At 26.5% G+C, this 115,343-nt stretch carries 123 protein-coding genes and 1 other annotated feature; of the genes, 15 read left to right on the forward strand and 108 right to left on the reverse strand.

Going from position 1 to position 115,343, the window contains the following annotated elements:
- Positions 1 to 201: 201 nt before the first annotated feature.
- From D3Z33_RS08325 to D3Z33_RS08340, 4 genes are all read right to left on the reverse strand, one after another.
- On the reverse strand, positions 202 to 636 hold the full coding sequence (locus tag D3Z33_RS08325; RefSeq protein WP_160197311.1) for a hypothetical protein: 435 nt from the start codon (positions 634 to 636) through the stop codon (positions 202 to 204).
- 149 nt (positions 637 to 785) lie between these two features.
- The gene (locus D3Z33_RS08330; protein WP_160197312.1) at positions 786 to 1,127 is read right to left on the reverse strand and encodes a hypothetical protein; all 342 of its coding nucleotides are present in this window, start codon (positions 1,125 to 1,127) and stop codon (positions 786 to 788) included.
- Between the two features lie 280 nt (positions 1,128 to 1,407).
- Complete coding sequence (locus D3Z33_RS08335) at positions 1,408 to 2,907, reverse strand: hypothetical protein (protein ID WP_160197313.1); 1,500 nt, start codon at positions 2,905 to 2,907, stop codon at positions 1,408 to 1,410.
- A 102-nt stretch (positions 2,908 to 3,009) separates the two neighbouring features.
- On the reverse strand, positions 3,010 to 4,668 hold the full coding sequence (locus D3Z33_RS08340) for a hypothetical protein (protein WP_160197314.1): 1,659 nt from the start codon (positions 4,666 to 4,668) through the stop codon (positions 3,010 to 3,012).
- A gap of 473 nt (positions 4,669 to 5,141) precedes the next feature.
- On the opposite strand from D3Z33_RS08340, the gene D3Z33_RS08345 reads away from it, so the two are divergent.
- From D3Z33_RS08345 to D3Z33_RS08360, 4 genes are all read left to right on the forward strand, one after another.
- Positions 5,142 to 5,351 (forward strand): hypothetical protein, encoded by a 210-nt coding sequence (locus D3Z33_RS08345; protein ID WP_160197315.1) that lies wholly within the window; start codon positions 5,142 to 5,144, stop codon positions 5,349 to 5,351.
- Between the two features lie 17 nt (positions 5,352 to 5,368).
- A complete protein-coding gene (locus D3Z33_RS08350) occupies positions 5,369 to 6,538 on the forward strand; it encodes a phosphoribosyltransferase (RefSeq protein ID WP_160197316.1) in 1,170 nt (389 codons plus the stop codon).
- Between the two features lie 50 nt (positions 6,539 to 6,588).
- The gene (gene dprA, locus D3Z33_RS08355; RefSeq protein ID WP_160197317.1) at positions 6,589 to 7,743 is read left to right on the forward strand and encodes a DNA-processing protein DprA; all 1,155 of its coding nucleotides are present in this window, start codon (positions 6,589 to 6,591) and stop codon (positions 7,741 to 7,743) included.
- A gap of 68 nt (positions 7,744 to 7,811) precedes the next feature.
- On the forward strand, positions 7,812 to 9,494 hold the full coding sequence (locus D3Z33_RS08360) for a recombinase family protein (protein WP_160197318.1): 1,683 nt from the start codon (positions 7,812 to 7,814) through the stop codon (positions 9,492 to 9,494).
- On the opposite strand, the gene D3Z33_RS08365 is transcribed toward D3Z33_RS08360, so the two are convergent.
- A complete protein-coding gene (locus D3Z33_RS08365) occupies positions 9,406 to 10,515 on the reverse strand; it encodes a YifB family Mg chelatase-like AAA ATPase (RefSeq protein ID WP_160197319.1) in 1,110 nt (369 codons plus the stop codon). The two genes, D3Z33_RS08360 and D3Z33_RS08365, sit on opposite strands and share 89 nt — an antisense overlap.
- 128 nt (positions 10,516 to 10,643) lie before the next feature.
- Positions 10,644 to 11,567: a dihydrofolate reductase family protein gene (locus D3Z33_RS08370; RefSeq protein WP_160197320.1), complete on the reverse strand. Its 924-nt coding sequence runs from the start codon at positions 11,565 to 11,567 to the stop codon at positions 10,644 to 10,646.
- A gap of 167 nt (positions 11,568 to 11,734) precedes the next feature.
- Between D3Z33_RS08370 and D3Z33_RS08375 the strand changes: the two genes are divergently transcribed.
- A complete protein-coding gene (locus D3Z33_RS08375) occupies positions 11,735 to 12,160 on the forward strand; it encodes a putative ABC transporter permease (protein ID WP_160197321.1) in 426 nt (141 codons plus the stop codon).
- Between the two features lie 15 nt (positions 12,161 to 12,175).
- Here the strand turns inward: D3Z33_RS08375 and D3Z33_RS08380 are convergent, their stop codons facing one another.
- Genes D3Z33_RS08380 through rplS form a run of 6 tightly spaced genes read right to left on the reverse strand, consistent with a single transcriptional unit; the run spans position 12,176 to position 16,072 of the window.
- On the reverse strand, positions 12,176 to 12,532 hold the full coding sequence (locus tag D3Z33_RS08380; protein ID WP_160197322.1) for a YraN family protein: 357 nt from the start codon (positions 12,530 to 12,532) through the stop codon (positions 12,176 to 12,178).
- The gene (locus D3Z33_RS08385; RefSeq protein WP_160197323.1) at positions 12,519 to 12,797 is read right to left on the reverse strand and encodes an EscU/YscU/HrcU family type III secretion system export apparatus switch protein; all 279 of its coding nucleotides are present in this window, start codon (positions 12,795 to 12,797) and stop codon (positions 12,519 to 12,521) included. The genes D3Z33_RS08380 and D3Z33_RS08385 overlap by 14 nt, the downstream gene beginning before the upstream one ends.
- Positions 12,798 to 12,800: 3 nt before the next feature.
- Positions 12,801 to 14,186 (reverse strand): hypothetical protein, encoded by a 1,386-nt coding sequence (locus D3Z33_RS08390; RefSeq protein WP_160197324.1) that lies wholly within the window; start codon positions 14,184 to 14,186, stop codon positions 12,801 to 12,803.
- Between the two features lie 10 nt (positions 14,187 to 14,196).
- Positions 14,197 to 14,802 carry a ribonuclease HII gene (locus D3Z33_RS08395; RefSeq protein ID WP_160197325.1) on the reverse strand — a complete coding sequence of 202 codons (606 nt, stop codon included), beginning with the start codon at positions 14,800 to 14,802 and terminating at the stop codon, positions 14,197 to 14,199.
- A 16-nt stretch (positions 14,803 to 14,818) separates the two neighbouring features.
- Positions 14,819 to 15,664, reverse strand: coding sequence for a ribosome biogenesis GTPase YlqF (ylqF, locus tag D3Z33_RS08400; protein ID WP_160197326.1), 846 nt, complete (start codon positions 15,662 to 15,664; stop codon positions 14,819 to 14,821).
- Positions 15,665 to 15,724: 60 nt separating this feature from the next.
- Positions 15,725 to 16,072 (reverse strand): 50S ribosomal protein L19, encoded by a 348-nt coding sequence (rplS, locus tag D3Z33_RS08405; RefSeq protein ID WP_130806929.1) that lies wholly within the window; start codon positions 16,070 to 16,072, stop codon positions 15,725 to 15,727.
- Between the two features lie 197 nt (positions 16,073 to 16,269).
- Between rplS and dpsA the strand changes: the two genes are divergently transcribed.
- A complete protein-coding gene (gene dpsA / locus D3Z33_RS08410; RefSeq protein ID WP_160197327.1) occupies positions 16,270 to 17,142 on the forward strand; it encodes a dipicolinate synthase subunit DpsA in 873 nt (290 codons plus the stop codon).
- The gene (locus tag D3Z33_RS08415) at positions 17,143 to 17,721 is read left to right on the forward strand and encodes a dipicolinate synthase subunit B (protein ID WP_160197328.1); all 579 of its coding nucleotides are present in this window, start codon (positions 17,143 to 17,145) and stop codon (positions 17,719 to 17,721) included. It begins immediately after the preceding gene.
- Between the two features lie 36 nt (positions 17,722 to 17,757).
- Here D3Z33_RS08415 and D3Z33_RS08420 read toward each other — a convergent pair whose 3' ends face one another.
- Entirely contained in the window at positions 17,758 to 18,753 is a 996-nt protein-coding gene (locus D3Z33_RS08420) for an aspartate kinase (RefSeq protein ID WP_160197329.1), read from the reverse strand.
- Positions 18,754 to 18,763: 10 nt separating this feature from the next.
- On the reverse strand, positions 18,764 to 19,777 hold the full coding sequence (locus D3Z33_RS08425; protein WP_160197330.1) for an aspartate-semialdehyde dehydrogenase: 1,014 nt from the start codon (positions 19,775 to 19,777) through the stop codon (positions 18,764 to 18,766).
- Positions 19,778 to 19,941: 164 nt separating this feature from the next.
- Here D3Z33_RS08425 and dapA point away from each other — a divergent pair, with 164 nt between their 5' ends.
- On the forward strand, positions 19,942 to 20,814 hold the full coding sequence (dapA, locus tag D3Z33_RS08430) for a 4-hydroxy-tetrahydrodipicolinate synthase (RefSeq protein ID WP_160197331.1): 873 nt from the start codon (positions 19,942 to 19,944) through the stop codon (positions 20,812 to 20,814).
- A 33-nt stretch (positions 20,815 to 20,847) separates the two neighbouring features.
- On the opposite strand, the gene trmD is transcribed toward dapA, so the two are convergent.
- The 21 genes from trmD to D3Z33_RS08535 all read right to left on the reverse strand — a co-directional run bounded on the left by trmD (position 20,848) and on the right by D3Z33_RS08535 (position 39,983).
- On the reverse strand, positions 20,848 to 21,564 hold the full coding sequence (gene trmD / locus D3Z33_RS08435) for a tRNA (guanosine(37)-N1)-methyltransferase TrmD (protein WP_160197332.1): 717 nt from the start codon (positions 21,562 to 21,564) through the stop codon (positions 20,848 to 20,850).
- Positions 21,561 to 22,058: a ribosome maturation factor RimM gene (rimM, locus tag D3Z33_RS08440; protein WP_160197333.1), complete on the reverse strand. Its 498-nt coding sequence runs from the start codon at positions 22,056 to 22,058 to the stop codon at positions 21,561 to 21,563. Before rimM ends, trmD begins: the two co-directional genes overlap by 4 nt.
- Before the next feature lie 66 nt (positions 22,059 to 22,124).
- Positions 22,125 to 22,352 (reverse strand): KH domain-containing protein, encoded by a 228-nt coding sequence (locus tag D3Z33_RS08445; protein ID WP_130806911.1) that lies wholly within the window; start codon positions 22,350 to 22,352, stop codon positions 22,125 to 22,127.
- A 21-nt stretch (positions 22,353 to 22,373) separates the two neighbouring features.
- Complete coding sequence (gene rpsP / locus D3Z33_RS08450) at positions 22,374 to 22,643, reverse strand: 30S ribosomal protein S16 (RefSeq protein ID WP_130806909.1); 270 nt, start codon at positions 22,641 to 22,643, stop codon at positions 22,374 to 22,376.
- A gap of 33 nt (positions 22,644 to 22,676) precedes the next feature.
- Positions 22,677 to 24,020, reverse strand: a complete 1,344-nt coding sequence (gene ffh / locus D3Z33_RS08455) for a signal recognition particle protein (RefSeq protein ID WP_160197334.1) — start codon at positions 24,018 to 24,020, stop codon at positions 22,677 to 22,679.
- Positions 24,020 to 24,394 (reverse strand): YlxM family DNA-binding protein, encoded by a 375-nt coding sequence (gene ylxM / locus D3Z33_RS08460; protein WP_160197335.1) that lies wholly within the window; start codon positions 24,392 to 24,394, stop codon positions 24,020 to 24,022. Before ylxM ends, ffh begins: the two co-directional genes overlap by 1 nt.
- A gap of 95 nt (positions 24,395 to 24,489) precedes the next feature.
- Positions 24,490 to 25,485 carry a signal recognition particle-docking protein FtsY gene (ftsY, locus tag D3Z33_RS08465; protein ID WP_160197336.1) on the reverse strand — a complete coding sequence of 332 codons (996 nt, stop codon included), beginning with the start codon at positions 25,483 to 25,485 and terminating at the stop codon, positions 24,490 to 24,492.
- 13 nt (positions 25,486 to 25,498) lie between these two features.
- Entirely contained in the window at positions 25,499 to 29,083 is a 3,585-nt protein-coding gene (gene smc / locus D3Z33_RS08470) for a chromosome segregation protein SMC (protein WP_160197337.1), read from the reverse strand.
- 13 nt (positions 29,084 to 29,096) lie between these two features.
- Positions 29,097 to 30,170: an elongator complex protein 3 gene (locus D3Z33_RS08475; protein ID WP_160197338.1), complete on the reverse strand. Its 1,074-nt coding sequence runs from the start codon at positions 30,168 to 30,170 to the stop codon at positions 29,097 to 29,099.
- Positions 30,167 to 30,883: a ribonuclease III gene (gene rnc, locus D3Z33_RS08480; protein ID WP_160197339.1), complete on the reverse strand. Its 717-nt coding sequence runs from the start codon at positions 30,881 to 30,883 to the stop codon at positions 30,167 to 30,169. The genes D3Z33_RS08475 and rnc overlap by 4 nt, the downstream gene beginning before the upstream one ends.
- Before the next feature lie 129 nt (positions 30,884 to 31,012).
- Positions 31,013 to 32,254 carry a beta-ketoacyl-ACP synthase II gene (fabF, locus tag D3Z33_RS08485; protein WP_160197340.1) on the reverse strand — a complete coding sequence of 414 codons (1,242 nt, stop codon included), beginning with the start codon at positions 32,252 to 32,254 and terminating at the stop codon, positions 31,013 to 31,015.
- Positions 32,255 to 32,314: 60 nt separating this feature from the next.
- Positions 32,315 to 32,542, reverse strand: a complete 228-nt coding sequence (acpP, locus tag D3Z33_RS08490; protein WP_130806893.1) for an acyl carrier protein — start codon at positions 32,540 to 32,542, stop codon at positions 32,315 to 32,317.
- 19 nt (positions 32,543 to 32,561) lie between these two features.
- Positions 32,562 to 33,305: a 3-oxoacyl-[acyl-carrier-protein] reductase gene (gene fabG, locus D3Z33_RS08495; RefSeq protein WP_160197341.1), complete on the reverse strand. Its 744-nt coding sequence runs from the start codon at positions 33,303 to 33,305 to the stop codon at positions 32,562 to 32,564.
- Positions 33,306 to 33,324: 19 nt separating this feature from the next.
- Positions 33,325 to 34,251 carry an ACP S-malonyltransferase gene (gene fabD / locus D3Z33_RS08500; protein WP_160197342.1) on the reverse strand — a complete coding sequence of 309 codons (927 nt, stop codon included), beginning with the start codon at positions 34,249 to 34,251 and terminating at the stop codon, positions 33,325 to 33,327.
- A 16-nt stretch (positions 34,252 to 34,267) separates the two neighbouring features.
- Positions 34,268 to 35,206, reverse strand: coding sequence for an enoyl-[acyl-carrier-protein] reductase FabK (gene fabK, locus D3Z33_RS08505; protein ID WP_160197343.1), 939 nt, complete (start codon positions 35,204 to 35,206; stop codon positions 34,268 to 34,270).
- Positions 35,207 to 35,222: 16 nt separating this feature from the next.
- The gene (locus D3Z33_RS08510) at positions 35,223 to 36,218 is read right to left on the reverse strand and encodes a beta-ketoacyl-ACP synthase III (RefSeq protein WP_160197344.1); all 996 of its coding nucleotides are present in this window, start codon (positions 36,216 to 36,218) and stop codon (positions 35,223 to 35,225) included.
- A gap of 1 nt (position 36,219) precedes the next feature.
- The gene (gene plsX / locus D3Z33_RS08515; RefSeq protein ID WP_160197345.1) at positions 36,220 to 37,215 is read right to left on the reverse strand and encodes a phosphate acyltransferase PlsX; all 996 of its coding nucleotides are present in this window, start codon (positions 37,213 to 37,215) and stop codon (positions 36,220 to 36,222) included.
- A gap of 10 nt (positions 37,216 to 37,225) precedes the next feature.
- On the reverse strand, positions 37,226 to 37,783 hold the full coding sequence (gene fapR, locus D3Z33_RS08520; RefSeq protein WP_130806881.1) for a transcription factor FapR: 558 nt from the start codon (positions 37,781 to 37,783) through the stop codon (positions 37,226 to 37,228).
- Between the two features lie 225 nt (positions 37,784 to 38,008).
- Positions 38,009 to 38,188, reverse strand: coding sequence for a 50S ribosomal protein L32 (rpmF, locus tag D3Z33_RS08525; protein WP_130806878.1), 180 nt, complete (start codon positions 38,186 to 38,188; stop codon positions 38,009 to 38,011).
- A 13-nt stretch (positions 38,189 to 38,201) separates the two neighbouring features.
- Positions 38,202 to 38,708 carry a YceD family protein gene (locus D3Z33_RS08530; RefSeq protein WP_160197346.1) on the reverse strand — a complete coding sequence of 169 codons (507 nt, stop codon included), beginning with the start codon at positions 38,706 to 38,708 and terminating at the stop codon, positions 38,202 to 38,204.
- 84 nt (positions 38,709 to 38,792) lie between these two features.
- Positions 38,793 to 39,983, reverse strand: coding sequence for an acetate/propionate family kinase (locus D3Z33_RS08535; RefSeq protein WP_160197347.1), 1,191 nt, complete (start codon positions 39,981 to 39,983; stop codon positions 38,793 to 38,795).
- A 201-nt stretch (positions 39,984 to 40,184) separates the two neighbouring features.
- Here D3Z33_RS08535 and D3Z33_RS08540 point away from each other — a divergent pair, with 201 nt between their 5' ends.
- Together D3Z33_RS08540 and ylbJ are read left to right on the forward strand one after the other, a co-directional pair.
- Entirely contained in the window at positions 40,185 to 41,408 is a 1,224-nt protein-coding gene (locus D3Z33_RS08540; RefSeq protein WP_160197348.1) for a nucleotidyltransferase, read from the forward strand.
- Between the two features lie 50 nt (positions 41,409 to 41,458).
- The gene (gene ylbJ / locus D3Z33_RS08545) at positions 41,459 to 42,727 is read left to right on the forward strand and encodes a sporulation integral membrane protein YlbJ (RefSeq protein ID WP_160197349.1); all 1,269 of its coding nucleotides are present in this window, start codon (positions 41,459 to 41,461) and stop codon (positions 42,725 to 42,727) included.
- A 4-nt stretch (positions 42,728 to 42,731) separates the two neighbouring features.
- On the opposite strand, the gene D3Z33_RS08550 is transcribed toward ylbJ, so the two are convergent.
- From D3Z33_RS08550 to D3Z33_RS08575, 6 genes are all read right to left on the reverse strand, one after another.
- Positions 42,732 to 43,175: an ATP synthase F0 subunit B gene (locus tag D3Z33_RS08550; RefSeq protein ID WP_160197350.1), complete on the reverse strand. Its 444-nt coding sequence runs from the start codon at positions 43,173 to 43,175 to the stop codon at positions 42,732 to 42,734.
- Positions 43,175 to 43,657, reverse strand: coding sequence for a pantetheine-phosphate adenylyltransferase (gene coaD, locus D3Z33_RS08555; protein ID WP_160197351.1), 483 nt, complete (start codon positions 43,655 to 43,657; stop codon positions 43,175 to 43,177). The genes D3Z33_RS08550 and coaD overlap by 1 nt, the downstream gene beginning before the upstream one ends.
- A 2-nt stretch (positions 43,658 to 43,659) precedes the next feature.
- Positions 43,660 to 44,211, reverse strand: a complete 552-nt coding sequence (rsmD, locus tag D3Z33_RS08560; RefSeq protein ID WP_160197352.1) for a 16S rRNA (guanine(966)-N(2))-methyltransferase RsmD — start codon at positions 44,209 to 44,211, stop codon at positions 43,660 to 43,662.
- Between the two features lie 241 nt (positions 44,212 to 44,452).
- Complete coding sequence (gene recG / locus D3Z33_RS08565) at positions 44,453 to 46,513, reverse strand: ATP-dependent DNA helicase RecG (RefSeq protein ID WP_160197353.1); 2,061 nt, start codon at positions 46,511 to 46,513, stop codon at positions 44,453 to 44,455.
- 94 nt (positions 46,514 to 46,607) lie between these two features.
- Positions 46,608 to 48,218, reverse strand: coding sequence for a DAK2 domain-containing protein (locus D3Z33_RS08570; protein ID WP_160197354.1), 1,611 nt, complete (start codon positions 48,216 to 48,218; stop codon positions 46,608 to 46,610).
- A gap of 18 nt (positions 48,219 to 48,236) precedes the next feature.
- Entirely contained in the window at positions 48,237 to 48,593 is a 357-nt protein-coding gene (locus D3Z33_RS08575) for an Asp23/Gls24 family envelope stress response protein (protein WP_160197355.1), read from the reverse strand.
- 188 nt (positions 48,594 to 48,781) lie between these two features.
- On the opposite strand from D3Z33_RS08575, the gene rpmB reads away from it, so the two are divergent.
- Complete coding sequence (rpmB, locus tag D3Z33_RS08580; RefSeq protein WP_130806854.1) at positions 48,782 to 48,973, forward strand: 50S ribosomal protein L28; 192 nt, start codon at positions 48,782 to 48,784, stop codon at positions 48,971 to 48,973.
- A 49-nt stretch (positions 48,974 to 49,022) separates the two neighbouring features.
- On the opposite strand, the gene D3Z33_RS08585 is transcribed toward rpmB, so the two are convergent.
- From D3Z33_RS08585 to D3Z33_RS08665, 17 genes are all read right to left on the reverse strand, one after another.
- Complete coding sequence (locus D3Z33_RS08585; protein ID WP_160197356.1) at positions 49,023 to 49,202, reverse strand: hypothetical protein; 180 nt, start codon at positions 49,200 to 49,202, stop codon at positions 49,023 to 49,025.
- Between the two features lie 73 nt (positions 49,203 to 49,275).
- Complete coding sequence (locus D3Z33_RS08590; RefSeq protein ID WP_160197357.1) at positions 49,276 to 49,920, reverse strand: thiamine diphosphokinase; 645 nt, start codon at positions 49,918 to 49,920, stop codon at positions 49,276 to 49,278.
- 24 nt (positions 49,921 to 49,944) lie between these two features.
- Positions 49,945 to 50,610 (reverse strand): ribulose-phosphate 3-epimerase, encoded by a 666-nt coding sequence (rpe, locus tag D3Z33_RS08595; RefSeq protein ID WP_160197358.1) that lies wholly within the window; start codon positions 50,608 to 50,610, stop codon positions 49,945 to 49,947.
- Position 50,611: 1 nt separating this feature from the next.
- Positions 50,612 to 51,484, reverse strand: a complete 873-nt coding sequence (rsgA, locus tag D3Z33_RS08600) for a ribosome small subunit-dependent GTPase A (RefSeq protein WP_347561244.1) — start codon at positions 51,482 to 51,484, stop codon at positions 50,612 to 50,614.
- Positions 51,485 to 51,497: 13 nt separating this feature from the next.
- On the reverse strand, positions 51,498 to 53,432 hold the full coding sequence (gene pknB / locus D3Z33_RS08605) for a Stk1 family PASTA domain-containing Ser/Thr kinase (RefSeq protein ID WP_160197360.1): 1,935 nt from the start codon (positions 53,430 to 53,432) through the stop codon (positions 51,498 to 51,500).
- 14 nt (positions 53,433 to 53,446) lie between these two features.
- Positions 53,447 to 54,184: a Stp1/IreP family PP2C-type Ser/Thr phosphatase gene (locus D3Z33_RS08610; RefSeq protein WP_160197361.1), complete on the reverse strand. Its 738-nt coding sequence runs from the start codon at positions 54,182 to 54,184 to the stop codon at positions 53,447 to 53,449.
- A 10-nt stretch (positions 54,185 to 54,194) separates the two neighbouring features.
- Positions 54,195 to 55,226: a 23S rRNA (adenine(2503)-C(2))-methyltransferase RlmN gene (gene rlmN, locus D3Z33_RS08615; protein WP_160197362.1), complete on the reverse strand. Its 1,032-nt coding sequence runs from the start codon at positions 55,224 to 55,226 to the stop codon at positions 54,195 to 54,197.
- Positions 55,227 to 55,282: 56 nt separating this feature from the next.
- A complete protein-coding gene (rsmB, locus tag D3Z33_RS08620; RefSeq protein WP_160197363.1) occupies positions 55,283 to 56,623 on the reverse strand; it encodes a 16S rRNA (cytosine(967)-C(5))-methyltransferase RsmB in 1,341 nt (446 codons plus the stop codon).
- A gap of 58 nt (positions 56,624 to 56,681) precedes the next feature.
- Positions 56,682 to 57,428 carry a DUF116 domain-containing protein gene (locus D3Z33_RS08625; RefSeq protein WP_160197364.1) on the reverse strand — a complete coding sequence of 249 codons (747 nt, stop codon included), beginning with the start codon at positions 57,426 to 57,428 and terminating at the stop codon, positions 56,682 to 56,684.
- 15 nt (positions 57,429 to 57,443) lie between these two features.
- Positions 57,444 to 58,370: a methionyl-tRNA formyltransferase gene (gene fmt, locus D3Z33_RS08630; RefSeq protein ID WP_160197365.1), complete on the reverse strand. Its 927-nt coding sequence runs from the start codon at positions 58,368 to 58,370 to the stop codon at positions 57,444 to 57,446.
- Positions 58,371 to 58,372: 2 nt separating this feature from the next.
- Complete coding sequence (def, locus tag D3Z33_RS08635) at positions 58,373 to 58,822, reverse strand: peptide deformylase (protein WP_160197366.1); 450 nt, start codon at positions 58,820 to 58,822, stop codon at positions 58,373 to 58,375.
- 19 nt (positions 58,823 to 58,841) lie between these two features.
- Positions 58,842 to 61,319 (reverse strand): primosomal protein N', encoded by a 2,478-nt coding sequence (gene priA / locus D3Z33_RS08640; protein ID WP_160197367.1) that lies wholly within the window; start codon positions 61,317 to 61,319, stop codon positions 58,842 to 58,844.
- 80 nt (positions 61,320 to 61,399) lie between these two features.
- On the reverse strand, positions 61,400 to 62,617 hold the full coding sequence (gene coaBC, locus D3Z33_RS08645; protein ID WP_431768832.1) for a bifunctional phosphopantothenoylcysteine decarboxylase/phosphopantothenate--cysteine ligase CoaBC: 1,218 nt from the start codon (positions 62,615 to 62,617) through the stop codon (positions 61,400 to 61,402).
- On the reverse strand, positions 62,598 to 62,816 hold the full coding sequence (gene rpoZ / locus D3Z33_RS08650; protein WP_160197368.1) for a DNA-directed RNA polymerase subunit omega: 219 nt from the start codon (positions 62,814 to 62,816) through the stop codon (positions 62,598 to 62,600). The genes coaBC and rpoZ overlap by 20 nt, the downstream gene beginning before the upstream one ends.
- A gap of 1 nt (position 62,817) precedes the next feature.
- Complete coding sequence (gene gmk, locus D3Z33_RS08655; protein WP_160197369.1) at positions 62,818 to 63,420, reverse strand: guanylate kinase; 603 nt, start codon at positions 63,418 to 63,420, stop codon at positions 62,818 to 62,820.
- Between the two features lie 18 nt (positions 63,421 to 63,438).
- Positions 63,439 to 63,696: an extracellular matrix/biofilm regulator RemA gene (gene remA, locus D3Z33_RS08660; RefSeq protein ID WP_160197370.1), complete on the reverse strand. Its 258-nt coding sequence runs from the start codon at positions 63,694 to 63,696 to the stop codon at positions 63,439 to 63,441.
- Between the two features lie 15 nt (positions 63,697 to 63,711).
- A complete protein-coding gene (locus tag D3Z33_RS08665; protein WP_160197371.1) occupies positions 63,712 to 64,593 on the reverse strand; it encodes a YicC/YloC family endoribonuclease in 882 nt (293 codons plus the stop codon).
- Positions 64,594 to 64,805: 212 nt separating this feature from the next.
- Between D3Z33_RS08665 and D3Z33_RS08670 the strand changes: the two genes are divergently transcribed.
- A complete protein-coding gene (locus D3Z33_RS08670) occupies positions 64,806 to 66,578 on the forward strand; it encodes an Rqc2 family fibronectin-binding protein (RefSeq protein ID WP_160197372.1) in 1,773 nt (590 codons plus the stop codon).
- A gap of 27 nt (positions 66,579 to 66,605) precedes the next feature.
- Here D3Z33_RS08670 and D3Z33_RS08675 read toward each other — a convergent pair whose 3' ends face one another.
- The 23 genes from D3Z33_RS08675 to glyA form a co-directional block, all read right to left on the reverse strand.
- Positions 66,606 to 67,907, reverse strand: coding sequence for a uracil-xanthine permease family protein (locus tag D3Z33_RS08675; protein ID WP_160197373.1), 1,302 nt, complete (start codon positions 67,905 to 67,907; stop codon positions 66,606 to 66,608).
- 77 nt (positions 67,908 to 67,984) lie between these two features.
- A complete protein-coding gene (gene pyrR, locus D3Z33_RS08680) occupies positions 67,985 to 68,518 on the reverse strand; it encodes a bifunctional pyr operon transcriptional regulator/uracil phosphoribosyltransferase PyrR (RefSeq protein ID WP_160197495.1) in 534 nt (177 codons plus the stop codon).
- A gap of 149 nt (positions 68,519 to 68,667) precedes the next feature.
- Positions 68,668 to 69,576: an RluA family pseudouridine synthase gene (locus D3Z33_RS08685; RefSeq protein WP_160197374.1), complete on the reverse strand. Its 909-nt coding sequence runs from the start codon at positions 69,574 to 69,576 to the stop codon at positions 68,668 to 68,670.
- Between the two features lie 4 nt (positions 69,577 to 69,580).
- Positions 69,581 to 70,039 carry a signal peptidase II gene (gene lspA, locus D3Z33_RS08690; protein WP_160197375.1) on the reverse strand — a complete coding sequence of 153 codons (459 nt, stop codon included), beginning with the start codon at positions 70,037 to 70,039 and terminating at the stop codon, positions 69,581 to 69,583.
- A gap of 91 nt (positions 70,040 to 70,130) precedes the next feature.
- Positions 70,131 to 70,787 (reverse strand): TraR/DksA C4-type zinc finger protein, encoded by a 657-nt coding sequence (locus D3Z33_RS08695; RefSeq protein WP_160197376.1) that lies wholly within the window; start codon positions 70,785 to 70,787, stop codon positions 70,131 to 70,133.
- 307 nt (positions 70,788 to 71,094) lie between these two features.
- On the reverse strand, positions 71,095 to 71,907 hold the full coding sequence (locus D3Z33_RS08700) for a bifunctional 3-deoxy-7-phosphoheptulonate synthase/chorismate mutase (RefSeq protein WP_160197377.1): 813 nt from the start codon (positions 71,905 to 71,907) through the stop codon (positions 71,095 to 71,097).
- Between the two features lie 16 nt (positions 71,908 to 71,923).
- On the reverse strand, positions 71,924 to 72,625 hold the full coding sequence (locus tag D3Z33_RS08705) for a 5'-methylthioadenosine/adenosylhomocysteine nucleosidase (protein WP_160197378.1): 702 nt from the start codon (positions 72,623 to 72,625) through the stop codon (positions 71,924 to 71,926).
- A 51-nt stretch (positions 72,626 to 72,676) separates the two neighbouring features.
- Positions 72,677 to 73,144, reverse strand: a complete 468-nt coding sequence (locus tag D3Z33_RS08710) for a DivIVA domain-containing protein (RefSeq protein WP_160197379.1) — start codon at positions 73,142 to 73,144, stop codon at positions 72,677 to 72,679.
- A gap of 15 nt (positions 73,145 to 73,159) precedes the next feature.
- A complete protein-coding gene (locus D3Z33_RS08715; RefSeq protein ID WP_160197380.1) occupies positions 73,160 to 73,951 on the reverse strand; it encodes an RNA-binding protein in 792 nt (263 codons plus the stop codon).
- A gap of 8 nt (positions 73,952 to 73,959) precedes the next feature.
- Positions 73,960 to 74,235: a YggT family protein gene (locus D3Z33_RS08720; protein ID WP_160197381.1), complete on the reverse strand. Its 276-nt coding sequence runs from the start codon at positions 74,233 to 74,235 to the stop codon at positions 73,960 to 73,962.
- A gap of 16 nt (positions 74,236 to 74,251) precedes the next feature.
- A complete protein-coding gene (locus D3Z33_RS08725) occupies positions 74,252 to 74,701 on the reverse strand; it encodes a cell division protein SepF (RefSeq protein WP_160197382.1) in 450 nt (149 codons plus the stop codon).
- A gap of 12 nt (positions 74,702 to 74,713) precedes the next feature.
- A complete protein-coding gene (locus D3Z33_RS08730; RefSeq protein WP_347561245.1) occupies positions 74,714 to 75,409 on the reverse strand; it encodes a YggS family pyridoxal phosphate-dependent enzyme in 696 nt (231 codons plus the stop codon).
- Positions 75,410 to 75,415: 6 nt separating this feature from the next.
- The gene (locus D3Z33_RS08735; RefSeq protein WP_160197383.1) at positions 75,416 to 76,669 is read right to left on the reverse strand and encodes an HlyD family efflux transporter periplasmic adaptor subunit; all 1,254 of its coding nucleotides are present in this window, start codon (positions 76,667 to 76,669) and stop codon (positions 75,416 to 75,418) included.
- A 79-nt stretch (positions 76,670 to 76,748) separates the two neighbouring features.
- Positions 76,749 to 77,108 carry a hypothetical protein gene (locus D3Z33_RS08740; RefSeq protein WP_201750472.1) on the reverse strand — a complete coding sequence of 120 codons (360 nt, stop codon included), beginning with the start codon at positions 77,106 to 77,108 and terminating at the stop codon, positions 76,749 to 76,751.
- A gap of 145 nt (positions 77,109 to 77,253) precedes the next feature.
- A complete protein-coding gene (locus D3Z33_RS08745; RefSeq protein WP_160197385.1) occupies positions 77,254 to 77,862 on the reverse strand; it encodes an ATP-binding cassette domain-containing protein in 609 nt (202 codons plus the stop codon).
- Positions 77,863 to 79,149: 1,287 nt separating this feature from the next.
- Positions 79,150 to 80,019 carry a hypothetical protein gene (locus D3Z33_RS08750; protein ID WP_160197386.1) on the reverse strand — a complete coding sequence of 290 codons (870 nt, stop codon included), beginning with the start codon at positions 80,017 to 80,019 and terminating at the stop codon, positions 79,150 to 79,152.
- 118 nt (positions 80,020 to 80,137) lie between these two features.
- Entirely contained in the window at positions 80,138 to 80,539 is a 402-nt protein-coding gene (locus tag D3Z33_RS08755) for a hypothetical protein (RefSeq protein ID WP_160197387.1), read from the reverse strand.
- 196 nt (positions 80,540 to 80,735) lie between these two features.
- Positions 80,736 to 82,214 carry a stage IV sporulation protein A gene (gene spoIVA, locus D3Z33_RS08760; protein ID WP_160197388.1) on the reverse strand — a complete coding sequence of 493 codons (1,479 nt, stop codon included), beginning with the start codon at positions 82,212 to 82,214 and terminating at the stop codon, positions 80,736 to 80,738.
- Between the two features lie 156 nt (positions 82,215 to 82,370).
- Entirely contained in the window at positions 82,371 to 83,372 is a 1,002-nt protein-coding gene (locus D3Z33_RS08765; protein WP_160197389.1) for an NAD(P)H-dependent glycerol-3-phosphate dehydrogenase, read from the reverse strand.
- A gap of 10 nt (positions 83,373 to 83,382) precedes the next feature.
- A complete protein-coding gene (gene plsY, locus D3Z33_RS08770; protein WP_160197390.1) occupies positions 83,383 to 83,982 on the reverse strand; it encodes a glycerol-3-phosphate 1-O-acyltransferase PlsY in 600 nt (199 codons plus the stop codon).
- A gap of 1 nt (position 83,983) precedes the next feature.
- On the reverse strand, positions 83,984 to 85,300 hold the full coding sequence (der, locus tag D3Z33_RS08775; RefSeq protein WP_160197391.1) for a ribosome biogenesis GTPase Der: 1,317 nt from the start codon (positions 85,298 to 85,300) through the stop codon (positions 83,984 to 83,986).
- A gap of 10 nt (positions 85,301 to 85,310) precedes the next feature.
- Positions 85,311 to 86,633, reverse strand: a complete 1,323-nt coding sequence (locus D3Z33_RS08780) for a DUF512 domain-containing protein (RefSeq protein ID WP_160197392.1) — start codon at positions 86,631 to 86,633, stop codon at positions 85,311 to 85,313.
- A gap of 118 nt (positions 86,634 to 86,751) precedes the next feature.
- On the reverse strand, positions 86,752 to 87,990 hold the full coding sequence (gene glyA, locus D3Z33_RS08785) for a serine hydroxymethyltransferase (protein ID WP_160197393.1): 1,239 nt from the start codon (positions 87,988 to 87,990) through the stop codon (positions 86,752 to 86,754).
- A 146-nt stretch (positions 87,991 to 88,136) separates the two neighbouring features.
- On the opposite strand from glyA, the gene D3Z33_RS08790 reads away from it, so the two are divergent.
- Both D3Z33_RS08790 and D3Z33_RS08795 read left to right on the forward strand, forming a co-directional pair.
- A complete protein-coding gene (locus tag D3Z33_RS08790) occupies positions 88,137 to 88,943 on the forward strand; it encodes a threonine/serine exporter family protein (RefSeq protein WP_160197394.1) in 807 nt (268 codons plus the stop codon).
- Entirely contained in the window at positions 88,930 to 89,376 is a 447-nt protein-coding gene (locus D3Z33_RS08795) for a threonine/serine exporter family protein (protein WP_160197395.1), read from the forward strand. Before D3Z33_RS08790 ends, D3Z33_RS08795 begins: the two co-directional genes overlap by 14 nt.
- Positions 89,377 to 89,408: 32 nt before the next feature.
- Here the strand turns inward: D3Z33_RS08795 and D3Z33_RS08800 are convergent, their stop codons facing one another.
- From D3Z33_RS08800 to D3Z33_RS08925, 27 genes are all read right to left on the reverse strand, one after another.
- Positions 89,409 to 89,681 carry a metal-sensitive transcriptional regulator gene (locus tag D3Z33_RS08800; protein ID WP_160197396.1) on the reverse strand — a complete coding sequence of 91 codons (273 nt, stop codon included), beginning with the start codon at positions 89,679 to 89,681 and terminating at the stop codon, positions 89,409 to 89,411.
- Positions 89,682 to 89,699: 18 nt separating this feature from the next.
- Positions 89,700 to 90,122 (reverse strand): SoxR reducing system RseC family protein, encoded by a 423-nt coding sequence (locus D3Z33_RS08805; protein WP_160197397.1) that lies wholly within the window; start codon positions 90,120 to 90,122, stop codon positions 89,700 to 89,702.
- 51 nt (positions 90,123 to 90,173) lie between these two features.
- Complete coding sequence (aspS, locus tag D3Z33_RS08810; protein ID WP_160197398.1) at positions 90,174 to 91,961, reverse strand: aspartate--tRNA ligase; 1,788 nt, start codon at positions 91,959 to 91,961, stop codon at positions 90,174 to 90,176.
- A gap of 4 nt (positions 91,962 to 91,965) precedes the next feature.
- Positions 91,966 to 93,231, reverse strand: a complete 1,266-nt coding sequence (gene hisS, locus D3Z33_RS08815; protein ID WP_160197399.1) for a histidine--tRNA ligase — start codon at positions 93,229 to 93,231, stop codon at positions 91,966 to 91,968.
- A 51-nt stretch (positions 93,232 to 93,282) separates the two neighbouring features.
- Positions 93,283 to 93,492 (reverse strand) — a binding site (T-box leader).
- 22 nt (positions 93,493 to 93,514) lie between these two features.
- Positions 93,515 to 94,993 (reverse strand): coproporphyrinogen dehydrogenase HemZ, encoded by a 1,479-nt coding sequence (hemZ, locus tag D3Z33_RS08820; RefSeq protein ID WP_160197497.1) that lies wholly within the window; start codon positions 94,991 to 94,993, stop codon positions 93,515 to 93,517.
- Between the two features lie 8 nt (positions 94,994 to 95,001).
- Complete coding sequence (locus D3Z33_RS08825) at positions 95,002 to 95,628, reverse strand: MBL fold metallo-hydrolase (protein WP_160197400.1); 627 nt, start codon at positions 95,626 to 95,628, stop codon at positions 95,002 to 95,004.
- Positions 95,629 to 95,642: 14 nt separating this feature from the next.
- The gene (gene dtd, locus D3Z33_RS08830; protein WP_160197401.1) at positions 95,643 to 96,092 is read right to left on the reverse strand and encodes a D-aminoacyl-tRNA deacylase; all 450 of its coding nucleotides are present in this window, start codon (positions 96,090 to 96,092) and stop codon (positions 95,643 to 95,645) included.
- 11 nt (positions 96,093 to 96,103) lie between these two features.
- Positions 96,104 to 98,260 (reverse strand): RelA/SpoT family protein, encoded by a 2,157-nt coding sequence (locus tag D3Z33_RS08835; RefSeq protein ID WP_160197402.1) that lies wholly within the window; start codon positions 98,258 to 98,260, stop codon positions 96,104 to 96,106.
- A gap of 83 nt (positions 98,261 to 98,343) precedes the next feature.
- Positions 98,344 to 98,856 carry an adenine phosphoribosyltransferase gene (locus D3Z33_RS08840; RefSeq protein ID WP_160197403.1) on the reverse strand — a complete coding sequence of 171 codons (513 nt, stop codon included), beginning with the start codon at positions 98,854 to 98,856 and terminating at the stop codon, positions 98,344 to 98,346.
- A 20-nt stretch (positions 98,857 to 98,876) separates the two neighbouring features.
- Positions 98,877 to 101,276, reverse strand: a complete 2,400-nt coding sequence (recJ, locus tag D3Z33_RS08845; RefSeq protein WP_160197404.1) for a single-stranded-DNA-specific exonuclease RecJ — start codon at positions 101,274 to 101,276, stop codon at positions 98,877 to 98,879.
- Positions 101,277 to 101,347: 71 nt separating this feature from the next.
- On the reverse strand, positions 101,348 to 101,650 hold the full coding sequence (locus D3Z33_RS08850) for a LapA family protein (RefSeq protein ID WP_160197405.1): 303 nt from the start codon (positions 101,648 to 101,650) through the stop codon (positions 101,348 to 101,350).
- A 12-nt stretch (positions 101,651 to 101,662) separates the two neighbouring features.
- A complete protein-coding gene (locus tag D3Z33_RS08855) occupies positions 101,663 to 103,336 on the reverse strand; it encodes an ABC1 kinase family protein (protein WP_160197406.1) in 1,674 nt (557 codons plus the stop codon).
- 122 nt (positions 103,337 to 103,458) lie between these two features.
- Entirely contained in the window at positions 103,459 to 104,322 is an 864-nt protein-coding gene (secF, locus tag D3Z33_RS16535; protein WP_201750473.1) for a protein translocase subunit SecF, read from the reverse strand.
- Between the two features lie 11 nt (positions 104,323 to 104,333).
- The gene (gene secD, locus D3Z33_RS16540) at positions 104,334 to 105,602 is read right to left on the reverse strand and encodes a protein translocase subunit SecD (RefSeq protein ID WP_201750474.1); all 1,269 of its coding nucleotides are present in this window, start codon (positions 105,600 to 105,602) and stop codon (positions 104,334 to 104,336) included.
- A gap of 46 nt (positions 105,603 to 105,648) precedes the next feature.
- Positions 105,649 to 106,149 (reverse strand): gamma carbonic anhydrase family protein, encoded by a 501-nt coding sequence (locus D3Z33_RS08865; RefSeq protein WP_160197407.1) that lies wholly within the window; start codon positions 106,147 to 106,149, stop codon positions 105,649 to 105,651.
- 21 nt (positions 106,150 to 106,170) lie between these two features.
- Positions 106,171 to 107,517 (reverse strand): thioether cross-link-forming SCIFF peptide maturase, encoded by a 1,347-nt coding sequence (gene scfB, locus D3Z33_RS08870; RefSeq protein ID WP_201750475.1) that lies wholly within the window; start codon positions 107,515 to 107,517, stop codon positions 106,171 to 106,173.
- Positions 107,518 to 107,574: 57 nt separating this feature from the next.
- A complete protein-coding gene (gene scfA, locus D3Z33_RS08875) occupies positions 107,575 to 107,721 on the reverse strand; it encodes a six-cysteine ranthipeptide SCIFF (protein WP_160197408.1) in 147 nt (48 codons plus the stop codon).
- A 67-nt stretch (positions 107,722 to 107,788) separates the two neighbouring features.
- On the reverse strand, positions 107,789 to 108,172 hold the full coding sequence (locus tag D3Z33_RS08880) for a TIGR04086 family membrane protein (RefSeq protein WP_160197409.1): 384 nt from the start codon (positions 108,170 to 108,172) through the stop codon (positions 107,789 to 107,791).
- 84 nt (positions 108,173 to 108,256) lie between these two features.
- Positions 108,257 to 108,532 carry a preprotein translocase subunit YajC gene (gene yajC, locus D3Z33_RS08885; protein ID WP_160197410.1) on the reverse strand — a complete coding sequence of 92 codons (276 nt, stop codon included), beginning with the start codon at positions 108,530 to 108,532 and terminating at the stop codon, positions 108,257 to 108,259.
- Positions 108,533 to 108,621: 89 nt separating this feature from the next.
- Positions 108,622 to 109,743, reverse strand: a complete 1,122-nt coding sequence (gene tgt / locus D3Z33_RS08890; protein WP_130807380.1) for a tRNA guanosine(34) transglycosylase Tgt — start codon at positions 109,741 to 109,743, stop codon at positions 108,622 to 108,624.
- 13 nt (positions 109,744 to 109,756) lie between these two features.
- The gene (gene queA, locus D3Z33_RS08895; protein ID WP_160197411.1) at positions 109,757 to 110,782 is read right to left on the reverse strand and encodes a tRNA preQ1(34) S-adenosylmethionine ribosyltransferase-isomerase QueA; all 1,026 of its coding nucleotides are present in this window, start codon (positions 110,780 to 110,782) and stop codon (positions 109,757 to 109,759) included.
- Positions 110,783 to 110,799: 17 nt separating this feature from the next.
- Positions 110,800 to 111,012, reverse strand: a complete 213-nt coding sequence (locus D3Z33_RS08900; RefSeq protein ID WP_160197412.1) for a DUF2905 family protein — start codon at positions 111,010 to 111,012, stop codon at positions 110,800 to 110,802.
- Between the two features lie 4 nt (positions 111,013 to 111,016).
- Positions 111,017 to 112,021, reverse strand: coding sequence for a Holliday junction branch migration DNA helicase RuvB (gene ruvB, locus D3Z33_RS08905; protein WP_160197413.1), 1,005 nt, complete (start codon positions 112,019 to 112,021; stop codon positions 111,017 to 111,019).
- A 12-nt stretch (positions 112,022 to 112,033) separates the two neighbouring features.
- The gene (gene ruvA / locus D3Z33_RS08910; protein ID WP_160197414.1) at positions 112,034 to 112,621 is read right to left on the reverse strand and encodes a Holliday junction branch migration protein RuvA; all 588 of its coding nucleotides are present in this window, start codon (positions 112,619 to 112,621) and stop codon (positions 112,034 to 112,036) included.
- A 13-nt stretch (positions 112,622 to 112,634) separates the two neighbouring features.
- Positions 112,635 to 113,129, reverse strand: coding sequence for a crossover junction endodeoxyribonuclease RuvC (ruvC, locus tag D3Z33_RS08915; RefSeq protein WP_160197415.1), 495 nt, complete (start codon positions 113,127 to 113,129; stop codon positions 112,635 to 112,637).
- 76 nt (positions 113,130 to 113,205) lie between these two features.
- On the reverse strand, positions 113,206 to 113,790 hold the full coding sequence (locus tag D3Z33_RS08920) for a BofC C-terminal domain-containing protein (protein ID WP_160197416.1): 585 nt from the start codon (positions 113,788 to 113,790) through the stop codon (positions 113,206 to 113,208).
- 93 nt (positions 113,791 to 113,883) lie between these two features.
- Complete coding sequence (locus D3Z33_RS08925; RefSeq protein ID WP_243153467.1) at positions 113,884 to 114,627, reverse strand: hypothetical protein; 744 nt, start codon at positions 114,625 to 114,627, stop codon at positions 113,884 to 113,886.
- Positions 114,628 to 114,743: 116 nt separating this feature from the next.
- Between D3Z33_RS08925 and D3Z33_RS08930 the strand changes: the two genes are divergently transcribed.
- A complete protein-coding gene (locus tag D3Z33_RS08930; protein ID WP_431768833.1) occupies positions 114,744 to 115,256 on the forward strand; it encodes an HPP family protein in 513 nt (170 codons plus the stop codon).
- Positions 115,257 to 115,343 lie beyond the last annotated feature (87 nt).

Genomic DNA, 115,343 nt, shown 5'->3' on the forward strand with positions numbered 1-115,343 from the left:
ATCAGGAGAAGCTACTAATATTCCTATTATAATTAATAATAATGCAATAATCCATATTTCCATATCAAATCTCCTTACTATTTTTATTTTCACTTATTAAATCTGAGTTTTACTCATTTAATATTAAGCAAACTCAATTTTACGTTTTCATACTAAGTAGTTTATAAAGGTAGCCAAGTAAATTAAGTCGGATTACATCCACTATACCGGATTATCTTCCCATTCATATTTTGTTTGATTGAAATGATATATTTTAATTTCGACTTCGTACCAGTCATTTTCTGTCATCACATTGCAACTGAATTTCGTTTGATTATACCCATAAGTTTCATCAATTACCTCAAGAGTATTCTTTTCAACATCTTCTGCTAATTGATTAAATGTAATTTCTTCCCTTTTATTTTCTTTACAGTAGTAAACATGAGAAAAATCAAAATCAACACCTGATAATGTAACATATGCTTCACCTGTTTGTTCAACTTCATTTTCATTGACGATGTAATACCCATCAGCGAATTTGAAACAAATATAGCCATCTATTTCACAAGATGTAGAAGGTCTTTGTTTTATCGAAGTAATTATTGCATCATTTAAACTCACTGGTAAATTTATATTTGGCTTAGCAAATTGATTCATATTCACTCCCCCCTTATGAAAAAATAGTCAAAAAGATATAGAAATTTATTTAGTTCGCTATTTTCTACTACTACGTCATTATAAAATTCTATAAATATGTATCAAACTCTTTAGTTAAATATGTATTTTACTTTCTTAAACTAGCTTATTTATACTAACTTAAAAACTTTATTAATATACGATGCTGTATGAATTATATCTTTAATTGTAACATATAACATTAGAATCATTAAAAAAACTATAAATACAATCTGCATTATCTCTAACAGCGTTCTTTTTTGTGGTTCTTTAAATGTGCCTTTTATAAGCGTTATGACCTTTAATGCTATATAGATGCTGAAAGTTATATGTATAACTCTAAAAGCTATATATGCATAAGGGATAGTTCTTATTTTTGCATTATTATTTAAAGCCGTAAGTGAAATTAGGAAAATAGTATATATTAATACTGATAATGGACTTCTTTCTTCTTCATCAAATAAAGTAGCCATTTCATACACCTCCAAGATATTAAGTTTATGACTCATAATTCTACTACCACGTCATTATAAAATTCTATAAATATGTATAAAATCCTTTATTTAAATATATGTATTTTATCCTGTATGATATCTGTTAACTATGATTTAGAAAACAATATTTATTAATTTTGAATCTATTTTTATAATTCAAAAAATCCCTCAATATTATAAATATCATATAAGGGATCAAAAATCTTTCTAGAATATACATGATTCTTCTGACTATTGCAGTTGGTATGCTAGAATGTGTTTAAAGAATACTATTGTAATCTTTTATCTTCTTTTTGAATAAATGGATACCATTAAAAATTAAAAAGAAGAATAAATTTATTATGAATACCCCATTCACTATTTTAGTTATAATATTTGTTAACATCTTGTTAGTGAAGTATAAATCTAATGAAAATGGTAAAAAAGTAAGACAATAGGAACTAATAATTAATTTTCCTAATATTCTCTTATCAATGTTTTCTAATTTTTTTATATTAGCCTTAGATTGTACAAAAATTTTAATTATTACTTTATAGGTAGCTATCAATATTACTATTGATATAATTGGTATTAATATAAAACTTACATGAATTATTAATTTAATAAATTCATTTCCAAATTTATCTATTATTGATAAAACCTCCATTTTAATATTTTCTGGTATTTCAGATAATATTCTGATAGCTAATTTATTAATATATCTTTTGCTTATAATTATATATATTATATATGTTATAGAGGCAAAGATAAAAAAATCAAAAACTAAAAGTATACAAGTATTTATCTTTTGCCATAAATTTAATGCCACATATTTATTTTTAACTTTTTTGTACTTTAACCGTGTTATATACAAATATAAGTTAATTTTTAATCTTATATTTGTATATGCTCTTACAAATGAAAAACATGAATAGTTACATGAATAACAGTTGATAACTTTCTCATTTAAAAATTTGTTTTTACAATACTTATTTGTCAAGACATCAAATGTATCTTTTAGATAACTTACCGACAATATTACTCCCATAAATAGACTTGCTATCTGAATATAATTTGAGAATTGCATGTTTTCATTTTCTAAAATAACTATATTTTGCATTGTTTTAATACTCACAATAATCATAGTAATTAAATTGATAAAATACACAATAACTTTTCTTCTCAATATTTTATAATCATCTCTTGTATTAATTATCATAATGATTGAAATAAGAAGAAAACTAAAAATAAAAATACTTGAAAGGCTTGCTTTCAGTGACTCAGTAGTAATTTCATCTGGTCTCATAACAATCATAAATACTTTAGAAATCTCATATACAAAAATGATGAACAAAATACAAGTTATAAAAAAGCGCACTAACAATTTAGGAATTGATTGTTTATTGTATATATCGCTAAACATTGCTAAAACAAAATACTTGATTTTTGTAACGGGATTATATAAATATTCAAAAATATTTGGATAATAAATAATTCCATTAGTTAAAAAGGTTATTCGAAAAATAATGATCAATAAATTTAATATTTTAGCTTTACTATATATATCACTACTTATGCTTATCTGTAAAACTTTTAGCAATAATATCACTAAAGGTGATACAATAACAGTAATTATACCACTTTGATAGATAATAAATATTGTGTAATAAGCTACTACCGATAATATTTTTCTTCTGTTTTGATAGTAACTAATACGAGATTCTAAGTAACACAATATACCTACTAAGAATCTAAAAATATTTTTAATACTAATATTCAATATATTGCCTCCTTATAATCTTCTCTAAGGGTATTGGTCTTTCACATGAATATTATACTGATTACAAAACATATATTAACATTGACAAGCATTATTGTAATTTTAGAATTTGTATTCTAAATCTAAATCATCTGAAATTATTGTTAGTTCTCCTAGTTTTATTTTTTTATCTATTTCTGTTGTAATATATTCTACTTTAGTTTTTAAAGATCTTATTTCCTTAAATAAATCTTTGAGATTTAAAATACCTCTATCTTTATCCCCATATTTATCAAAGAAAAATTGGATCATATATATTGTAATCATATGCATATTTTCTAAGTGAAGTTGATTTCTTTTATCGACTCCTATATATAGGATATCTGGTGATTCTTTGATTTCTCTGACTCTCTTATTGTTATCAAAAATATAATATATATTTTTTCTTTCTCTCAAGAATTTCTTATGTTTACTAATCTGTTTTTTAAAAATTTTATTGACAGTGCTTTGAATTTTTACATGATTTTTGTCTATTTCATTAATATAATGATTATCCTTCCACTTACATTCTATTATAAGTAATTTATTGTGTAAGACATCATACAAAGCAATATCAATATCACTTTTTATTTTAGCTTTATCATACATAAATTCATAATATTTTTCTTTGCTAATAACAATATTATTATAAAATTTAACCTTATTAATCATATTATCTATTACTGTTTTTGAAACTGTATTATCTCTTTTAATAAAATCAATTTTCTTTCTATAATGACCATTTGCTAAGTTAAAATGAAAATCATTCAACTGTAATAATGAAGGAATTGTCACTATTTTATTTTTAACATTTATTAATGGAAATTCTATAATACTACCTTTACCTCTAAATGTAAGAAATTCTATGTGGTTTGTAATTATATGATTGCTTAACATTGTTATTTTTCCAATCTTATTAATTAGCCATTGCTTGTCATAAGACATTAAATAATCCTCTGGTGTAATAGTTTTCTTCATTTCTACGGAACTATATAACATATTTCTTATTCTTTTTATAAAAGATAGATAATACAAAAATCCAATTACTTTTTTCGTATCCTCAATTTTATTAATAACTTTACTTTTTGTTTTTTCACCTAACTTTTTTATATCCTTATACACTAAACTATTACAATGTTCTAACATCTCTTCATCAATATCTATTATAAGTCTATCTAATTTTTTTAAATCTTTACGCTTCTTTGGAAGATACTTAAGAGTATACTTTTCTAATCCATCTATAATCATCTTTTGCTCCTTATTAAACTCTTCTTGTGCGTTGAATCCATGATAGTAGAACACTTCTTCTTTATATTTATTAGTTACTAATGAAGTTATTAATCGATAGCTATTTTTACTTTCTTTTTTTAACTCACTCTTAGCAAATGAATTTCCATCTTTTATTTCCTGTAACACTCTGAAATCTTGCATAATAGATCTTAAAATAGGATACTTCTTATTCCTATAATTATTGTAATCACCTTTATTAACTTCTATATTTAGTTTCTTATCTTTGATATAATCATAAGCATTATGTAATAGCAATGATATAGTATACCTTTTTAAATAATTATTAATGTTTGCTGGATTAGACTCTTCATAACTCATTTCTAAATCAAGTAATGGATAAATAACTAAATTTCTAATATTATCTCCATATTTTCTAATATAATCTTCAAATCCTTCATCTATAATGTTCTCTACATGGCTAATTAATTTCCCTCTTAATTCATACTCATTCAATTTAATCCCCTCTCTAAGTTTGTGATCATTTAATATTTATTTAAGCAATAAGCATAACAACATATTATCAATCTTTTATTTCATAATTTGCTATTATATTTAAAGATTAAAGAATTTTAGCTAACAAATATTTATCCTCTTTTTTGTAAAGGTTTTCCTGCGTTCGATATAATTCTATCTACTCCCTTACAATCACTATATACTTATGGATATATTTTCTATTTGTTCAAGCTATACTTATTTTAACATATCTAATATTTATTTGGTACTATAAATGTCAATAAATGTAGAACTTAGTAATCAAATAAATATAATTACTTGTCTATAGGTAACTTTTCTTATATTTTTTATTTATTCGACAAGTATCGACTAACTTTTTAAATACTTTAGGTTATAATATATTTACTATGCATGAAAACATTTCAGAATATGATAATAAACCAGTGCAAGGTAATCTTAAAGGAGGGATATTTATGAAGGTTGGATTTAGAAAACCATCTATTAAAAAGTCTATTAAAGCTAGGACAACTGGTAAGGTAAAACGTAAGATTAAATCTTCCATAGATCCTACGTATGGCAAGAAAGGAATGGGCTGGGTAAAGAATCCTAAGAAAGCTGCTTATAATAAAGTTTATAAGAAAACAACTTTTGGACTAAGTGATTTATTTAAACTATTTAAGTAAACTAAGGAGGATGTAAAATGAATAAAATATTATTAATTTCATTAGACGTAATTGATGATTTAAATCATCAACCTTTATTCAAAGACTTTTGTGATTGTTTAAATACAATTATAGAAGAAAAAAATGCAGTTGGTTTTGTAAGTAGATTACCTTCAAGAGTAAAAGAAGCAAAAGAAAAGTATGGAGGTATAAATAAATCTTATCATTTTATAACAAGGCAAAAGGCTAAAAAAATGATTAAAGAGCATGGGAAGAGTTATTTTATATTTTTAGGAAATAGAGATGTTGATTTTTATACAGCAGTTAATGCAAAGATGTTGTTTCTAATTCCAACATGGGTTCGAGAAACTGACTATAAAGCTAGAAGATATGGTTTGGAAATAGACAATAGCAAAGAATTACTAGAAATAGTTAGAACAGCTAATAATCAAAACTTTTGGTATGCTTATAAGGAATTAGAAGATGGTTCTATAGTAATGTCTTTAATGGATGGGGCTTATAGAGCATATTCTAAATCTGATACAGAAAGAATTTTAATTAAAAAATTTGAAGAAGTTTTAAAGCAAGGAAACAGAAATACTTTTTTTGAAATACTTTTATACCACTTTTTATCTGCTATTTCTAATGATAATACTTTATTCAGTGATGTCACTATATGGGGGATATTCCCTTCATCCACAAATAAGTTAAATTCAGAAATGCTTCACTTTAAAGAAACAGTCAGAGAGATGATGAAGTGTCAAGAACCTCGTAATTTAGATATTCATAATAAAAATGTTTTATTGAGACATACTCCCGTTAAAAAAAGTCAGCATACAAAAGGTAATATTAGATATAAAGATGGGTCTGACAAACATTTAAACTCAATATATGTAAATCCGAAATTCAAAAAGAAATTAAAAAATGCTACAGTTTGTATATTTGATGATTTTCTTAACTATGGCAATTCATTTGAAACAGCGAGAAACTTGTTGAAAAAAGCTGGAGCTAAAAAAGTTATTTTTGTTGCTTTAGGGAAGTTCAGAAAACCGTATATATATCAAGATTATGATATAGAAGGTGATGTAACTACAGATTATTTTAATTTTGAATTAATTAATAGATACGACATCTCTCATCTGTCTTTTGAAATAAATGATGAAGCTAAAAATGAAGTTGAAAATTTGCATAAAATATTCAATCTTTAGCCTCTTAGCCGAATATTTAGTATATAATAGTATTTAAGGGGTGAAGTAATATGAACAAATATCTAATTGCTCTAAAAGAATTAAAAGTTAATAATGAACTTATATTGAAAATGCTAAAGATCTTTCAATTGATTGATTTCAAGCTTTTATTTGAAGGTAAATATTTAGATATTGAATTTAAACATAATATAAAATTTGATAAATATGCTAATACATTTAGTGATGTACCTAAACTTAATGATGCAATTAAAAAGGCTAAAGAAATTATAGCTCTTAGCAAAGAAAATAAAATAAAAATTACAAATATAAAAGATAAAAAATATCCTTATAATTTAAAATTAATAGATAACCCTCCTGCAATTCTTTACTATAAAGGAAGAGCTTTTTATAAAAAGCATAGAAAAAGTATTGCATGTGTAGGTACAAGATCTATAACTAGTTTTGGTATTAATGCATCAGAAGCGATTATACCAAGTTTAGTAAAAGAAGGTTTTACCATAATAAGTGGTTTAGCTATTGGTATTGATACAGTCTCCCATAAAATATGCTTAGACAATGGGGGTACTGCTATAGCAGTTTTAGCACATGGATTAGATGCAATATATCCAAAAAGCAATAAAGACCTATACAATAGAATTTTAGAAAATAATGGTTTAGTAGTTAGTGAATATCCTATTGGAACTAAACCAGATAAATTTAGATTTGTAGAAAGAAATAGATTAGTAAGTGGCTTGTCTAAAGGTACTATAGTATTTGAGACAAAAGAAAAAAGTGGAACTATGCATACTGTAAATTACACACTTGAACAAGATAAACCCGTTTTTTGTCCTTTACCTCAAGAAGCAGGATTGACTACTACAGCATTAATTAAATTAATTCAACAAGGCAAAGCAATTAGCATTCCTTCTCAAAATGCTTTTGAAAGAGTTGTTTTAGGTACAGGATATAAAATAAAAGACAAAGATAAAGTTAATAAATTAAAAAAGAAATCTGCTTCTAATATCATAAATTCTTCTAAAATTGATTATAAAGAACTAGATAAAGCCTTTAATTTTGATGAAAAGAAGTATTCAGGAATTAGAGTTGATAAAGATTTATATTTAAAGTATAGAGAAGTTCTTAAAGAGAATAACTTGACAAATAAAGAAATGTTTAATGCATTTATGCTATCTGTTATTAATAGTAATTCAAGCAATAAAAAATAAAATATTAGCCTTCGGGCTTTTATTTTTAATATTGTATCGAACATACGTTTAAGAAAGGAAGATAATATATGACTACTGCTGCAATATATGCACGTAAAAGTAAAGCAACAGATAAAGGAGAATCAACAGAAAATCAAATAAATAGAGGTATATCTTTATGTAAGCTTCGTGGATGGGACTATACTATATATGAAGATTATGATGTATCGGGGAAAACATTAGATAGACCTGAGTTTACTAAAATGATGAAAGATGCCCATGAAGGTAAAATTAATAATATTATATGTTATAAACTTGATAGGATATCCAGAAGTGTTAATGACTTCTCTAATTTAATAGAGGAACTTAATTCTATTGATGTAGGATTTGTATGTATTAAAGACAACTTTGACACTTCTACGCCAATGGGTAGAGCCATGATGTATATTACCAGTGTGTTCGCTCAACTTGAACGTGAAACCATAGCTGAACGTGTAAAAGATAATATGGTGGATCGTGCAAAAATGGGAAAATGGAATGGTGGGCCTATTCCCTATGGTTTTGATACTGAGAAAAAGAAAATAAACTATAAAGGTAAAGATAAAAAAATATCTAAATTAATAATAGATGAAAAACAAGCTGCAATAATAAAAGAATTTTATCAATGGTATTTAGAATCAGATGGATCTATAAGAAATAATGTAGTAAGAGCAAATGAAAAAGGATATAGGACAAGCAATAATGCTTATTGGAGTCATAACCAGATGTCTAGATTGCTCCAAAATCCTTTATATTGTATTGCAGATGATAATGCTTATACTTACTTTAAAAACTCAACACAAGTAGATATAGTAAATGATAAAGAGGAATATAATGGTGAACATGGTCTTATGTTTTATAATAGAAGAAAACAACATAAAAAAACATCCAAACAAAGGGATGAACAAGATTGGATTCTTACTATTGGTGAACATGAAGGTTTTATTCCAGGAGAAATATTTACTAAGGTACAAAGAAAATTAAATCTAAATAAAAATAAAGCACCACGTTCTGGCCAAAGTGAAAGATCTCCTTTAGTTGGGCTTATTAAATGTGGTAGATGTGGATCTAGTATGAGTGTATTTGCTGCACCTAAAACTACAGGTGATGGTAATAAAAAGTATTACTACTATTTTAGATGTTTGACTCGTGAACAAAAATCAAAGACTCTATGTGATAATAAAAACATAAGAGCTGATATATTAGAGGACCAAGTTATAGAGTATATAAGCAAAATTGGAGAAAATCCTGATGTTATAAATGAAATCTTTGAGAAAGCAAACAATAAAATTGATGATAATAGGATACCTTTAATAGCTAAAAGAAATGAACTACAAAAACAAGTAGATGAAATTGAAACTAAAATAGATAATTTAGTTGATGCTTTAAGTTCTGATGCACTTCCCCAAATTGTTATTAAGAAAAGATATAAAAAATTAGAGCAAGAAAAAGAAGATTTATTGAAAGATATAAGTTCTATTAATTTTGAGCTGGATAATAATACTCAGGAAAATATTAACCTGGATAAAGTAAAAGAGTATCTATTAGATTTCAAAAACACCTATGAGTATTTAGATGTGAATGAGAAAAGAAAGATGTTGCAATCTATAATTAAAGAAATTAAAATTGATAGAGAAAAAGTTTTTATGAAGCTATATTTTGACATTCAAGATGAGGACGAACAAGCTTTTTGCTTACGCAAGGACATGGATTCATACTTGCAACAAGCATGAAATTTGATGGATATGTATAAGTAGCATTCACTCTAGATATTGTCACTACATTATCTTCCATAGGCTGACGCAATACTTCTAATGTTGATTTTCCAAATTCAGGTAATTCATCTAAAAATAATACACCATAATGCGATAAAGAAACTTCTCCTGGTGAAGGTATTCTTCCTCCACCTACTAAAGATACTCTTGATATAGTATGATGAGGAGCTCTAAATGGTCTTTTTTCTATAAGTCCAATACCCTTTTCTAGACCTGCTATGCTATAAATTTTAGTCACTTCTAGTGCTTCTTTAAAAGACATCTTAGGTAAAATTGTTGGAAGTCTTTTGGCAATCATTGTTTTTCCAGATCCAGGAGGGCCAATAATTAATATATTATGTCCTCCTGCAGCTGCAACTTCCATTGCTCTTTTTAATGTTTCTTGTCCTTTAATATCTTTAAAATCATAAAATGAATCTTCTTTCTTTCTATCATTTATTTTAGTAGTTTTCCAAGGTTTAATGTTTTCTAATCCATTTAAATAATTAACTAATTGTTTTAAATTTTTAATAGGTATTATTTCTATATCTTTTACAACACCACATTCTTCTTTATTGTCAAATGGTATAATCACCTTTTTTATTCCAAGAGAAATAAGTGAAATAATCATTGGTAAAGCTCCATCAATTTTAGTTACTTCTCCATCTAATGCTAATTCTCCAATAAAACATGTATTAGATAAATCATCTTCATTTATAATACCCATACATTTTAATATTCCTGAAGCTATAGCTAAATCCATTTGCGATCCTTCTTTTCTTGTATTTGCAGGGGATAAATTTATTGTAATTCTACTTAGTGGAAACTTAAATCCACTATTATTTATAGCAGTTCTCACTCTATCTTTAGATTCTTTTATCGATGCATCAGGTAATCCTACAATATTAAAACTTGGCATTCCATTTGATAAATCTGTTTCAACTTCTACAATATTTCCATTTAATCCTTGAAGTACACATGTTTTTGTTTTTGATAGCATTTTCAAATCTCCTTTTAATCATATACATCTATAATTCAATAAATTCTTAAAAATTCCTTTTTTTATTTTTGTAATTTTAATATCAATTATGATAAGCTTAATTATGATAAAAACAAGAAAAAATATAGTTAACTATATTTTTTCTTGTTTTTATATATTAACTTTTGCCTCATATATAAGAAATTATTTTGATGTATATGTATAGATATAATATCAATTCCTGGATAATCATTTTTAGAGTATGGATTTTTATTTAAAATTAAATTTCCTCCAGAATACAAACCAGAATAATTTATAAACATTTCATTTAATAGCTTTTCTTTTAATAGCACTGAAATAAATCCAGGTGATTCTACTAATATCTTATGTAATCCTGCCTCTTTTAATTTTTTTAACATATTATAAATATTAAATTCATTAGTATGTTCTTCATATAGTACTTTAATTTTTTTATTGTTTTTTAATTTATCCTTATCATTATTAATTTCAATTTCTTCTACTTGATTTTCTATTCTTTGTGAAATATATTTACATCCTTCTTTTGTAGTTAATATAATTGTAGGAATATCTTCTTCTTTCATTATCTTATGGTTTAGATTCATTTTACCACTTCTACTTATTATTATATTCCAAGGTATTCTTTTATCTTTATTTAAGCTTTTCATTCTTATATCTTCTAATTTTTCATCATATATATGACCTGTTATATTTGTTTCAACTTCTAAAGTTTTACTCCCAAAAATAATACCATCGCTATAAGTTCTAAGCAAATTTAATACCCATAAATCAGCTAATCCTCCATTTGGATCTAAAAAATTTCCTTTAGAAATTTCATTACTTTTAGTTTGATCTTCAAAACCAATCTTACCATCTAATGTCATAATTAAACTTCCATATAAATATGGTAATTTATCTATAGAAGGAATATCAAAATCTCCATATATTTCTTCTATATATTCATGAGCACTTTTATTTAATGAATTATTATTTATTGGAAATATTCTGTTTAATTTTATGCTTTCTTTTGGAAATTTTATTCTTTTAAGTTTCATATAATCACATCCTAATTATTGTATTAATTCAATTATAATAATTGCCGAGGAAATAGTCAAATTTAGCTATTTATATTGATTTTTAGACAATTTTTAATATGTAATTTATAAATATTATTGAAATACTTGTATCGTATATTATATGTAAATACACAAAGAATAAAAGTATGATAATAAAATTTTTTATATATGGATTTTTAGGATTATTAGTAGAGATTTTTTTTACAGGTATTCATTCATTTGTATCTAATGACTATACTCTCATCGGTCATACTTATATTTGGATGATTTTTATATATGGTTGGGGAGCTCTTCTAGAAAAAATACATGATTTAATAAGAGATAAAAATTTTATTTTAAGAGGAGGTATATGGGTAGTTTTAATATTATCTATAGAATTTATAACTGGAATTTTGCTTAAGAAACTAATAGGTGTATGTCCATGGGATTATACAGGAAGTTCACCTTATCAAGTTATGGGAGTAATAAGACTTGATTATATACCATACTGGTTTGTATTAGGTTTGGTTTTTGAAAAAATACATGATTCTTTAGATGCTTTTATATTTAAACTTAAAATGACTCCAGATTAACATTAAAGAGTCATTTTAAGTCCAAAAAGCGTTTGTTATATGATTTATTTTATTTTCATTTATATAGTATTCTAGTATATCAAATCTAAATTGAGTATCATACATTTTATTATACTTACTATATAACTTTGCAGTATTTATTATTTTTCTTTGCTTTTTAGAATTAACTGCTTCATAGGGATTTCCATATTTTAGATTTATTCTAGATTTAACTTCTATAAAAACTACTACATCATTATCCTTTGCTATTATATCTATTTCACCTATTTTTGTAGTGAAATTTTTCTCTAAGATTTTATAATTTTTATTTATAAGATATTTAATTGCTTTCTCTTCTCCAATATTCCCCTTAATTTTATTATGTTTTTTCATTTTTACCCTTCTTTTCATCAATTTCATATACAAACACCAAAATGCTCGCTATAGCTTCATAGAAATCTACTGGTATCTCACTACCTATTTCTAAGTTATAAAGCTTATTAGCTAAATTATCATCTTTATTTATATATATATCTGATTTCTCCGCCTGTGAAATTATATTTGTTGCTACAACCCCTTTACCTTTTGCAATAATCCTTGGAACTTTATCTATATCAGCTCTATATCTAATTGCTATAGCTACATTTCTTTTTTTCATTTTTCACACCCTAGCATCAAAAATATAATTATTAAAATCCAAATCTTCTAATGGCTCAAAATGAACTTCTTTTTTTTGAATATTTACTTTTATAATTTTATTTTTTATTTTTATAGAATCTAAGTATGTATCTAATATGTTTTTATTTTCATTTATATAATCGGCAACTTCTTTATTGTTACAATTAAAATTAATGATATTTTTACCATTTGCCACTTCATAAATTATATCTAATTTTTCTAAATAAACTGTATTTAAAGATAAATATATTTTAATTTTATCTTTATTTAATTTACCTTTATTTTTATTAAACATATAAATTTTATCTAAAATATCTTTATTTTTAATGTTAATAGGCATGTATAAAAGGGTCATATTTTTGTTTATTTCTTTCAAAAATTTAAGCTCTTCATTCATATCATTTATTTTATTAGTTAAATTTTCATTTTCTTTTGCTTTAGTTGATAATTCCTTTATTACTTTTGATATTTCATTATAGTAGTCTTTTATAATATTTCTATCTACATTTTGATCTATATCTTTTTTTATTATATTATTAAATTTATCAATTTTAAACTTTTGTTCTATATTTAATATATCTTCTATTCTTTTGTCAATGTTTTTAAATTCAGGATAATCTTTAATGGTATTTTTTATTTCTATAATATTATTTGATAGAAAATTTTTACCTTCAATTATATCCATAGTAAGTTTTAAATTTTTTATATTTAAATCCATATTATTTTTAATTAAAAATAATATGGATTTAATTGTATTTTCTTTTATATTTAATTTATTATTCTCCATTTGATTATCATGAAAAAAACTTTTTAAAATATATTTTTCATTATTGGATAATTTAACGTTGCCATTAATTAAACTCACTAAATCTTGCTTTGATATATCATTTATATCCACAATATTTAAAGATTCATTAAAAGAGTTTTCTTTTGTATTTTTGGATAATATTTCCAACGAATTTATATTTTTAGATATATGTCTTATAGTCTCTTTACTTATATTCATATCTAAATTTATAATTCCTTTTACCAAAGTTATATTATTGTTATTTTTTGATAAATTATATTCATTTAAAATTTTGTCTATTAAACTATCTGAATTTTTTTCATCATTATTTAAAATAGGTTTTAAATATGTTGTCTCTCCTACTTTTTCTTTCACTATGAAATTCATATTTTCACCAGCTTTTACATCTACTGGTATTTCAGTCTTAGCTTTTATAAGTTCGCCATTTGCCAATTTCAAAATCAAACTATTATCTAACTTTTCTACAAGCTTAGCATTAATTATAGCGTTTTTAATAAGCATATCTTTATTTAAATTATTTATAGTTTGATTAACTACTGAATATAATTCACTGATTTTCATATAATCACCATCATAAAATATTTTTTAAAAAAGTCATTCTATGGATAGGAGTAGGACCTATTTTTTTCAAAGCCTCTCTATGCTCTTTTGTCCCATATCCCTTATTTTTTTCAAATGCATAACCAGAATATTTATTAGCTAAATCAATTAATATTCTGTCTCTATATACTTTAGCAATAATAGATGCTGCAGCGATACCATGACATTTGGAATCTCCTTTTACAATATTTCTTTGTTCAATATCTATATCAAGTTTTTCTGCATCTATAAGTAACATATCAGGTCTTATATAATTACCTTCTTTTGTCTTCAAATTTTCTATAGCCTTTTTCATAGCCAAATGAGTGCTTTTTTTAATATTTATTTTATCTATTGTCTGATTATCTACTGAACCTATTCCTACTGCAATTGCATTTTTATATATTATATCATATAGTTTTTCTCTGTTTTTAGGAGTAACTTTTTTAGAATCCTTTACTCCTTCTATAATTAAATCTCTAGGCATTATTACAGCGCATGCTACTACATCACCTGCAAGACAGCCCCTTCCAACTTCATCAATGCAAGCTATATATTCATAGCCTTCATTCCATATTTCTTTTTCAATTTTTAACATATAAACACTCCAATCACTAGCTTGGTCTTTCGAGTGTAATATTACCTATTATACCACTTCTAAATTCATCTAATATTATATTAGCTACTCTAGTATAATCAATCTCTGCTCCTTTTAATATAGCTCCTCTTTTTAAAGCTATTTTTTCCATAACTTCAAGGGCGGACTTTTCTTTTATTTCTATATCGTATCTTTTTTCTAATTTAAATGGAGCTATTTTAATTAATTTTTCTACTAACTTTAAAGCTAATGTCTCTATATCCATTATTTCATCTTTAATAGCACCAGTAAATGCTAAATTCCTTGCAACTTCTTGTTCTTCAAATTTAGGCCATAATATTCCAGGAGTATCTAATAACTGAATATTCCCTTTTAATTTAATCCATTGTTTACCTTTCGTTACACCTGGTTTATCTCCAGTTTTAGCACTTTTTCTACGAGATAAAGAGTTTATTAATGTTGACTTACCTACATTTGGTACTCCAACTATCATAGCTCTTATAGGTTTATTTTTAATACCTCTATCTAATTGTCTTTCTTTCTTTTCTTTTATAACAATTTCTGTCTGTTTTACAAGTTCCGAAATACCTTTATTTTTTATAGCATCTATTAATAAAGTATTTATACCCTTTTTATTGAAATAATTTATCCATTCTTTATTTATATTAGTATCACTAAGATCCGATTTATTCATTACCACAATTCTAGGTTTATCACCAATTAATTTATCTATTTCAGGATTTCTACTACTCAATGGTATTCTAGAATCTATGATTTCATATACTACATCTACTAGTTTCAAATTCTTTTGTATTAATTCTCTTGTCTTTTTCATATGTCCTGGAAACCAATTTATATTCATCAAAACACCCCAATAATTATTTATATTAAATAATGGGACTGTTTCCAGTCCCATAACTTATTAATAATTTCTTTTTTCTTTTACTTTTGCTCTCTTACCAGTTCTTTCTCTTAAGTAATATAACTTAGATCTTCTTACTTTACCTCTTCTAGTTACTACTAGTTTGTCAATTTTAGGTGAATGTAATGGGAAAGTTCTTTCTACTCCTACACCATAAGAAATTCTTCTTACAGTAAAAGTTTCTCTATTGCTTCCGCCTTGTCTCTTTATTACAGTACCTTCAAAAACCTGAACTCTTTCTCTATTACCTTCTTTAATTTTATAATGTACTTGTACTGTATCTCCAGAATTAAATTTAGGTAATTCATTATTAACTTGTTCTTGTTCGATTCTTTTAATAATTTCCATTTATATAACCTCCCTTCTTCCTAGACGTTCATATTAAAATTAATAGAGGACCGTCCGTGTTACCCATGTTATTATAGCATAATATAAAACATATTACAACTTATTTTTTATTTCTGTTTTAAATATATTATACACTTTAATATATCTTAATACATATTATATATAGAACTGTAAAAAAGTTTTTTGGAGGTATATTGATGTTTAATAAAAATATTTCTATAATAGGTGGAGATAAAAGAAGTATAGAATTAATCAAATTAATTTCTCAAGAAAATACAGTTAAAATCTACGGGTTTGATAAATATGATGAAAAGTTAGATATAAAAGAAAGTAGAACCTTAGAAGAAGCTATAAAAGAATCAGACATAATAATTTGTCCTTTACCTTTTCATAAAGAGAACAAGTATATTTATTCACCTTTTTCAAGTGAAAAAATCGAAATTAACTCCCTATTAAAGCTTATAGATAAAAAACAAATATTATTTGGAGGAAAATTTAATAGTGAATTTATTAAAGAATGTAAAGCTAAAAATATAAATATTCTTGATTATTTTGATAGAGAAGAACTAAAAATAATGAATGCAATTCCAACTACTGAAGGTGCTATTGCTATTGCTATTAATAATTTGCCTATAACTATACATAATTCTAATACATTAATATTAGGTTACGGTAGAATAGGTAAAATATTATCTAGAATTCTATATGGTTTTGGAGCCAATACAAATATAGTTACACGTAATAAATCTGATATGGCTTGGATTAATGCAAATGGTTACAATGCTATAGATATTAAAAACTTAAATGAAAATCTATCAAATATAGACATTATATTTAATACTATTCCTACTACCATATTAAAAGAAAAGCAATTAATTAAATTAAATAAAAACACTTTAATAATTGACATTGCATCTTATCCAGGTGGAATAGATTTTGAAAAAGCTAAAGAATTAAATTTAAATGTTAAATGGGCTTTAGGAATACCTGGAAAAGTGGCTCCAACTACTGCAGCAAAGATTATACTTGATACTATCTACAATATTATTTCTGAAATGGAGGATTTCTAAATGTTATTAAAAAATAAAAAAATAGGTTTTGCAATAACAGGATCTTTTTGTAACTTTCAATATGTATTTCCGCAAATAAAAAAATTGTCAGAAGAAGGGGCAGATATATACCCAATTATTTCAAAATCAGTTGATATCTATGATACAAGATTTGGGACTTCAAAAGAATGGAAAGAAAGACTTATAAATATTACAGGTAAGGAAATTATAAAAAATATAGTAGAGGCAGAACCAGTAGGACCAAAACTAGATTTAGATTTATTAATTGTTGCACCAGCTACAGGGAATACAACAGCAAAAATTGCCAATGCAATAACTGATACTTCTGTTACAATGGCTGTAAAAGCACATTTAAGGAATAATAAACCTGTAGTCCTATCTATAGCTACAAATGATGGATTAGGAGCTAATCTTAAAAACATTGGATTTCTAATGAATACTAAAAATATATACTTTGTTCCATTTAGCCAAGATGCTCCTCTAAAAAAACCTAAATCATTAGTATCACATTTTGATAAGATTATACCTACTATTCAAGAAGCATTAAAAGGTAATCAAATACAGCCCATTTTATTATAAAAACCTAAAAAAAGAATCTATTAAATAGATTCTTTTTTAGGTTATAAATATTTTATAAAGATTATTAATATGATAATCTAAATTTTTATTTTCAACTATAAATGTTATTTTTTCATTATCACATATAACTTGTAATTCTTCTTTTTCTTTCTTATTACTATTTAAATAATCACATATATTTTTAGTTATTTCTGCCTTATATTCTTCACTAAATAATATGGATATAAAGCTTCTATTCTCTTCATTTCTTACAGCTATACCTATGACTTTTTTCATATTATTATCATTATAATTAGTAATAAGTGTGCCTAGAGTATTTGAAAAAATTGAACAAACTCTAATAGGAATATTGTACTTTTCACCTATCATAACTGCTCTAGGATGAACTACACAAGCACCATTAGATGCTAGCTTATACATATTGTTATATGATATTTTTTCAATATATTTTGTATTTTTTATTAAATTAGGATCTATAAAAGCTACTCCATCTACATCAGTAAATATATCAACTCTTTTAGCATTTAAATACGCTCCTAAAGCTACAGCAGTAGTATCACTTCCACCTCTTCCTAATGTTGTAATTTCATTATTTTTAGTCTTACCTTGAAACCCAGCTACTACTACAACTTTATTTTTATTTAGATATTTCTTAATTTTAGTTGTATCTATATCAATAATTTTACTTTTTGTAAAATTATCATCTGTTAATATACCTGCTTGATAACCTGTCAACACCTCACAATCTACGTTTTCAGTTTCTAGCAAATGACTAATAATTGAAGCAGATATTATTTCACCACATGACATAATTAAATCTTTTATTTTTGGATTAATATTTTTGTTTATTTTTTCCAATTGGTTAATAAGTGTATCTGTAGCATATGAATCTCCTTTTCTACCAATAGCTGAAACTACTATGACTAATTTATTGTTATTACTAATACACTTTTTAACATGGGATAAGAAGCTTTTTTTGCTATATATATCCTTAAGTGAAGTTCCTCCATATTTTTGCACTATAATATTCATATAATCACTCCTAATATTTTAGAATTCTGTCTATTAGAAGTTCTGCAATTTGTATTGCATTAAGGGCTGCTCCTTTTCGTAAGTTATCTGAAACTACCCAAATATTAAGTCCATTTTTAATAGTGAAGTCTTTTCTAATCCTTCCTACATATACATAATCTGTTTCTTCTGCAGTAATTGGTATAGGATACAAATTGTTTAGAGGATCATCTAAAACTTTAATTCCTTTAAACTTACTTAGTAGTTCTTTTACAGACTCTGGATCTATTTTTTTCTTAGTTTGAATATTTATAGATTCACAATGCCCTTTAATAACAGGAATACGAACTGCAGTTGCAGAAACCTCAATATTTTTATCTAATATTTTTTTTGTTTCATTAACCATTTTCATTTCCTCTTTGGTATATCCATTTTCTATGAAATCATCTATATGAGGTAGAGCATTAAATGATATTTGATATGGATATATAGAATTAGAAATATCATTCCCAGCTATATAATCCTTTACTTGATCATTTAATTCGTCAATTGCTTTTTTTCCAGAACCTGATACAGATTGATAAGTTGAAACTACTATACGTTTAATATTATAACTATCATGTATAGGTTTTAAAGCAACTAACATTTGTATTGTGGAACAATTTGGATTTGCTATTATCCCTTTATGAAAATCTATATCATGAGGATTTATTTCAGGAATAATTAATGGTACTTCTTTATTCATCCTAAAACAACTACTATTATCAATAACAATACACCCTTCATCAATTGCTATAGGAGCTAATTTTTCACTTATCTCTTTATTTACACAAAAAAATGCAATATCTATACCTTTAAATGCTCCTTTACCTGCTTGTTCTGTTATTAAATCTTCATCTTTAAATTTAATCTGTATTCCACTTCCTTCTTCGCTTCCTAATAATTTTAATTTATTTATAGGAAAGTTTCTTTCTACAAGTAATTCCATAACCTTCTTACCTACTGCTCCTCTGGCGCCCACTATTGCTACATTAAATTTTTTCATTTTTTCCTCCTTATTTTAAATCTCAAGATATTAATATAATATTCAATTCTATGTAAAAAGGTTAAATACTATCGAAATAAGAACATATTTATAATTAATACATAAAATAAATAATATATCAATTCTTTATCAATTTAAAATACTGTATTGAAAGGAGATTTTCAATGAATTGGGGAAGATTTATTACAGCTATGGTTACACCTTTTGATGAAAATTTAAATGTTAATTATGATATGGCGATATTACTTGCTAAAAAATTAATTAAAGATGGAAATACATCATTGGTTATAACAGGTACAACAGGAGAAGCACCTACGCTTACAAACGAAGAGAAATTTAAATTATACAAAGAAATAAAAGAAAATGTCAATGTTCCAATTATAGCGGGTGTTGGTACAAATTCTACTCAAAAAACTATTTATAATGCTAAACTAGCAAAAGATGCTGGAGTAGACGGATTGCTAATTGTTACACCATATTATAATAAGCCAAATCAAGAGTCACTATATTCTCATTTTAAAAAAATAGCTACAGAAATTGATCTACCTATAATGCTCTATAATGTACCTGGTAGAACAGGTTGTAATATGTTGCCTGAAACAGTAAAAAAACTATCTGAAATTGATAATATAGTTGCTTTAAAAGAGGCAAGTGGAAATATAACTCAAATATCTGAAATAATAAAAAACACTCCAGAAGATTTTAAAGTTTATTCAGGAGATGATATTTCATTTCTGCCATCAATGTCTGTAGGAACATATGGAGTAGTAAGTGTGTCTTCACATATTGTTGGAAAAGAAATGAATGATATGATAAACTCTTTTATCAAAGGGAATGTTATTAAATCACAAAATATACACTTAAAGCTGTTGAATATTTTCAAAAAATTATTTATAACAACAAATCCTATTCCAGTAAAAGCAGCATTAAACATAATAGGGATCAACGTAGGAGGAGTAAGATTACCACTAACTAATTTAGGAGAACTTGAAGAAATAATTATAAAAGAAGAACTTGAAAAATTAAATATAATATAATTAAAAACATAATAAAAAATAATGAATAAAATTTTATTCATTATTTTTTATTATGTTTTTTTCTTTTTCTGATAAATTTATTTTTTCTAGCAAATCAGGCCTATTTTTATATGTCAGTTTCAAAGATTCATTCTTTCTCCACTCATTAATTTTCTTATGATTACCAGATAACAATATATCTGGTACTTTATTACCTTTAAATTCTCTAGGTCTAGTATATTGAGGCGCTTCTAATAACCCATTATAATGAGATTCATCTTTAAATGACTCTTCACTTTTTAATACTCCAGGAATTAATCTTACAACAGAATCTATAACTGCCATTGCTGGTATCTCTCCACCAGTAAGTACATAATCACCTATGGAAATTATATCAGTCACATAATCATCTATTATTCTATTATCTATACCTTCATAATGCCCACATAAAAAAATTAAATGTTCTTCCTTTGAAAAATCATTTGCTAAACCTTGATTAAATACCTTTCCTTTAGGAGAAAGATAGATAACCCTACTATTATCCTCTTTAACACTTTGAATAGCTCTATATATAGGTTCTGGTTTCATTACCATACCCGGTCCTCCACCATAGGGATAGTCATCTACTTTTTTATGTTTATTGTTAGAAAAAGATCTTATATCAATATAATTTATATCTACTATATCATTATCTTTAGCTCTTCCAATAATACTCTCGTCTAATACAGAAGTAAACATACTTGGGAATAAAGTTAATACATCTATTTTCATTCCAGCAACCCCTCTATAGGATTTATAATAATCTTTTTATTTGCTAAATCAATTTCTTTGATGAATTCTTTTACTGCTGGAATAAGATATTCTTTATCCTTGTTTTCACTTTTCACAACATATACATCATTTGCACCAGGAGTTAAAACATCTTTTACAATACCTACTTCTAATCCTTCTAAAGTAAATACTTTTAAACCTTTTATTTGAAATATAAAGTAACTATCCTCTTCTAAATCAACCAAATTGTCTTCAGAAATATATATATATTTATCTTTAAATTTTAAAACATCATTGATGTTAGAATACTCTTTTAACTTTACTATGGGAAAGTTCTTTTTATATCCTACTTTCTGTATATAATAAGAGTCATCATCAATGTATATTTCTTTTAAATCACTAAATCTTTTAGGATCATCAGTTAATGGTAAAACTTTTAATTCTCCTCTTATTCCATGAGTATTAATAATTTTTCCAACTTTTATATTTTTCATACTTCTAACCTCTCTTTCAGAAGCAAATATATTTATTTAAAAAAGAGATTAGTTAAACTAATCCCTTTATATAATCTCTACAACTACTCTTTTATTTTCTTTTATAGCAGCTGCTTTTACAACAGTTCTTATAGCTTTAGCTATTCTACCTTGTTTTCCAATTATTTTACCCATATCATCTGGGGCTACCTTCACTTCAATAATAACTGATTGTGATCCTTCAACTTCATTTACCTCTACTGAATCCGGATCATCTACAAGTGATTTTGCAATCATTTCTACTAAATCTTTCACCTTTTCACCCCCTAAAAGCTATTATGCTTTTTTGGACTCTTCAAACTTGTCAAGAACACCATTGTTTTTGAAAAGACTATTTACAGTATCTGTTGGTCTTGCACCATTACTTAACCACTTAACTGCTTTTTCATCATCTATTTTAACTTCTTTAGGTTCTGAAATAGGATTATAATAACCAATTTCTTCAATAAATCTCCCATCTCTTGGAGAACGAGAATCAGCAACTACAATTCTATAGAAAGGTCTTTTTTTAGCTCCCATTCTTTTTAATCTTATTTTAACTGACATATATTTCACCTCCTTTAAAAGTTATATACTTTATTATTTGAAAAATGGCAAGTTCATACTTCCCCTTTTTTTCATGCTTTTTTCCATGCTAGAAAACTTCTTCATCATCTTTCTAGTTTCTTTGAATTGCTTTAACAGTCTATTTACATCTTGTATATTAGTTCCACTTCCATTTGCAATTCTTTTTCGTCTACTACCATTAATAATAGATGGATCTGTTCTTTCATTTTTTGTCATTGACTTAATTATAGCTTCTATTTTAACTAATTCTTTATCATCTACATTCAAATTCTTCATTTGCTTCTTATTCATACCTGGAATCATTTCTAAAATTTGACTTAATGGTCCCATGCTTTTCATTTGCTCCAATTGATCTAAAAAGTCATCAAAAGTAAATTGCTGATTTCTTAATTTACTTTCAAGTTCCATGGCTTTTTTTTGATCAATATTTGCTTGAGCCTTTTCTATAAGTGATAAAACATCTCCCATACCAAGAATTCGTGATGCCATTCTGTCTGGATGGAAGGGTTCTAGATCATCTAATTTTTCACCCATACCAACAAATTTAAGAGGTTTACCAGTTACTGCTCTAATAGATAATGCTGCTCCCCCTCTTGCATCACCATCAAGCTTTGTAAGTACTACTCCATCAATATTTAACTTGTCGTTAAAGCTTTCAGCAACTGAAACTGCATCTTGTCCTGTCATTGCATCTACTACAAGTAATATTTCATTAGGATTTATACTTTCTTTCATGTTTCCTAATTCATCCATTAATCCTTCATCTATATGAAGACGTCCAGCTGTATCTATAATAACTAAATCATTTCCATTTTTATTTGCATGTTCTAATCCCGCTTTTGCTATATTTACTGGGTCTTGTTTATCTCCCATGGTAAATACAGGGATTTTAGCTTGTTCCCCAACAACTTGAAGTTGCTTTATTGCTGCAGGTCTATATATGTCACAAGCTACTAATAACGGATTTTTGCCTTTCTTTTTAAGTAAATTTCCTAATTTACCTGATAATGTTGTCTTACCAGCACCTTGAAGACCACAAAGCATTATGACAGTAGGAGGATTGTCAGCAAAATTTATTTTACTTTCTTTTTCTCCCATTAAGTTTGTAAGTTCTTCATTTACAATTTTAATAACTTGTTGACCAGGAGTAAGACTCTCCATAACTTCATGTCCTACAGCTCTTTCTTTAACTTTGTTTACAAAATTCTTTACAACTTTAAAGTTAACATCTGCTTCGAGAAGTGCTAATTTTACTTCTCTCATTGCTGCCTTTACATCTTTCTCATTTAACTTTCCTTTTCCTTTTAATTTTCCAAGAGTTTTTTGAAGCTTTTCACCTAAACTTTCAAAAACCATCATTTCACCTCCTGAGTTACAAGTAATTGTTTAACAATACCATTTATTTCTTCAAATATTTCTTTATTTTCACTATTTATGATATCGGAGCTGTTTTTTAGTCTATATAATAAACAATTTAATTCTTCTGTTTTTTTTCTATTAATCTCAAACCTTTTTACTAAACCTAATGTATCTTCATATTTATACAATACGGACTCTGCTCTTTTTACTAAATCATATGCTCCCTGTCTACTAATTTCTAATTGTTCTCCAATTTCGGTCAATGTTAAATCATGTATATAATACAATTCAATTGCTTGAAATTGTCTAGAGCTTAAAAGTTTCCCATAAAAATCAAATAATAAACCTATCTCCACTATCTTTTCAAACATAAAATCAACCTTTTCATTAAAATAACTGAATACATCTGTAAAGTAATTAACTTGACAGATGTATTGTATAATATTTTTTTATATTTGTCAAACATTTAATCCGGAAAAATTGCATTTACAAAATTATCTCTATCAAACTCTTGTAAATCATTAATTCCTTCACCTACTCCAACAAGCTTTATAGGTACATTTAATTCAGATTGAACTGCAAAAATAACCCCACCTTTTGCAGTACCATCAAGTTTTGTAAGTGCTATACCTGTAACATTACATGCTTCTTTAAAAACTTTTGCTTGCATAACTGCATTTTGTCCTGTTGTAGCATCAACTACAAGTAATATCTCTTTTGTCGCATCAGGATATTCTCTATTCACTATACGAACTATTTTATTTAATTCATTCATTAGATTTTTTTTGTTATGAAGCCTTCCAGCAGTATCACAAATTAAAATATCTGTCTTTCTTGCCTTGGCTGCTTGTACGCCATCAAATATAACTGCTGCTGGATCAGATCCCTCTTTATGTGATATTAAATCAACATTAGATCTATTAGTCCATTCATTTAATTGCTCTATTGCTGCTGCTCTAAATGTATCACCTGCTGCAATAAGAACTTTTTTTCCATTGTTCTTGAACTTATATGCTAATTTTCCAATTGTAGTAGTTTTCCCCACTCCATTTACTCCTACAACTAATATTATAGAAGGTGAAGGCTCTATATTCAACTTAGAATCCCCTTCTACATCTTCTAGTCTTTCTTTTAATTCTTCTTTAAGTACATCTTTAACATCTGTAGCTTCAGTTAGCTTTCTTTCTTTAACCTTATCTTTAACATTTTCTATTATAGTTTCAGTTGTTTCAAATCCAATATCTGCCATTATAAGCACTTCTTCAAGTTCTTCAAATAGTTCTTCATCAATTTTGTGATAATGTTTAATTATATCATCTACTTTATCAGTTATGCCTTTTCTTGTTTTTTCTAAACCTTCTTTTAACCTACCAAAAAAACCTTTTTTTTCTTGTTGTAAATCTTCTTTCTCTTCTACTTTTTCTGATTCTTCTTTGTTTTTATTAAATAAATTATCAAACATATTTCTCCTCCTATTAACTTGCTTTTTCTTCTAGTAACTCTGATAATTTCACTGATAATAATCTACTTATTCCATGTTCCTCCATAGTAACACCATATAATGAATCTACAGATTCCATAGTTCCTTTTCTATGAGTAATAACTATAAATTGAGTCTTCTCAGAAAATTCTCTTAGATATTCTGAAAATCTTATTACATTTGCATCATCTAAGGCTGCTTCTATTTCATCTAATACACAGAATGGAGTAGGTTTAAGCTTTAAAATTGCAAATAATAATGAAATAGCTGTAAGAGATTTTTCTCCTCCAGAAAGTAAATTTATATTTTGAAGTTTTTTACCTGGAGGTTGAGCAATTATTTCAATATCACTTTCTAAAATATTATCTTCGTTAACTAGATATATATCCGCTTTTCCTCCTCCAAACAACTTTTCAAATATACTTTTAAAGTTTCTATTTATCACTTTAAATTTTTCTACAAATACTTCCTTCATTTTATCTTCCATATCTCTAATAACTTTTTCAAGATTTACTTTTGCTTCTTTTAAATCTTCTTTTTGAGTATTTAAAAACTCATATCTTTCAGATATTTCTTTATATTGTTCTATAGAATCCATATTTATATTACCTAATTTTTTTATCATTATCTTATAATTTTTTATCTCTTTTTGAACCTCAGTAACATTTTGTATTTCTTTCTTATATTCCAATGCCATTTGATAAGTTAATTCATATTCTTCCCATAATTTATTATTAAAGTTTTCTAAACTAGTTTCACACTTAGTCATTTTTACATCTATTTTATTAATACTTTTTTGTAAAGATGATATGTTTTCATTCATTTTCTTTAGAGTTTCTTGTTCTTTATAAAAATTATCAAGATATAATTTTTTTTGATTTTTAGATTCTACTAATATTGAATTTGACTTATTAAGCTTTTCTTTAAGCTCTATCCTTTTTTTATCTATATCATCTAATAACTTTTCGGTATCTTTTATATCATGTTCTTTAGTTTTTATTTCTTTTTTTATAGTTTCATTCTTAGTTTTTAATGAGTCAATATCTAAATTTAATCTTTTCAAAGTATTAGAAACTTCTTTTTGTCTTTGTTCAAATGATGCTAATTCAACTTTAAGTTTAGTTATATCATCATTTAACTTTTTAACCTTTTCCTTTTTATCATTAAAATCCTTTAAATCAATTTCTACACCTTGTTTAGTAAAACTATTTTTAGATTCTAATTCTTTTATTGTTTTTTTAGTTTCCATAATTCTATTTATAGAGTTCTCTTTTTCCAACTCTAAATTATTTAATTCTTTAGAAAATCTTTCTATTCTATATTCAATTTCATCCCTTTGTTCTTTTAAATTGTCTTGCCTATTTTTCTTGCTATTTATATCTATTTTTAGATTATTTATACTTTCATTTAAATTCTCTAATTTTTCTTCTTCTTTGTGTATTTGTTTCTTTAGATCAGAATACTTCTGAATAATTTCATTATATTTTTTCTCATTACTTTTTATATTATTTTTTAATTCTTCAATTTCTCTATCTCTTCCTATTAAACTTGTAGAACTATTATTTTTGTAATCTCCTCCAGTCATTGATCCACCAGGGTTTATTACATCTCCTTCTAAGGTTACTATTTTATAGGAATTATTACACACTCTTGATACATATATACCTACTTTTAAATTTTCTACAACTATAACTCGTCCCAATAAATATTCAAATATATTTGTATATTCTTCATCATAACTTATCAATTTGGAAGCTAAATCATATACTCCATCTTGAGACAATATTTTTTTCATATCATTATTAATTCTTCTTCCTTTTATAGAATCTAGTGGTAGGAATGTTACTCTTCCTAATTTATTATTTTTTAGATAATCAATAAATTTCTTAGCATCTTCTTTTGATTCTGTAATAACATTTTGTAATGAACCTCCTAATGCTATTTCAATTGCCTTTTCATATTTTTTTTGAGTAGTTATTAGTTCTGCTACTACACCTTTTAATCCCTTTGAAAAAGATGAGTTTTTTTTGCAAGCTAATAAAATATTTTTTACACCTTTATAATAGCCATCATATCTTTCTTTTATATTATTAAGCATTTTAAGTCTTGATTTATTAGAATCAATTTTCAACTTTAAATCATTAATATGTTTTATATATTCATCCATATATCTTTTGCTTTTTTCTCTATCTATTAAAAGTTTGTTTTTCTCAATTTCTAAATTCTTTATTTTTTTTGTACATATATTTAACTCTGATCCAATATTATCATTTTCTGTTATAATAGAATCCTTTTTTCTATCTAACTCTTCTTTTTCTTCCAATATACCTTTTATTCTTTTATCAATATTTTTAATAAAAGATTCTATTGTGTTAATTTTACCTCTTTTTTCTGTTATATTATTTAAAATATCTATAATATCAGTTTTTTTCTTTTCAATATTTTCCTCAGAAGATTTTATATAGGATTCATTTTGATTTAATAATCTATTTATTTCATCAGATTTTAATTTTAGAGAAGAAATATCTGTATTAATATTTTCTTTTTCTTTTTCTAAGTCTAATAATTCATCTTGTTTTTCATCTGTTAATTCTATATTTTCTTCTAATTCTAAATCTAATCTTACAATATCTTTATTTAAAAATGAAATTTTTTCTTTCTTTATCTTAAAATCAGTTTCTTCTTTTTCTATATTTCTTTGAAGAGTCTGTTTCTGATTCTGAATATTTTCTATTTCATTATCTATTTCTTCAATTAGGCTTTTTGATTTTTCAAATTTTATTTCTATTTGCTTTCTATTTTCTTCATTATCAGAATACTGATTTAATACTAATTCTTTTTGAGCTTTAAGATGCTCTACTTCATCATTAAGCCTATTAATTTCTCTAACAAATAAATTAACTTCTAAAGACTTTAATTTTGATTTTAGTTGTAAATATTTATTAGCCTTATCACTTTGATCTTTCAAAGAATCTATATTTGTTGAAAGTTCTTCTATAATATCATTTATTCTAATTAAGTTATCATTGGTTTTGTCTAACTTTTTTTCTGATTCTTTCTTTCTTGACTTATACTTTACAATCCCAACTGCTTCCTCAATTAAATTTCTTCTATCTTCAGTTTTACTTGATAATATCTCTTCTATCTTACCTTGTCCTATTATAGAATAACCATCAGTTCCTACACCTGTATCCATAAATAATTCTTTAACATCTTTTAATCTACTTGATGTTTTATTTATATAATATTCACTTTCTCCTGAACGATATACTCTTCTTGTAATACTTACTTCCGAATAATCAACTGGTATCTCTTTATTTTTATTATCCAAAGTAAGAGTTACTTCACTAAAACCTAATGCTTTCCTTTTAGATGTTCCAGAAAATATAACATCTTCCATTTTACTGCCTCGCAATGACTTAGCACTCTGTTCTCCTAAAACCCATTTTATAGCATCAGATATATTACTTTTTCCGCTACCATTAGGTCCTACAACACCTGTTATTCCCTTTTCAAAATCAATTGTAGTTTTATCTGCAAATGATTTAAATCCTTGTAATTCTATCTTTTTTAAATACATATTATCTACCTCTTTATGAACAAATTATATTATGTTTACATAAATATTTTTTTATGAAACATTTTTCATCTAATAAATATTTTTCATTTCCATCATTAATTTCTATTTTATCTACATTATTAGTTTCTATTATTTTTATATTATATTTCTTTTTTAGTTTCTTTAAGTTTTCACCTTTATAACCTACAAATTGTGAAAGACTTTTACTATTTAATTTTATAATTAATTTTTTTGTATTAAATGTTTTTTCAATTAACATTAGTTTTATTATTTCTCCATATACTTTTGATTCAATAATTTGTCTTATTGATGGGTGTAAAGGACCAGCAACTACATCTTGTTCAAAGGATATATTTTTTGTAGGTTGAAGACCTATCCTTATTACTGGAATATCAAAATATTTAAAAAGCATCAAGTAATCTTTTATATAATCTATAGTATCTTCAAGCGTAAATGGTTTGTATATTTTTTTTATATATAAAGATTCTAAATATGTTTGTCTTATTATTAAAGTAGGGTATATCCTTACAAAGTCTGGCTTTAGTTCTATGAATTTTTTTACAGTGTGTAGTGATTTATTATATGTATCACCTACTAATCCTACCATCATTTGTAGCCCTAGTTCAAATTTATTAGTTTTTATAATATCTACAGCTCTATAAACATCATCGACAGTATGTCCTCTATTGCTTGATTTAAGAACTTCTTTATCTAAAGATTGTACACCTAATTCTATTATATCAACATCATAGTCTTTTAAATTTTCTATAATTTCTTTATCAATATAATCAGGTCTTGTAGATAATCTTATTTTATCTATTTTTCCTTCTTCTTTATAATTTTTAGCAATATTTAAAAAAGATCTTTGTACTTTTAAATCTAACCCTGTAAAACTTCCTCCAAAAAATGCAATTTCCTTTAGTACACTATCACTTATAGTATTTAAATGTTCTTCTATAATATCAATTATTTGTTGAGAAGTTATTTCAGTATCTAATCCAGTTATTTTTCTTTGATTACAAAAAACACAATCATGAGGACATCCTCTATGAGGTATAAATATAGGTATTATATAATGATTTTTCATTTATTATTAACCTTCTTCAAAGCAAATTTAGCAGCATTTTGCTCAGCTTCTTTTTTGCTATTACCTTTTCCTGTTCCTAAAATCTTACCATTATTTGAAACTTCTACATAAAATTTTTTATTATGATCTGGACCTTCTTCTTTTACCACATTGTATTTTATATTACTATTTGAATCTTGTTGTATTATCTCCTGAAGTTCAGTTTTATAATCAAGAAGCATTTCTCCGTTAACAGCATTTATTATCGTTTCAAGTAAATTATTTAATATAAATTTTTTTGACGCTTTCATACCACCATCTAAATATATTGCTCCTATTACAGCTTCAAAAGCATCAGATAATATACTTATTCTAGTTCTTCCACCAGTAGCTTCTTCACCTTTTCCTAACAGCATAAATTCACCTAAGTTTAATTTTTTTGATATTTCGGCTAATGAAGGTTCACATACTGTTAATGCCCTTATTTTTGTTAATTCACCTTCAGGAAAATTTTTATATTTATTAAAAATGTAATCACTTATAACTAACCCTAATACTGAGTCACCTAAGAACTCTAATCTTTCATTATATAATATTTTTTTACTTTTAAATTCATTTGCATATGAACTGTGAGTTAATGCTTTATTTAATAATGTAATGTCACTAAACTCATAATTTATTCTTTCTTGAAATTGCTTTAATTTTATTTTTCTTAATTTTGACAAATCCTTCATATAATCCCTCCAGTCTATTGATATACTTAAAATTATTTTAGAAAATTCTAAAATAATTTTAAGTATACCTATTATAGTTTACTATATTTCTCTAATATAATGCAAATAGAAGGTAGCATTAGCTACCTTCTATTTTTCATATTTTTTTAATAAAATTGTAGCATTATGTCCTCCAAACCCAAGTGAGTTTGATAAAGCATATTTCACATCACAATTAATAGCTTTATTAGGAACATAATTCAAATCACATTCTTCATCTTTCTCATTCAAATTCATAGTTGGTGGTATAATGTTATTTTTTATTGCAAGTGATGATGCTATTGCTTCTATTCCACCTGCTGCACCAAGCAAGTGTCCTGTCATAGATTTAGTTGAACTTATTTTTATATCATAAGCTTTATCGCCAAATAAATTCTTAATTGCTAAAGTTTCAAACTTATCATTATAATGAGTTGAAGTTCCATGAGCATTAATATAATCAATTTCATCCTTATCAATATTCGCATCATTGATTGCAATCTCCATTGCTCTTCTTGCTCCACTTCCATCTTCTAAAGGCGTTGTTATATGATTTGCATCACATGTAGAACCATATCCCACTACTTCTGCATATATATCAGCACCTCTATTTTGTGCATGTTCCAAAGTTTCTAATATTAATATAGCTGCCCCTTCTCCCATAACGAAACCATCTCTATTTTTGTCAAATGGTCTACTAGCTTCTTTAGGATTATCATTATTGGTAGACAATGCTTTCATTGATGAAAATCCTGCTAAAGCTATAGGAGTAATAGATGCTTCAGTTCCACCACTTATTAGAATATCAGCATCTCCTCGTTCTAATTTTTTAAATGCATCTCCTAATGCGTTAGTAGAAGAAGCACATGCTGTTACAATAGTTTCATTAGGACCTTTAGCATCAAAAGCAATTGCTACTTGTCCTGCAGCCATATTTCCAATCATCATAGGTATAAAAAATGGACTTATTCTTTTAGGTCCTTTTTTAATTAACTTTTCATTTTGAGTTTCAAATGTTTCTATTCCACCTATTCCTGAACCTAAAATAACTCCAAATCTTTCCTTATCAATACTATCTAAATTAATTTTAGAATCTTGAATTGCAATCTTAGATGCTGCAACAGCAAATTGAGAGTATCTATCCATTCTTTTTGCATCTTTTTTGTCTATATAATTCACAGGATCAAAGTCTTTAACTTCTGCAGCTATTTTAGTAGGATAATCTTCAGTATCAAATTTTGTTATATAATCTACACCACTTTTACCATTAATTAATGATTCCCAGAAAGTATCTTTGCCGATACCAATAGGACTAATAACTCCAATTCCTGTTATAACTACTCTATTATTCATAATATTCCTCCCAAAAGAGTTTCTAATATTAAGGTCCCGCTTTAACGGGACCTATATATATTATTTGTTGTTATTTATATAATCTACTGCATCCTTTACCTTTGAAATCTTTTCAGCATCTTCATCAGGTATTTCTATATCAAACTCTTCTTCAATAGCCATAATTAACTCAACAACATCTAATGAATCGGCATCTAAATCCTCTTGGAAAGATGACTCCATTTTTATTTCGTCTTTTTCTACATCTAATTGTTCAGCAATAATATCTTTTAATTTTTCTAATACCATTAATTACACCCCCTTTCAATTATATTGATAATCCACCATCTACAACGATAGTTTGACCAGTAATATATTTTGATAAATCACTTGCTAAAAATAAAGCAGCATTTGCAACATCAGTTGCTTCTCCAAACGAATTTAAAGCTATACCTTTTAGATATTCATCTTTTATTTTTTCGTTTAGTTTGTCAGTCATATCTGTTTTTATAAATCCAGGTGCTATAACATTTACCCTTATATTTTTTTTACCTACTTCTTTTGCAATTGATTTACTAAAACCTATTATACCTGCTTTAGAAGCAGCATAATTTGATTGTCCAGCATTCCCCATTATTCCAACAACTGAACTAATATTTATTATACTCCCATATTTCTGTTTTATCATTTTTCTTATGATAGACTTAGTAACATTAAAAGTTCCTTTTAAATTAATTTCTAGACAATCATCCCACTCTTTTTCAGACATCCTCATAAGTAAATTATCTCTTGTAATACCAGCATTGTTAATTAATATATCAATTTTATCAAATTTATCACATGATTGTTTAATTAAGTTATTTGCCTCATTAACATCTGAAATATCTGCTTTAATTGCAAAAGCAGTTCTACCCATTTTCTCTATTTCTTCTACTACTTCTAATGCTTTTGTTTCATTATTAGAATAATTAATAATAACATTAGCACCATTTCTAGCCAAAGTAAGTGCTATCTCTTTACCAATACCACGAGAACCTCCTGTTATTATAACATTTTTATTATCAATTTTCATTTAGATCACTCCCTTTATTTTATACTAAATTATCTAAATCAGCCATTTTACTTATATTTTTTATATTAACTTTTATTTTTTTCATTTTGGCTGTTTTCTTGATAAATGCTGAAAGTGATTTTCCAGGTCCAATCTCAATAAAATTTGTCACACCATCATTTAACATTTTTTCTATTGATTGTTCCCAATAAACTGATTTATACACCTGTTTAACTAATAAATCTTTTATATTGTTATCTTCAACATAATCAGCAGTTACGTTTGATATTACATCTACCTCAGGTGATTCAACTGATACTTTTTCTAAATCTTTTTCTAACTTTTCACCTGCTGGTTTTAATAGTGAAGAATGAAAAGGTGCACTAACAGGTAATAACACTGCTTTCTTAGCTCCATATTTCTTTGCCATTTTTACAGCCTTTTCTATTGTATCCTTTTCTCCTGTAATTACTATTTGACCAGGGCAATTATAATTAGCAGCTTCTATAATACCTTCATCTTTTAAGTCATTTATTAGTTTCTCTGTATCTGAAATACTCATTCCAATTAAAGCTGCCATTTTTCCTTCACCTTCAGGTACAGTTTCTTGCATATACTTTCCCCTTTTTTGTACTAATTTTACTGTATCTGAAAAACCTATAGCTCTTGCATATAAAAGTGCATTGTATTCACCTAAACTAAGCCCCGCAGTTACATCTGCTTTTAATCCTTTTTGCTCTAAAACTTTTAGTATTGCATAAGAAGTAGTTAGTATTGCTGGTTGAGTTATTTCAGTAAGTGATAGTTCTTCCATTGGTCCATTAAAACACAATTCAATAATATCGAAATCTAATTCTTCATTTGCCATATCAAATACTTCTTTAGCTACTTCAAAATTATCATAAAAATCTTTTCCCATCCCTACATACTGCGAGCCTTGACCGGGAAAAACAAATGCGGTTTTCATAAATATTCACCTCTCGCTAAAATTTATATAATTTTCCCTTTATATCTTCAACTTCAGTTATTATATCATCTATAATCTCTTTACAACTCTTTATATCTTTAATAAGACCACTACTTTGTCCTGCCATCACTGAACCTGAAGTCACATCTCCATCAATAGCTGCTTTCTTAAGAGATCCTACTGTCAATTTATCAATTTCATCTTTATTTTCAATATCTTTTTCTAAATTAATTATTTTTCTTGAAAGTTTATTTTTTATTATCCTTACAGGATGTCCTGTAATTCTTCCAGTAACTATAGCATCTCTATCTTTAGAATTTACAATTTTTTCTTTGTATTGGTCATGAGCAATACACTCATTAGAGCATACAAACCTAGTTCCAATTTGTACACCTTCTGCTCCCAAGGAGATAGCAGCCATAAACCCTCTACCATCTGCTATTCCTCCAGCTGCTATAACAGGTATATCTACATTATCTACAACTTGAGGCACTATGGCAAATGTTGTAAGTTCACCAATATGCCCTCCAGCTTCAGTTCCTTCAACGATTACAGCATCCGCACCTAACTTTTCCATTCTTTTTGCAAGTGCTACAGAAGGAACTACTGGAATAACTTTTGTTCCTACATTTTTTAATTTATCTATATATTTACCTGGATTACCTGCTCCAGTAGTAACAACACTTATTTTCTCATCATATAACATTTCCATAATACTATCAGCATGTGGGGATAAAAGCATAACATTAACCCCGAATGGTTTATCTGTCATTTCTTTAGCTTTAAGTATTTCTTGTTTTACAACTTCTACTGGAGCAGCACCACAACCAATTATCCCAAGACCACCAGCATTTGAAACAGCAGCTGCAAGTTCTGCAGTAGCTACCCAAGCCATCCCACCTTGTATAATTGGATATTTCACTCCTAATAATTTAACTAATCTATTTTCAAACATATAAACCTCCTAATATTTATGACGTCCATTTAAGAAGTGTAGCGCCCCATGTTAATCCACCACCAAAACCAACTAATATTACATTATCTCCATCTTTAATTTTTTTACTTCTTACAGCTTCATCTAATGCTACTGGTATAGAAGCAGATGACATATTACCATATTTATCTAAATTCATACATACCTTATCTTTATCAATTTTAAGCCTCTTTGAAGCTGATTCAATAATTCTCATATTAGCTTGATGAGGTATTAAATGATCTATATCTGATATACTAAAACTTATATCATCCATTACTTTTTTTGAAGATTGTGCCATAGTTTTCACTGCAAATTTAAATACAGAATTGCCTTCCATTTTTATAAAATGTAATTTTTTCTTTACAGTTTCTTCAGTAGACGGATTAAGTGAACCTCCTGCAGGTTGAGTTAGAAGTTCTCCTCCAGAACCATCTGCACCAATATCCATTGATAATATACCTTTACCTAAATCTACACTAGAAACAACTACTGCACCTGCACCATCTCCAAATAATACACAAGTATTTCTATCTTCCCAATCTACAATTTTACTTAAATTATCAGCACTAATTACCAATATATTCTTGTAAAGTCCTGACTTAACAAATGCATATGCATTTGTTAAACCATAAATAAAACCAGTACATGCAGCTTCCAAATCAAATGCAGCCGCATTTTTAAGCCCTAATTGTTCTTGTACTATACAAGCTGTAGATGGAAAAGCCATATCCGGTGTAACAGTAGTTACTATTACCATATCTATATCTTGAGAATTTAGACCAGAGGAAGCTATAGCTCTTTCTGCTGCTATTTTTGCCATATAAGATGTTGATTTATCTTTTTCTAGAATTCTTCTTTCTCTTATACCAGTTCTAGTAGTTATCCATTCATCTGAAGTATCCACTATTTTTTCTAAGTCTTTATTAGTAACTATATTCTGAGGAACATAACTTCCAGTACCAATAATTCCAATGCCAAATTCTCTTTCCATTTTAATCCTCCATTTTCAATATCTCATTTTCTATAATTTCTACAACATTATTTTCAGTAAATATTTTAGCTTGTTTTATTGCATTTTTAAAAGCTTTAGAATCTGAACTTCCATGAGCCTTTATTACTCCACCTTTAACACCTAGTAATAACGCTCCACCATATTCACTATAATCTATTTGTTTTTTAAAACTTTTAAGCCCATCCTTTAATAAAAAAGCTCCTAATTTAGTTTTAATATTTTTCATAAACTCTTTTTTTAAAGATGAGAAAATTGTAGAAGCTAATCCTTCTGTTAACTTTAGTATTGTATTCCCAACAAAACCATCACAAACTAAAACATCACAATAGCCTTTTGGTATATCCCTTACTTCAATATTTCCATAAAAATTTATATTGCTTTCAGCAAGTAAATTATAGCTTTCTTTTGTTAGTTCATTACCTTTTTCTTGCTCTTCACCAATATTAACAAGACCTACAGTAGGATTTTTTCTACTTAAAACCTTATCAGCATAAATTGAACCCATTATAGCAAATTGTTCTAAATTTTTTGGTTTTGAATCTACATTTGCTCCTGCATCAATTAGTAATGACACTCCTTTTTCAGTAGGATATACAGGAGATAAAGCTGGTCTATCTATCCCTTTAATTCTTCCAACAATAAATAATCCTCCAGCAAGTAATGCACCTGTACTACCTGCAGAAACAACTGCATCTGCTTGTTTTTCCTTTACTAATTTTAATGCTTTAACCAAAGAAGAGTCTTTTTTTCTTCTTATGGCCTTTACAGGTTTTTCAGTATTCTCTATAACTTCACTTGCATTTATGATCTCAATTTTATCTTTATCATAATTATATTTATCTAATTCTTTTTTTATCATATCTGAGTTGCCAACAAGAATAACTTTAACATCAAACTCATTTACTGCATCTACACTTCCCTTAACAGTCATACTAACACCTTTGTCGCCACCCATTGCATCAATTGCTATTTTCATATAAACACTCCTATTCCATAGATACTAAAATAAATTTTCCTCTAAAAACCTGCTTTTGAGATTCATATATAAATACATGAACAAAATATTTATTTGCCCTTTGTCTTACTACCTCAGCTTTGGCAATTAATTTACTACCAGATTTTACTGGTTCATTGTATTTAATATTTGCTACACCTGTAAGAGCTACTTCTGCATCTATTACAGCCATTGCTATAGACTCTGCTTGAGCAAATATATGATGTCCTCTTACAATATCAGTTTTTTCAAAAGCCATGTCTTTAGTTGTTTCAAGAATTGATATTCCAGTATTACCAAGCTCTAAATCAATAAGTTCACCTACTATTTCTTTACCTCCAATAGATCTAACTTTTGTATGATTTTTTTCAGCTACATTCTTTACTCTTTCCCTAAGCTCTGGAATCCCAAGTTCCAATCTATCAAGTCTTATGGTTTGAATGCTTACATTAAAAACTTCAGTTAACTCTTCATCAGTCCAAAAAGGATCTTCAATTAATTTTTCTTTTAATTCTTTTTGCCTCTCCTTTTTTGGTTTACGCTTTTTCAATACTATCACCTCAAGTTACGACTTGAAATTAGTACCTGTTACTAATAGTAAGTATATATTAACAAACTATTTTTTTCAAGTATTAATTTCAATTATTTTTTATTTTTAACACTTATTATTATGACTTCATCTTAATATATTATAACAAATTTATCAAAAACACATAACACTTATCTACCTTTTTTTTATAAAAAAAAGGTAGATACATATGTATCCACCTTTTTATTAATTTACTTCTTTAACCTCTTTATTTTTGTAATATCCACAAGCAGAGCATACTCTATGTGGTAATTTTGGCTCATGGCATTGAGGACATTCCATCAAATTAGGTCTTGTAGCCTTAGAATTTGATGCTCTTCTCATATCTCTTTTTGATTTTGATGTTTTACGCTTTGGTACTGCCATTAAAAACACCTCCTTATTTATCCATTAATCTTTTCAGTTTAGCCAACCGAGGATCAATATTGTCATCTTCACAATTACAATCACCCTTATTTAAGTCCTTTCCACAATGAGGACATATACCTTTGCATTTATCATCACAAATAGTTTTCATAGGTAAAGATAGCAATATAGAAGATATAATAGGTTCCTTTAAATTTAATATATTACCTTTTTCTAAAATCAATTCATCTTCTGATGAACCTTCTTGATCATTCTCATATACTATTTTATAATCAAGCATAGCAACTTCATTTTTAGTAATATTTTTTAAGCATCTAGCACAGCTAGTTGTATATTCAAAAGAAACCTTAGCCTGTAGATATATACCGTCATCTGTATTGAATATTCCTCCATTAACTTCTACAGGTCTATTAAATTTAATATCGTTACCCTCAGTCTTAATCTCATTAATTTCAAATATATCATCTAATTCAATCTGATAATCGCTTCCGTTTATAAGATTAGATAGGTTAACTTTCATTTTATTCACCTCTTATTATGACCAACCCTAATTATATTAATTTATAATAACTTTGTCAAGTTATTATGTTTACAGTTTTAAATATTAAACTAAAGATTTTGTATCTCTTGCTATCATAAGTTCTTCATTTGTTGGTATAAGAAGAATTTTAACTTTACTTTCTTCTTTATTTAATTCTGTTTCTTTACCTCTAACTTTATTATTATCTTCATCTATATCTATTCCTATGAATTCTAATCCTTTACAAATTTCTTGTCTAGTTTCAACTGAATTTTCACCTAATCCAGCAGTAAATACTAATACATCTATTCCCTTCATTATAGCAGAATATGCACCTATATATTTTTTAACTCTCATATTAAATTTTTCAAGTGCTAATTGTGATCTGTGATTTCCTTCACTAGCTGCACCTTCAATATCTCTAAAATCACTACTTACGCCTGATATTCCTAATACTCCAGATTTTTTATTTAACATTGTATTAACTTCATCAATAGTCATATTTTCTTTCTCCATTAAATATACTATTATAGCTGGATCTATATCTCCACTTCTAGTTCCCATAGCAAGACCTTCTAATGGAGTGAATCCCATACTAGTCTCAATTGACTTACCATTTTTTACAGCAGCAACACTTGCACCATTTCCTAAGTGACAAGTAACAATTTTTAAATCTTTAATATCTTTTCCTAACATATCTGCTGCTCTATTCGCTACATATTTATGTGATGTTCCATGAAAACCATATCTTCTTATACCATATTTCTCATACATTTCATAAGGAATAGGGTATATATAAGATGATTCAGGCATAGTTTGATGGAATGCTGTATCAAAAACTGCAACCATAGGTGTATTTGGCATCAATTCCTGACAAGCTTTTATTCCCATAATATTTGGTGGATTATGTAACGGTGCAAGCTCCGAACATTCTTCAATTGCTTTTAATACCTTCTCATCTATTACTACAGATTCTGAGAACTTTTCTCCTCCATGAACAACTCTATGACCTACTGCATTTATTTCATCCATAGAATGTATAGCACCATGATCTGAATCTACTAAAGCATTTAAAACAATCTCTATTGCTTTCTTATGATCACTCATAGGCTTTTCAATTAATACATCCTCTTTCCCTGTAGGTTGATGCTTAACTCTTGCTCCTTCAATTCCAATTCTTTCAGCTAACCCCTTAGCAAGAACTTCTTCATTTGACATATCTATTAATTGATATTTAAGTGAAGAACTACCACAATTAATTACTAATACTTTCATATTCATCCTCCTAAAAAACTTTTTTATATTTTAATGTTATTATAAAACATTTAAAAAATCAACTAGATATAAATTATAATTTGTATATCAAGCTTAATAACTATTATAATATAAAATAAGACTTAATCAAATATATTTTAATGAAAAAATCAAATTATTATACCTGTATTGATTAAAATAAACATAATAAAGGAGAAAAAAATGAAAATTGTTGGTCTTGTTACTGAATATAACCCTTTTCATAATGGTCATAAATACCATCTAGAACAATCTAAATTAGAGACAAATTGTAACTATAGTGTAGCTGTGATGAGTGGAAATTTTGTTCAAAGAGGAGAACCTGCTATATGTGATAAATGGACTCGAGCTAAGATGGCAATAGACTCTGGAGTTGATTTAGTATTAGAATTACCTACTTTATACTCTACTATGAGTGCTGAATATTTCTCATATGGTGCTGTTAAATTATTAGATTCTTTAAATGTTATAGATTATATATCTTTCGGAAGTGAGACAAATGATTTAGAATCTCTTATAAAAATTTCAAAAGTATTAGAATCTGAACCTAAAAATTTTAAATATCATTTAAAAAAATATTTAAATAAAGGGATGTCTTTTCCTAAAGCTAGAAGTGAAGCTTTAAAAAATATCTTTGATGATTATAAAATTGATAACATAATAAATAATCCTAACAATATATTAGCAATAGAATATATAAAGTCATTGATAAACTTAAATAGCACAATAAAACCTTACTCAATTAAAAGAATAGTTTCAGATTATAATGAAATTATTCTAACTGGAAATATATCGAGCGCTACTGCAATAAGAAGATCTTTAATTGCTAAAGGTATTTCAGATAAGAAAACATGTTATTCTTTACCTATTAATAGTAAAAAAGATATATCAAAATACTTAGCAAATTATAGTTCTTTCAATCAATTAATTAACTTTAATGATATTCTAATATATAAATTAAGAACTATAGATAAGGATTGCTTAAAAGAATTTATAGATATAGAAACTGGTCTTGAAAATAGAATAATAGAGGCTGCAAATAAATTTGATAATATAATGGATATAATAAAAAATATTAAGACTAAAAGATATACTTATACTAGAATCCAAAGAATTTTAATTCATATACTATTAGATATTAATTATAAAAAAGATCAAATTTATAATTTTCCACTTTATATCCGTGTTTTAGGCGCTAACAAAAAAGGTTTTGAAATACTTAAAAATATAAAGTCTAATTCAAATTTGCCTATCATAAATAAGGTAGCTGACTTCAGAAAAAGTAACGCAAACAAAATGTTTGATTTAGATATAAAAGCATCAAATATATATTTTATAGGATTAAATAATAAAACAAATATAAAAAATAATTTTGATTTTTATATTTCTCCTTATATTAGAACATAATTGTATATTAAATTAAATATAATTAAATAGATGTAAAATGGAGGGCGCTTATGAATTATTTATTCTATTTAATTATATTTTTATTTTTCTATATTATAATTAAAAGAAGATATTTATTTAAATTTAAAAATTTATTATATCCTTTTATATTTATTGTACTTATAATATTAACAGTGTTATACCCTAAAAATTCTATAGATGCCGCATTAAGAGGGATAGATGTTTGGTTTTTTACTGTACTACCTTCTCTTCTACCTTTTTTTATAATTTCTGAAATAACTATTCAATTAGGATTTGTGAATTTTATAGGTACATTAATTAGTCCTTTAATGCGTCCCTTATTTAATATTCCAGGTGAGGGAGCTTTTGTATTTGCAATGAGTGTAACTTCAGGATATCCAGTGGGAGCTAAATTAATTTCTAAATTAAGATTAGAGAATAAGATTTCTCAAGTAGAAGCGCAAAGGCTTGCTTCTTTCGCTTCTACTTCCGGACCTTTATTTATAATAGGAGCTGTCTCTATAGGGATGTTTAATAATGAGAGATTAGGATTCCTTTTAATATTATCTCATTACCTTGGATCTATTACATTAGGTTTAATATTTAGATTCTTTAAATATAATGTTAAGTCATGCCAGATAAGTATGAATTATAAAAAGAACTTAAAAGATTCTTATAATAATCTTTTAAAAAACAAAAGTATTGGTAATATTATGTCTGATGCAATGCAAGATGCAATGAATACAATACTAATAATTGGTGGATTTATTATTTTTTATTCAGTAGTTATAGAATCATTAAATTCGCTTAATATTGTTTATTATATTATGAAGTCATTTGAAAATATAGGTGTTTTTATTGAAGAGGATATTATTAAGGGATTTTTATTTGGAATTATAGAAATAACTAATGGTACCAAAATTCTTTCACAATCAATAGAAAGCAACAGTTTACATATTTATGTTCTAGTTAGTATATTAATAGGATGGAGCGGCATCTCTATTCATAGTCAAGCATTAAGTTTTTTTTCTAAAATAGATATAAATAACAGAATATATCTATTTTCTAAGTTAATGCATGGTTTATTTGCTGGAGCTTTTACAATAATTCTTTATAAACCTCTAATGATTAAATCAATAAGTGTTTTTAATTATTCTTCTAAAATTAAAAACAGTTCAAATTATTTTGGAAATTTTTTTGACCATATATATATATCATTTAAAATAATTCTATTCATACTTTTTCTATTAACTATATCTTCACTTATATCTTCTATACTTTATAATATATATAAAGTCATATTAAAAGGACCTAAATAGGTCCTTACATTTCGTTTAATTCATTTCTATTTTGATCAACTGTCTTAAGTAGCTCTTCTAATTGACTTTGTACAGTTTTTAATAATTCATCAGCGTATTCTCTACCACCTAGTCTTATATCTTTAGCATTACTTTGTGCTTTTTGAATAATTTCATCTGCTCTTGCCTGAGCTCTTTTAGTTATTTCATCTCTTTCAACCATTTCTTCTATATGTAACCTTGCTTCTTTTGTAACTGTCTCTGCCTCTTTCTGTGCTTCAGCAAGTATTCTTTGTCTTTCTTCTCTAATCCACTCTGCTTGCTTTATTTCATCTGGTAACTTAGATCTTATTTCATTAAGAATGTCTAAAACTTCATGCTTGTCCACCATCACTTTACCCGATAAGGGTATACTTGAGCTTTCTTCTAATATCTCTTCAATTTCATTTAATAATTTTAATAAGTCCATTATATATCACCCTTCAACTTTTTATTTAGATTATATTCTACTATTTCTGGAACTAATTTACTTATATCTCCATTAAATTTAGCTATTTCTTTTACTACAGAAGAACTTAAAAAAGAGTATTTGCTACTTGTCATTAAAAAGAAGGTTTCCAATTCTTCATCTAACATAGTATTAGTAAGAGCCATTTGAAACTCATACTCAAAATCAGAAAGTGCTCTTAGTCCTTTTAAAATAATTGAAACATCCTTACTTTTAGCATAATCTATAAGCAATCCAGCAAAGCTATCTATTTCTACATTTTCAATATCTTTAGTTGTATTCTTTAATAACTCAACTCTCTCTTCAACATTAAACAATGAATTTTTTGAAGGATTATTTAAAACTGTCACTATTATTTTATCAAACTTTTTACTTGCCCTTTTTATAATATCTAAATGTCCGTTAGTTACTGGATCAAAACTACCTGGATATATTACTGTCATAATTATGCCTCCTGTATTTTAAAGAAAGATATGGATGTTTCTCCATAATTTCTTATATTTATATTATACTTTTCATTAAAAATATTAAGATTTAAATCTTTTTCGTGTTCAGCTATTATTACTCCATCTTCAGTTAATAAATCATATTTTTCTATAAGTTTTATACTTTCAATAATTAAATTTTTATTATATGGTGGATCTAAAAATATATAATGAAACTTAATATCTTTATCTCTAAAAATATTAAGAGCATTAGTATAATTCATTTTATAGACCTCTGATTTATTTTTAAAATTAGTTTTTTCTAGATTTTCTATTATAGTCTTATAACTATTAATTTCATTATCTATGAAAAAGCATTTTTCTGCTCCTCTGCTTAAAAATTCTATACCAATTGATCCACTTCCAGCAAACAAATCTAATACAATGTCATCTGAATACACATTTATTATATTAAATAATGTTTCTTTCATTTTGTCTGTAGTTGGTCTAGTATTAGTTCCTTTTGGAGCTTTTAATTTATGTCCTTTAGCAGTTCCTGTTATAACTCTCAAAATCAAACCTCCAGTATTACCTTATTTCTAATTTAGCTTTACTTTATTTTAGCATATAAATTAAATTGATACAAAGTAAATTTAAAATAGAATAATTTTATTAAAAAAGGTTAAAATAAATAAGTATTAAATATTATTTCCATTTCAAAATACTTTCAACTATGATTATATTTTTCATCTATCTTATCACAAATTAAAAGAAAGAAGTTTTTTCTTTCTTTTAATTTGTTTTTTAGTTTTATCAATTAAAAGAAATATCATTCAACTTTTCAGATATAAGCTTATAAACCTTATTTTTTATTTTTATGTTTTTAGTCAATTCTAATTTTGGATCTTCTGTTAATATATCTTGTGAAATCTTTTGTGCAATTTTCAAAATTTTAATATCTGTAAATATATTTGCTAGTTTAAATTCTGGAATACCATGCTGTCTTACTCCAAAAAATTCACCAGGCCCTCTTAATTCTAAATCTTTTTCTGAAATTATAAATCCATTAGAAGTCTTTTCCATAATTCTCATTCTTTCTCTTGCAATTTTATTTTTACCTTTATTTATTAATATACAATATGATTTATACTCTCCTCTGCCAACTCTACCTCTTAATTGATGAAGTTGAGCAAGACCAAACCTTTCAGAATTTATTACAATCATAATATTTGCATTAGCAACATTTACTCCCACCTCAATTACTGTGGTAGATATTAATACTTGTATAATATTCTCTTTAAACTGTTTCATTATTTCATCTTTTTCTTTAGGTTTCATTTTACCATGAAGTAAACCTATTTTATATTTATTTCCATACAATATTTTTAGTTCTTCATACGTTTCAGTTGCAGATTTAACATCTAAATTTTCAGATTCTTCTACTAAAGGACATACAATATACGCTTGCCTACCTTTAGCTATTTGCTTTTCTAAAAATTCAAATGCTCTATTTTTTTTATCATCACTTACTGAATAAGTATCAATCTTCTTTCTTCCAGGAGGCAATTCATCTATTATAGATATATCTAAATCTCCATATAAAATCATTGCTAGTGTTCTAGGAATTGGAGTTGCACTCATTACTAACACATCAGGAGTGATTCCTTTTTCTGTTAATTTAGCTCTTTGCCTTACACCAAATCTATGTTGTTCATCAGTAATTGTAAGTCCTAACTTTTTGAAATTAACACTATCTTGGATTAGAGCATGAGTTCCTACTAATATATCTACTTCACCATTTTCAACCATTTGCAATATCTGTTCTTTTTTCTTCTGAGTTAAACTTCCAACTAGCAACTCGCAATTTACACCAAAGTTATGTAGCAACTTATTAATTTCTTCATAATGTTGAGTGGCTAATATTTCAGTCGGTGCCATCATAACTGATTGATAACCAGAGGTTTTAGCTTTTAAGATAGAAAGTATTGCAATTATTGTTTTACCTGAGCCTACATCTCCTTGAACTAATCTATTCATTATTTTATCTGATTCCATATCACCTTTTATCTCTTCGAAAACTTTTAATTGTGCATTGGTCAACTTAAAAGGTAATGAATTTAAAAATTCATTACTTTTATCTTCTTTAGTAAATACTATTCCTTTATTATTTTCATTCAATCTTGACTTAACTAAGAATAATCCTAATTGTAGAATAAGGAATTCTTCAAATACTATACGATATTTAGAAGCTTTATATTTTTCTCTACCCTCTGGAAAATGTATATTTTTAATAGCTTCTTCAATAGAAATTAAATTTAAATCTTTCCTCATATCTAAAGTGAAAATCTCATCTATATTATCTAATTGAGTTTTTAGTGATGTTTTAATTAATTTTATAATTTCATTATTCCTTAATTTATTTGTTAAAGGATATATTGGCATTATAGTATTTATATTATTATTACTATCACTTAAATTAGAGTATATAGGATTTTGAATTTGCACATTGCCATATGATATATCTACTCTACCATTTACTTTAATCTTATCTCCTATTTTAAAAATCTTATCTATATATGGCTTATTAAAAAAAACCATATAGCAAATCCCAGTTTCATCCTTTATAGGTATTTTTGTTATAGTAATATTTTTTCTTGGTCTTAATGTAATAGAGGAACCTGAGACTGTTACTTCTAAAGTAACTTTTTCTTTATTAATTAAATCTTTAATTTTTTTCATCTTTCTTCTATCATCATATTCACGTGGAAAATAATAAATTAAATCATTTATAGTGTAAATACCTAATTTATTCAATTTTGCAGCTCTTTTTGGACCTACTCCTTTTAAATATTGTATAGAACTGTCCAAACTCATATTATCACCTCTAAACCATAAAATAAAACTCAGTAAATACATTTTTAATGTATTAAATAACTCATAATAAAAAGAGATAGAAAACTATCTCCTTTTATTCAACAGATACTAAATAGTAGTATAAAGGTTGACCTCCATATATAGTTTCAATATCTACACCATTAAACTCAGTTTGAAGTTTTTCAGCTAAATTATTCGCTTTATTCTCATCTATTTCTTCACCATAGAACAGAGAAATTATATCATTATCTTCTGTTACTATTTCCTTTAACAAGTCAATAGTAACTTGATCTATGTCTTTACCAACGGTTTTAATATCTCCATCAGATATGCCCATTATATCATCTTTTTTTATTTCTTTATCATTTATATTTGTATCTCTTACTGCATAAGTCACTTGACCAGTCTTTACATTATTTATAATTTCTTTCATATTTTCCAGATTATCATTTAAATCTATTTCTTCATCAAATACAAGCAATGCAGAAATTCCTTGAGGAATGGTTTTAGTAGGTAATACTTCTATATTTCTTTCACTTAACTCTCTTGCTTGATTTGCAGCTAATATAATATTACTATTATTAGGTAGTATTATAATATTTTCTCCATCTACTTTATCAATAGCAGATAATATATCTTCTGTACTTGGATTCATAGTTTGTCCACCTGTTATAACATGATCCACATTTAAATCTTCAAATACATTTTTTATGCCTTCTCCCATAGAAATTGCTATAAAGCTATATTTTTTTATTTCTTTAGCTTTACCATTTACAATTCTATTTTCATGTTGATATCGCATATTATCAATCTTAATATCTATTAATTCACCATTTTTTAAAGCTTCTTCTAAAACTTCTCCAGGATTATTTGTATGAATATGAACTTTAATCATTTCATCAGAACCTACAACTAACATTGAATCTCCATATTTAGATATATAGTTTCTAAACTCAGTAGGTTCCATATCTGTCTTCTTAATTATAAATTCAGTACAATATCCAAACTTTATCTCAGTGTCATTATCATGAGCTTCATGAATTTGAATTTCTTTTTTTTCAAAATCTTCATTACTCAATTCTACTATTTTACCTGATATAGCTTCTAGAGCACCTTTTAATATATATATAAGTCCTTTTCCTCCAGCATCAACTACTCCTGCCTTCTTAAGAACATCTAACATTTCTGGTGTTCTTCTTAATGCATCTTCTCCTGCTATTATTACTTGTTCTAAAAATGATATTATATCTTCTTCTTTTCCTATTAATTCTTCAGCTTTTTCAGCAGACTCTCTAGCAACTGTCAAAATAGTACCTTCTATTGGTTTCATTACAGCCTTATATGCCGTTTCAGTTGCATGTTTAAATGCATTAGCTAAGATAGGTACATTTATTTTTTCTTTGCCTCTAAGCCCTTTACTAAACCCTCTAAGTAGTTGTGATAATATAACTCCAGAGTTCCCACGTGCCCCCATCAAAGAACCACTTGAAGCCGCTTTTGCTATTTCATCTATTGTATCTGCATTATTATTTCTTATATGTTTTATTGCTGACTGCATAGTAAGCGACATATTGATTCCTGTATCACCATCTGGCACAGGAAAAACATTCAATTCATTTACTACCTCTTTATTTTTATCTAATTTATTAGCAGCATTAATAAAGGCTTTTTTAGCAATCGTGCTGTCTAAATATTCAATTTTCAAAATTACTTCCTCCTAACTCTACTTTTGAACTCTAACACTTTGGACATGGATATTTACTTTATCTACATTCATGCCAGTTAAGCTTTCTATGTTATATTTTACTTTATCAATAATATTGTTTGCTACAACTGAAATCTTAATTCCAAATTGTACTACTATATATAAGTCAATTATTAATTTATTATCATCAGAATATACTTTTACACCTTTAGTTAAATGTTCACGTCTTAATAATTCGACCAATCCATCCTTAGCATTTTTAATTGCCATACCCACAAGTCCGTAGCACTCCATAGCTGACATCCCAGCAATAGAAGCTAATACATTATCATCGATATTAATAGCACCATATTGATTATTAATTTTTCCAGGCATCTTTTAGCCTCCTTTTATACTTTACTATATATATATTTTACATTATTATTCTACAATCTTCAACTTGACATTCAGTTAAAAATGAAATTTTAAAACTTTGTATTGCAATACTGATTATATTTGTGTTAAAATATTGATGTTTAGTAAATGGCTTCTTGAACCATTAGAAGTTAGGAGGTGTTTTATAAATGGCTAAATACTGTGAAGTATGTGGAAAAGGTAAAGTAAGTGGAAATAATGTAACATTCTCTAAGCATCACACAAAGAGAACTTGGAGTCCGAATATTAGAAAAGTGAAAGCAATAGTAGACGGTACACCTAAAAGAATAAATGTATGTACTAGATGTTTAAGATCTGATAAAGTACAAAGAGCATTATAATACATGATGGCTTCCTAAGGAAGCCATTTTATATTATTTAAATTTTGCTTTACCACATTTTAAAAAATGACCATCCAAGAATTAAACACAATATTCCTAATGTTAAAAGCCAAATAGCTACAGGTACTACTTGAATAATAATTATCATACCCATAACACCTAAAACAATACCTATTATTTTATTATATTTATTCCTATGACAATGATATTTTCTCATAAATTTTCTCATAATATAACCCTCCTATAAGGATGTTATATTACAGTATATTAATCTTATTCTTATTTAGTTACAAATAGAAAGTTTAATCATTGGATAATATAACTAGACCTTTACCAGATTTAATCTTAATACTTGCTTTATCTTTTTTAATCTTATTACTTATACCAAGTGTAGATGATTTTTTTATATATAAATTATCAGATTCATATTCAAAACCTTTAAGTTCTACTCCTGATAAGTCATCAAATATTGGTAATAATGATACATATTCATATTTTCCACTATCTATTATAATTTCATCTTTTATAGGTATTATTTCATTATTGTTATCTATCAACTTCACATTAATATTTTTATCTAAAACATGAAATAGCAACATAATATTAGACAAAGAATGATCCATTCTAGTTCCAAGGGCTCCTATTATAATTATTTCTTTAGGATTATATTCTATTGCTAAGTCAATGGAAAGTTCTAAATCCGACTTATCTTTTATTGGAGAAAATTCACATATATTCACTTTTTTTCTTTTATAAAAATCTAATATATTTCTTTCTAATGTGTCAAAATCACCAGCTAAAATATCAGGCATTACATCTAAATCATATAAATACTTACCTGCTCCATCTGCTGCAATAATAATATCACATTCATTTATAATTGATTTAGCAATATCTTCCTTTATGAATTTTCCTCCACCTATTACAAGGATTCTAATAATAAACACCTCTATTCTTAAAAAGACTCTTAGCTAAGAGTCTTTTTGTATCAATTTTTGTTTATATTTTTTAGTTTCTAATTCAATATCTTTTGCTTTAAATATGCCAGATCCAACTACAAATATATTTGCTCCCCAGCTTTTAAGTTCTTCTATATTGTCTAATTTAACGCCACCATCAACTTGTATATCAATATCTAAATTATTGTCGTCTATAATAGCTCTTAGCTCCATAACTTTTTCTTTCATTTCTTTTATAAGACCTTGTCCACCAAAGCCTGGGTTTACAGTCATTATTAAAATCATATCTATATCATTTAATAAATGCTTTATTGTTTCAATAGGAGTTGCTGGATTCAAAGAAACTCCTGCTTTTAATCCTAATGATTTAATTTGAGTAATTGTCCTATGAAGATGTATAGATGCTTCTTGATGTACAGTTATTATATCGGCTCCAGCATCTTTAAAGTCTTCAATAAACCTTTCTGGTTTTTCAATCATAAGATGTACATCAAAAGGTTTATTTGTTATCTTTCTCAATTTTTTAATAACAGGAGCTCCAAAAGTTATATTTGGTACAAATAATCCATCCATTACATCTAAATGAATATAATCAGCTCCACCTTCAACAGTTTTAAGTATATCTTCTTTAATATTACTAAAATCTGCCGAAAGTATTGATGGTGAAATTTTATACATATTAATACCTCCTAGATTTTTTTATCTCAGATAAAAAAGATAAATAATTTTCATATCTTTCTTTACTTATTTTACCCTCTTTAACGGATTTTTTAACATTACAGCCTGGTTCTTTATTATGTTTACAATCATTAAATTTACAGTATAAACTTTCCTCATTAATTTCAGGAAAAAAGATTTCTAAGTTTTCTTCTTTTATAAAGCTTAAGTCCAAAGAACTAAACCCAGGAGTATCAACTACAAATCCTCCAAAACTAAGTTCAAGTAGGCTTGAGCTTCTTGTAGTATGTTTTCCTCTTTTAGTTTTAGCACTTATATCTCCTGTTTGTAATTTCAGATCAGGTTCTATCTCATTTAAAAGAGAAGATTTTCCTACTCCTGAAGGACCAGCAAAAACAGAAATATTGTCTTTTAATATTTCCTTTAAATCATTTATGCCTTCTTTTGATTTTGTACTAGTCTTTATTATTTTATATCCAGTATTTTCATAGATTTTAAGAATGTATTTTAAAACATCATCAGAAATTAAATCAATTTTATTAAAAACTATAATCGCATTTAATTTTTCTTTTTCTGATAAAATAAGAAATCTATCTAATAACCATAAATTAGGTTTAGGGTTTTTTAGAGAAAATACTATAATTGATTGGTTTACATTTGCAACTGGTGGTCTTATTAATTCTGTATTTCTTGATTTAATCTCCATTATATATCCTGTGTTATCAATGTCATTTAAATCAATTAAAACATTGTCTCCAACTAAAGGTTTTATTTTTTCTTTTCTAAATAGTCCTCTAGCTTTACATTCAAAAACTCCTCTATCTGTATCTACATAATATAATCCACCAATCCCTTTAATTATTATACCTTCTATCATTTCATTCCCCCTAGAATGTCTCTTCTTTAGTAATAGCTTCTTTGCCATCATAATATACTATTATAGTTGTTTTTCCTTGGGATGTAATATCTACGCTAAATTTTTCTTCTGATGTATTTAAAGTAGAATCATAAACTTTCTCTCTTTGTTGACCTTTAATTTTAAATACTTCAACTTTAACGTCTTTATCTTCATCACTCTCTGGAAGTTTAAATTCAAATTTCTTTGTAACATCTTTAGGCTCTGGCTCAGATTCTTTTCCTTTACTTATTACAATATCTACTTTAGTTTGTTCTTCTACTTCTTCCCCAGAGTTATAACTTTGTTCAAAAATTATTCCTTCTGGTACATCTTCATTAAATTTATAATCAATTTTCCCTAGTTGTAAATTATATGCTCTCAAACTATTTTTAGCAGAATCTACATTTGAACCAATAAGTGCAGGAACTGTAGTCGTTTTTGTTTCAGGTCCTTTGCTCACCACATAATTTACTTTAGTTTCTTTACCTACTTCTTCGCCTGGTTCCGGTGATTGACTAATAACTATATTTATAGGTAATTCACTAAACTCTTGAGTTACTTCACCTTCTTCTAAATCTGCATCATTTAACAAAATTCTAGCATTATTAGAATATTGTCCTGTGATTTTAGGAACTGTGACAGTTTCTATACCTTTACTCAGAACAACTTCCACTGTACTACCTTCTACGATTTTTCTACCTTCGCCTTTACTTTGTTCTATTACTACTCCTTCTTCATATTCATTACTAAACTCCTCTTTAGAAACTAACAATTCAATTCCTTTTTCTTCTGCTTCTAATTTAGCTTCTTCTAATGTCTTACCTACAAAGTTAGGTACAGAAACTTCATCATTATTAAGTATTCCATTAAGAAAAAAGAAACTTGCTAATGCTCCGGCAGTAATTAAAAATGCTAGTAAAATCGCCAATAATGCTATGCTTTTTTTCTTTTTAGGTTTTTTATTTTTTTTAGGTTTATCACTATTAGTATTTTTTTCTCTTCTAGTAGTTTTAATATTATTTTCCTTTAATTTATTTTCATCTATAGATGGTAATACTTGAGTTGCATTTTCTTCAAAATCTTTAAATGCAATAACATCTGAATTTATATTTGATTTTGCAAGTTTCATGTCATCTAACATTTCCGTAACATTATCATAGCGTAAAGATTTATCTTTTTGAGTAGCTTTTCTTATTATTTTATCAATATTTATAGGTATACTATTATCAATTTCACGAGGAGATTTTATTTCGTCCTGAATGTGCTTAAGAGCTACAGAAATTGGACTTTCACCATCAAAAGGTAATTTACCTGTTATCATTTCATACATAACTATACCTAAAGAATAAATATCTGATTTTACATCAGTATATACCCCTTTGGCTTGTTCAGGAGAAGAATAATGAACTGAACCAATTACACTATTAGTTTGAGTTATAGTAGAACTAGTTACAGCACGTGCTATTCCAAAATCTGTCACTTTTATTTGGCTTTCTTCTGTTATCATGATATTTTGTGGTTTTATATCCCTGTGTATAATATTATTTTTATGTGCATGCTCTAATGCTCTAGCTATTTGAATAGTAATATTCAATGTTTTTTTAGGGTCAATTTTATTATTATCTTTAATATATTGCTTAAGTGTCTTTCCATTTATATATTCCATTACTATATAATAAATATCATCCTCTTTACCTACATCATAGATATTCACAATGTTAGGATGTGATAAACTTGCTGCTGCTTGAGATTCCCTATTAAACTTATCTATAAATTCTTTATCATTTACAAATTCTTGTCTCAAAACTTTTATTGCAACAAATCTGTTTAGGAGTTTGCACTTTGCCTTATATACTAAAGCCATACCTCCTCCACCAATTTTTTCAACAATTTCATATCTATTACCTAAAATTTTTCCAATCATATTCTCTCCCCTTATTATTTAACAAACTTTATTATAACAGCCGTAGAATTATCATAACCACCATTTTCATTAGCAATATTTACAAGAGTTTCACAAACTTCTTGAATTTCAATAGAATTATTAATAACTTCTCTTATTTCATCTTCATTTATCATATTAGTTAAACCATCAGTACAAAAAAGTATTACATCATTTTTTTCTAAACAATAGCTAAAAATATCAATATCGGCATTTTTATCAGTCCCAAGTGCTCTAGTAATTATATTTTTTTGAGGATGATTTATAGCTTCTTCCTTTGTTATGCTACCTTTTTTTAATAGTTCAGCTACAAGTGAATGGTCTTCAGTTATTTTTTTTATAGTATCACCACGTAAAATATATGCTCTACTATCACCAATATGGCCAATATAGAGTATATCATTTATAATAGCTCCCATAGTTACTGTAGTACCCATACCCTTATATTCTTTATTTTTTTTAGCAGTATTATAAATCTCTTCATTACTCAGTTCTAGTGTCTTTCTTATAAACTTTTCAATATTATATTTTTCTTCCATAACTCTATTAAAATAAATATCAACATTGTTTTTAATAACTTCAACAGTTATACTACTAGCTATTTCTCCACCATTATGTCCACCCATACCATCTGCAACAGCAAAAACTGGAAGAGAATCATTGTAGTTTATATAGTAGGAATCTTGATTCGATTTTCTAACTTTTCCTACATCTGTACAAGCACCATACTTCATAAAAATCCCCCTAATCAAGATTTAATATATCATTTCTTAGTTGACCACAAGCAGCATTAATATCAGAACCCATTTCTCGTCTAATAGTTGCTTTTACCCCTCTTTTAGTTAATAACTTTAAGAAGTGTTCTGCATAGTTTGAAGTTTCTAAACTACTTTCTTTTATAGGATTTAGTGGAATAATATTAACATGTGCAAGCATTCCACTTAATAAGTCCGAAAGTTTATTTGCATCAATTTCTTTATCATTTATATCTTTAATCAAAGTATATTCAAATGTAACTCTTCTATTAGTCTTTTTTATATAATATTTACTAGCATCTATAACTTCATCAATACTATATTTATTAGCTATAGGCATTATTTTCTTTCTATCATTATCAAATGCAGAATGGAGTGATATAGATAATGTTATAGGTATATTTTCTTCTGATAATTTATAAATTTGTTCTACCAATCCGCAAGTTGATAATGTTATACTTCTCATGCTTAAATTTAGACCATCTTTATTATTAATAATTTTCATAAAATCAATTACATTATCATAATTATCTAGTGGTTCGCCTGTCCCCATAAGAACAATATTACTAATTTCTTCAGAAATATCTTTTTTTATTTTATAAACTTGATCTAATATTTCAGATACACTTAAATTTCTTATTAGACCTTGCTTAGTAGAAGCACAAAATTCACATCCCATTTTACACCCTACTTGAGTAGACAAACAAAGTGAGTTTCCATGTTTATACTTCATTCTTACACTTTCAATTATATTTCCATCTTCTAAAACAAACAAGTATTTTATAGTGTTATCAACATTAGATTTAAACTTTTTGAATATATTTATATTTCCAATATAATATTCTTTTGACATTTTTTCTTTTAATTTTTTAGAAAAAACTGTTATTTCATCTATATTGTTTGCATTTTTTTCATGTATCCACTTAAATAATTGCATTGCTCTAAATTTTTTTTCATCTAAAGTATCTATTATACTCTCTAACTCACTTAAATTTAAAGACTTTAAATCTATTTTTTCCAAATATATTCTCCTATCTTTATATTAATTTGAAAATATTATATCATATTTAATATTATTTATCTTATACGTTTTATTTTCGCAATGAAAAACCCATCAGTTCCATGAATATTAGGTAATAAAGTTATATGTCCTTCTTCTAGTTTAGATTTATCTTCAAAATATAAATTATCAATTTTTTCTAATTTATAATTTATATTATTTTTTAAAAATTTATTAACCACTTCAATATTTTCTTTTTTAGATATGGTACATGTGCTATATATTAGTATACCACCTTTTTTTAAATATTTTGAAGCTATTTCAAGAATATTTAATTGAATATTTGATAAGTCCTCTATATCTTCTTTACTTTTATTCCACCTTATATCTGGTTTTCTTCTTAAAAGCCCTAATCCAGAACAAGGTGCATCTACTAAACAATAATCCATAGAATCTTGAATTTTTTTATCAAATTTAAGTGCATCGAAATTTTCAGTATTAATTATATCTATTCCAAGTCTTTTAGAATTTTGTTCAATAAGATTTAATTTGTGTTCAAATATATCTCTAGATAATATTGACCCTTTGTTATTCATTAATTCAGCAATATGAGTAGATTTACCTCCAGGTGCGCTACAAACATCAATCACATTACTTCCCTCTTTAGGATTCATTATTTGAGCTACAAGTTGAGAAGATTCATCTTGTATTGTAAAAAAACCTTTTTTAAATTCTTCTAAACCTGTTATGTTTTTAGGTTTATGAACTACTAGTCCATCCTTAGAATATTTAGTTCTTTCTGTTTTTATATTATAGTCCATAAATTTATTCATTAAACTCTCTCTATCAATTTTTAATCTATTTACCCTTATTATTAATGGAGGTTTCTCATTATTGAAACTTAGTAATTTTTCAGTAAAATCTTCATTATAATCATCAATAAAATGTTTAACCATCCACTTTGGATGAGAATATTTAATAGAAAGATAATCTACTAGTTTTGTTGATTTATCTGGTAAAAACTCTTTGTTTTTATTTCTGGATATATTTCGTAAAATCCCATTGACAAATCCTGAAAGTCTTTTCTTATTTTTATTCTTTGCAATTTTAACTGCTTCATTACAAACAGCACTCTCAGGTATATTTTTCATAAAATAAATCTGATAAACTCCTGTTCTTAATATTTGTAATATAATATTATCAATTTTATTTATTTTCGTATTAGAAAATTGTGAAATTATATTATCAATATAAAGTTTGTTTTCTAACACACCATACACTAACTCTCTAACAAAATTTTGTTCTCTTATATCCTCTAATAATTTAACTTTTTTATTTATTTCAATATTTGAATATGCTTTTTCATTTTCAATTAATTCAAGAATTTCAATTGCTATCTTTCTAGCGTTATTTTTCATGTAAACCTCCAATAATTATTATACTTTAAAAAAAGGGGTTAATCCCCTTTTTAAAATTTTATTCACCTATAAAAAATTTTATAGCCTCTTCTAGTTTATCTATACTTACTCTTGTATCTATACAGGGACCATTAGGTCTATCATTAAGCACACCTAATACTGGTAATCCTTTCATATCACTTATCCCACTAGATAAATCTCTCTCACAAGCTACTGCTACTATAGCTTTAGGCTTTACATCCATAATCCATTTTCTAGCTAATGTTCCTCCTGTAGCAACTACAACATTAATATCATATTTTTCTTTTAATCTAAGTATTTCATCTACATCACATTTGCCGCATTTTCTGCAATTATTTATATCATTAGTTATTTTAAATTGACATTTAGAATTTTGAATACAATGTGGTAATAATATTAACAAATTTTCTTTTTTTATTTTTATGTTTTTTGTTTTAATAAGCAAATTATTTATATTAGTATACATTAATCTAATTTTATTTTTATCTACCTTTGTAACTTTTGCTGTAAATATTAATAGTGGATAAAAAAATGATATGGAATAGTATAGAATTTTTGCTTGAATATTACTTAAATTATTATTTTGAAATAATTTTTTTGATAATATTATTATGGTTAATACACTAATTAATATAAATAAAAATATTGAACCAAAAATTAACATTGATATTTTAACTAAAGTAATATTTTCACTAAATCCAATCCATAATGATAGAATTAATATAAATAATGTTGCTAACATTATATATAAAAGTACTTTTATATAACTCTTTTCTTCATTCAAAGTATCACATCCAACTTATTCACCTAGTATAGTTCCAACTTCTATTTCATTTCCTCTAATATATTCACTTACTTTTATTTTTTTCTTCCCTGGAAATTGAACTTCTTTTATTATAATAGTACCATTTTTCACTTTTACAAATATACCTTCATTATTCACATCAGTTATTTGTCCTAACTTCCCACTATATAATTTTTCATCAATATCAACTTTATAGATTTTAAACTTCTCTCCTTTATAATAACTATAACTACCTGGAAATGGATTTGTTCCCCTCACTAAATTTTTTATTTTTTCTTTAGTTTCAGCCCAATCTATTTTTCCAATTGTCTTATCCATCTTAGGAGCATATGAAGATAAATTATCATCTTGAGGTATTGGTTTTAAATCTTCAATTTTTTCTAATGTTTTTACTATTAATTCTGCTCCCATATTCATCAAATTATCATGAAGCTCTCCTACAGTTAATTCATCATCTATTACAAGTTTTTCTTTTAAAAGCATATCTCCTGTATCCAGTCCTTTTTCCATAATCATAGTTGTAACCCCAGTCTCTTTCTCACCATTAATTATAGCCCAATTAATAGGAGCTGCTCCTCTATACTTAGGTAAAAGTGAAGTATGAACATTTATACAACCATATTTAGGTATGCTTAATATTTCTTCTTTTAGTATCTGTCCATATGCAACAACTACTATTACATCTGGGTTTAGTTTGTTTATCCTCTCTATAGATTCTAAACTATTTACATTCTTTGGTTGAAAAACTTCTAAATCTAATTTATTAGCTTTATTTTTAACTGGAGTAGGTAATAGTTTTTTTCCTCTACCTTTTCTTTTATCAGGTTGAGTTATTACCAAATCTATAGAATGATTTTCATTATATAACTTTTCAAGTGATGGCACAGACAAATCTGGTGTACCCATAAATATTATATTCATTTTTATTCCTCTTCTTTTTCTAATTTATCAATATATAGTACTCCATCTAAGTGATCAATCTCATGACATAATGCACGAGCAAGCAATTCTTCAGCTTCAACAATTACTTCTTTTCCTTCTTCATTTTGATACTTAACCTTTACCTTTTCAGGTCTTTTAACCTTCCCTGATTCATCAGGTATACTAAGACATCCTTCAATATCTATTACTTCTCCTTGTTCATGCACTATTTCTGGATTTATTATTTTCATAAGCCCTTCACCTATATCTATAACTATAGCTCTTTTTAAAATGCCAACTTGTGGTGCAGCAAGCCCTATACCCTCTTCTTTATACATAGTTTCTACCATATCATCTAATAATGTTAAAACTCTATCATCTATTTTTTCGATTTTTCTTGCCTTTTTTCTTAATATTGGATCTCCTACAAATCTTAATTGTCTTATTGCCATTTTTATTCCTCCTATTTAATTACATTATTGAATTTGGATTTATATCTATACTTATTTTTACTTTATCTATTGGTATATTATATTTATTTTTTATACATACCCAGTAGATTATATTTTTTATCACCTTTAGTTCTTTATCACTTGACTTTATAATCATCTGCCATCTATATTTATTTTTAATCTTAGGAATAGGTGAAGGCATTGGTTTTGATATATTATTAGATACATCAAAATCCTTATTCTTATATCTTATATTTTTTATTATAGCATCTGAGATATATTTTGTAATCTTCTCTAATTCTCTTACATCTAATCCAGAAAACACTATTGAAATTATATTTACATAAGGAGGATAATTAAATATTTTTCTTAATTTTATCTCCTCTTTATAAAAACCTATATAATCATGACTTCTAGCATATATTATACTATAGTGATTTGGGTCATAGGTTTGAACAACTACGTTACCTTTTCTCTCTCCTCTACCAGACCTTCCTGCAACTTGAGTAAGTAATTGAAATGTACGCTCAGAAGCTCTATAATCAGGTAAGTTTAAAGTTAAATCAGCTGCTATTACCCCAACCAATAAAACATTTGGAAAATCAAGCCCTTTAGAAATCATCTGTGTTCCTATTAAAATATCTATTTCTTTATTTTTAAATCTATCTAATATTTCTTCATGACTATTCTTTTTACTAGTGGTATCAATATCCATTCTTTCTACATTTATATTTTCAAATGTTTTCTTAACCATCTCTTCTACTTTTTGTGTTCCAATACCAAAATATCTTATATACTTACTTTCACACTTAGGACATACTTCAACTGGCTTTTTTGCAAAACCACAATAATGACATTTTAACCAATTTTCCTTTTTATGAAAAGTCAAGGAAACATCACAACTTGGACATTTTTCAACATAACCACACTCTCTGCATGATATAAAAGTTGAGAAGCCTCTTCTATTTAAAAATAAGATTATTTGTCTTTCATCCTTCAAATTAGTTATTATATCATTATATAGTCTATTACTAAAAATAGTTTTGTTTCCATTTTCTAATTCTTCTCTCATATCTATAACATCTACATTAGGCATTTCTTGTTTATTTGCTCTTTTATTCATTTGGAGTAACTCATATTTGCCCATTTCCGCCAAATAATAAGTATTTATAGATGGTGTAGCTGAACCTAATACAAGTATTGCATTTTCTAATTCAGATCTTTTTTCTGCTACTTTAATCGTATCATATTTTGGATTAATACTAGATTTATAACTATTTTCATGCTCCTCATCTATTATTATTATACCAAGATTTTTAAAAGGTGCAAATATTGCCGATCTAGCTCCAATTACAATATCAACCTTATTTTCTTTTATTTTCCTCCATTCATCATATCTTTCTCCTAAAGATAATCCACTGTGTAAAACTGCAACATTATTGCCAAATCTACTTACAAATCTCTCTACAGTTTGTGGAGTTAAAGAAATCTCTGGTATTAATACTATTGCCTGCTTTTGTTTCTTAATTACATTTTCTATAAGCTGTATATAAACCTCTGTTTTACCACTTCCTGTTACACCATGTATCAAAAACTTTTTACTTTTTTCATTGCTTATAGAATTATTTATTCTATTATAACATTCAGTCTGCTCTTTATTTAATTCCATGTTTTCAGTTTTTTTATAGTTCTTATCTAAAACTTGTCTTGGACTTTCTTTATCTATAATAGATATTAAATTTTTAGATTCTAATGATCTAATTGTACTATAAGAGGAACCTACTAAATTAGTTAAATCTTTTAATTTTATTTCTTTATAATCTTTTAGAAATAAAATTACTTCTTTTTGTTTTTTTGCTAATTTATTTAACCCTTTTAATATCTTAGGAATATCTAAGTTTTTAAATAGTTTCACAACAACTTTTTCATATTTTTTATTTATATCTTGTTCAATTTTATTTTCTACTTTTATAATATTTTTTGATTTTAATGATTTCAAACTTGAATTGATATTACTTATTTCAAGTGCTTTCTTTAATTCTTCAAATTCTATACCATTATTATCAAATAAAAATTTTATAATTTTCTTTTGATTTTTAGATTTAATATTTGTTATGTTTATATTTTCATCAACAACATAAATATATTGTTTTACTTTTTTAGTTATACCTGTAGGCATTATAGTTTTAAAAACTTCAATATATTGAGCTAAATATTCTCTTCTCATCCACAAACCCAATTCTATAAGATTAGAAGAAAGAATAGGTTCTTTATCAACAATTTCTACAATATCTTTTAATTTATTTTTATTAAAAGATATTGTATTTTTCATCTTTATTACAAGTCCTTGTAATAACATATTCCCCATCCCAAAAGGCACTATAACTCTCATACCAATCTTTAAATTGTCTTGAAATTCTATTGGTATTCTGTAAGTATAAAGGATATCTGTTTGAGTACTATTATTATCTACTATTATTTCTGCATACAAATCCAATCATATCAGCCTTTCAAATTATTATATATATAGTATAACAGATTATAGATAAAAAATTGAAGCTAAGGCTAGCTTCAATTTTAATTAATATTATCTAATATTATATTTGCTAAATCTTCTTTTCTCATCAAAGGATATTCAACTTTAGAACCATTATTTTTAAACAATATAACCTTATTGTTATCTGATTTAAACCCAGATTCTTTTTTAGATATATCATTTGCAACAATCATATCTAAATTTTTCTTTTTAAGTTTTTCTAAAGCATATTTTTCTAAATCATTAGATTCAGCAGCAAAACCTATAATTTTTTGTTCTTTTTTAATTTCACCACATTTTTTCAAAATATCTGGATTCCTAACAAACTTTATCTCCAAATCTTCATTAGATTTTTTCAATTTACTATCACTATATCTAACTGGTCTATAATCAGAAGGAGCAGCTGACTTTATTAATATATCACTCTCATCAAAGTATTTTAGCACTTGTTCATACATGTCTTTAGTAGATATAACATCTATCACTTTCACATTTTTAGGTTTGTCTAAGTGTGTAGGCCCACTAATAAGAACTACATCTGCACCTCTTTTTTCTGCCATTGCTGCTATTTTATACCCCATCTTTCCACTAGAGTGATTAGTAAGATATCTTACTGGATCTATAGACTCAATAGTTGGACCTGCTGTAACAAGAATTTTTTTACCAACTAAATCTTTATTGAAATTTAAGTAATTATTAACATACTGTACTATTTTTTGAGGATCAGCAAGTTTACCTGGACCAACATCTCCACAAGCAAGTCTACCTTCACCTGGAGATATAAATTCATATCCTAACTTCTTCAACTTTTCCATGTTTTCTTGAAAGATAGGATTTAGATACATACCTGTATTCATAGCTGGTGCAAATATGACTTTAGCCTTTGTAGCCATTATAGTAGTTGATAACATATCATCTGCTATTCCATTTGCAATTTTTCCAATTATATTAGCTGTTGCTGGAGCTACTAAAAACACATCTGCTTTTTGTGCCAAACTGATATGTTCTATATCCCATTGTTGTGGTTCTTTAAACATACTATCTGTGACAGGATTTTGACTCATAGATGAAAAAGTTAAAGGTGATACAAATTTTGTAGCTGAATTTGTCATTATTACATCTACATTAGCTTTTAATTTTCTTAATCTACTTACAATATCACAAGCTTTATATACAGCTATTCCACCTGTAACCCCTAACACAACATTTTTACCGTCTAACAATTTCATCACCTCTATATTATTCTTTAGTAAATTCATTCATATCATCAGGTCTAGTATATGTGATTTTATCTTCTGCAAATTCATGAAGTGCTATACTAACTGGTTTATTAGTAGTTATATCAATATGTGGTTTATTACCATCAACCAATTGCCTTGCTCTCTTTGAAACTAATAACACTAAAGTATATCTACTATCAACTTTTTTCAAAATATCATTTACCGATGGATATAACATTTTAAGCCTCCTCTATATTCTTTATTAAATGTATTTGTCTATTTACTTTACATTTTTCTGCTTTAATTATGGAATTAATATTATCAACTGCAGAATCTACAGTATCATTTAATACCCCATAATCATATTTAAACACATACTTTAATTCTTTATATGCTGCATCTAACCTTTTTATCATTGCTTCTTTTGTTTCTGTTGCCCTTTTTTCTATTCTATTTTTAAGTTCTTCCATTGATGGAGGAAGTATAAATATAAAAACACCATCAGGATATATTTCCTTTATAGAAAGCGCACCTTGAATATCAATTTCTAACAATACATCTTTACCTTCCTCAAGCATATCAAATACATATTCTTTTGGTGTACCATAATAATTACTATATACCTCTGCATGCTCTAAAAACTCATTATTTAAAAGCATCTCTTGGAATTTATCTTTAGATATAAAAAAGTAATTAGTACCATCTACCTCTCCTTTTCGTGGCTCTCTTGTGGTTGCAGAAATAGATAAATTTAAATCTAATTCCTTTAATAATTCTTTACATATTGTGCCTTTTCCAGCTCCAGATGGACCAGAAATAACAATTAATAATCCTTTAGACATGTAATTCTCCTTTCAAACTTAGTCATCTTTTTCTTTGTTTCCTTCTAATCTATTTGATATAGTTTCTGGTTGAATTGCTGATAATATTACATGTTCGCTATCTGTTATAATAACAGATCTTGTTCTTCTACCATGTGTAGCATCTATTAACATACTTCTTTCTCTCGCATCTTGTATTACCCTTTTTATAGGAGCCGATTCCGATCCTACAATTGCAACTATTCTATTCCCTGAAACAATATTTCCAAAACCAATACTAATTAATTTCAAACTCAAATAAATCGCTCCTATCTACTCAATATTTTGAACTTGTTCTCTTATTTTTTCTAATTCACTTTTTATTTCAACAACATATTTAGTTATTTCAATATCTCCAACCTTTGAACCCATTGTATTTGCTTCTCGATTCATCTCTTGAATTAAAAAATCTAATTTACGGCCTATAGCATCATCTAAGTTTAAAGTTTCTATTAATTGTGTTATGTGACTATCTAGTCTAACAATTTCTTCTGTTATATTAGCTTTATCAGCAAAATATGCCACCTCATTAGCAAGTTTAGATTCATCTACTTCAACAGAGTTATCTAACAGATCATTTATTCTATTCTCTAATTTCAATTTATATTCTTCAACAACTAAAGGTGATCTATCTTCAATTTTAAAGTTTAAACCCTTTATATAATCAAGCCTTTTTTTAATGTCATGTGCTAATTTCTTTCCTTCTTCACATCTCATAGAATAGATATCTTTAACACTATCTTCAACTGCAACAGATAACACATTCCAAATAACATCTTCAGATTCCTCTTTTTTCTCTACATTTATTATATCAGGATACTTTGTTATACTTTCTAATTTTATAGGGTCATCTAAATTCAAGTCTTGATTTAATAAATCTAAAGCTTCTTTGTAGGATTTTGCTAAATTTAAATTCACATTAACTTCCAGATCTGACTCGCCTATGTTTTCAAGATTTATGTATACCTCTACTCTACCTCTTTTTATTCTTTTCTTAATAATCTTTTTGATTTTTTCTTCTAAATAAGATAAGTGTCTAGGCATTCTTATAATAGTATCATTATATCTATGATTTACAGATTTTATTTCAACATTAAACTGTATTTTTTCATCTTTATTTTCGCCTCTTCCAAACCCAGTCATACTTTTAACCATCAATTTTACCTCCTAAATATTATAATCAATTTTACCATAAAATAGTCTAAAGTCAATTATTATAGTTCACTATATTAAAAATTATATAAAAGTTTTAAAATACCTTTTAATTGTTACGAAATGTTAATTTTTATTTATTGTTTATCTGTTTTTTTGTATGTTTAAATTTTATGATATAATGAAAATTAAATTAGATTTATGGAGGAGTAAATATGTCATTAGATGGAATTACACTAAGAAGTTTAGTTTCTGAGCTTCAATCTACACTTATTAATGGAAAAATAAATAAAGTTTATCAGCCTGAAACTGATGAATTATTAATGGATATAAGAAATAATGGAATAACAAAAAAATTAATCGTTTCTGCAAGTAGTAATAATCCTCGGATTCATTTTACTGACGATACTAAAAAAAATCCACAATCCCCACCTATGTTTTGCATGCTTTTAAGAAAACATATTCAAGGAGGAAGAATTTTATCCATAGAACAATATGGTTTTGAACGTGTTATAAAAATCTTAATATCATCATATGATGAACTAGGTGATTTAACAGAGAAAGAACTTATAGTTGAAATTATGGGGAGACATAGCAATATAATATTATTAGATAAAAACAATAATAAGATAATTGATTCAATAAAAAGAGTTACACCTGATATAAGTAGTGTTAGACAAGTTCTACCAGGATTAAAATATATTTCTGTTCCTTCTCAAAATAAAATAAGCCCATTTGATTTAGAAAAAAATAATTTCTTATTGTTAATAAAAGATATTAATAGCTCAAAAGTCTTATATAAATCCCTTTATGAAAATTTTATAGGTATAAGTCCACTTATTGCTAAAGAAATTTGTAAAAGAGCTGGAATTTATGAAAATTTAAATCTAAAAGAGTTGAAAGAAAATGATATAGAAAAGATATATTCATCATTTAAAAGTATTATTGATTATATCCTTGATGGAAAATCATGCCCTACAATAGTATATAATGAATTCAAAACTAAAATACTAGGATTTTCTAGTTGGGATTTAATTCAGTTTGATAATTCTATAAAACAACACTTCAATACAGTCAATGAAATGTTAGATCAATTATATAAAACAAAAGATAAATTAGATAGAATCAAACAAAAATCTTTATCATTAAAAAAACGTATAAAAACTAGATTAGATAGGGATAAAAATAAATTATCAAAACAAAAAGATGAATTATTAAATGCTAAAAATAGAGAAAAATATAAAATAGCTGGTGAACTAATTACTGCTAATATATATAGAATAGAAAAAGGTATGGATAAAATAGAAGTTTTAGATTATTACAATGACAATCAAAAAATAACCATAAAATTAAATCCAAATCTAACCCCTTCTGAGAATGCGCAAAAAAAGTTTAAAAGATATAATAAATTGAAAAATGCTTTCATTGAAGTATCCAATCAAATAAAACAAACAGAATCTGAAATTAACTATTTAGAGAATATTCTATTAAGCATTGAAAATGCATCTGATTTAGATGACTTAGAAGAAATCAGAGAAGAATTGATTGAAGAAAATTATATCAAAAACAGAAAAAAATATAAAAATAAAAAGAAAAGTAAATTTAAAAGTAAACCTATGCACTTTTTATCAAGTGATGGCTATGATATTTATGTAGGTAAAAACAATAAACAAAACGATTACCTAACATTAAAATTTTCTGATAAAAATGATTTCTGGCTTCATACAAAAGATATACCTGGATCACATGTCATAGTAAGAAAAAAGGGCAAAGAAATTCCTGAAAATACTATTTATGAAGCTTCATTACTTGCTGCTTATAACAGTAAAGCCAAAATGTCTAGTAATGTTCCTGTGGACTATACAGAAAGAAAAAATGTTAAAAAACCAAATGGAGCAAAGCCTGGCATGGTTATATATGAAAATAACAATACTATTTATGTAACTCCAACAGAAAAAGAAATAAGTAAAATAAATAAGATAAATTAAAGGCATATCATATGATATGCCTTTAATTTAATTTGTTTCCTGTGGTAATACTTTATTAATTACTATACCAACTATTGCCGCAAGACTCAATCCTACTATTTGAATACTATTAGTAATTGGTATGCCAATTATACCAGTAAATGCCTTTGTGCCATCTGCAAGAAATAATCCTTGTTTTACTTTTAATATTTCTGTTCCTATTCCAATTACAAGAATTAGTGATGCTATTATCAAATTTCTGTTACTAGAAAAATCTACTTCTGCTGTTGTTAATGTTCTTATGCCTACACTAGCAATCATTCCAAATAGAATAAGACTAACTCCGCCCATGACTGGAACTGGAATAGTTTGAAGTAATGCTCCTACTTTTCCAATAAAACTTATTGATATTGCTATAATTGCTGATATTCTTAAAATAGAAGGATCATAGTTTTTTGTTACTGCAAGTACTGAAGTATTTTCACCATAAGTAGTATTTGCAGGTCCACCTATAAGTCCAGAAAATAATGTAGCAAGTCCATCACCTATTAAAGTTCTATGAAGACCAGGATCATTAAAAAAATCTTTACCTACTACTGCACCATTTGTAGTAATATCTCCTATATGTTCCATAAAAACAGCTAAAACTATTGGAGCAATGATAGCTATAGCTTCAATGCTAAACTTAGGTAATGTAAACTCTGGAACACTTATTAAAGCTGCCTCAGTAACGGGTGTAAAATCAACTATATTTAACATAACTGATAAAATATAACCTACTATAACTCCACAAAGTATAGGTACTACTTTAAACATACCTTTACCAAATACTGATACTATGATTACAGTAGAAACTACAACTAAAGATACTAACCAATTATTTGAAGCCATTTCTATAGCTGTAGGACTCATTATAAGACCAATTACTATAACCATGGGACCAGTAACTATTGGCGGGAAAAAAGTCTTTATCTTTTCCACTCCAAATAACTTTATAAGACCTGCAAAAATAATATATAAAAACCCAGCAACCATTATACCACCTTGAGCATATCTTAAATCACCAAACCTCGTTGCTACTACACCTATAACAGGTATAAATGCAAAACTAGAACCTAAAAACACAGGAACTTTACCCTTTGTAACTAAATGAAATATTAATGTACCCATACCTGCACAAAATAAAGCTACTCCTGGATTAAGTCCTGTAATCATAGGCACTAAAACCGTAGCACCAAACATCGCTATTACGTGCTGTATGCTTAATATTCCTTTTTTAAATACCTTATCCATTTTAAGTTTTTGTTCTTTACTCACGTTAACATTTTTTACCATTGTTTCTTCAGACATAAAATTACCTCCTTTATTTTAGGAGGGAGAAAATTCTCCCTTTCTAGTATCACAGTACTAGATTAAAAGTTATACAATTATTCTTTGATTGTAACTTCATCACTACCATCTGTCTCTTTAAAATTAACATCTATTATTTCATTCTTTGATGTAGGAACATTTTTACCTACAAAATCAGGTCTTATTGGTAATTCTCTATGACCCCTATCTATTAATACGGCTAACTGTATTTTTTCAGGCCTACCATTATCTACAATAGCATCAAGTGCAGCTCTTACAGTTCTTCCTGTATATAATACATCATCTATTAAAACAATAATTTTATTAGATATATCAGTTGAAATTTGAGAACTTTTAATTAATGGCTTATCTGCTACTTCTGACAAATCATCTCTATATAAAGATATATCCAACTCTTCAACTTTTACTGTTTTACCTTCTATGGTTTTAATTTTTTCTGCTATTCTTTTAGCAAAAGGAACTCCTCTTGTTTTTATTCCTAATAATACTACATTTTCTATCCCTTTATTTTTTTCAATTATTTCATGTGATATTCTAGTAGTGGCTCTATTTATAGCTTTTTCATCTAAAATTACAGCTTTTGTTTTAATATAATCACCTCCATATAATAAAAACTCCTCATCACTGATAAGGAGTTTTTAAAATTCTAAAATTTTCGTCCCTTACCAGCATCTCGTGCAGATTTAAAGGTCTTTATTCACATTTTTTCAATTATAACATATTTAATATAGATTGTCTACTACTTATTTCTTATGATTCTAAGTAAATTAGAAAAATCTTTAGGTAATTCAGATTTAAATTCTAAATATTCCCCACTTCTAGGATGTATAAAACCAATTGTTTTAGCATGTAATAATTGTCCTTCCAAATTAAATTTTTGCTTTTTTATCCCATAAACTTTATCTCCTACAACAGGATGTTTTATATATTTCATATGAACTCTTATTTGATGAGTTCTGCCAGTCTCTAGTTTAGCTTCAATTAAAGTATAGCCTTTGAATCTCTCAATAACTTTAAAATGAGTAACAGCATGCTTGCTATTTTCTTCAGTCACACACATCTTTTTTCTATCTTTTGGATTTCTTCCAATAGGTGCATTTATTATTCCTTTGTCTTCTTTTATATTTCCTTCTACTAAAGCAATATATCGTCTATTGATAGTATGTTTCTTTAATTGTTCTGCTAAACTTAAATGAGCTAAATTAGTTTTAGCTATCATCAATAGGCCTGTAGTATCTTTATCAATCCTATGCACTATACCTGGTCTTATATTTCCATTTATATTTGATAGTGTATCTAAATGATATAATAATGCATTGACTAATGTAGAATTATAATTACCAGGGGCAGGATGTACTACCATATCTCTAGGCTTATAAACTATTGCAACATCATCATCTTCATATATAATATTTATATTTATATTTTCTGGTATTAATTCAAGTTTCTTTTCTTCAGGTAATTCAATATATATTTTATCTCCTTCACTTATTATATACTTTGATTTTATTAGTTCATTATTTACTTTTATTTTATTTTTTTTAATAAGTTTCTGAATATATGATCTTGAAAAATTATCTAATTCATCAGCTAAGTATACATCTATTCTCTCATTAACATCATCTTCAACATTAATTTCAATATCCATTAAATCACTCTTTTCCCTTATCTTCATAATTATCTGTCATTACTAATATAACTAATAGTATAGTTCCTATAACTATAAAGCTATCTGCTATGTTAAACACTGGAAAATCATAAACCTCTCCAAAATTAACATCTATAAAATCAATAACATAGCCAACTCTAAGTCTATCAATAAAATTTCCAATAGCTCCACCAATAATCATAACTAAACTATAGTTCATTATTTTAGTATTATTATATTTATTTATATAGAATATAATACCAAACACAATAATTATGGTAATTATTAAAAAGAATGTTCTTTGAGAATTCATTATTCCAAAAGCAGCACCATAATTTCTTACATAGTTTAATTGTAAAAAATTTTCAATTAATACAATTGGAGCTTCTCCTTCTAAATTAACTACAGAAAAATACTTTGTTAATTGGTCTAATATAATAATTAAAATAGGTATTATGTACATTTACTTCCTCCTCAAATAGTCTATAATTATAATTCTAATAGATATTAATAATAATTACAATAAAAACAATAAAATAAGAGCAACTAAGCTCTTATTCTTTTTGATCATCTGGTATATCTTTCCTATGTTCTCCTGGCATTTGTCCTTCATAAAATTCTTCTGAAATACTTTCTATATCTTCAACAGATCCTTTATCATTATCATCAAATACACCATTATAATCACCAGTAGAATTTGATGGATCTTTCTCTATTCTATTGAATTGTTCTACTTTTTGTATTATATCTTCACCATCAATACCTACATATTCTTTATCACCTTTGTTCATTCTTCGTAAAACATTACTAAGGTATTCTTGTTCTTTAGTATCAGTCATACCTATAACTTCATCAATCTTTTCTCTATGATTTTTACAAGTTACTGTATAAGGTATTATATCTAACCTTTCTTCTTCTATTTCTTTTCCACAAACTAAACAATTACCAAAATTTCCTTCATTAATATTTTTTAAAGCAATATCAATTTTAGTCATAATATTTTTTTGGTTATCAGATAAATTAATATTATGTTCTTGCATAAATAATTCTGTTCCAATATCAGCAGGATGATTATCATAAGCAGATATTTCACCACTAGAATTTGTAATAGAACCATCAAAATTTTCTTTTATATCTTTTATTGTTTGTTTTATATCCTCTCTTTCCTTTAATAGCATACTTTTGTATTTATCAACTTTGTTTTTATCCATAAATATCCTCCTTATTTATTTTATCTATATTATTATCATACCCATAAAAAAATCCTCACTATCTATATAATGAGGATTTTTAAAATTATTTATTCTTTTATGTGAAGTAAGTTAAGTATAAATAAAAAAATAAAAGATTATTTTTCTCATATTTTGCATTATAAAAATGAGAAAGTAACAAGAAAAAAAATAATAAATAGTCGGTATTTTTAATTTCCATATGACACCTCTCAATAATTCATACTATTTTATACTATTATCATATGAATTATATTAAATTTAGTTATTATTATTTAAAAATACCTGTTTATATATTATTAATACAGCTATAAACTTTTTTTGTAGTATCAATAAGTTTCTCAAACTCTCTAAAGTCAATAGATTGTTTCCCATCTGATAGAGCTTCATCAGGATTAAAGTGAACCTCTACCATTATTCCATCTGCTTTTACAGAAGCAGCCGCTTGTGACATAGGTCTAACTAATTCTCTAACTCCTGTTCCATGACTTGGATCTACTATTATAGGTAACTTTGTAAGAGACTTAATAATTGGTACAGCAGTTATATCTAATGTATTCCTTGTAAAGTTATCAAATGTTCTTATTCCTCTCTCACAAAGAATAATATTATCATTGCCTTCTAAAGCTATATATTCTGCAGCCATTAACCATTCTTCTATAGTTGCATTCATACCTCTTTTTAACATTACAGGCTTCGATACTTTTCCCACTTCTTTCAATAATGAATAGTTTTGCATATTTCTAGATCCAATTTGTATTATATCAATAAATTCCAAAGACTTTTCTACATCCCTAGGATCTAATATTTCTGAAACAACCTTTAAATTGTATTTTTCTCCACATTCTTTTAAATATTCTAATCCTTCAAAACCTAAACCTTGAAAAGAATATGGTGATGTTCTAGGTTTAAATGCACCGCCTCTAAGGATTTTAATTCCTTTTTTTGATAAAAATAAAGATACTTTTTCAATTTGTTCTCTACTTTCTATTGAACAAGGCCCAGCTATAATATTAAATTCTCCATCTCCTATTTTAATTCCATTACCTAAATCTATTATTTTATCTTTGCTACCTTTTCTACCTATATATCTTAATTTCATTCTAATTCCTCCATACTTACTGCTTATAACTCTTTAAAATCCTCTTTAATATTCCAACTGATCTCTCACTAGCTAAATCAACAAACTCATTGAAATTATCATTTGCTGAACCATCAGCCTTATCAGAGATTGATCTTATAATTAAAAAAGGTTTATTATTTATATAAGCAGTATGTCCAATTGCAGCTCCTTCCATTTCTACACAATATGCATTAAAATTATCACATAGCTTTTTTTTCATTTCTTGTGATGATACAAAAATATCTCCTGATACTATTCTTCCTTTATATACACTTCCATATTCTAATTCTTTTTCAGAAGAATTTATAGCCAAATCTATTAAATATTTATCAGCATTAAATCCTAATACTTCTAATCTAGGAATTTGTCCTAAAGGATATCCAAAGCTTGTTGCATCAAAATCATGCTCTAAGACATCTGTTGATACAACTATATCGCCTATTTCTATTTCTTCTTTTACTCCGCCAGCAACTCCTGTATTTATTATAATATCAACTTCATATTCACTAATTAATAGCTGAGTTATAATTGCTGCATTTACTTTTCCTATACCACACCTTACTAATACTATCTTTTTACCCTCAAATACCCCTTTATAAAAAATAGTTTTAGCTTTAACAAACTTTTTTTCTATTTCCATTTCATTTTTTATTTTTTCAATTTCTTCATCCATAGCACCTATAATTCCAAATATCATTTTAACAGCTCCTTAAAATTTATTTTTAACAATAAAAAAGGGGTTCCCCCCTTATTCTTCACTCATTATATTTTCTTCTACAAAAAGTTCTTCTGACATTTCTAATTGTGATTTAAGTAATGTTTTAAATTTCATTTTAAAAAGAAGCATTTCTTTTTTTACATCTTCATATTCTTGCTTTATATCCATAACTTCTTTATTTGCATTATCTATTATTTCTCGTGATTTTCTTTCAGCTTCTTCTATTATATTATCACTTTTTTCTTTAGCAGTATAATTAACTTCTTCAGCAGTTTTTTGAGCAACTACTAATGTCTTTTGTAATGTATCTTCCATACTATTATAGTATTTTACTTTATCATTTAAAGTAGCCATCTTATCTTTTAATTCTATATTCTCTTTATGTAATCTTTCGTAATCAGAAATTATTTCATCTAAAAAAGTTTCAACTTCTTTTATATTATATCCTCTAACGCCTTTGTTAAATTCCTTATTTTGAATGTCAAGTGGTGTTAACATTTTTATGCCTCCTTATTATATGTATTTATATATTAGTAATCTTAATTTTCCTTTTTTACTTTCACCTAATATATCTTCAAACTTAGCTCTACCTTTTTTTCTAACAGATATTAACTCCCCACCATTTAGATTATAAGATATATTATCTATCGGTTTAAAATCAACTTTAACTTTACCAGCTTTAATCATGTTTGAGCTATCTTTTCTTGACAAATTAAAAATTGAACTAACTATTACATCCAAACGAAGCGAAGAAACTGTTGTATATATTTTTTTATGTTTTTTTTCATATTCTATAATATCTTGCTTGCATATTTCTTTGATTGTAACAGACTGGGTTCCAATTTTTTCTAAATTTAAAATTATGTAATCTTTTAATTCAGGAGATATTATTATTTGTGCATATTCATCTGAAATAATAATATCTCCAATTTTTTCTCTTTTAATTCCAAGTGACATAAAAGAACCTAATATATTTTTATGACTTATTTTAGAAAAGTCATAATTACTAGTAATTTCTAAAACGGATATTATATCATTAAATTTAGTATATCTTAGATATTCCGGATATAAAATTATCATTTTTCTTTCTGCATTATCATATCCACCTTCTTCATGATAACTTATATCCATAAATCTATTTAATATAGAATAAGAAAGTTTTCTTTGGTATGGATTTAAAAAATCAGTTGATATAATATTTTTGTCTCGCATAACAATTTCTATGCTATCTAATAATTTCCTCAAATTAATAATTTCATCTTTATCATCTATATGTTCCAAGTATTTCTTTTTATCATTAATCATATTTACTCCTATATTAATAACCTAATGATAAATGTTCCAACTATATCCAAAGCTAAAAAAGCTAATAAAGGAGAAAAATCAAACATTCCAGTACTTACTCCTAATTTGTTTATAAGCATTCTAAAGGGATATAAAATTGGCTCTGTTATTCTATAAATTGAATTTAACAAAGGATTTCTTAAATCTCTTATTATTAAACTTAAAAATATTCTACTAATGATTAAGATTTTAAGTAAATCAATAAACATTCTTACTGCCCTAATTAACACATAATTATCTATCACTAAATCCACCTCTTAATTATTTCTGCCATGGAAAAATACCCTTATTTTTTAATTCCTCATGCATAATTCCATCTACTTCTACATTGCTTGGAGCTAAGATAAATATATCTATTGCAACCTTTTGAATATTGCCCTCTAATGTATATATTGCTCCACTTGTAAAATCAAATGCTTTTCTTTTCTCATCATCTTCCATTTGTTGCAAATTAAGTACTACAGGCTTTCTACTTTTCACATCATCTATAGCCTTAGCAATATCTTCATATATTTCAGGTTCATGAATTACAAGTTTCATATTGTTATTAGTATGAATATTAAATACTTTATTTTGTTTAGTTGATCTTCTAGAATTTTTTTCTTCTTCTACATACTCTTCTTCTTCATCAAAATCATCATATTCTTCATCTAAGTCTTCTAAACCTACAAAATATTTTACTTTATTAAAAATACTTCCCTTTTCTGCCATTTTTATTCCTCCTTATTTTCTTTTACCAAAAATACCTGTGCCAACTCTTACTAAATTTGCTCCTTCTTCAATTGCAATTTCAAAATCATTAGTCATCCCCATTGAAAGATATTTCATATCTATATAAGGAATTTCTTTTTTCTTTATATCTTCAAATAAAGATTTTGCTTCTTTAAATACATACCTTATGTTTTCAGGCTCCTCATCAAATGGAGCCATTACCATAAGACCTTTTACAGCTATAAAAGGATATTTTTTAAGAGATTCTATAAAGTTCCATATATCCTGTTTTTTCATCCCAAACTTACTTTCTTCTTCTGCAATATTTACTTGTATTAATACATCAACTACTCTATCACTTTTTCTAGCTCTTTTATTAAGTTCTTTAGCAAGAGATAATCTGTCAAGAGAATGAAATAAATTCATTTTATCTATTATGTATTTAACCTTATTAGATTGTAAATGACCTATCATATGCCAATTTAACTCTTCCCTATTTAAACTATCATATTTATCCATTATTTCTTGAACTTTATTCTCTCCTATATCGTATAATCCAGAATCAATTATTTCTTCTATAGATTCTATAGATTGAGTTTTTGTAACAGCAATTAATTTTACATCAGACCTATTTCTATTTGATCTATCACATGCATCTTGTATTTTTTGTTCTATAATTTTAATATTTTCTTTAATTGAAATTTTAATTACCTCCTATTCATCTATATAATTTTCAATTAGTTTTTTATCAATTATTACTTCATCATAAGATGATATTGAATTTTGATTTGTTTCATCAGGTAAAGCAATTACAAAATCATCTTCTGAATAAATTATTTTTATAGACTTAAATTTAATAATAGAATCTACATTTTTTGTATAAACTCCTTTAACATCATCTTTTTCAACAACAGCCTTTGATGGTATCTTTAATCCATTATACTCTTTTAAAATTATATCAATATCTAAAATTCTATCTTTATAATATTTATATAAATAAGAGTCCAATTCAATTAAAACTACTGCATTTTTTTTACTATTATTTACTTTTAAAATTCTACCATTTATCTTTCTACTATCTTTTTTTATTCTAATGTTTATATTTTGTTCTTCATTTAACTGTTTTGCATCTTCAACAGGAATATTTGTAGCTATAAACCACTTAAAATCTTTTATAACTTTCACAATAGGTTCCCCTACTGAAAAATCAGATATTTTTTTAATATTTTTAATCTGAGGCTTTTTTATATCTATATCAGTTGGATTTAAATTAGTCATATTATTAACAGTGTATTTAGTTTCATAACCATCAAATAAATAAGATACTAATCCTGACTCATCACTAATAATTGAATTATTATTTTTAGAAATTTTTTCTAATAATTCTTCTTTTTGATTTATTAATTGCCTAGTTGTATAACCCATAAATCCATTTTGTTGAGAAATAGTTTTTAATTTATCCTGTTTTTCTTTAAGTTGTTTTTCCAATTCTTCTATTTCTTTAGAGTTTTCTTTTTCATTAGCTTTTACAATATTTTTTTCAATTTTATTTATTTCTTTTTCTAATTTTGTAAAGTCCTTATTAAACAAAGTATTAGATTTATTCTCTTTATTAAGCTTGTCTATTTCTTTTTCTATATTATCTATTTGTTTTTCATAATCTTCAATATTAGATAAATTTGCTTGAGTAATTAACACTTGATTTTTAGAGATTTTTTCTCCTTCATCATGATAAAACTTTAAATCTCCTTTACTTTTTGCCTCATATATAATTTCATCTTTTATTGTTATTGCTTTACTCTCTATTTTTTTTTCAATTTCTTCATCTTTAACAAGAATAGTCTGAGCTTTAGAACTATATAAATTCGGTAAAAACATAAATAATATGTATAATGTAACTATAATTAAAAAGAAAAGTTTAACAGTTCTCTTTCTTTTTCTTTTAAGTTGTCTTTGTTGTTTACTCATTTCCACACCTCAAACTGTAATATCCTATTAAATATAATTCTATCTTTATTATAAATTTCCTTCTCATTTTAAAAAATTATTAAAAAAATCTTCCATACTTACTTATTAATTTTACTCTTTTAATTTTAGTTACACTTAGATCTAGAACCTTATCTTTATGTGTAACTAACAATACTGAATTTTCCTTTTCCTTAGCCCCTATTACTATACCACTAAACTTCTTATTAGATTTAAGTAAAATAGAAATTTCATCTCCAGTTCCTATTTTAAGATTACCCAGTAAAAATTCACTTATATCTGCATCATTTATATGTTCAGAAGTAACAGATTTATTATCTATTACAATAGTATTTTCCTTTAAATAGATTTTTTCTTTGATAACAACTAAAATATATCCTAAAACACTAACTATAAGTAAAATAAACACTATATTTTTCAAAAAATAAAATAACAAAACATCACTACTTTCTAAAATTGATATTTATATATTATTGTTTTCATTAAGTATACCATAATTTCACTAATTTATAAATATGATAAAAATAATAAAAGGCCAAAATATATAAATATTTTGACCTTTTAAACTAATTCCATTTTATATTTACAATTTGTCCATTTTGCATAGTAATTATTTCATCAAAAAGTGAGAGTTCTTGCAAATTAAAACCATGTGCAGCTATAATTATAATTCTGTCTTCTTTTATACTTTCTATATATTTTACTATCTCCATAAAATTCTTATCATCCAACGCATTAAATGGTTCATCCAGTAATAAAACATCTGGTTCCTCCATAATTGCTTGACAAATAGCAAGACGTTGTTTCATACCTAATGAATATTTTTTCACCTTGACATCTGCGTAATCAATTAAATTAACTTTAGATAAGTAATATTCGATTTGTTTCATATTTATTTTTTTCTTAATTGAAGCTAAAAATTTCAAGTTTGAACGCGCTGTTTCATTTTCTACAAAATTACTATTTTCTATAATAACGCCATAAGAGTATTTTGGTTTATCAATATTACCACTAGTTGGATGAATTAAATCACATAACAAACGTAATAACATTGTCTTTCCACTTCCATTAGGACCTTTTAATAAATATATTTTACCTTTTTTAAAATTATAATTTATATCGGATAAAATATTTTTTCCTTTTATATCTTTATAAATAGATTCTAATTTAATCATTTATTTAACCCCCATTATAATAAATCTATTTTTTTAAATCTAAATAATATAAAAATACATAATACTAATAATATACTTTTAACCAGAATTATATTTAAATACATAGTCCTCCAATTATATGAAGCTATCACTATATAAGATAAATAAAAATGTTTATAAGAAAGAAATTGAGCCAAGATAATAGTTGATATAAATATTAAAGATAAAATAAAATCTTTTATATTCATTAATTTAAAAATAATTAAAATCATTGAATAAGTTATTAATGTTATAAAACTAGAAATCATATCAAAATAATAAAATTCTAGATTTGATGACATAAAATACTCAAAAAAATAAATCACATGTTTAATCAAAATAATTATAATTACACTTTTTAAACTACTTTTACATAAATTTAATTTTAAAGCTTTATATCCACCTTTAGACACAATATAATATTTTAATTTATCTACAGATGATATAGAACTCTGTATAAATAATATAAACATAATAATTGAACTAATGTTTAAAATATAATTATATTTATGTATGCTTTTATCAAGATAATTATATCCTGTGCCTAATAACTCAGTGGAAGATATATTTAAAAAATTATTGTTATCAATACTAAAAAATAAAATAATTAAAACTATATTTAAAATTATAATCCTTTTCATAGTAAATAATCCTTAAATTTATTCTTATAATATACTAAAAGGATACATACCAGAGAAGTTATAGAAGAAAAAGTTATAAGTGAGTTCATCCATATTTCCTTTGGAAGATTTATATTCATACTAAATTTTAAAACATAATAAAATAATAATAATATTAAATTCACAGCAAAAGTTCCAATTATGCCCATCATCTGTTTTCCAGAAATTAGAGTTATCCATATATACAAAAAAAACATATAAAAAGTAAATACAAATAGTTTAATAAAACTCATTACTAAGGATAGTGTTATGATTATATTATTATTTGAAATAACTAATATAATTATAGGTACTAACACAATATATAAAACAAAGATCAAACTTATCTTTAATCCATATTCTAATAAATAACTAACATAATATTCTTTACAACGAACGATAAATATTTTTGTCGTTATAGGTAATTTGAGTATAAAAATATAAGCTACAAAAAAAATATTTATATTAAATAGAAATTTTTGAACTCTAAATAATGATTGATCCAAAAATAGATTCCCTTGATTATGATGTAAAGCATTAAATTCTTTAAATATAATATAAACAAATATAAAGTAGCTAATGCTTAGTACTATTAAAAATCTACTATTTCTCATATTAAATAATCACTTCCAAATTTCTTAATATTTGCTTGATATAAATAACTAATAATAATCATACAAGTTATTATAAAAACTAGTACATGACTAATGTTATTTAAATTAGGCTTTAAAATAAATATTTCCATTAAGTTAAATATTATATTATCAAACACAAAAAAAGAAGTTATGAAAGCTAATTTATTACTCATATTTCCAAATGTATAACCTATTATATAACCAAATACTAATATTATAAAGGGAATACTTTGAATGATATATTTATTCCTTAAAAATAACAAGCTTAAGCTTGATAAAAATATGATTACTGTATGTAAAATAGCAATATAAAATATAATAATGAAAATATTAATAAAATATTGAAATATATTTAAATTCAAGAAAATAGAACTGCTTAGCATATTACTTTCACCAAATAATATTAATGTAATAATTAAAGCTACTATAAAAAAAAACATTATAAAAGTTACTATGTAAATCAATTGTGAAATTAACACTTTTTTTAAATATTTTTTAAATAATGTTCTAGTAATTATTAAATTTCCATAATTAGATTCTATTGATTCAAAAATTTTTGAACTAAGTAACAAACCAAATCCAACAAGAAGAATAATATTAAATATAATAAAAAAATCAGAAGAAAGTATAAATTGTTCAAAATAATAAATTCCATTATAATCATTAATTATTTGTGACACTCTTTCTATATTAACATCAGAAGCTCCGGAATTTAATACATCTATCCATTCCTTTTTAGTTAAATATGTAGAATAATAACTTCCACTAATAATAAGAAATAAAATTAAAATTAGTAGAATTGTAATTTTGGATTTATAATATCTAAACACTTCTTGTAACACCATAAAATAATCCCCCTATAAATTTCAAATGATTTTAGTTAAATTAATGTATTATATTTTAATTAATTCAAAGAAAAATACAATATGCAATATATGCCATATTACAAATTAATTCTGTTTATTATTTAGCATCAAATTTTAATTTAATTGTATCTGTCCCTGCTTGATTCCATGCAGGTTTTACTTGAGCATAATAATAATGATTTGGCTCACCTGTATTATTATTGCCTGTATATGTCACTCCAGTATCTGGGATTGAACGATAGCTGCTTCTAACAGCTCCGTCTGAATTTACAAGTCTCAAACTAGGGCTTGACCACATTGTTTTTGCACTTGCATAAACTTTGAATTCATCACTAGTCGTCGTCTTTGTAGACCTTAATTTAGAGTTTGATGTTGTGTAAACGGTTGCATCATTTGTAAGTGAAAAAGTCCCATAGCTACTATAAGTTGCAAAAGCTACTTGTGATACTAATAATGTAATTACAAACAATATTGTTATAACCTTTCTCTTTTTTCCCAATATAATTCCTCCTAAAAAGTCAAATGTTTTTTATATGGAATATATTGCATATGTATAACTAAATTATACCATTACTTTGTTTATATGTAAATAACCAATTCCAAAAAAAGACAAAAATTTCTCTAAACTACCTTTAATAGAAAATAATAAAAGGCCAAAATATATAAATATTTTGACCTTTTAAACTAATTCCATTTTATATTATAATGCAAATTAACCCACCACTACCTTTATTAATTATTCTTTGTAGTGTTCTTTGTATTTTGCTTCTAGCATCAATTGGCATCATATTAATTTTAGTTTGCAATTGTTCATTTACTAAATCATGTAGAGATTTTCCAAACATATTTGTTTCCCAAATTTTTGCTGGATCACTCTCAAATTCTTCTAATAAATAATTTACTAATTCTTCACTTTGTTTTTCTGTTCCAATTATAGGCGATACCTCTGTAGCAATATCTGCTCTTATAAGGTGCAGTGAAGGTGCATTTGCTTTTAATTTAACACCAAACCTATGACCTTCTTTAAATGTTTCAGGTTCTAAAAGTTCTAATTCTTCTATACTAGGAGATACTAATCCATATCCACTTTGCTTTACATCTTCTAATGCCTGTGCTATTCTATCATGCTCTTTTTTGATTTGTGAAAGTTTTGTTATCAGATTTAGTATTTGATGTTCTCCTTTTATATCGTATCCTGTAGATTCACTTATTACATTATAGAATATACTATCATCTACAGCTAAATCTATATTTACTACTCCTTTTCCTAAGTTTATTTCATTAATATTTGTTTTTTCAACAACATCAGATTCAAATATATTTTCTACTGCTTTATTTATTTCACTTAATTTATGTATACCTGAAGTATTTTCTTTTACAGTATCAATAATTTGTTTCTTCAAAGAATGCTTAGTACTTAGTCCATCTACCCAACCAGGTAAATCAATATTTACTTCTTGTATAGGAAATTCTAACAATACTTTATTTAGAGTAGATGTTATATCTTCTATTTCTAAATTCATACAATCAACAGCGATAACAGGAACATTATATTTTTCTTCTAAATTTTCTTTAAGTGCCACTGTACTATCAAGTGTTGGGTGCTTAGAATTTAAAAGTATAACAAATGGTTTATCTAATTCTTGAAGTTCTTTAACTACTCTTTCCTCTGATGCAATATAACTTGACCTATCTATTTCTGTAAATGATCCATCTGTTGTAACAACTACCCCTATTGTAGAATGATCAGTTATTACCTTTCTTGTTCCTATCTCAGCAGCTTCTGCAAAAGGTATTTCTTTTTGATACCATGGTGTTGTAACCATTCTTGGCATATTATTCTCTTCATGACCTAATACACCATCTACCAAATAACCTACACAGTCAACCATTCTTACCTTAAATTTAATATTATCATCTAAAACTAAATTTACAGCTTCACTTGGCACAAATTTAGGTTCTGTAGTAGTTATAGTTTTTCCTGCACCAGATTGAGGAAGTTCATCTTTTGCCCTTTCTTTTCTATGTTGGCTTTCTATGTTTGGAATTACTAACTTATCCATGAATTTTTTGATGAATGTTGATTTGCCTGTTCTTACTGGTCCCACAACTCCAATATAAATATCTCCGTCTGTTCTTTCAGAGATTTCTTTATATATATTGAACTTATCCACTAACGTCGCCTCCTTTATAAATTAAACAAAATCATATATCTTCTTAAAGTATATATATTGAAGTTGTACCGATAATATTACAAGCTTTAAAAAAAATATAAAAAAATGTTTAAAGTATTAATATTAATACTTTAAACATTTTTAAAATCTGTTTATCTACATTTCTACTTCATGAGTTTTATCTCTAAGCATTAAATTTATTACAGAATTCTTTACATCTTTTCCTTTATATAAAACTCCATATATTGCATTTACTATAGGCATTTCAACATCTAATTTCTTTGCTAAATTATATGCTGATTTAGAAGTTTTAATACCTTCAACTACCATTCCAACTATACTACTTGCTTCTTCCATTGAATGTCCTTCTCCAATTTTTATACCAGCTCTTCTATTTCTACTATGCATACTTGTGCAAGTTACTATTAAGTCACCGATTCCAGAAAGTCCCGCAAAAGTCATAGAATTTGCTCCCATTTTTTCACCAAGTCTTGCTATTTCAATTATTCCTCTATTCATAAGAGCAGCTTTAGTATTATCTCCATATCCAAGTCCATCTGATATACCTGCTCCAAGTGCTATTACATTTTTAAGAGCTCCTCCAAGTTCTACACCTATAACATCTTCATTTGTATAAACTCTAAACTTAGGAGTCATAAAAAATTCTTGTACATATAAACCTACATCCTCATATTTAGAAGCTACTACTATAGCAGTAGGAATGTCTTTTGCAACTTCTTCTGCATGAGATGGCCCTGATAATACAGCATATTTAGAATTAGGTATTAATTCTTCAACAATTTCTGAAATTCTATAAAGTGTATCTACCTCTATACCTTTTGCTACATTAACTATTATTTGACCAGGCTTTATATCATCTTTTATTTTTTCAATAGTATTTCTAACTGCTTGAGTTGGTACTGCTAATAATAAAATATCTTTATTTTTTATTGTTTTATCAATACTAGAAGTTATATTTATATTATTTGGAAGAATTACTCCAGGTAAATACTGAATATTTTCTCTAGCCTCACTCATTTGTGAAGCTTTTTCTTCATTTCTAACCCATAAATCAACTTCTACGCCTTTTTTAGCTAACAATATACTAAGAGCAGTGCCCCAACTACCGCCTCCTAATACACCTATACTTTCACTCATATAAATCCTCCTATTTTGCTTTTTCTCCTATTTTGGATTCACATCCATCTAGTAATCTTTTTATATTAGATTTATGTCTAATTATCGCTAATAATGCTAATGCTGTCAAGAATAAAATATATTCTAAATTAAAAGGCCGTATTATAATTAATCCAATAAAAGGCACTAATGATATAGCAGAAACAGAACCAAGAGATACATATTTAGTTATTATTATTATTATTATTCCTATTATTATTGCAATTAGAGCAGGTATAGGATGAATAAAAGTTGCAGCACCAATTGTTGTTGCAATTCCTTTACCACCTTTAAATTTAAGTACAATAGGAAAATCATGTCCTATTACTGCAAATAACCCTGCTATAAGTCCTCCCATATCTCCAAGTAGCATTTCCCCTATTATAACTGCTATAACACCTTTTAAAGCATCAAAAATAAAAGTTACAATAGCAATTTTTTTCCCAAAAACTCTTAAAGCATTTGTAGCTCCAGCATTTCCACTACCTTTTGTTCTAATATCAATTCTTTTGATTAATTTTCCTAAGATATAAGATGTGGAAAAATTACCGATTGCATATGCTATTAGGGCTACTAAAAGGATATCTCTCAAATTATTTCCCCCTTTCTCTAAATTCAAATAGAATAGGTGTACCTTCTAGTCCAAAAGAAGCTCTTAATTGATTTTCTAGATATCTAGCATATGAAAAGTGCATTAATTCTTTATCATTTACAAAAATTATAAACTTAGGTGGCTTTGATGCAGCTTGTGTTGCATAAAATATCTTAAGTCTTCTACCTTTGTCAGAAGGTGGTTGATTCATAAGAATAGCCTCACCAACTATATCGTTTAATACTCCAGTTTTTATTCTCATAGAATGATTATTTGATACAACTTTAATCAAGTCAAGAATTCTATTTATTCTCTTTCCTGTTAAAGCAGATACAAGTAATATTGGTGCATAAGTCATAAATGGTAGTCCTTCTCTAACTTCCTTTTCAAACTTCAAATAGGTTTTGTCTTCTTTTTCTATTAAGTCCCATTTATTAACTAAAATTATAGCTGCTCTACCGTTATCATGTGCATAACCAGCTATTTTTTTATCCTGCTCTGTAACTCCTTCTTCAGCATCAATTACAATTAAACATACATCTGATCTTTCAATAGCTGTAAGAGCTCTTACAACACTATATCTTTCAATGTTCTCAGTTATCTTTTTTCTTTTTCTCATTCCAGCAGTATCAATGAAAACATATTTTTCATCTCCCACATTAAAAGGAGTATCAATAGCATCTCTTGTAGTGCCTGGAATATTACTTACAATTACTCTATCTTCTCCTAGAATTTTATTTATAAGAGAACTTTTCCCTGCATTTGGCTTTCCTATAACTGCAACTCTAGTTATATCTTCTTCATATCCAGTGTCTTTATCATCTGGAAAATTAGATATAACTTCATCAAGTAAATCTCCTATACCATATCCATGACTTGCAGATATCATTATTGGTTCTGATAACCCTAATTCATAAAATTCATATATAGTATTAGGAGGTGTATGAGAATCCACTTTATTAGCTACTAATATAACCTTTCTATTAGATTTTCTAAGCATATTTGCAACTTCTCTATCTGTAGAAGTTAAACCTTCTTTCCCATCTACCATAAAAAGTATTACATCTGCTGTTTCTATTGCAATTTCAGCTTGTGTACGCATTTGAGATAAAATAATATCTTCACTATTTGGTTCTATACCTCCAGTATCTATCATATTAAAATAATTGTTTAGCCATTCACCTTCAGCATATATTCTATCTCTTGTAACTCCTGGTTCATCTTCTACTATTGATATTCTTTTTCCTGCAATTCTGTTAAACAAAGTCGATTTACCTACATTTGGTCTTCCAACTATAGCAAGTATCGGTCTTCCCATATCATCACCTCTAATTTATTAATGTATTTATAAAATCTTTTCCATTTACCTTAGATATACGTATATCTTTTTGTATTTCGTTTTTTATATCACTAACAGTTAAATCATCTAAAAATACTTCTTCTCCACTTCTTAGCATTGATTCAGGTATAACAAGTTCATCAAATTCTTCATTTATAACATTTTTAATTAAATCTCTTCCTGTAACTAAACCTGAAACAGTAATAGTATGACCAAAAAAGTCATTTTTAACTTCAATAACTTTAATTTTTAATCCAGAAATATTTTCACTTATAATTTTAGCAATCCTCTTCATATAATCATATGCAAGAGTTCCAGTTGCAAGTAGTACTGTTTTATTTATATTTATATTCGTTATATTTTTTAATTCATTTTCTATACTAGATTTAAAATCTCGAAGCAATCCTACGCCATTTTCTATTTGAGGAAATCCTTCATAATCTTCATAGCTAGGTAATTTCCAAGCAGCTAAAACATAAAATTCATCTGATGCGAATATAAACCTACTACCAAATTCATATAAATATTTTCTTTGGTAGCTACTTACTTCTTTTAAAAGTTTTATAGATTTTTCTTTATCATAACTATCTATTTTTTTTAATCCTGCTCTATGCTTTGTAATACCCACAGGTACAACTGCTACACTTTCAACATTTGGATAAAGTTTTGATAAATCATTAAGAGTTCTTTTAAGTTCTATTCCATCATTTATTCCAGGTATTAAAACAATTTGTGCATTCATTTTTATATTTGCTTTATTAAATCTCTTTAATATATCATATAATTTGCCTGCATTTTTATTATTTAACATCTGCTTTCTCAATTCTTTATTTGTAGTATGAACAGATATATTTATAGGACTAATTCTATACCTTATGATTCTATCTATTTCTTCATCACTCATATTAGTAAGAGTAATAAAGTTGCCTTGTAAAAATGATAACCTAGAGTCATCATCTTTAAAATATAATGTCTCTCTCATATTTTCAGGCAATTGATCAATAAAACAAAACATACAATTATTTCTACATCTTTTTGCTTTGTCTATCAATGAATTAGAAAATTCTATACCTAAATCTTCATCATATTCTTTTTCTATTTCTAAATCCCATATTTCACCATTTAACTTTTTTATTGTTACCACTATATAATCATCTGCTATATGAAATTTATAATCAATAATATCTTTTATTTCATTATTATTGATAGAAATAAGTATATCACCAACTTCTACATCAAGTTCCTCTGCTATACTATTTTCTTTTACACTTTCTATTATATTTATATTATCATCAATATTACGTAATTCCATTATTTTGTCCTTCCTAATTAGTACCTGGTATTAACATTATACCACAACACCTTATATTTTCCTATCATACTTAGGTATACTATCATTATATTTCACAAAAATCAAGAAAAAAAGAGTGCTATATAAGCACTCTTGATGGTAAATCAAATTTAGCTGTAAGTTCATGTACTTCATTTTTAAGTTTTTCTGGATCATCCTTTTTAGTTATAGCTCTATAAATAATATCTGCTATTATATCCATTTCTTCTTCTTTCATATTTCTTGTTGTAACAGCAGGAGTACCAATTCTTACCCCACTAGTTACAAAAGGTGATTCTTTATCAAATGGTATAGTATTTTTGTTTACTGTAATATCAACATCAGTAAGTAGCTTTTCTGCTTCTTTTCCTGTTAAGCCATTAGCTTTTGCATCTATTAAAATTAAGTGATTGTCTGTTCCTCCCGAAACAAGTGTTAGTCCTCTATCAACTAATCCTTTTGCTAGAGCTTTAGCATTACTTATAACTTGTTTTTGATAGTCCTTAAAATCATCACTTAAAGCTTCTTTAAATGCCACTGCCTTTGCAGCTATAATATGCATAAGTGGTCCACCTTGTATACCAGGGAATATGGCTTTATCAACTTTTTTTGCATATTCTGATTTACAAAGTATAGCTCCACCACGAGGTCCTCTTAATGTTTTGTGAGTTGTAGTAGTTACAAAATCAGCATATTCTACTGGATTCATATGAAGACCTGCTGCTACAAGTCCTGCTATATGTGCCATATCAACCATTAAATAGGCCCCAACTTCATCAGCAATATCTCTAAACTTTGAAAAATCTATCTCTCTTGGATAAGCACTTGCTCCTGCAACTATTAATTTCGGTTTATTTTCTTTTGCTATATTTAAAACTTCATCATAATCTATTTTATGAGTATCTTTATTTACTCCATATGAAATGAAATTATAATATGTTCCAGAAATGTTCACAGGACTACCATGAGTTAAGTGTCCACCATGAGATAAATTCATACCCAAAACTGTATCTCCGGGTTCAAGTATACTAAAATAAACCCCTAAGTTTGCATTTGAACCAGAATGTGGTTGAACATTTACATGATCTGCTCCAAAGAGTTCCTTGAGTCTTTCACGAGCTAAGTCTTCAGCTTGGTCTACAAATTCACATCCTGCATAGTATCGTTTTCCAGGGTATCCTTCTGCATATTTATTTGTAAGTATACTTCCTGCAGCTTCTAAAACTGAATCTGTTACATAATTTTCTGACGCTATTAACTCAAGCCCTTCTTTTTGTCTTTTATACTCTTTGTTTATAATATTAAATAATTCTTCATCATGCTTTTCAAGATTTTTCAATTCATCATCACCTTTCTTCTAGTTTACTTTAATAATAAACAAAAAAAAAGTATTAGTCAAATATTTTATTGTTTATTATTTCATAGATGTTATAATAATATAATAAATGTTGTGTTTTAAAAAATCCATTGTATAAAGGTGATTAGATGGAAAAAAGTGAAATAAAAAATTTATTAATATTATCAATTCTTGCAGGAAAAATAATGCTCCGTAATGGTGCTGAAACATATAGAGTTGAAGATACAATAACAAGAATATGTAAGTCTAGAAATATAGATTTTGTAGAAACATTTGTAACCCCTACTGGTATATTCTTATCTGTTGAGCATAATGATGAATTATTTTCTTATATTAAAAGAATTAATTCTATATCAATTGATCTTCATAAAATTGAAAAGGTGAATGATTTCTCAAGAAAGTTTGTATCTACAAATATGTCAATTTCTGAAGGAATAAAAACATTGACTTTGATAGATAAGTTAGATCCTTATAAAAATACATTAAGGTATTTATTTGGTGGTCTCGCTGGAAGTTTCTTCACCTTAATGTTTGATGGTAATTTGTTTGATTTTATAGCTTCATTTATTACTAGTACATCATTAGTTATATTATTAGATTTTATAAAAAAACTTCCACTAACTTTTTTTCTATCAAATGTTATAGGCGGTATATTTGTTACTTTATTTTCAGTTATTTTATATAGCTTTAATATTGGAAACAATATAAATAATGTTATAATAGGATCACTTATGTTATTAGTCCCTGGGGTAGCAATTACAAATGCAATTAGAGACTCAATATCTGGCGACTTTGTATCAGGTATATCTCGAGCAGTAGAAGCTACTATAATAGCTCTTGCTATAGCTTTAGGGGTTGGAGTAACACTTAGGATGGTAATTAATACATTTGGGGATATAGACAGTATAAGGAGTGCAATTAATGCTTTATTTTAAACATTTTATATTTGCTTTCATTTCTACCGTAGGATTTTCAATTATTTTTAATATATCAAGAGATTGTATTATAAAGTCTGGTATAAATGGTGCTGTTGGTTGGATAATTTACATCATATTTGTTGAGCATCTAAATTCTCCTGTAATGGGCTCTTTCTTTGGAGCTTTAAGTGTGGGTATATTAGGTGAATTTTTTGCTAGAAGATTTAAAAAACCTGCTACAGTGTTTATAATTCCAGGAATAGTCCCACTTGTTCCAGGATCAGGTATGTATTACACTATGCTTGCAGTTACAGAAAAAAGATTTATTGATGCGGCAGAAATAGGAAGTGAAACTATATTTATCGCTGCAGCTATTGCATCTGCAATAATAATTTCTATTTCAACTGCTAAAATAATTAGAGAATCTAGAGCTAAAAGGTTGTATAAATAAAAATTGCTATCCTAATTTAGGATAGCAATTTTTTAATTATTATATTTTATAATTATATTTATTAAATTTTGTATAGCTTCTTCACTATCTTTACCTTCTATTATATCTTTTTTAATACAGTTTTTAGTATAATTTTCTAAAATTATACCACCTACTTTGTTAAGTGCAGATTTTGCAGCTACAATTTGAGTAAGTATATCAGCACAATATTTATCTTCTTCTACCATTCTTTGAATTCCTTTTATCTGACCCTCTATTTTTCTAAGTCTTGTTATAGAACTCTTTTTAGTATCTATATCTTTCATATTAAATTCCTCCATAAGTTAAATCACCCTTACGAGTTTTAACTCTGTAGATTTATTTTTCTTTATATTATTATCAATAACTCTAAGTAAAAAATAAGCTATACCTAGAGCAATTAATCCTGTTAATACACCCAAAATTTCATAATTTTGAAACCCTAGATTACTAAAGAAATAAACACCTAATGAAATTCCTGCAATAAGCATTACTAAAGGGATTATATAGGCTATAAATGCAGATTTCATCAAAGTCTTTGTTTCCATCTCTACCTCCACAAAATTCCCTACTCTTGCATTTATTGTATTTTTAATATTAACTCTCATTGCTGGAATACTACAACCTCCACCACAAGATGAACATTTATCTCCACATGCACTAGTTCTTCTTACATCTACAACAGCATAATTATCTTTTACTTCTACAACATAACCAACTTGATCCATATTATTCCTCCTTAACGCTATGCTTACTTTAATGATACCATAAGGAATAACCTATTTCAATTCACTCATATTAACTTGTATAGAAAGTTCTTTTAACTGTTCTTCTGTTATTTCTGTAGGAGCCTCTGTAAGAAGGGATGTAGCATTTTGTGTTTTAGGAAATGCTATAACATCTCTTATGTTCTTCATTCCTGTAAGAAGCATTACAAGTCTATCAAATCCATATGCTATTCCTCCATGTGGTGGTACTCCATATTTAAAAGCTTCAAGTAAAAATCCAAACTTTTTCCATGCTTCTTCTTCTGTAAATCCAAGAGCTCTAAACATTTTTTGCTGTAATTCTGTATTATTTATTCTTATACTACCACCTGCTATTTCGTCACCATTTATAACAATATCATAAGCCTTTGCTTTCACCTTTTCAGGTTCAGTTTCAAGTAATGGTATATCTTCATCAACAGGATGAGTAAATGGATGATGTTTAGCTACATATCTATCTTCATCTTCATCATATTCAAATAGTGGGAAATCAGTTATCCAAACCATTTCAAATATATCTTCATCTATAATATCTAATGTTTTTGCAACTTCAATTCTCAAGTGACCAAGTGAATCAAAAACTATTTTATCTTTATCTGCAACTATAAATACTATATCTCCTTTTTCTATATCTAATTCTTGTTTTATTTCCCCTATTTCTTCTTCACTTAAAAACTTTAATATAGGAGAACTAATACCTTCTTCATTCATTTTAATCCATGCAAGTCCTTTTGCACCATAAGTTTTAATGTATTTTTCAAGTTTAGAAATCTTTTTTCTACTAAATTCATTTTCATATCCTTTTATATTTATAGCTCTTACACTTCCACCACTAGCTATTGCTCCACTAAACACTTTGAATTCAGAGTTTTCAACAACATTTGATATGTTTTTTATTTTAAATTCAAAACGTAAATCAGGTTTATCTGAACCATAACTTTCCATGGCTTCATCATACTTCATTCTCTTTATAGGTAAATCTATTTCTATACCTTTTATTTCTTTAAATATTTTATATATAAGTTTTTCATTTATAGATATAACATCGTCAATATCTACAAATGACATTTCTGCATCAATTTGAGTAAATTCAGGTTGTCTATTTGCTCTCAAATCTTCATCTCTAAAACATTTTACTATTTGATAATATCTATCCATACCAGAAACCATTAAAAGTTGTTTCATAAGTTGTGGAGACTGAGGTAATGCATAAAATTTTCCTGGATTAACTCTACTTGGTACTAGATAATCTCTTGCTCCTTCTGGAGTAGGCTTGTTGAGTACAGGTGTTTCTATTTCTAAAAAATTATTTTCATCAAAAAAATTTCTCACAATTTTTGCTGTTTTATGTCTTATTTTAATATTATTTTGCATATATGACTTTCTAAGATCTAAAAATCTATATTGAAGTCTCATTTTTTCAGATACTTCATCATTATCTTTTATATAAATAGGTGGTGTTTCTGATTTATCTAATATTTTAAGTTCATTTACAAAAACTTCTATATCACCTGTAGCAAGTTCTTTATTTTTAGATTGTCTTTCTACAACTTTTCCTTTTATTGCAATAACATATTCACTTCTAATTGCATCTGCTTTTTCAAAACTTTCAACAGAAATTTCATTATCAAATACTATTTGTGAAATACCTGTAATATCTCTTAAATCAACAAATATTAATCCCCCTAAATTTCTTCTCTTTTGTACCCATCCCATAAGTACAACTTGCTCATTTATATTATCTTTTGTTAATTCACCACACATATGAGTTCTTCTTAAATTTCCTAATTTTTCAATCATATAATTACCTCCTAAGTCTTTCCTCTATAGACTCTACAACATTTTCTAAGCTAAGATCTTTTTGATCTCCAGTTTTCATATTTTTTATTTTAATACTTTTATTTTCTATCTCATTGTCTCCTATAACTATTGTATAAGTAGAATTTAACTTGTTGGAATATTTGAATTGAGCTTTTACACTTCTATCTAAATGATCTAAATCTGAAGATATTCCAAGATTCCTTAAATCTTTTACTATTTTCATAGCAAGTGATTTTGCTTTATCACCCATTGTAACTATAAATATATCTAAATCATCTTCTTTTGGTATTTCTATATTATTATTTTCTAAAGTAAGAATTAATCTCTCTATACCCATTCCAAATCCTATAGCAGGTGTACTTGGCCCTCCTACTTGTTCAACTAGACCGTCATATCTACCTCCACCACATACTGTGCTTTTAGCACCTATTTCAGAAGATATAAATTCAAATGCTGTTTTTGTGTAATAATCTAGTCCTCTAACAATTCTTGGATTCACAATATAATCGATTTCCAGATTATCTAAATAATTTTTTACTCCATCAAAATGTTCACTACATTCATCACATAAATAATCTAAAATAGTTGGAGCTTCTTTTAACTCCATTTGACAATTATCATTTTTACAATCTAATATTCTCATAGGATTCGTATCAAATCTTGAATTACATGTTTCACACAATTTATCTAATCTTTCACTTAAGTATTCCTTTAAAGCTTTATCATAATTAGGTCTACACTTGGAACACCCTATACTATTAATTTGTAATTCTATACCTTGAATTTCAAGCCTTTCATATAAATTGTCCAAAATACTAATTACTTCAGCATCTATTGAAGGATTCTCACTACCATATACTTCTACACCAAATTGATGATGTTCTCTAAGTCTCCCTTTTTGTGGTCTTTCATATCTAAAGACAGGTGTTATATAAAAAGTTTTTATAGGCTGTGCATCAGCATAAAGTTTATTTTCTACATATAATCTTGCAGCTGAAGCAGTTCCTTCAGGTTTTAATGTTATACTCCTATCACCTTTATCTAAAAAAGTATACATTTCCTTCTGTACTACATCTGTAGTTTCTCCTACACCTCTTTCAAACAATTCAGTATGCTCAAAGGTAGGAGTTCTTATTTCCTTATAACCAAAACTATTACAAACTTCTCTAAATGTTTTTTCTAGGTATTGCCATTTATAAGACTCATTAGGTAATACATCTTTAGTTCCTCTTGGTGCTCTTGTTAACATATTTAACCCTCCTATTTAATTTGAATAATAAAAAAAACCCTATCCCTATAGACAAGGGACGAGAGTTTGAAGTTCCCGTGGTGCCACCCAAATTGGTATATAACCCACTTATAATCTTTAACGCAGATATACGAATAATTCTACTAAAATTCAAATTATTTACTCTGAGGTGTCTTCATAAGTTATCAATGCTAATTTTCACCAACCATTAGCTCTCTAGAAATGATAAAACTAACTACTCTGCCTCTTCACCGTATGTTTATATTGTAATTATTATAAATTATTATTCTTCTTCTGTCAACATTTTATTTACAGCTGATACTTTTCTTTCTATCATATCATCTATTCTATTTATATAATCATTTAAGTTTACTACATTAGGTACTCGAATTATTTTATTTGAACTTGGATAAAACACCTTAGATACAGCTCCAGCACCTAATCCAATAATAGTTTGTTTTTCTTCCATCATAGAAATATTGTATATACACTCTTTATATTTTTTTGCATATCCCACATTTTCAAAATTACCTAATATTTGTTTTTGTCTATACATATAATAAGGCTTCATATTCATTTCCTTTGAATATACAACTGTTTCATTTAACATATCAGATAGACTTCCTTCTTTTATAATATCATATTCATCTAAATCTTTATTTAACTTTGAAGACTTCTTTATAGTTAGAGTATGAACAGTTAAGTTATCTGGATCTAACTCTTTTATTATTTCCATAGTATTTTTGATATCATTTAAATTTTCTCCAGGTAATCCTATGATTACATCCATGTTTATAGAATTAAACTTCATACTTTTTGCTAATTTAAATATTTCTTTAATATCAGCTTTAGTATGATGTCTATTCATTAGTTTTAAAGTTTTATTATTCATTGTCTGTGGATTTATACTAATTCTATCTATTTTATTTTCCTTTAACATTTCTAAAACTTTCTTATTTATAGTATCTACTCTACCAGCTTCTACTGTAAATTCTATTATATTTTGAATGTCAAAGTATTCATATACAGCTTTAATTATTTTTTCTAAATTTTCTAAAGGTATAGAAGTAGGTGTTCCTCCTCCAATATAAATAGTTCGTAATGTCTTATCTTTCATAAATAAGGCCAGTTGTTTTATTTCTTTAATTAATGAATTAGTATAATCCTCAATTAGTGAATTCCATTTTCTTATTGAATAAGAAGGAAAAGAACAATATATACATCTACTAGGACAAAATGGTATACTTATATATAAACTGTAATCTTTTTTATTTAAAGGGTATAAATATTTTTCTTGTATATCTGTAATTTTTAAAAGAAGATTTACTTTTTTTATATCTATTAAATATTCTCTTGTTAGAATATTTAATATTTCATTTTTATCTACATTTTTCTCCTTTAAATCATGTACAATCTTTGAAGGTCTTATTCCTGTTAATATACCCCATGATGTATTCATATCTTTAATATTCATAACAGCTTTATAAACACACTTTTTTATTGCTATATTAATCTTTTTATCAAATGGTTTTTTAATATTTATTTTATCTATACTTTTTATATTATTTTTGCTAATTAACTTTTTATCTAAATAAATATTAACATTTACTGAATTGCTTTTAACTGTAATAATTATCAAATAGCCTTCAATATATAAATCCATATTATCTATAAAATTTATATTACTTGTTTCCATAATAACCTTTACTAATTCGTAGATATCATGTTTTTTATTATAATTCTTTAAATAAATATTTACCATTTTTTTCACTAACCTTTATTCAAAAACGGATTTACTTTTCTTTCATAACCTATGGTACTACTACCACCGTGACCTGGATATATTGTTACTTCATCATCATATATCATAAGTTTATTTTCTATTGATTTTATTATATCATCATAAGAACCACCATATAAATCTGTTCTACCTATAGAACCTTTAAATAAAGTGTCTCCTGTGAAAATATTATTACCTATTTTTATGGATATACATCCTCTAGTATGCCCTGGAGTATGAATTATTTCAGCATTAAGCTCTCCAAAGTCTATTATTTGTCCATCTTCTAAAACTCTATCTGGCTCTATTTCTGTAGTAACCATTGGCATTTTAGAAGATAAATTTAGCTCTTTATTCATTAACATTTCTCTATCTTCTTTATGAATTAATATTTGTGCATTAGTCTTTTGTTTTAAATCCCCTATCCCACCAATATGATCTCCATGGCCATGAGTTAATACTATATATTTAACTTCTATATTATGTCGTTCTATAAAATCAATTATTTCATTTGTATTATCTGCTGGATCAATAACAATACCTTCACTATTATCATCTGATGAAATTATATAACAGTTTCCACCATAAACCCCACTTGATAAGTTTTCTATTATCATAATATTCTTCCTTTCTAAAAGTTCTTTTTACTGTCCAATAATATTGTAACTGGACCATCATTAGTTAATTGTACCTGCATATCTTCTCCAAATTTACCTGAACCAACCTTAATATTATATTCTAAACAAATATCTATAAATTTTTCATATAAATCTTCTGCAATAGAAGGTTTAGCTGCCTTCATAAAATTTGGACGTCTTCCTTTTCTGCAGTCACCGTATAATGTGAATTGAGATACTATAAGTAATTCTCCTTTAATATCTAAAAGTGATAAATTCATTTTTTCATCATCATCTTCAAAGATTCTTAGATTTAGAAGTTTTTCAACTAAATATTTTATATCCTTTTCATCATCTTCTTCACTTATTCCTAAAAGTACTAATAATCCTTTTTTAATCTCAGATTCTTTTTTACCATCTATTTCTACTAGAGCAGAATTTACTCTTTGAACAACAGCACGCATTCTTCTCACCTCTAACTAGTTACTCTATATACATCTAATACTCCACGAATTCTTTTAAACCTTTTCATCAAATTATTCAATTGATTAATGTCTTTTATTTCAAGAGTCAAATTAATAATAGCTAATCTTTCTTTATTTGTTCTAGCATTTAAAGAAGATACAAATAAATTAGCTTCAGATAATAAAATGGTTATTTCTGACAATAACCCTGGTCTATCTGTTCCTTTTACTTGTATTTCAGCTTGATATGATGTCTTATCTTCTTTAGCCCACTCTACATGTATAAATCTCTGATCTTTTCCTAAATCTAAAATATTAGGACAATCACTCCTATGAACAGATACTCCTCTTCCTCTAGTTATATATCCCTTGATATCATCACCTGGAACAGGGTTACAACATCTTGCAAACCTTACTTTTACATTATCAATACCACTTATATTTATCCCTTGATTTTGCTTTCTTTTCCTTTTTGATTTAACTTGATTATGAACTTTTACAGGCTCATCATCTTTTTTATAATATTCCTTATGGTATTCTTTTAGTTTGGTTGTAATTTGTGCAAGTGTTATACTTCCAAACCCTAATGCTGCATATAAATCATCTATTTTATTAAAACTTAATTTTTCAACTACTTTTTCTAACCACTCATCTTTTAATATTTCTGTAAGTTTATATCCTTCTCTTTTTACTTCCTTTTCAAGTTTATCTCTACCTTTTATTATATTGTCAGATTTTTCTTCTTTTTTAAACCACTGCTTTATTTTGCTCTTGGCTTGGGAGCTTTTAACAATTTTTAACCAGTCTCTACTTGGCCCATTACTATTTGGAGAAGTAAGTATTGTAATAATATTTCCATTTTTAAGTTTATAATCAAGAGGAACTATCCTTCCATCAACTTTCGCTCCTACACATTTATTACCAACTGCAGTATGAACTCTATATGCAAAATCTATAGGTGTACTTCCTGCAGGTAAATTTATAACATCTCCTTTAGGAGTGAATACAAACACTTCATTTGTAAAAAGATCTATCTTTAAAGATTCCATAAACTCTTTTGGATCTTTAGTTTCTTTTTGCCACTCCATCATCTGTCTTAACCAAGAAAGTTTTTTATCAAAATTATTCTCATCTTTGTTTCCTTCTTTATATTTCCAGTGTGCTGCTATACCATATTCAGCTGTTCTGTGCATATCCCATGTTCTTATTTGGATTTCAAATATTTCTCCACTTGGTCCTATAAGTGTAGTATGAAGTGATTGGTACATATTTTGCTTTGGCATAGCTATATAATCTTTAAATCTTCCTGGTATAGGTTTCCACATTGTATGAACAATACCAAGAACACCATAACAATCTTTAATAGAATTAACAATTACCCTTATTGCAGTTAAATCAAATATCTGTTCAAAGGTTTTATTTTGATAAACCATCTTTCTATAAATACTATAAAAATGTTTTGGCCTACCACTTATTTCAGATTCTATATCTACTTCATTTAATTTATTATCTAATTTATCTATAACTTTATTAATATACTCTTCTCTTTCTTTACGCTTTTTGGAAACCTTATCAACCAAGTCATAGTACCCTTCAGGATCTATATATCTAAGAGAAAGATCCTCAAGTTCCCATTTAATTCTAAAAATACCTAGTCTATTAGCTATTGGAGCATAAATTTCCAATGTTTCAAGAGCTTTTTCTTTCTTCTTTTCATCAGACATATACTCTAAAGTTCTCATGTTATGAAGTCTATCAGTTAGTTTAATAATTATAACTCTAATATCCTTTGCCATTGCTACAACCATTTTTCTTAGGTTTTCTGCTTTTCTCTCTTCTTTGGTTTTATATTGAATCTTTTTTAATTTAGTTACTCCATCTACTAAATTTGCTACTTCTTTTCCAAATTCTTCTTTAACCAAATCATAGCTATTTTCAGTATCTTCAATGACATCATGTAATAGACCAGCTATTATAGTACTAACGTCCATATTTATATCTGCTAATATCATTGCAACATTAACAGGGTGAATTATAAAATCTTCACCTGAATTTCTCAGCTGACCCTCATGAGCTGATTTAGCAAAATTATAAGCCTTCCTTACTTTTTCTATATCTGCTTGAGGGTTATATTGTTTTATTTTTTCAATTAATCTTTCTACTGACAATTAACCCACCCACTTTATATTGTTTTTATAATATTACTAGTATAACATAGCAAACCATATCTAAAAAGTGATTATTATATGCATTAATACTCAATTATTGACTTTATATTATACCCTTCTAAATGTTTTCTACCATTTAAAAATGTTAATTCCATTAAAAAGTATATTCCTACAACCTCTCCACCTAATTCTTCTACCATTTTAATAGTTGATAGCACTGTACCACCTGTAGCTAAAAGGTCATCAACTATTATTACCTTATCACCTTTATTTATAGCATCTTTATGTATTTCTAGTTTGTCAGTACCATATTCTAAATCATATTCATAACTTATTGTTTCAGCAGGTAATTTGCCAGGTTTTCTAACAGGTACAAAAGCTTTATTTGTTGCATATGCAAGTGGTGCCCCTACTAAAAATCCTCTTGCTTCTGGACCAAGTATAGTATCAAACTCTACTTCAGAAGACATCTTTTTTAATTCATCTATTGAATATTTAAATGCATCTTTATCCTTTAATACTGTTGTGATATCTTTAAACCCAATTCCTTCTTTAGGAAATCCTTCAATATTTCTAATTTTATCTTTTAAATTCACTTTGTGCTCCTCCTTTAAGTTTATAGAACATATTCATTTAAATTTTTTAATAATTTCGAACTATTAATATCAACTTTATTATTTGTTTTGTTTAATTTAATATAATAATTTTCGCTATCTATTTTTTTATATTTTAATAAGCCAGTTTGATTAAATATTATTAATGCTAATTCAATTTTAATTTTACTTAAATTATATTTTGATAATGAAGCAATATATTTATAAATTTGAAATTTAAATATTTCATCTTTAGAAATAAATGTTTTATAGATAAACCTTAATTCTTCTATATTTGGTGTCCATTTTTTTATTTTGATTTTATTTTTTTCTAAATCTTTTATATTACACAATATTTCTATATCAGGATGAATAGCTTTTATCTTATCATAAATACTTTTATCCATAGGTAAGTCATATAATATAACAGGTTTATTATCATATATTATGTCATTCTCTGTTGGGTTAACAACCAAATCTATTTTTTTAAATATATCTCTTCCTGACTTATCTATTCTTTCCATTATAAAATTTAAATGTTCTATATCATTTACATATACCTTAAGTTTTTCACTTTCAATTATCTTCTCATATAAATGACTAAATTTATCAATATCATTTTTACTTATAATATCAGAAGGATATTTTTCTAATCCCTTAGATATATTTGTATGCAATTTTTTAAAGTATGTTTTTTTTATTTGTTCTATATTCTTAGATTTAAAAATAATATCTCTAATCATAATTTGAACCTTTTTCTTATTCATATATTCATTTATGTCCAATGTTCCAATTATATTTAAAATATCTGTGTTTTCAATATCATTTACTAAATAACCAAAATTAAACCCAATAGAATCTATATCTATCCCTTTATATAATAAAGATAACTTTAGATGAGTTTTGTCTTTTCCTACAGCTCGAATATCTCTAGCTATAGCATCTTCAAATAAAAATACAGGACTAGAATTTCCCATCCCAAATGGAGAGAGAGTTTCTAACTCTTTTACTGTATTGATACTAATATCTTCAGCTTCAATAATAGCATCTACAGTAATTTCTTTTACGAAATCTTCATCATCTAACATATTTCCTACAATTTCATTTATATTACTTCTAAATGTATTAATATTTTCAGATTCTATTGATAATCCTGCAGCCTGACTATGACCTCCAAAACCTAAAAATAAATCCTCACATTCTTTAAGTGCATTATATATATTTAGTGGTTCAATGCTTCTTGCAGAAGCCTTTCCTATCCCTTCATCATCTATTGATATAAGTACAGAAGGTCTGTGATATTTTTCTGTTATTCTAGAACTTACTATTCCAATAACTCCAGCATGCCAGCCTTTCGATGAAAGTACTATTACATTATCATTTTCCATATTATTATCTACAATCATTTTTTCAGCTTGCTCTAAAATATCTCTTTCTACTGACTGTCTCTTTTTATTTTCCTCATCTAATCTTTTTGCTATATCTGAAGCTAAGTCTGGATCATTTGTAGTAAAAAGTTCTACTCCCATATTTGCAGAATCCATTCTTCCTGCTGCATTAATTCTAGGACCAATTATAAATCCAATATGTCCACTTGTAATATCTTTATCTCTTAGTCCTGTTACTTCAATCAATGATTGAATACCTATATTAGAGCTTTTTTTAATAAGCTCTAGTCCTTTTTTTACTATAAGTCTATTTTCATCCATTAAATCTACAATGTCTGCAACAGTACCTATAGCTACAATAGGAAGTAATGATATATCAAGTTCAACTCTAAATTCAATACTTATTGCATGAACTAACTTAAAAGCAACTCCTACTCCTGCTAATTTTTTAAAAGGATAATTACTATCACGTCTATTTGGATTAATTACTGCTATAGCTTCTGGTAAATTTTCGCTAGGTGTATGATGATCAGTTATAATCATATCAATTCCTATACTCTTTGCAAAATTTGCCTCTTCTATAGAAGTAATGCCACAATCTACAGTTATTATTAAATCACCTTTTTGTTCCTTTATATATTCTATAGCAGATTTATTCAAACCATATCCTTCAGTATGTCTATTAGGAATATAGTATCTTACATCAATTCCTATAGAAAAGAAAAAATTAACAAGCAAAGAAGTGCTTGTTACTCCATCTACATCATAGTCTCCATATATCCATATATTTTCATCTTTTTCAATAGCTCTTAATATCCTTTCAGTAGCTTTTTTCATATCATTCAATAAAAAAGGATCATAAAAATCATTATATTTTGGATTCAAAAATTTAATGATTTCATCTTTATTTTTAATACCTCTATTAAATAATATCTTTGAAGCTAAAAAGGATATGTTCATTTCTTGGGATATTTTTTCTATATCCTCTTCATTTTTACTTAAAACTTTTATAAATTTTTTATCATATTGTATCATTATTTCACCTACTATATTTTAAACACATATAATATTATAGCTAATAGGTAACTTTAATTCAACTTTGTTTATTAATTTTCATCATCATTTAAAACTTTTTCTTGTTTTTTTCTATCAAGCCTTGTACAATCTTTCTTTAATTTTTCTATTTCTAATTTTTGTTGATTAATAGTTTTATTCATCTTTCTATGCTTAACTAATCCAAGAAAAGCTACAATAATTGCTCCTAATGCAGCCGATATAAATATAACCAATGCTTGTGAGACTTCAACCTTTGTAAATAAAAAATTAATTGCTACTGAAGCTGAATTCTGAACTGCAAATGTTGCTATTAATACAGCAAATAGTAATGATAATATAAATCCCAATTGCATAAAACCACTCCTTTATTTTTTATTATCCCAAGAATGAAATATAATAGAAACAATAAGTATAATACCCATTATTCCTGCAAGTAAAAATCCTACAAGTCCTATAGCACTCATTTCTAATATCTGTGGACCTGTTTTAGCTTGAGCTATAGTAGATGAACCTATTATTATAGCAGATATTATAATACTTAATGAAAGTTTATTAGTAACAGCATTTAATTCTCTTCTAAATTTTGATAATCCTTCATGATTCATATTTAATTTAATTTTATCATTGCTTATTTTATAAAAAATTGTATTTAACATTTTAGGTATCTCCCTAAAATCTTCTAACATATTATAAGCTGAACTATATGTTTTATTAAATAGTCTTTTTGTATTGAATTTATCCTTTTTTATACTTTCTAGTAAATCTTTTGATACATCTGTTAAATTGAATTTAGGATTTAAATTTTTAGCTGTACCTTCTATTGATATAATCGTTTTAATTAAAAGAGTCAATTGACTTGGTACGCGCACTTTATGTTTATATGTTATTCTTAAAATATCAGTTAGTGCATCACTAAAGTCAATCTTATCAAAAGATAAATTATAATAATAATTTAACACATAATTTATATCCCTTTTAAATAACATTTTATTTGTAGTTTCAGGTATAGAGTCCATTTTATATAAAGTTTCTACTATTTTTTCAGAGTTTTTATCTACGGAAGATTTTAAAAGTAACATAAGTAATTTAGTACTTTCATCATCTAAATACCCTACCATTCCAAAGTCTACAAAACCTATTTTTTCTCCATTAATAACAAATAAATTTCCAGGATGAGGATCTGCATGAAAAAAACCATGTAAAAAAACTTGTTCCATATAAGTTTTTGCTAAATTATATGCTATTTTTTCATTATCATAATTATTTTCAAATAATGATTGAGTATCATTTATTTTTATTCCTTTTAATTTAGATATTACAAGTACTTTTTTAGTTATAAAGTCCCAATATACTTTAGGTACTACAGCATATCTATTATCTCTTAATGCCTGACGAAAATTTTCATAATTTTGTGCTTCCATTGTATAGTCTAATTCTCGTCTCAATGTAGTTGCAAACTCATCTACAATTTCGCTAAAACTAACTACACTTTTTCTTACTATATAATCATCTACAATCCCACCAATGGTTTTTAAAATTTCTAAATCTTTTTCAATCAAATTCTTTATATTTGGTCTTCTAATTTTAACTACAATATCTTCTCCTGAAAAAAGTTTAGCATTATATACTTGACCAATTGAAGCTGCAGCAAGGGGTTTTTCATCAAATTCCATAAAAGCGTCAGATATATCTATTCCTATTTCCTCTTTAAATAACCTTTTAGCATCAACTAATGGATATTCACTTACTTGATCTTGTAATTTAGATAGTTCTTCTATGATATCTGTTGGCAATAAATCATATCTAGTACTCATAACCTGCCCAAGCTTTATATAAGTAGGTCCTAATTCTTCTATAGCCATTCTAAGTCTTTTCCCTCTTGAATATTTACTACTCAATTTACTAGATTTCCTAAAAAAAATCTTTCTAAAGAATATTCTATTTGGTAACTTTCCTGCTATCATACTAAAACCATACTTAGTTAATATATTATAAATTTCTTTATATCTATGTATTTTACTAACTCTATTTTTTATCATATATCTCTTCCTCTTTAATATTTGATTATTATTACTTTACCCAAAATTTAACTATATTAATAATAAACAATTAAAACAAGTAAAAATAAAGTCTCAGATCTTCTGAGACTTTATTAGTAAATCTATTTTGAATTAGTTTTAAACAGATACCATATGGGACTTGCTATAAATATAGAAGAATAAGTTCCAATTAATACACCAAGTATTAATGGAAGTGCAAATTCTTTTATTGCATCTACCCCAAATATATACAGACAAGCAATTGCTAAAAATGTAGTAAATGAAGTATTAATGGATCTAACTACAGTCTGTGAGATACTAGTATCTACTAATTTAGCATAATCTGTTTTCTTAAATAACTTTAAATTTTCTCTTATTCTATCAAACACAACAATAGTATCATTTATAGAATAACCTACAATAGTAAGTAGTGCTGCTACAAATGAAACATTAACAGGTAATTTAAATATTGCAAATATAGCAAGAGTTATAAGTATATCATGAATCAATGCTATAATTGCAGATAATCCAAATTTAAATTCAAATCTAAATGTTATATATATAAGCATTCCTACCATTGCTATTGCTATAGCAATCAGTGCATCATTTCTAATTTCTTCACCTATTGCAGGTCCAATTTTTTCAGATTGGAGAGGTTTATCTGATTCTAAGTTGTATTTTTCTTTGAATTTATTAAATATTTCATTTCTCTTTTCATTTGAATAATCTTCTGTTGTTTTTATTATTATTTCATGATTTTCATCACCAGCATGAACTATATCAGCATTTTCATCGTATTCATCTGTGATTTTTCTTATTTCACTTACTGGAATTTCTTTACCTAAATCTATTTGAATAAGAGTTCCTCCAGTAAAATCAATTCCAAAATTAAGTCCATTTATAAATAGCATTGCTATTCCAATTACTATTACAATAGATGAAATTATAAAGAATATATTTCTTTTCTGTATGATTTGTAAATTCAACTTTCTCCCCCCTATGCTCCAAACATCTTTGTATTTTTAGTTATTTTCATTTCAATAAATAGTTTTAATAATAATCTGGTAATTACTAATGCAGTAATCATAGATGTAATTATACCTATTATAAGAGTAACTGCAAATCCTTTTATAGGTCCTGTACCAAAATTAAATAAAACTATACCAGCAATAAGGGTAGTTATATTAGCATCTATAACAGTAGATAGTGCACTTTTAAATCCTGAATCTACAGATGACCTTATAGATTTCCCAAGTCTAATTTCCTCTTTTATTCTTTCAAATATAACAACATTAGCATCAACTGCCATACCTATTGATAATATAAGTCCTGCAATACCTGGAAGTGTTAAAGTTGCATTTAAGCTTACTAAAGTAAACAATACTATGAGTATATATATAGTAAGAGTAATATTTGCTACAAGTCCTGGTATCCTATAGAATATTAACATGAATAAAAATATTAAAATTATTCCTATAGTTGCTGCATATACCGATTTATCCAATGATTCAAGCCCAAGTGTAGGCCCTATTTCAGATGCTTGTACTTCTTCCATCTCTACAGGAAGTGCACCTGCTTTTATGAGCGTTGCAAGCTCTCCTGCTTCTTCTATTGTAAAATCACCTTCAATTGTAGCCGAACCATCTGTTATAACATCATTTACAACTGGTGCTGATATAGTCTCTCCATCAAGTACTATATTTATAATTCTTTCAGGCCCTTCTGGTTTTCCCATAGCTTCTTCTGTTGCCTCTTTAAATAAATTAGCACCTTCCGAATCAAACTCTAGTGATACTACAGGTACACTTTTACCAGTAATACGCTCTTCTATATATATAGGCTCAGAATCTTTTACATTCTTACCTGTAACTACTACTTCATCCTCTGAATTTATAAATTGAAGCTCTGCAGTTTTTCCTATCATGTCAAATGCTTCCTGTGTATCTTTGAGTCCTGGTAATTCAATTCTTATCCTATCTTCGCCTTCTATAGTTATACTAGGTTCAGTAACTCCAAGTCCATTTACACGTTGATCTATTATAGCTTTAGCTTCTTGCATTTTTTGTTTTAATTCATCACCTGTTGCATCAGTCTTTGCTTCTAGTACTACAAATACTCCTCCTTCTAAATCAAGACCTAAATTAATAGATTCATTAACTGGAGAAATCTCATATTTTCCTATACTAATACCTTCAATAGCAACATAAACTCCTGCTCCAGCCAAAGCAAGGATTAAAAGGAAAATAATAACACTTTTACCCTTCATAATCTTTCCTCCTTAAAAGTTATATAATAATTATAATTATTATATATTATTTATGCTTTTTTGATAAACTTACGTAGTTATCTGCTGATTTTTGTAAATCATTTATTTCTTCATCAGTTAATTTTCTTATTGCTCGTGCAGGAGAACCTAGTACAAGATGTCCTGAAGGTATTGTTTTACCTGGAGTAACTACACTACCAGCTCCTATTAAAACATTTTCTTCTATTATTGCTCCATTTAATATTATTGCTCCCATGCCTACAAGAACATTATCACTTATTGTACATGCATGTACAATAGCTTTATGACCAATTGTAACATTATTTCCAATAATAGTTGGTATAGATTTTTCTACATGAATTATTGTACCATCTTGAATATTAGTTTTTTCTCCAATAACTATTTTATTCAGATCACCTCTTAAAACAGTATTATACCACACATTTGAATCTTTACCTATAATTACATTTCCTATTATGTCTGAACTTTTAGCAACAAAGCATGTTTTATCTATTTCTGGTGTAAATTCTTCAAAATTTTTTATCAATTTTCAAACCTCCTGTTATTTTTATAAATTTGCTAATATTGAAATAGAGCTTTCTATTCTTTTTTTCTCCATTTCACATCCTATAGTATAAGGCTTGTTTATATTTTTATTGAAATTATATGCATTTGCATGACATCCACCACTACAATAAAATTTAGCCCAACACTCAGAACAATCCTCTTTATTATATACATTTGCATTATTAAATCTATCTACAATTTCTGTATTTTTGATTCCACTATCAAGAGTACCCAATTTAAACTTCTCATCACCTACAAATTGATGACAAGGATATAAATCTCCTTCAGGAGTTACTGCTAAATATTCTACTCCAGCTCCACATCCTGAAGCTCTTTTTATAGCACAAGGTCCTTGATTTAAATCAATCATAAAATGAAAAAAGTTAAAATCTTTATCTTTTTTCTTTATTTTTATATATTCTTTTGATAATTTATCATATTCATCTAAAATTTCTCCAAGATGTTTTTCTAATATTGCATATTCCATATGAGGTTCAGTAACAACTGGTTCAACTGATACAGATTTAAAGCCTAAATTATATAATTCTAATACATCTTTTGAAAAATCTAAATTTTTGGAAGTAAAAGTCCCTCTTAAATAATAATCTTTACCTTCTCTAGATTTAGCCATTTCTAAAAATTTAGGTACAATTATATCAAAACTACCTTCACCATTTATTGTCTTTCTCATTTCATCATTTACTTTTTTTCTTCCATCTAAACTTAAAACTACATTTGACATATGTTCATTAATAAAATCCATTTTTTCTTTATCAAGTAATAACCCATTAGTAGTTATTGTAAACCTGAAATTTTTATTATGTTTTTTTTCTATTTTTCTTCCATAATGTACAAGTTCCTTAACCACATCAAAATTCATTAGAGGCTCACCGCCAAAAAAATCTACCTCAAGATTTCTTCTATTAGCAGAATTCTCAACTAAAAATTCTAATGCTTTTTTTCCTGTCTCCAAACTCATAAATGATTTTTCACCATTAAAATCTCCTTGAGATGCAAAACAATATTCACATTTCAAATTACAATCATGAGCTATATGAAGGCAAAGTGCTTTTACAATCTTATTATTATTGGCTTTAACATCCTTAAAGTATATATCTTCAGAATAAATTATGCCACTTTCTTCTAATTCTTTTATCTCTTCATAACCTTCTTGGATAGTTTTAGAATCATATTTCCATTCCAATTCTTTTTTTATATCTGTTAAATCCTTTTCTTTATATAAATCAATTAAATCCCATATAAGTTCATCTACAAGATGTACTGAACCACTATTAATATCAAGTACGATAAATTTATCATTTTGTTTAAATTTATGTATCCTTTTCATTATTTCCTCCTAAGTTATTCTTCACAACGATAAAAAAGTAGTGCTCTACACTACTTTTTACCTGCTGGTGTTTTCACAAGTTTGATTACCTACTGTGCAAGATGTTTTGCAAGCAGATTGACAAGATGTTTGACATTCTCCACATCCACCATATTCTATTGTGCTCTTTAAATTTTTACTACTTAAAGTTTTAATATGTTTCACTAATATTTACCCCCTAATACATAATTTACGTTTAAATTATATCACAAATTAGACTGGGTATAAAGCTTTATTTTAAGTTTACTCCTATCATCCCGGCTATTATTCCAACTAAAACTCCAATACCTAATTTTGTTAGACTATAGATATCTATCCCTGTATTCTTAAATACTATAAAACCAAATAGTATAAGTAATAACATATAACTTAATCCTAATACTCCACCATTTATAAATCCTCTTTTTGATGAATTTATAGCTATTTTTATAGCTCCTAAGCTTATGGATATAATTAATATTACTGTATTAACTAGTGGAATCCATTTTTCACCTAAACTTGTATAAGTTAAAATCAAAGTAAATATTACAAATAAAATTAAAGTAACAATGAAACTTAACAACAAAGACTTGCCTAATAAAAGTACATAATTCATATTTTTTTTACCTGTATTCAACACCTACACCTCCACTCTTACCTAATAGATATGCAGGTATATTTTTATTTATTACAATAATTAAAGACTAGCTTAAGCTAGTCTTTAATTATCTTCACTTACATTCACTTTGTTACCTATTGCCCATTTCTTAACATCAAATTTTGTTTTGTCAGCACCAACTTCAATTGTAATATCATCTTCTTTTATTTTTGTAACCTTACCAACTATACCACCTATAGTTATAATCTGATCACCTACTGAAAGATTACTCCTCATTTCGCGTATCTTCTTATCCTTTTTTTGCTGTGGTCTAATAAGAAGAAAGTAAAATATAACAAGTAATGCTATTGGAAATGCAAATGCTCTTAAAATATCCATTATTATATACACCCCTTTCAATTCATAATATATTCATTATATATTTTTTATATGATTTTTTCAATACACTTGAACCTTTTTTAGATATTTTATTTTAAATACCCGTATTTTTTATAGAATTCTTCTCTATACTCTAATAATCTATCTTGTTTTATAGCTTCTCTTATATTTTCCATAAGTTTTATTAAAAAATATAAATTATGAGTAGTTGTAAGTCTAGCCCCTAGTATTTCATCTGCTTTAAATAAATGTCTTATATAGGCTCTTGTATAATTTTTACATGCATAACAATCACATTCACTATCTAATGGCGAAAAATCTTCTTTATATTTTGCATTTTTCACAACTAATCTACCACTACTTGTAAACACAGTACCATTTCTTGCAATTCTTGTAGGAAGTACACAATCAGCCATATCAATACCACGAATCACTGCTTCAAATAAATAATCAGGACTACCTACGCCCATAAGATACCTAGGTTTATCTTTTGGAAGAAGTGGAACAGTATAATCTAATACTTCATACATTAACTCAGCAGGTTCACCTACACTAAGCCCACCTACTGCATATCCTGGAAAATCTAAATCTATTATCTCTTTTGCACTTTGTTCCCTTAGATCTCTATACATCCCCCCTTGTACTATTCCAAATATCCCTTGAGTATCAGGCTTTTTATGATAATCCTTACATCTTTTAGCCCATCTTGTAGTTCTTTCTAATGATTTTTTCACATAATCTCTATCTGCAGGATATGGTGGACATTCATCAAATGCCATTGCAATATCTGACCCCAAAGAATTCTGAATTTCAATAGATTTTTCTGGACTTATGAAATGTTTAGAGCCATCTATATGGGATCTGAAATGAACTCCTTTTTCTTCTATCTCTCTTAAATCACCTAAACTAAAAACTTGAAATCCTCCACTATCAGTAAGTATTGGTCTATCCCAATTCATAAATTTATGAAGTCCTCCTGCTTTTTCTATAAGCTTATGCCCTGGTCTTAAATATAAATGATAAGTATTACTTAATATAATTTGAGCATTCATATCCTTTAATTCTTCAGGAGTCATAGCTTTAACTGTAGCTTTAGTTCCTACAGGCATAAATATAGGTGTTTCTATTTCACCATGGGGTGTAGTAATTTTTCCAAGTCTTGCATTTGTATTTTTTTCTTTTTTTATAAATTCATACTTTATTGTCAATATATTCACTCCTAAACTAAATTATAATCATAGCATCTCCAAAACTAAAAAATCTATATTTTTCTTTTATAGCTTCTTCATATGCATTTAGTATATTTTCTTTACCTGCTAAAGCACTTACTAACATTACTAGTGTTGATTCTGGTAAATGAAAATTAGTAATTAGTCCATCAATAGATTTAAACTTATATCCTGGATATATGAAGATATCAGTCCAACCTTTTGACTCTTTTACTTTTCCACTATCGTCACTTACTGATTCAAGTGTTCTAGTAGATGTTGTACCTACAGATATAACTTTTTTTCCACTTTCTTTAACACTATTAATTAATTCTGAAGTCTCTTTAGATACCTCATAAAATTCAGAATGCATATTATGACCTTCTACATCATCTACTTTTACAGGTCTAAAAGTACCAAGTCCTACATGAAGTGTTATATAAGCAATTTTAACACCTTTATTTTTAATTTTTGCTAATAAGTCTTCTGTAAAATGTAAGCCTGCTGTAGGTGCTGCAGCAGAACCTTCTACTTTTGAATATACAGTTTGATATCTCTCTCTATCATTTAATTTTTCAGTTATATATGGAGGTAGTGGCATCTCTCCCAATTTATCTAATATTTCATTAAATATACCTTTATAGATAAACCTTACTATTCTAGTTCCACCTTCTTTTATATCTATTATTTCAGCCTTTAAAATCCCTTCACCAAATTCAATAATATCTCCAACCTTTGCTTTTTTGCCAGGCTTAACTAAGGTTTCCCAATTATCTCCTTCGATATTGTTTAATAATAAAAACTCAACCTTACCACCTGTATTTTCTCTTTTACCAAGAAGTCTCGCAGGTATTACTCTAGTATTGTTCAATACTAATAAATCACCTTCATTTAAATAATCTATTACATCATAAAAATTTTTATGTTGTATGTCACCATTATTTTTATCTAAAACTAATAGCCTAGATTTCTCTCTATCTTTAAGTGGTGTTTGTGCTATCAATTCTTCAGGTAAATCAAAATAAAAATCACTAGTTTTCATCAAATCATTCCTTTACTTTAGAAAAACTTTCTAATAATATTTATAATTACAGTCAAAATAATACTTATTACTATAGATGTTACTATAGGAAAAGCAAATGTGAAATTTTCTTTTTTTATAACAATATCTCCCGGTAAATTACCTAATCCTAATTTTCCACCTATCAATATAATAATTCCAATTAATACAATGATTAATCCTATTATAATAATATTTTTTCCTATATCCATTTTACTAATCACCTTTAATATTAAAATGTTCCAAACATCTTTTAGTAATTACTCTCCCTCTTGGAGTTCTATTTATAAATCCAATTTGTAATAAATAAGGTTCATACACATCTTCAATAGTATTTCTCTCTTCACCAATAGTAGCAGCCAAAGTATCTAACCCTACCGGACCATGAGAAAATTTATGAATTATAGAAAGTAATAAGCGCTTATCTATATTATCTAGACCTAATTCATCTATTTCTAATAAATCTAGAGCTTTATCAGCAACTTCTTTTGTTATAACACCATTTTCTACTACTTCAGCATAATCTCTAACTCTTTTTAATATCCTATTTGCTATTCTCGGTGTTCCTCTAGATCTTTTAGCTATCTCTAATGCTCCTACAGAATCTATCTCTATACCAAGTATATTAGCAGATCTTATTATGATACTTTTTAAATCTTCTATACTATAATAATCTAATTTACACATAACACCAAATCTATCTCTTAAGGGAGAAGTTAAAAGTCCTGCACGAGTAGTTGCTCCTATAAGTGTAAACTTAGATAAATCAAGTCTTATAGATCTTGCACTTGGACCTTTCCCAATTATTATATCTAGTGCAAAATCTTCCATAGCAGGATAAAGTATTTCTTCCACACTCCTATTTAATCTATGAATTTCATCAATAAAGAGTACATCTCCTTCACCTAAATTAGTAAGTATAGCAGCTAAATCTCCAGCTTTTTCTATGGCAGGACCAGATGTTATTCTTATATTTACACTCATTTCATTTGAAATAATACTAGCAAGTGTAGTTTTACCAAGGCCTGGTGGACCATATAAAAGCACATGGTCAAGTGATTCATTTCTTATTTTTGCTGCTTCAATAAATATTTTTAATTTTTCTTTTACCTTGTCTTGACCAATATAATTTTCTAGTAATTTAGGTCTTAATGTAGATTCTATATCAAAGTCTTCAGTTTTAACACTACTTGTGACAATTCTATTTTCCTTTTCATCCATAATTATCCCCTCTTATCTTTTTGATAATTCACCTAAAGATAACTTTATTATATCTTCAGTACTTAAATTTTTAGTATCTATACGTGATATTACATTAGATGCTTCATATTTAGTATACCCAAGAGCAACTAAAGCATCTATGGATTCATCATAATTAGAGTTAACATTTAAATTAGATGTTTCGATATTTTCTATGTCATAATCTTTTATTTTATCTTTAAGCTCTAATATCATTCTATTAGCTGTTTTTTTACCTACTCCTGGTGCTTCTGATAATTTGTTTGCATCTTCATTTATGATTGCATATTTTATTTGATCTACAGATAATGCAGATAAAATTCCAAGACCTACTTTTGGTCCTATTTTTGAAACAGATATTAATTTTAAAAATAATTCAAGTTCTGTTTTCATACCAAATCCATATAAGCTCATATCATCTTCTCTCACATTTAAATAAGTATAAATCTTAACTTCTTCTCCTATTTTAAGATCTTTTATTGTATTTACAGAAGTATGTATCTTATATCCAATTCCACTATTATCTATAACTATAAAATCTTCAGATATTTCTTCAACTATACCTTTTATATATCTATACATTTTATCCACTCCATTATTTCATTTCAAATAACTTATCAAATTGACCAGAATGAGCATGACTAATAGCGACAGCCAAAGCGTCTGCCGCATCATCTGGCTTTGGAATTTCTTTTAAATTTAAAAGTAGTTTTACCATTTCTTGTACTTGCTTTTTCTTAGCTCTACCATAACCTACAACACCTTGTTTTACTTGCAATGGAGTATATTCAAATAAATCTATATTTTGATTCATAACAGCAAGTATTTCTACTCCTCTTGCTTGTCCAACTTGTATTGCTGTTTTTACATTCTTATTAAAAAATAATTCTTCAATTGCTACAGCATCAGGCTTATATTCTATTAATATATTTGTAAGTTCATCATATACTTTTTTTAATCTTTGCTGTGGGCTCATACTAGCAGGAGTTGTTATTACACCGTAATCAACAACCTTAAAATTATTTCCTTTATAGTCAATAACACCATATCCTACTATGGCTATCCCAGGATCTATACCAAATATTCTCATTTGTTCAACTCCTAATAAATATTTATAATATATAATTCTATCATATTTAAACCAATAATAGAAAACTTCATAAGTTTTAACTTATGAAGTTTTCTATTATTTCACCTATATCGTCTATACTATCAACGATAATACCTTTTTTTAATTTATCTTTATCAAAATCACTTAAAAATTCTATAGATTGATCTAACTTTTTAAATACTACTTTTTCTCCCTTGTCATTTATTTTATATATGGAAACATACCCTTCATATTCACCTACAACATAATGATTTGGACATAAAAACTTCTTATCTATTCTCACTATGACCCTCTCAGAATCAAATCTTATTATTTTAGTAGAAAACTCTGTTTTAAAATTGTTTTTAAATTCATCTCTATCCATATCTATATATTTCTTCTTATCTAACTCAAAACTTCTTACCACATGCTCACATTCAGTATAATAATTTTCATATTCTATAATTGTATCTTTATTTATTTTCTCTTGGTTTTCAACATTGATTTCTTGTGTTAACTCTTTATTTATATTTTGATTTTTAGCTATATTTTCATCTTTATTTTTATTTTCTAATCTATTATCTAGAAAAGTGAATATTAATAAAACTACAGCTAAAGTAAGTCCTAAAAACAAATAAAACATTTTATAAGAGTTTTTCATAATATCTTCATCCTTTCTTGGAAGATATTATTTCCAAAAAAACATTTTATATACAAATTTCAACCCCTATTGAACTTATAAAGGCTATAGTTCTTAATAGGGGTATCTCTTTAATACTCTATCGTTAAGTGCATACCAACATGATCCTTTAAATATATTCATGAGATTTTTTATTAATTCTCTAACTAAAACATCATATATTTTTTCTAATTCATTTTGAGTAAGACAAATACTCTCTTCTTTTATATTAAGCTCATCTGGATTAAAGACAAGTTTTAATTGTTTATCTACATAATTATCAATATATTTCAATTTTGAATGGATTACTTTTTCTGCAAATATTTTTATAAGATGCTTATATTCATTTCTTACACTCTCGTTTATATCTATTTCTTCTTTTATTTCATTTCTAACTTTATTTATTTCATTGTTTGCATAATTAAAGTGAAATAAATATCTTTTGTCATAAAGTATATCTAAATCGAAATACTTCAATGCAAGTTCTTCCAATACATTAATCCATTTATTATTATAAAATCCATATTTATACCCTTCAATATAAAAGCAAAGTTCAATTCTATCAATATCTTCTCTAATAACGTTAGTAATTGATCTTGCAATAGCACGTGGATTGTCTCTATCTCTTAATAATTTTTTTATTTTATTTTCAATATTTTTAGTACAGATATATTGGGGATAAATATTACTAATATTTTTTTCTAAATCATATAATGACAATAAAATATGTATTGAATTTATATCATTATTAAATAAAAATTTATTTTTCAGTCCTTCATATAGTTCCCAAGGTTCCACTGCAGAAGTTTGCAAATCCATCCCTCCTTCTTTAGAAATTATTGCCAGTATAAAATAATCTAAACCTGTTTATTGATTTATTTTTTAATTTTTTCATAATATGATAATATATAATTAAATTTATTCAAATTTAAGGAGTGTTTGTCATTAAATTTTTAGATTCTAAATTTAAAGATAATATTAAAAGATATATATTGCAATGTGTATTAGCAACCATATCAATAATGTTCATATTGTTATTTTTAAACTACTTTGTATACACTACAATAATAGCAAGTTTAGGTGCTACCACTTTTATTGTCTTTACTATGCCAAAAACTCATTCTGCAAAAGGAAAAAATATTCTTGGTGGATATACTCTTGGTATAATTTTTGGTATAATATTTCATTTATTATCAATATTTTTAATAGAAATAATAGAAACAATAAATTTAAATACCCTTTATATGATTACAGGAGCATTATCAGTAGGTGCTACAATGTTTGTAATGACCATAACTAATACAGAGCATCCTCCAGCAGTGGGTATGGCTCTATCATTAATTCTAACTCCATGGGATTTTAAAACTTTATTTTTCGTATATCTATGTATAATACTTATGATAATAGTTAAAAAGTCACTGGAAAATTATTTAATAGATCTTCAATAATTTTTTTTCGACAAAAAAAGACTCGAATATTTATTATACTATTATATCGTATTTTTTTCAACATCTAAGAGCAAAATAATATCTATA

The organism is Senegalia massiliensis, assembly GCF_009911265.1.
Lineage (GTDB): Bacteria > Bacillota > Clostridia > Tissierellales > SIT17 > Anaeromonas > Anaeromonas massiliensis_A.

What these genes read in the sequence shown, in the direction of transcription:
- D3Z33_RS08325 (WP_160197311.1), bottom strand. Translation starts at nt 636, where the DNA reads ATGAATCAATTTGCTAAGCCAAATATAAATTTACCAGTGAGTTTAAAT.
- D3Z33_RS08330 (WP_160197312.1), bottom strand. Translation starts at nt 1,127, where the DNA reads ATGGCTACTTTATTTGATGAAGAAGAAAGAAGTCCATTATCAGTATTA.
- D3Z33_RS08345 (WP_160197315.1), top strand. Translation starts at nt 5,142, where the DNA reads ATGAAGGTTGGATTTAGAAAACCATCTATTAAAAAGTCTATTAAAGCT.
- D3Z33_RS08350 (WP_160197316.1), top strand. Translation starts at nt 5,369, where the DNA reads ATGAATAAAATATTATTAATTTCATTAGACGTAATTGATGATTTAAAT.
- dprA (WP_160197317.1), top strand. Translation starts at nt 6,589, where the DNA reads ATGAACAAATATCTAATTGCTCTAAAAGAATTAAAAGTTAATAATGAA.
- D3Z33_RS08360 (WP_160197318.1), top strand. Translation starts at nt 7,812, where the DNA reads ATGACTACTGCTGCAATATATGCACGTAAAAGTAAAGCAACAGATAAA.
- D3Z33_RS08365 (WP_160197319.1), bottom strand. Translation starts at nt 10,515, where the DNA reads ATGCTATCAAAAACAAAAACATGTGTACTTCAAGGATTAAATGGAAAT.
- D3Z33_RS08370 (WP_160197320.1), bottom strand. Translation starts at nt 11,567, where the DNA reads ATGAAACTTAAAAGAATAAAATTTCCAAAAGAAAGCATAAAATTAAAC.
- D3Z33_RS08375 (WP_160197321.1), top strand. Translation starts at nt 11,735, where the DNA reads ATGATAATAAAATTTTTTATATATGGATTTTTAGGATTATTAGTAGAG.
- D3Z33_RS08380 (WP_160197322.1), bottom strand. Translation starts at nt 12,532, where the DNA reads ATGAAAAAACATAATAAAATTAAGGGGAATATTGGAGAAGAGAAAGCA.
- D3Z33_RS08385 (WP_160197323.1), bottom strand. Translation starts at nt 12,797, where the DNA reads ATGAAAAAAAGAAATGTAGCTATAGCAATTAGATATAGAGCTGATATA.
- D3Z33_RS08390 (WP_160197324.1), bottom strand. Translation starts at nt 14,186, where the DNA reads ATGAAAATCAGTGAATTATATTCAGTAGTTAATCAAACTATAAATAAT.
- D3Z33_RS08395 (WP_160197325.1), bottom strand. Translation starts at nt 14,802, where the DNA reads ATGTTAAAAATTGAAAAAGAAATATGGAATGAAGGCTATGAATATATA.
- ylqF (WP_160197326.1), bottom strand. Translation starts at nt 15,664, where the DNA reads ATGAATATAAATTGGTTTCCAGGACATATGAAAAAGACAAGAGAATTA.
- rplS (WP_130806929.1), bottom strand. Translation starts at nt 16,072, where the DNA reads ATGGAAATTATTAAAAGAATCGAACAAGAACAAGTTAATAATGAATTA.
- dpsA (WP_160197327.1), top strand. Translation starts at nt 16,270, where the DNA reads ATGTTTAATAAAAATATTTCTATAATAGGTGGAGATAAAAGAAGTATA.
- D3Z33_RS08415 (WP_160197328.1), top strand. Translation starts at nt 17,143, where the DNA reads ATGTTATTAAAAAATAAAAAAATAGGTTTTGCAATAACAGGATCTTTT.
- D3Z33_RS08420 (WP_160197329.1), bottom strand. Translation starts at nt 18,753, where the DNA reads ATGAATATTATAGTGCAAAAATATGGAGGAACTTCACTTAAGGATATA.
- D3Z33_RS08425 (WP_160197330.1), bottom strand. Translation starts at nt 19,777, where the DNA reads ATGAAAAAATTTAATGTAGCAATAGTGGGCGCCAGAGGAGCAGTAGGT.
- dapA (WP_160197331.1), top strand. Translation starts at nt 19,942, where the DNA reads ATGAATTGGGGAAGATTTATTACAGCTATGGTTACACCTTTTGATGAA.
- trmD (WP_160197332.1), bottom strand. Translation starts at nt 21,564, where the DNA reads ATGAAAATAGATGTATTAACTTTATTCCCAAGTATGTTTACTTCTGTA.
- rimM (WP_160197333.1), bottom strand. Translation starts at nt 22,058, where the DNA reads ATGAAAAATATAAAAGTTGGAAAAATTATTAATACTCATGGAATAAGA.
- rpsP (WP_130806909.1), bottom strand. Translation starts at nt 22,643, where the DNA reads ATGTCAGTTAAAATAAGATTAAAAAGAATGGGAGCTAAAAAAAGACCT.
- ffh (WP_160197334.1), bottom strand. Translation starts at nt 24,020, where the DNA reads ATGGTTTTTGAAAGTTTAGGTGAAAAGCTTCAAAAAACTCTTGGAAAA.
- ylxM (WP_160197335.1), bottom strand. Translation starts at nt 24,394, where the DNA reads ATGTTTGAAAAGATAGTGGAGATAGGTTTATTATTTGATTTTTATGGG.
- ftsY (WP_160197336.1), bottom strand. Translation starts at nt 25,485, where the DNA reads ATGTTTGATAATTTATTTAATAAAAACAAAGAAGAATCAGAAAAAGTA.
- smc (WP_160197337.1), bottom strand. Translation starts at nt 29,083, where the DNA reads ATGTATTTAAAAAAGATAGAATTACAAGGATTTAAATCATTTGCAGAT.
- D3Z33_RS08475 (WP_160197338.1), bottom strand. Translation starts at nt 30,170, where the DNA reads ATGAAAAATCATTATATAATACCTATATTTATACCTCATAGAGGATGT.
- rnc (WP_160197339.1), bottom strand. Translation starts at nt 30,883, where the DNA reads ATGAAGGATTTGTCAAAATTAAGAAAAATAAAATTAAAGCAATTTCAA.
- fabF (WP_160197340.1), bottom strand. Translation starts at nt 32,254, where the DNA reads ATGAATAATAGAGTAGTTATAACAGGAATTGGAGTTATTAGTCCTATT.
- acpP (WP_130806893.1), bottom strand. Translation starts at nt 32,542, where the DNA reads ATGGTATTAGAAAAATTAAAAGATATTATTGCTGAACAATTAGATGTA.
- fabG (WP_160197341.1), bottom strand. Translation starts at nt 33,305, where the DNA reads ATGAAAATTGATAATAAAAATGTTATAATAACAGGAGGTTCTCGTGGT.
- fabD (WP_160197342.1), bottom strand. Translation starts at nt 34,251, where the DNA reads ATGAAAACCGCATTTGTTTTTCCCGGTCAAGGCTCGCAGTATGTAGGG.
- fabK (WP_160197343.1), bottom strand. Translation starts at nt 35,206, where the DNA reads ATGTTTGAAAATAGATTAGTTAAATTATTAGGAGTGAAATATCCAATT.
- D3Z33_RS08510 (WP_160197344.1), bottom strand. Translation starts at nt 36,218, where the DNA reads ATGGAAAGAGAATTTGGCATTGGAATTATTGGTACTGGAAGTTATGTT.
- plsX (WP_160197345.1), bottom strand. Translation starts at nt 37,215, where the DNA reads ATGAAAATAGCAATTGATGCAATGGGTGGCGACAAAGGTGTTAGTATG.
- rpmF (WP_130806878.1), bottom strand. Translation starts at nt 38,188, where the DNA reads ATGGCAGTACCAAAGCGTAAAACATCAAAATCAAAAAGAGATATGAGA.
- D3Z33_RS08530 (WP_160197346.1), bottom strand. Translation starts at nt 38,708, where the DNA reads ATGAAAGTTAACCTATCTAATCTTATAAACGGAAGCGATTATCAGATT.
- D3Z33_RS08535 (WP_160197347.1), bottom strand. Translation starts at nt 39,983, where the DNA reads ATGAAAGTATTAGTAATTAATTGTGGTAGTTCTTCACTTAAATATCAA.
- D3Z33_RS08540 (WP_160197348.1), top strand. Translation starts at nt 40,185, where the DNA reads ATGAAAATTGTTGGTCTTGTTACTGAATATAACCCTTTTCATAATGGT.
- ylbJ (WP_160197349.1), top strand. Translation starts at nt 41,459, where the DNA reads ATGAATTATTTATTCTATTTAATTATATTTTTATTTTTCTATATTATA.
- D3Z33_RS08550 (WP_160197350.1), bottom strand. Translation starts at nt 43,175, where the DNA reads ATGGACTTATTAAAATTATTAAATGAAATTGAAGAGATATTAGAAGAA.
- coaD (WP_160197351.1), bottom strand. Translation starts at nt 43,657, where the DNA reads ATGACAGTAATATATCCAGGTAGTTTTGATCCAGTAACTAACGGACAT.
- recG (WP_160197353.1), bottom strand. Translation starts at nt 46,513, where the DNA reads ATGAGTTTGGACAGTTCTATACAATATTTAAAAGGAGTAGGTCCAAAA.
- D3Z33_RS08575 (WP_160197355.1), bottom strand. Translation starts at nt 48,593, where the DNA reads ATGCCTGGAAAAATTAATAATCAATATGGTGCTATTAATATCGATGAT.
- rpmB (WP_130806854.1), top strand. Translation starts at nt 48,782, where the DNA reads ATGGCTAAATACTGTGAAGTATGTGGAAAAGGTAAAGTAAGTGGAAAT.
- D3Z33_RS08585 (WP_160197356.1), bottom strand. Translation starts at nt 49,202, where the DNA reads ATGAGAAAATTTATGAGAAAATATCATTGTCATAGGAATAAATATAAT.
- rpe (WP_160197358.1), bottom strand. Translation starts at nt 50,610, where the DNA reads ATGTATAAAATTTCACCATCAATACTTTCGGCAGATTTTAGTAATATT.
- pknB (WP_160197360.1), bottom strand. Translation starts at nt 53,432, where the DNA reads ATGATTGGAAAAATTTTAGGTAATAGATATGAAATTGTTGAAAAAATT.
- D3Z33_RS08610 (WP_160197361.1), bottom strand. Translation starts at nt 54,184, where the DNA reads ATGAAGTATGGTGCTTGTACAGATGTAGGAAAAGTTAGAAAATCGAAT.
- rsmB (WP_160197363.1), bottom strand. Translation starts at nt 56,623, where the DNA reads ATGAAAAATAACGCTAGAAAGATAGCAATTGAAATTCTTGAATTAATT.
- fmt (WP_160197365.1), bottom strand. Translation starts at nt 58,370, where the DNA reads ATGAATATAATATTTATGGGTACACCAGATTTGTCTGTGCCATCACTT.
- def (WP_160197366.1), bottom strand. Translation starts at nt 58,822, where the DNA reads ATGGCAATAAGACAATTAAGATTTGTAGGAGATCCAATATTAAGAAAA.
- coaBC (WP_431768832.1), bottom strand. Translation starts at nt 62,617, where the DNA reads ATGAATTTACTAAAGAATAATATAGAGGTGATGAAATTGTTAGACGGT.
- rpoZ (WP_160197368.1), bottom strand. Translation starts at nt 62,816, where the DNA reads ATGTTATATCCATCGGTAAATGATATTTTGAAAAAAGTTGATAGTAGA.
- gmk (WP_160197369.1), bottom strand. Translation starts at nt 63,420, where the DNA reads ATGTCTAAAGGATTATTAATTGTTATTTCTGGTCCATCTGGAGCTGGA.
- D3Z33_RS08665 (WP_160197371.1), bottom strand. Translation starts at nt 64,593, where the DNA reads ATGGTTAAAAGTATGACTGGGTTTGGAAGAGGCGAAAATAAAGATGAA.
- D3Z33_RS08670 (WP_160197372.1), top strand. Translation starts at nt 64,806, where the DNA reads ATGTCATTAGATGGAATTACACTAAGAAGTTTAGTTTCTGAGCTTCAA.
- D3Z33_RS08675 (WP_160197373.1), bottom strand. Translation starts at nt 67,907, where the DNA reads ATGTCTGAAGAAACAATGGTAAAAAATGTTAACGTGAGTAAAGAACAA.
- D3Z33_RS08685 (WP_160197374.1), bottom strand. Translation starts at nt 69,576, where the DNA reads ATGGATATTGAAATTAATGTTGAAGATGATGTTAATGAGAGAATAGAT.
- lspA (WP_160197375.1), bottom strand. Translation starts at nt 70,039, where the DNA reads ATGTACATAATACCTATTTTAATTATTATATTAGACCAATTAACAAAG.
- D3Z33_RS08695 (WP_160197376.1), bottom strand. Translation starts at nt 70,787, where the DNA reads ATGGATAAAAACAAAGTTGATAAATACAAAAGTATGCTATTAAAGGAA.
- D3Z33_RS08700 (WP_160197377.1), bottom strand. Translation starts at nt 71,907, where the DNA reads ATGAAATTAAGATATATAGGTAGAAAAGGTAGCAAAGATAAAATAATA.
- D3Z33_RS08705 (WP_160197378.1), bottom strand. Translation starts at nt 72,625, where the DNA reads ATGATATTTGGAATTATAGGTGCTATGGATGAAGAAATTGAAAAAATA.
- D3Z33_RS08710 (WP_160197379.1), bottom strand. Translation starts at nt 73,144, where the DNA reads ATGTTAACACCACTTGACATTCAAAATAAGGAATTTAACAAAGGCGTT.
- D3Z33_RS08715 (WP_160197380.1), bottom strand. Translation starts at nt 73,951, where the DNA reads ATGATTAATGATAAAAAGAAATACTTGGAACATATAGATGATAAAGAT.
- D3Z33_RS08725 (WP_160197382.1), bottom strand. Translation starts at nt 74,701, where the DNA reads ATGGCAGAAAAGGGAAGTATTTTTAATAAAGTAAAATATTTTGTAGGT.
- D3Z33_RS08735 (WP_160197383.1), bottom strand. Translation starts at nt 76,669, where the DNA reads ATGAGTAAACAACAAAGACAACTTAAAAGAAAAAGAAAGAGAACTGTT.
- D3Z33_RS08745 (WP_160197385.1), bottom strand. Translation starts at nt 77,862, where the DNA reads ATGATTAAATTAGAATCTATTTATAAAGATATAAAAGGAAAAAATATT.
- D3Z33_RS08750 (WP_160197386.1), bottom strand. Translation starts at nt 80,019, where the DNA reads ATGGTGTTACAAGAAGTGTTTAGATATTATAAATCCAAAATTACAATT.
- D3Z33_RS08765 (WP_160197389.1), bottom strand. Translation starts at nt 83,372, where the DNA reads ATGAGTGAAAGTATAGGTGTATTAGGAGGCGGTAGTTGGGGCACTGCT.
- der (WP_160197391.1), bottom strand. Translation starts at nt 85,300, where the DNA reads ATGGGAAGACCGATACTTGCTATAGTTGGAAGACCAAATGTAGGTAAA.
- D3Z33_RS08780 (WP_160197392.1), bottom strand. Translation starts at nt 86,633, where the DNA reads ATGGAATTACGTAATATTGATGATAATATAAATATAATAGAAAGTGTA.
- D3Z33_RS08790 (WP_160197394.1), top strand. Translation starts at nt 88,137, where the DNA reads ATGGAAAAAAGTGAAATAAAAAATTTATTAATATTATCAATTCTTGCA.
- D3Z33_RS08795 (WP_160197395.1), top strand. Translation starts at nt 88,930, where the DNA reads ATGCTTTATTTTAAACATTTTATATTTGCTTTCATTTCTACCGTAGGA.
- D3Z33_RS08800 (WP_160197396.1), bottom strand. Translation starts at nt 89,681, where the DNA reads ATGAAAGATATAGATACTAAAAAGAGTTCTATAACAAGACTTAGAAAA.
- D3Z33_RS08805 (WP_160197397.1), bottom strand. Translation starts at nt 90,122, where the DNA reads ATGGATCAAGTTGGTTATGTTGTAGAAGTAAAAGATAATTATGCTGTT.
- aspS (WP_160197398.1), bottom strand. Translation starts at nt 91,961, where the DNA reads ATGATTGAAAAATTAGGAAATTTAAGAAGAACTCATATGTGTGGTGAA.
- hisS (WP_160197399.1), bottom strand. Translation starts at nt 93,231, where the DNA reads ATGTTAACAAGAGCACCAAGAGGAACTAAAGATGTATTACCTAATGAG.
- hemZ (WP_160197497.1), bottom strand. Translation starts at nt 94,993, where the DNA reads ATGGTAAATATTTATTTAAAGAATTATAATAAAAAACATGATATCTAC.
- D3Z33_RS08825 (WP_160197400.1), bottom strand. Translation starts at nt 95,628, where the DNA reads ATGATAATAGAAAACTTATCAAGTGGGGTTTATGGTGGAAACTGTTAT.
- dtd (WP_160197401.1), bottom strand. Translation starts at nt 96,092, where the DNA reads ATGCGTGCTGTTGTTCAAAGAGTAAATTCTGCTCTAGTAGAAATAGAT.
- recJ (WP_160197404.1), bottom strand. Translation starts at nt 101,276, where the DNA reads ATGATACAATATGATAAAAAATTTATAAAAGTTTTAAGTAAAAATGAA.
- D3Z33_RS08850 (WP_160197405.1), bottom strand. Translation starts at nt 101,650, where the DNA reads ATGCAATTGGGATTTATATTATCATTACTATTTGCTGTATTAATAGCA.
- D3Z33_RS08855 (WP_160197406.1), bottom strand. Translation starts at nt 103,336, where the DNA reads ATGATAAAAAATAGAGTTAGTAAAATACATAGATATAAAGAAATTTAT.
- secD (WP_201750474.1), bottom strand. Translation starts at nt 105,602, where the DNA reads ATGAAGGGTAAAAGTGTTATTATTTTCCTTTTAATCCTTGCTTTGGCT.
- scfB (WP_201750475.1), bottom strand. Translation starts at nt 107,517, where the DNA reads ATGAAAAGGATACATAAATTTAAACAAAATGATAAATTTATCGTACTT.
- yajC (WP_160197410.1), bottom strand. Translation starts at nt 108,532, where the DNA reads ATGGATATTTTAAGAGCATTTGCATTTCCAATAGCATTACTTGTTATA.
- queA (WP_160197411.1), bottom strand. Translation starts at nt 110,782, where the DNA reads ATGAAAACTAGTGATTTTTATTTTGATTTACCTGAAGAATTGATAGCA.
- D3Z33_RS08900 (WP_160197412.1), bottom strand. Translation starts at nt 111,012, where the DNA reads ATGGATATAGGAAAAAATATTATTATAATAGGATTAATCATTGTATTA.
- ruvB (WP_160197413.1), bottom strand. Translation starts at nt 112,021, where the DNA reads ATGGATGAAAAGGAAAATAGAATTGTCACAAGTAGTGTTAAAACTGAA.
- ruvA (WP_160197414.1), bottom strand. Translation starts at nt 112,621, where the DNA reads ATGTATAGATATATAAAAGGTATAGTTGAAGAAATATCTGAAGATTTT.
- ruvC (WP_160197415.1), bottom strand. Translation starts at nt 113,129, where the DNA reads ATGAGAATATTTGGTATAGATCCTGGGATAGCCATAGTAGGATATGGT.
- D3Z33_RS08920 (WP_160197416.1), bottom strand. Translation starts at nt 113,790, where the DNA reads ATGAAAAACTCTTATAAAATGTTTTATTTGTTTTTAGGACTTACTTTA.
- D3Z33_RS08925 (WP_243153467.1), bottom strand. Translation starts at nt 114,627, where the DNA reads ATGGATTTGCAAACTTCTGCAGTGGAACCTTGGGAACTATATGAAGGA.